At 62.6% G+C, this 92,820-nt stretch carries 91 protein-coding genes and 3 pseudogenes; 48 read left to right on the top strand and 46 right to left on the bottom strand.

Annotated elements, in window-relative coordinates; genetic code table 11:
* From NKI41_RS20030 to NKI41_RS19985, 10 genes are all read left to right on the top strand, one after another.
* Positions 1-389 (top strand): beta/alpha barrel domain-containing protein (locus tag NKI41_RS20030; RefSeq protein ID WP_502901222.1); only part of this gene is annotated, 389 nt, incomplete at its 5' end.
* Positions 386-991 carry a thiamine phosphate synthase gene (locus tag NKI41_RS20025; protein WP_352470532.1) on the top strand — a complete coding sequence of 202 codons (606 nt, stop codon included), beginning with the start codon at positions 386-388 and terminating at the stop codon, positions 989-991. The genes NKI41_RS20030 and NKI41_RS20025, both read left to right, overlap by 4 nt.
* A complete protein-coding gene (locus NKI41_RS20020; RefSeq protein WP_352684707.1) occupies positions 982-1,755 on the top strand; it encodes a hydroxymethylpyrimidine/phosphomethylpyrimidine kinase in 774 nt (257 codons plus the stop codon). Before NKI41_RS20025 ends, NKI41_RS20020 begins: the two co-directional genes overlap by 10 nt.
* A gap of 412 nt (positions 1,756-2,167) precedes the next feature.
* Positions 2,168-2,893, top strand: coding sequence for a GntR family transcriptional regulator (locus NKI41_RS20015; RefSeq protein WP_023679209.1), 726 nt, complete (start codon positions 2,168-2,170; stop codon positions 2,891-2,893).
* A gap of 27 nt (positions 2,894-2,920) precedes the next feature.
* Complete coding sequence (locus tag NKI41_RS20010) at positions 2,921-3,955, top strand: ADP-ribosylglycohydrolase family protein (RefSeq protein ID WP_352684695.1); 1,035 nt, start codon at positions 2,921-2,923, stop codon at positions 3,953-3,955.
* On the top strand, positions 3,952-4,938 hold the full coding sequence (locus NKI41_RS20005; RefSeq protein WP_352502586.1) for a PfkB family carbohydrate kinase: 987 nt from the start codon (positions 3,952-3,954) through the stop codon (positions 4,936-4,938). Before NKI41_RS20010 ends, NKI41_RS20005 begins: the two co-directional genes overlap by 4 nt.
* A gap of 39 nt (positions 4,939-4,977) precedes the next feature.
* A complete protein-coding gene (locus NKI41_RS20000; protein WP_352470536.1) occupies positions 4,978-6,039 on the top strand; it encodes an ABC transporter substrate-binding protein in 1,062 nt (353 codons plus the stop codon).
* A 68-nt stretch (positions 6,040-6,107) separates the two neighbouring features.
* Entirely contained in the window at positions 6,108-6,977 is an 870-nt protein-coding gene (locus NKI41_RS19995) for an ABC transporter permease (protein ID WP_352470537.1), read from the top strand.
* Positions 6,977-7,765, top strand: coding sequence for an ABC transporter permease (locus tag NKI41_RS19990; protein WP_352470538.1), 789 nt, complete (start codon positions 6,977-6,979; stop codon positions 7,763-7,765). The genes NKI41_RS19995 and NKI41_RS19990 overlap by 1 nt, the downstream gene beginning before the upstream one ends.
* On the top strand, positions 7,765-8,832 hold the full coding sequence (locus tag NKI41_RS19985; protein ID WP_352502585.1) for an ABC transporter ATP-binding protein: 1,068 nt from the start codon (positions 7,765-7,767) through the stop codon (positions 8,830-8,832). Before NKI41_RS19990 ends, NKI41_RS19985 begins: the two co-directional genes overlap by 1 nt.
* 547 nt (positions 8,833-9,379) lie before the next feature.
* On the opposite strand, the gene NKI41_RS19980 is transcribed toward NKI41_RS19985, so the two are convergent.
* Positions 9,380-10,651, bottom strand: a complete 1,272-nt coding sequence (locus tag NKI41_RS19980) for a tyrosine-type recombinase/integrase (RefSeq protein ID WP_352684692.1) — start codon at positions 10,649-10,651, stop codon at positions 9,380-9,382.
* 957 nt (positions 10,652-11,608) lie between these two features.
* Here NKI41_RS19980 and NKI41_RS19975 point away from each other — a divergent pair.
* The 4 genes from NKI41_RS19975 (at position 11,609) to NKI41_RS19960 (ending at position 15,392) form a co-directional block, all read left to right on the top strand.
* Positions 11,609-11,920, top strand: coding sequence for a hypothetical protein (locus NKI41_RS19975; protein ID WP_352502583.1), 312 nt, complete (start codon positions 11,609-11,611; stop codon positions 11,918-11,920).
* Positions 11,920-12,966, top strand: coding sequence for a DUF7146 domain-containing protein (locus tag NKI41_RS19970; protein ID WP_352612732.1), 1,047 nt, complete (start codon positions 11,920-11,922; stop codon positions 12,964-12,966). Before NKI41_RS19975 ends, NKI41_RS19970 begins: the two co-directional genes overlap by 1 nt.
* A 313-nt stretch (positions 12,967-13,279) precedes the next feature.
* Positions 13,280-14,215 (top strand): SLOG family protein, encoded by a 936-nt coding sequence (locus NKI41_RS19965; RefSeq protein WP_352470543.1) that lies wholly within the window; start codon positions 13,280-13,282, stop codon positions 14,213-14,215.
* 847 nt (positions 14,216-15,062) lie between these two features.
* The gene (locus NKI41_RS19960) at positions 15,063-15,392 is read left to right on the top strand and encodes a DUF736 domain-containing protein (protein WP_352470544.1); all 330 of its coding nucleotides are present in this window, start codon (positions 15,063-15,065) and stop codon (positions 15,390-15,392) included.
* A 193-nt stretch (positions 15,393-15,585) separates the two neighbouring features.
* Here NKI41_RS19960 and NKI41_RS19955 read toward each other — a convergent pair whose 3' ends face one another.
* Positions 15,586-15,801, bottom strand: a complete 216-nt coding sequence (locus NKI41_RS19955; RefSeq protein ID WP_023674290.1) for a helix-turn-helix domain-containing protein — start codon at positions 15,799-15,801, stop codon at positions 15,586-15,588.
* Between the two features lie 126 nt (positions 15,802-15,927).
* Here NKI41_RS19955 and NKI41_RS19950 point away from each other — a divergent pair, with 126 nt between their 5' ends.
* The 12 genes and pseudogenes from NKI41_RS19950 to NKI41_RS19895 all read left to right on the top strand — a co-directional run bounded on the left by NKI41_RS19950 (position 15,928) and on the right by NKI41_RS19895 (position 22,980).
* Positions 15,928-16,206: a DNA -binding domain-containing protein gene (locus NKI41_RS19950; protein ID WP_352470545.1), complete on the top strand. Its 279-nt coding sequence runs from the start codon at positions 15,928-15,930 to the stop codon at positions 16,204-16,206.
* A 168-nt stretch (positions 16,207-16,374) separates the two neighbouring features.
* Complete coding sequence (locus NKI41_RS19945) at positions 16,375-16,560, top strand: transcriptional regulator domain-containing protein (RefSeq protein ID WP_352452199.1); 186 nt, start codon at positions 16,375-16,377, stop codon at positions 16,558-16,560.
* 46 nt (positions 16,561-16,606) lie between these two features.
* Positions 16,607-17,131 carry a DUF2285 domain-containing protein gene (locus NKI41_RS19940; RefSeq protein WP_352684705.1) on the top strand — a complete coding sequence of 175 codons (525 nt, stop codon included), beginning with the start codon at positions 16,607-16,609 and terminating at the stop codon, positions 17,129-17,131.
* Between the two features lie 125 nt (positions 17,132-17,256).
* A complete protein-coding gene (locus tag NKI41_RS19935) occupies positions 17,257-17,547 on the top strand; it encodes a helix-turn-helix transcriptional regulator (RefSeq protein ID WP_352502580.1) in 291 nt (96 codons plus the stop codon).
* A 17-nt stretch (positions 17,548-17,564) separates the two neighbouring features.
* Positions 17,565-17,996 carry a replication initiator protein A gene (locus NKI41_RS19930; protein WP_352470547.1) on the top strand — a complete coding sequence of 144 codons (432 nt, stop codon included), beginning with the start codon at positions 17,565-17,567 and terminating at the stop codon, positions 17,994-17,996.
* A complete protein-coding gene (locus NKI41_RS19925; protein ID WP_352470548.1) occupies positions 17,993-18,553 on the top strand; it encodes a S26 family signal peptidase in 561 nt (186 codons plus the stop codon). The genes NKI41_RS19930 and NKI41_RS19925 overlap by 4 nt, the downstream gene beginning before the upstream one ends.
* A 44-nt stretch (positions 18,554-18,597) precedes the next feature.
* A complete protein-coding gene (locus NKI41_RS19920; protein ID WP_352470549.1) occupies positions 18,598-18,924 on the top strand; it encodes a DUF736 domain-containing protein in 327 nt (108 codons plus the stop codon).
* Positions 18,925-19,186: 262 nt separating this feature from the next.
* Positions 19,187-19,975, top strand: a complete 789-nt coding sequence (locus tag NKI41_RS19915) for a lytic transglycosylase domain-containing protein (protein ID WP_352684688.1) — start codon at positions 19,187-19,189, stop codon at positions 19,973-19,975.
* On the top strand, positions 19,972-20,223 hold the full coding sequence (locus NKI41_RS19910; RefSeq protein WP_352470551.1) for a hypothetical protein: 252 nt from the start codon (positions 19,972-19,974) through the stop codon (positions 20,221-20,223). The genes NKI41_RS19915 and NKI41_RS19910 overlap by 4 nt, the downstream gene beginning before the upstream one ends.
* A complete protein-coding gene (locus NKI41_RS19905; RefSeq protein ID WP_352684686.1) occupies positions 20,220-21,962 on the top strand; it encodes a relaxase/mobilization nuclease domain-containing protein in 1,743 nt (580 codons plus the stop codon). Before NKI41_RS19910 ends, NKI41_RS19905 begins: the two co-directional genes overlap by 4 nt.
* A 453-nt stretch (positions 21,963-22,415) precedes the next feature.
* Positions 22,416-22,677: pseudogene (locus tag NKI41_RS19900) on the top strand (CopG family ribbon-helix-helix protein).
* Positions 22,674-22,980, top strand: a pseudogene (locus tag NKI41_RS19895) (type II toxin-antitoxin system RelE/ParE family toxin). The pseudogenes NKI41_RS19900 and NKI41_RS19895 overlap by 4 nt, the downstream one beginning before the upstream one ends.
* A gap of 189 nt (positions 22,981-23,169) precedes the next feature.
* Here the strand turns inward: NKI41_RS19895 and NKI41_RS19890 are convergent.
* The 10 genes from NKI41_RS19890 to NKI41_RS19845 form a co-directional block, all read right to left on the bottom strand.
* Entirely contained in the window at positions 23,170-24,219 is a 1,050-nt protein-coding gene (locus NKI41_RS19890) for an L-idonate 5-dehydrogenase (protein WP_352470554.1), read from the bottom strand.
* Positions 24,216-25,622, bottom strand: coding sequence for a TRAP transporter large permease (locus NKI41_RS19885; RefSeq protein ID WP_352455844.1), 1,407 nt, complete (start codon positions 25,620-25,622; stop codon positions 24,216-24,218). Before NKI41_RS19885 ends, NKI41_RS19890 begins: the two co-directional genes overlap by 4 nt.
* A 3-nt stretch (positions 25,623-25,625) precedes the next feature.
* Positions 25,626-26,198 (bottom strand): TRAP transporter small permease, encoded by a 573-nt coding sequence (locus NKI41_RS19880; RefSeq protein WP_352470555.1) that lies wholly within the window; start codon positions 26,196-26,198, stop codon positions 25,626-25,628.
* A gap of 144 nt (positions 26,199-26,342) precedes the next feature.
* Entirely contained in the window at positions 26,343-27,317 is a 975-nt protein-coding gene (locus NKI41_RS19875; RefSeq protein WP_023717039.1) for a sialic acid TRAP transporter substrate-binding protein SiaP, read from the bottom strand.
* Positions 27,318-27,368: 51 nt separating this feature from the next.
* On the bottom strand, positions 27,369-28,088 hold the full coding sequence (locus tag NKI41_RS19870) for a FadR/GntR family transcriptional regulator (RefSeq protein WP_352470556.1): 720 nt from the start codon (positions 28,086-28,088) through the stop codon (positions 27,369-27,371).
* 147 nt (positions 28,089-28,235) lie between these two features.
* Positions 28,236-29,147, bottom strand: a complete 912-nt coding sequence (locus NKI41_RS19865; RefSeq protein ID WP_352502598.1) for a DMT family transporter — start codon at positions 29,145-29,147, stop codon at positions 28,236-28,238.
* 82 nt (positions 29,148-29,229) lie between these two features.
* Positions 29,230-31,830, bottom strand: coding sequence for a TRAP transporter permease (locus NKI41_RS19860; protein WP_352540080.1), 2,601 nt, complete (start codon positions 31,828-31,830; stop codon positions 29,230-29,232).
* Between the two features lie 55 nt (positions 31,831-31,885).
* Positions 31,886-32,839 (bottom strand): TAXI family TRAP transporter solute-binding subunit, encoded by a 954-nt coding sequence (locus tag NKI41_RS19855; protein ID WP_352684703.1) that lies wholly within the window; start codon positions 32,837-32,839, stop codon positions 31,886-31,888.
* 94 nt (positions 32,840-32,933) lie between these two features.
* A complete protein-coding gene (locus NKI41_RS19850) occupies positions 32,934-34,265 on the bottom strand; it encodes an aspartate aminotransferase family protein (RefSeq protein ID WP_352684678.1) in 1,332 nt (443 codons plus the stop codon).
* Positions 34,262-35,167: a MurR/RpiR family transcriptional regulator gene (locus NKI41_RS19845; protein ID WP_352684675.1), complete on the bottom strand. Its 906-nt coding sequence runs from the start codon at positions 35,165-35,167 to the stop codon at positions 34,262-34,264. The genes NKI41_RS19850 and NKI41_RS19845 overlap by 4 nt, the downstream gene beginning before the upstream one ends.
* Before the next feature lie 96 nt (positions 35,168-35,263).
* Here NKI41_RS19845 and NKI41_RS19840 point away from each other — a divergent pair, with 96 nt between their 5' ends.
* A complete protein-coding gene (locus tag NKI41_RS19840; protein ID WP_352684673.1) occupies positions 35,264-36,112 on the top strand; it encodes a beta-keto acid cleavage family enzyme in 849 nt (282 codons plus the stop codon).
* Positions 36,113-36,279: 167 nt separating this feature from the next.
* The gene (locus tag NKI41_RS19835) at positions 36,280-36,672 is read left to right on the top strand and encodes a GFA family protein (RefSeq protein WP_352684671.1); all 393 of its coding nucleotides are present in this window, start codon (positions 36,280-36,282) and stop codon (positions 36,670-36,672) included.
* 379 nt (positions 36,673-37,051) lie between these two features.
* On the opposite strand, the gene NKI41_RS19830 is transcribed toward NKI41_RS19835, so the two are convergent.
* A complete protein-coding gene (locus NKI41_RS19830) occupies positions 37,052-37,417 on the bottom strand; it encodes a DoxX family protein (RefSeq protein WP_352470562.1) in 366 nt (121 codons plus the stop codon).
* A complete protein-coding gene (locus tag NKI41_RS19825; RefSeq protein ID WP_352470699.1) occupies positions 37,414-37,779 on the bottom strand; it encodes a VOC family protein in 366 nt (121 codons plus the stop codon). The genes NKI41_RS19830 and NKI41_RS19825 overlap by 4 nt, the downstream gene beginning before the upstream one ends.
* Positions 37,780-38,159: 380 nt before the next feature.
* Here NKI41_RS19825 and NKI41_RS19820 point away from each other — a divergent pair, with 380 nt between their 5' ends.
* Both NKI41_RS19820 and NKI41_RS19815 read left to right on the top strand, forming a co-directional pair.
* Positions 38,160-38,831: a helix-turn-helix domain-containing protein gene (locus tag NKI41_RS19820; RefSeq protein WP_352470563.1), complete on the top strand. Its 672-nt coding sequence runs from the start codon at positions 38,160-38,162 to the stop codon at positions 38,829-38,831.
* Positions 38,832-38,923: 92 nt separating this feature from the next.
* Entirely contained in the window at positions 38,924-39,355 is a 432-nt protein-coding gene (locus tag NKI41_RS19815; RefSeq protein ID WP_352470564.1) for a VOC family protein, read from the top strand.
* A gap of 145 nt (positions 39,356-39,500) precedes the next feature.
* Here the strand turns inward: NKI41_RS19815 and NKI41_RS19810 are convergent, their stop codons facing one another.
* Genes NKI41_RS19810 through ehuB form a run of 5 tightly spaced genes read right to left on the bottom strand, consistent with a single transcriptional unit; the run spans position 39,501 to position 43,313 of the window.
* Positions 39,501-40,232 carry a GntR family transcriptional regulator gene (locus NKI41_RS19810; protein ID WP_352470565.1) on the bottom strand — a complete coding sequence of 244 codons (732 nt, stop codon included), beginning with the start codon at positions 40,230-40,232 and terminating at the stop codon, positions 39,501-39,503.
* Positions 40,229-41,008: an ectoine/hydroxyectoine ABC transporter ATP-binding protein EhuA gene (ehuA, locus tag NKI41_RS19805; protein ID WP_023717024.1), complete on the bottom strand. Its 780-nt coding sequence runs from the start codon at positions 41,006-41,008 to the stop codon at positions 40,229-40,231. The genes NKI41_RS19810 and ehuA overlap by 4 nt, the downstream gene beginning before the upstream one ends.
* Positions 41,005-41,664: an ectoine/hydroxyectoine ABC transporter permease subunit EhuD gene (gene ehuD, locus NKI41_RS19800; protein WP_352684668.1), complete on the bottom strand. Its 660-nt coding sequence runs from the start codon at positions 41,662-41,664 to the stop codon at positions 41,005-41,007. Before ehuD ends, ehuA begins: the two co-directional genes overlap by 4 nt.
* Positions 41,661-42,389, bottom strand: a complete 729-nt coding sequence (ehuC, locus tag NKI41_RS19795) for an ectoine/hydroxyectoine ABC transporter permease subunit EhuC (protein WP_352470566.1) — start codon at positions 42,387-42,389, stop codon at positions 41,661-41,663. The genes ehuD and ehuC overlap by 4 nt, the downstream gene beginning before the upstream one ends.
* Positions 42,390-42,443: 54 nt before the next feature.
* Entirely contained in the window at positions 42,444-43,313 is an 870-nt protein-coding gene (gene ehuB, locus NKI41_RS19790) for an ectoine/hydroxyectoine ABC transporter substrate-binding protein EhuB (RefSeq protein ID WP_352470567.1), read from the bottom strand.
* Between the two features lie 242 nt (positions 43,314-43,555).
* Here ehuB and NKI41_RS19785 point away from each other — a divergent pair, with 242 nt between their 5' ends.
* The 6 genes from NKI41_RS19785 (at position 43,556) to NKI41_RS19760 (ending at position 50,978) form a co-directional block, all read left to right on the top strand.
* Positions 43,556-44,746, top strand: a complete 1,191-nt coding sequence (locus tag NKI41_RS19785) for a M24 family metallopeptidase (protein WP_352470568.1) — start codon at positions 43,556-43,558, stop codon at positions 44,744-44,746.
* A gap of 74 nt (positions 44,747-44,820) precedes the next feature.
* On the top strand, positions 44,821-45,969 hold the full coding sequence (locus NKI41_RS19780) for a M24 family metallopeptidase (RefSeq protein ID WP_352470569.1): 1,149 nt from the start codon (positions 44,821-44,823) through the stop codon (positions 45,967-45,969).
* A 10-nt stretch (positions 45,970-45,979) separates the two neighbouring features.
* Positions 45,980-47,236, top strand: a complete 1,257-nt coding sequence (locus NKI41_RS19775; protein WP_352470570.1) for a sarcosine oxidase subunit beta family protein — start codon at positions 45,980-45,982, stop codon at positions 47,234-47,236.
* Between the two features lie 13 nt (positions 47,237-47,249).
* Positions 47,250-47,531: a sarcosine oxidase subunit delta gene (locus NKI41_RS19770; RefSeq protein WP_352470571.1), complete on the top strand. Its 282-nt coding sequence runs from the start codon at positions 47,250-47,252 to the stop codon at positions 47,529-47,531.
* Entirely contained in the window at positions 47,528-50,482 is a 2,955-nt protein-coding gene (locus tag NKI41_RS19765; protein ID WP_352540081.1) for a sarcosine oxidase subunit alpha family protein, read from the top strand. The genes NKI41_RS19770 and NKI41_RS19765 overlap by 4 nt, the downstream gene beginning before the upstream one ends.
* A complete protein-coding gene (locus NKI41_RS19760) occupies positions 50,475-50,978 on the top strand; it encodes a sarcosine oxidase subunit gamma (protein WP_352470573.1) in 504 nt (167 codons plus the stop codon). The genes NKI41_RS19765 and NKI41_RS19760 overlap by 8 nt, the downstream gene beginning before the upstream one ends.
* A gap of 65 nt (positions 50,979-51,043) precedes the next feature.
* Here NKI41_RS19760 and NKI41_RS19755 read toward each other — a convergent pair whose 3' ends face one another.
* The 21 genes from NKI41_RS19755 to NKI41_RS19655 form a co-directional block, all read right to left on the bottom strand.
* Positions 51,044-51,508: a cupin domain-containing protein gene (locus NKI41_RS19755; RefSeq protein WP_352470574.1), complete on the bottom strand. Its 465-nt coding sequence runs from the start codon at positions 51,506-51,508 to the stop codon at positions 51,044-51,046.
* Between the two features lie 203 nt (positions 51,509-51,711).
* Complete coding sequence (locus NKI41_RS19750) at positions 51,712-52,587, bottom strand: aldose 1-epimerase (protein ID WP_352684662.1); 876 nt, start codon at positions 52,585-52,587, stop codon at positions 51,712-51,714.
* A gap of 5 nt (positions 52,588-52,592) precedes the next feature.
* Positions 52,593-53,393: a FadR/GntR family transcriptional regulator gene (locus NKI41_RS19745; RefSeq protein WP_352684659.1), complete on the bottom strand. Its 801-nt coding sequence runs from the start codon at positions 53,391-53,393 to the stop codon at positions 52,593-52,595.
* A 2-nt stretch (positions 53,394-53,395) separates the two neighbouring features.
* Complete coding sequence (locus NKI41_RS19740) at positions 53,396-54,340, bottom strand: ABC transporter permease (RefSeq protein ID WP_352502561.1); 945 nt, start codon at positions 54,338-54,340, stop codon at positions 53,396-53,398.
* A 53-nt stretch (positions 54,341-54,393) separates the two neighbouring features.
* On the bottom strand, positions 54,394-55,917 hold the full coding sequence (locus tag NKI41_RS19735; RefSeq protein WP_352470578.1) for a sugar ABC transporter ATP-binding protein: 1,524 nt from the start codon (positions 55,915-55,917) through the stop codon (positions 54,394-54,396).
* 94 nt (positions 55,918-56,011) lie between these two features.
* A complete protein-coding gene (locus NKI41_RS19730; protein ID WP_352470579.1) occupies positions 56,012-56,995 on the bottom strand; it encodes a substrate-binding domain-containing protein in 984 nt (327 codons plus the stop codon).
* A 30-nt stretch (positions 56,996-57,025) separates the two neighbouring features.
* Positions 57,026-57,802, bottom strand: coding sequence for an SDR family oxidoreductase (locus NKI41_RS19725; RefSeq protein WP_352470580.1), 777 nt, complete (start codon positions 57,800-57,802; stop codon positions 57,026-57,028).
* Between the two features lie 5 nt (positions 57,803-57,807).
* Entirely contained in the window at positions 57,808-58,980 is a 1,173-nt protein-coding gene (gene dgoD, locus NKI41_RS19720; protein ID WP_352470581.1) for a galactonate dehydratase, read from the bottom strand.
* 207 nt (positions 58,981-59,187) lie between these two features.
* A complete protein-coding gene (locus tag NKI41_RS19715) occupies positions 59,188-60,693 on the bottom strand; it encodes an aldehyde dehydrogenase family protein (protein ID WP_352470582.1) in 1,506 nt (501 codons plus the stop codon).
* Complete coding sequence (locus tag NKI41_RS19710) at positions 60,690-61,178, bottom strand: (2Fe-2S)-binding protein (protein ID WP_352470583.1); 489 nt, start codon at positions 61,176-61,178, stop codon at positions 60,690-60,692. The genes NKI41_RS19715 and NKI41_RS19710 overlap by 4 nt, the downstream gene beginning before the upstream one ends.
* Complete coding sequence (locus NKI41_RS19705; protein ID WP_352684654.1) at positions 61,175-64,321, bottom strand: molybdopterin cofactor-binding domain-containing protein; 3,147 nt, start codon at positions 64,319-64,321, stop codon at positions 61,175-61,177. The genes NKI41_RS19710 and NKI41_RS19705 overlap by 4 nt, the downstream gene beginning before the upstream one ends.
* Positions 64,318-65,184 carry an aromatic ring-hydroxylating dioxygenase subunit alpha gene (locus NKI41_RS19700; RefSeq protein WP_352470585.1) on the bottom strand — a complete coding sequence of 289 codons (867 nt, stop codon included), beginning with the start codon at positions 65,182-65,184 and terminating at the stop codon, positions 64,318-64,320. The genes NKI41_RS19705 and NKI41_RS19700 overlap by 4 nt, the downstream gene beginning before the upstream one ends.
* Before the next feature lie 14 nt (positions 65,185-65,198).
* Positions 65,199-66,572 carry an amidohydrolase family protein gene (locus NKI41_RS19695; protein WP_352540083.1) on the bottom strand — a complete coding sequence of 458 codons (1,374 nt, stop codon included), beginning with the start codon at positions 66,570-66,572 and terminating at the stop codon, positions 65,199-65,201.
* Positions 66,573-66,611: 39 nt separating this feature from the next.
* Positions 66,612-68,180 (bottom strand): GMC family oxidoreductase, encoded by a 1,569-nt coding sequence (locus NKI41_RS19690; RefSeq protein WP_352470587.1) that lies wholly within the window; start codon positions 68,178-68,180, stop codon positions 66,612-66,614.
* Between the two features lie 7 nt (positions 68,181-68,187).
* The gene (locus NKI41_RS19685) at positions 68,188-68,796 is read right to left on the bottom strand and encodes a thiamine pyrophosphate-dependent enzyme (RefSeq protein WP_352470588.1); all 609 of its coding nucleotides are present in this window, start codon (positions 68,794-68,796) and stop codon (positions 68,188-68,190) included.
* Positions 68,793-69,293, bottom strand: a complete 501-nt coding sequence (locus tag NKI41_RS19680; RefSeq protein ID WP_352470589.1) for a thiamine pyrophosphate-binding protein — start codon at positions 69,291-69,293, stop codon at positions 68,793-68,795. Before NKI41_RS19680 ends, NKI41_RS19685 begins: the two co-directional genes overlap by 4 nt.
* A gap of 90 nt (positions 69,294-69,383) precedes the next feature.
* A complete protein-coding gene (locus tag NKI41_RS19675) occupies positions 69,384-70,304 on the bottom strand; it encodes a LysR family transcriptional regulator (protein WP_352470590.1) in 921 nt (306 codons plus the stop codon).
* A complete protein-coding gene (locus NKI41_RS19670) occupies positions 70,305-72,107 on the bottom strand; it encodes an adenine deaminase (protein WP_352470591.1) in 1,803 nt (600 codons plus the stop codon).
* Between the two features lie 36 nt (positions 72,108-72,143).
* On the bottom strand, positions 72,144-72,779 hold the full coding sequence (locus tag NKI41_RS19665) for a glutathione S-transferase family protein (RefSeq protein ID WP_352470592.1): 636 nt from the start codon (positions 72,777-72,779) through the stop codon (positions 72,144-72,146).
* Positions 72,776-73,498, bottom strand: a complete 723-nt coding sequence (locus NKI41_RS19660) for a Rieske 2Fe-2S domain-containing protein (RefSeq protein WP_352470593.1) — start codon at positions 73,496-73,498, stop codon at positions 72,776-72,778. Before NKI41_RS19660 ends, NKI41_RS19665 begins: the two co-directional genes overlap by 4 nt.
* Positions 73,495-73,821 carry a hypothetical protein gene (locus tag NKI41_RS19655; protein ID WP_352684650.1) on the bottom strand — a complete coding sequence of 109 codons (327 nt, stop codon included), beginning with the start codon at positions 73,819-73,821 and terminating at the stop codon, positions 73,495-73,497. Before NKI41_RS19655 ends, NKI41_RS19660 begins: the two co-directional genes overlap by 4 nt.
* A gap of 200 nt (positions 73,822-74,021) precedes the next feature.
* Between NKI41_RS19655 and add the strand changes: the two genes are divergently transcribed.
* The 8 genes from add to guaD all read left to right on the top strand — a co-directional run bounded on the left by add (position 74,022) and on the right by guaD (position 83,695).
* On the top strand, positions 74,022-75,062 hold the full coding sequence (gene add, locus NKI41_RS19650) for an adenosine deaminase (RefSeq protein WP_352684648.1): 1,041 nt from the start codon (positions 74,022-74,024) through the stop codon (positions 75,060-75,062).
* A 27-nt stretch (positions 75,063-75,089) separates the two neighbouring features.
* Positions 75,090-76,211 carry a BMP family ABC transporter substrate-binding protein gene (locus tag NKI41_RS19645; protein ID WP_352684646.1) on the top strand — a complete coding sequence of 374 codons (1,122 nt, stop codon included), beginning with the start codon at positions 75,090-75,092 and terminating at the stop codon, positions 76,209-76,211.
* Positions 76,212-76,326: 115 nt separating this feature from the next.
* Complete coding sequence (locus tag NKI41_RS19640) at positions 76,327-77,931, top strand: ABC transporter ATP-binding protein (protein WP_352684701.1); 1,605 nt, start codon at positions 76,327-76,329, stop codon at positions 77,929-77,931.
* A 2-nt stretch (positions 77,932-77,933) separates the two neighbouring features.
* Complete coding sequence (locus NKI41_RS19635; protein ID WP_502896425.1) at positions 77,934-78,986, top strand: ABC transporter permease; 1,053 nt, start codon at positions 77,934-77,936, stop codon at positions 78,984-78,986.
* A 10-nt stretch (positions 78,987-78,996) separates the two neighbouring features.
* A complete protein-coding gene (locus NKI41_RS19630) occupies positions 78,997-79,932 on the top strand; it encodes an ABC transporter permease (protein WP_023674225.1) in 936 nt (311 codons plus the stop codon).
* Between the two features lie 7 nt (positions 79,933-79,939).
* Positions 79,940-81,340: an 8-oxoguanine deaminase gene (locus tag NKI41_RS19625; RefSeq protein ID WP_352684644.1), complete on the top strand. Its 1,401-nt coding sequence runs from the start codon at positions 79,940-79,942 to the stop codon at positions 81,338-81,340.
* A gap of 23 nt (positions 81,341-81,363) precedes the next feature.
* Positions 81,364-82,227, top strand: coding sequence for an aromatic ring-hydroxylating dioxygenase subunit alpha (locus NKI41_RS19620; protein ID WP_352684642.1), 864 nt, complete (start codon positions 81,364-81,366; stop codon positions 82,225-82,227).
* A 100-nt stretch (positions 82,228-82,327) separates the two neighbouring features.
* A complete protein-coding gene (gene guaD / locus NKI41_RS19615; RefSeq protein ID WP_352684640.1) occupies positions 82,328-83,695 on the top strand; it encodes a guanine deaminase in 1,368 nt (455 codons plus the stop codon).
* 77 nt (positions 83,696-83,772) lie between these two features.
* Here guaD and NKI41_RS19610 read toward each other — a convergent pair whose 3' ends face one another.
* Positions 83,773-84,828, bottom strand: a complete 1,056-nt coding sequence (locus NKI41_RS19610) for an alpha/beta fold hydrolase (protein ID WP_352684638.1) — start codon at positions 84,826-84,828, stop codon at positions 83,773-83,775.
* A gap of 346 nt (positions 84,829-85,174) precedes the next feature.
* Positions 85,175-85,759 (bottom strand): glutathione binding-like protein, encoded by a 585-nt coding sequence (locus tag NKI41_RS19605; RefSeq protein WP_352502539.1) that lies wholly within the window; start codon positions 85,757-85,759, stop codon positions 85,175-85,177.
* A gap of 360 nt (positions 85,760-86,119) precedes the next feature.
* Between NKI41_RS19605 and petA the strand changes: the two genes are divergently transcribed.
* The 4 genes and pseudogenes from petA (at position 86,120) to NKI41_RS19585 (ending at position 90,493) form a co-directional block, all read left to right on the top strand.
* Positions 86,120-86,701: a ubiquinol-cytochrome c reductase iron-sulfur subunit gene (petA, locus tag NKI41_RS19600; RefSeq protein ID WP_502901223.1), complete on the top strand. Its 582-nt coding sequence runs from the start codon at positions 86,120-86,122 to the stop codon at positions 86,699-86,701.
* A gap of 16 nt (positions 86,702-86,717) precedes the next feature.
* Entirely contained in the window at positions 86,718-88,040 is a 1,323-nt protein-coding gene (locus tag NKI41_RS19595) for a cytochrome b (RefSeq protein WP_352684636.1), read from the top strand.
* Positions 88,037-89,554 carry a mechanosensitive ion channel family protein gene (locus NKI41_RS19590; RefSeq protein WP_352684634.1) on the top strand — a complete coding sequence of 506 codons (1,518 nt, stop codon included), beginning with the start codon at positions 88,037-88,039 and terminating at the stop codon, positions 89,552-89,554. The genes NKI41_RS19595 and NKI41_RS19590 overlap by 4 nt, the downstream gene beginning before the upstream one ends.
* A 26-nt stretch (positions 89,555-89,580) precedes the next feature.
* A pseudogene (locus tag NKI41_RS19585) lies at positions 89,581-90,493 on the top strand (pirin family protein).
* Between the two features lie 67 nt (positions 90,494-90,560).
* On the opposite strand, the gene NKI41_RS19580 reads toward NKI41_RS19585, so the two are convergent.
* From NKI41_RS19580 to NKI41_RS19565, 4 genes are all read right to left on the bottom strand, one after another.
* A complete protein-coding gene (locus NKI41_RS19580; RefSeq protein WP_352502535.1) occupies positions 90,561-90,992 on the bottom strand; it encodes a DUF1810 domain-containing protein in 432 nt (143 codons plus the stop codon).
* A 42-nt stretch (positions 90,993-91,034) separates the two neighbouring features.
* A complete protein-coding gene (locus NKI41_RS19575) occupies positions 91,035-91,316 on the bottom strand; it encodes a GNAT family N-acetyltransferase (RefSeq protein ID WP_352684632.1) in 282 nt (93 codons plus the stop codon).
* A gap of 52 nt (positions 91,317-91,368) precedes the next feature.
* Positions 91,369-92,103, bottom strand: coding sequence for a sensor histidine kinase (locus NKI41_RS19570; RefSeq protein ID WP_352684629.1), 735 nt, complete (start codon positions 92,101-92,103; stop codon positions 91,369-91,371).
* 127 nt (positions 92,104-92,230) lie between these two features.
* A complete protein-coding gene (locus tag NKI41_RS19565; protein WP_352455793.1) occupies positions 92,231-92,668 on the bottom strand; it encodes a CBS domain-containing protein in 438 nt (145 codons plus the stop codon).
* Positions 92,669-92,820: the final 152 nt, after the last annotated feature.

The following is a 92,820-nucleotide window of genomic DNA, read 5'->3' as shown; positions in this document are numbered from 1 at the left end:
CGTATACTACCGACGACCTTGTCGTCGCCGAGCGGCTGCTTGCGGCGGGCTGCAAGGTCTTGATGCCCTGGTGCGCACCGATCGGTTCCGCCCTCGGGCCGGTCAACATCACGGCGCTGCGCTCGATGCGCGGACATTTCCCTGATGTCCCGCTGATCGTGGATGCTGGTCTCGGACGGCCATCGCACGCGGCAACAGTCATGGAGTTCGGCTTTGATGCCGTGCTCCTGAACACAGCGGTCGCCAAGGCGGCCGATCCGGTCGGCATGGCGCGTGCGTTCGGCAAGGCGGTCGACGCCGGTCGAGAAGCTTTCAGCTCGGGGATGCTCGAACCCCGCGACGTCGCGGTGCCATCGACACCAACATTCGGCAGGGCGGTTTTCTCATGAAGCTCGATCCCTTCTACCTGATCGTCGACAGCGCCGCCTGGATCGAACGGCTGGTGCCACTTGGCGTCAAGCTGGTTCAGTTGCGCATCAAGGATAGGGACGAGGCCACGCTGCGGACGGAAATCCGCCGCGCGAACGGCGTCTGCGCGGTCCATGGTTGCCAACTGATCGTCAACGACTATTGGCGGCTCGCCATTGAGGAAGGCTGCGACTTCGTCCATCTCGGCCAAGAGGATTTGGCTGCGGCTGACCTGCTGGCGATTAAGTACGCCGGATTGAAGCTCGGGCTCAGCACGCACGATCATCTCGAACTGGAAACGGCCATCGCTGCCGAGCCCGACTATATCGCGCTCGGCCCCATCTATCCCACCATCCTGAAGCAGATGAAATGGGCGCCGCAAGGGCTCGAGCGGATCAGCGAGTGGAAGCATCGGGTGGCGCCGATCCCATTGGTCTCCATCGGCGGCCTCAACCCCGACCGGCTCGACGGTGTCTTCGAGGCTGGTGCGGACAGCGCGGCGGTGGTCACCGACATCACGTTGAATGCCGATCCCGAAGCGCGCACGCGAGAATGGATCGAAAAGACAAAGCCATGGCGCTGAGGCGAGAACCGCGTGTGCTCGTGGTTGGCGGATCAGACTCCAGCGGTGGGGCTGGAATTGCACGTGATATCGAGACGATCTCTTCCATTGGTATGCGCACCTGCCTGGCTGTCACAGCGCTGACGGTGCAGACGCACGAAGCCGTAATGGAAATCCATCCTTCGAAGCCCGATCTTGTGGCCGATCAGATGTGCGCCGCGCTGCAGGCCAACAAGGTGGCGGCAATTAAGATCGGCATGCTCGCAACGGCCGAGATCGTCGTTGCCATTGCCGGCGTGCTGCGCGAAAATCCGCAGGTGCCGGCAGTGCTCGATCCGGTGCTGGCCTCGAGCTCCGGCCGGGGGCTTCTGGAAGCAGGTGCCATCGCTGCCATGAGGCGCGACCTGATGCCGCTTTGCTGCCTTGTGACCCCCAATCTCCTCGAGCTGGCGCTCCTTGTTGGTGCGGAACCGCCAGCCGACGAGAGCGACGCGGTGAGACTGGGACGGAAATTGCTGGCAGCCGGCGTGCCGGGCCTGCTGATCAAAGGGGGCCACGCATCAGGACCTCGATCAACCGATATTCTGTTGCGTTCCGATCAAGAACCAATTCGCTTCGACGCACCTCGTCTTGTCGCATCAATGCGCGGGACGGGTTGCATGCTGGCTAGCGCGATTGCGGCGCATCTGGCGAAGGCGAAGCCGCTCGAAGACAGTGTGCGCGAAGGCAAGCGGCTTGTCTTGGCCATGTTTAAGAAGAATGCAGCAGACCGACGAAACTTGTAAAATTTTCCAACTCTCGAAAGACACGCCTGCCTCTCGCGGGTCCGGGCTGGTAATTTCGCCTCGTAATTCACCTCACTCGAGAGGAGTAGTTTGACGGCCTCGCCAGGCGGCGACCGCGAGATCAACGATGGCGAGGCGGCCGTCGTGCGCCGTATCTAGTGCGTTGTGTGGCATCCTTTCCCCCCATCCGACTGCGATCCTGGAATTCACCTTGGTCGCGAGCTCCTGCTAAACGATGCCCCTCGACGGGAGCGGTCGATCCCGCGTCTCGGCTGCGGCGGCGCTAGGCTGACGCTCCTTATGCCGTCCTGTTGAACCGGACTCGGGATCACGAACTGCTCCATGCGGCACTCGTTGACAAGCCTGCCGTGATATGAACAGGATTATACAGGATCACTGAACAGGTACCCATATGAAGCGGCGCTCGGTTCAACTGTCTCCCGGCACGGGCAAGCCCGAACAGATCGCCACCGTTCTCGAACATGAAATCCGCTCCGGTGTTCTCGGCTTCGGCGACCGGCTGCAAAGCGAGAACAAGCTCGTCCAGCGTTTCTCCGTCAGCCGCAACACCGTCCGCAAAGGCCTCGAGGAACTGTCCAACCGCGGGCTGATCACGACCAAAGTCGGCATCGGCTCTTTCGTCACCTTCGATGGCAAGCCCGTTGATGACTCCATCGGTTGGTCGCGGGCGCTCGCCAACGCCGGCGCCAACGCCGAGACGCGGACGCTGCGGCTCGAGGTGATCGAGGACCCCGGTCTTGCCGCACTGCTTGGTATAGAAAACCCGTTTTTCATCGCTGTCGACCGGGTGCGCACCAATGCCAGCGACGGGCACGCCATCTCCATCGAGCGCAGCCGCCTGCCATTGTCGCCGGAACTGGAGGACGTGCCGTTGCGCGGCCTGCGCGAAGGCTCGCTGCACCAGACGCTGCGCGGCGCGGGCCTCATTCCCGACCATGGCGAGGAATGGGTCGGCATCGAAATGCTCAACGCCGAGGACTCTGCAATCCTCGGTTGCCCGCAAGGCACGCCGTTTCTTCGCGGTCGCCGGTTGACCCGCGCCGCCGATGACCGGCCGATCGAATATGTGACCAGCCTGCTCAACCCGGCGCATTTTGCGCTGCATATGAGGTTCTGAGTGATGCCGGACGACAACACCGGGAATATGACTGATCGGGCCATGGGGGCGCTTGTCGGCGGGGCACTGGGGGATGCGCTGGGCATGCCGACGCAGCTTTTGTCGCCGGCCCGGATTGCCGAACTCTACGCCCATGTAGAGGGCTTCATTGCTCCTTTCGCCGACCATCCGGTGTCGAAGGGGCTTCCCGCTGGAACGATCACCGACGACACCGAACAGGCGCTTCTGCTTGGCCGTATCCTGGTCGAATCCGGTAACCGCTTCGATCATGCGCGGTGGGTCAACGCGCTGCTCGACTGGGAGCGCGACGTCAAAGCGCGCGGCAGCTACGATCTGCTGGGACCATCGACCAAACGCGCCATCGACGCCATCAACAATGGCGTGCCGGCCGAGGAAGCGGGGCGCAGCGGCGACACAAATGGTGCGGCCATGCGCATTGCGCCGGTCGGCATCATGATGCCGCCAGAGCCGCTGGACGCGCTGGTCGCCAAAGTTGCCGAGACCTGCCGGGCCACGCACAACACCTCGGTTGCCATTGCGGCCGCAGCCGCCGTTGCGGCGGCCGTCAGCCGCGGCGTCGCAGGCGGCGACTGGCGCGCCGCTTCCGACAGCGCCATCGCCGCGGCGAGGTGCGGAGCATCGCTCGGCCATTGGGTGACCGGCGGTGACATTGCTGCGCGCATTGGGTGGGCGCAGGAGCTTGTGCGCGGCAAGGCGACGAAGGACGCGATCCGGCTGATCACCGATCTGGTCGGCACCGGCGTCGCCAGTCAGGAGTCCGTTCCGGCTGCATTCGCCGTGCTGGAAGTCGCCGGCGGTGATCCCTGGCAAGCGGCGGTCATCAGCGCCAATCTCGGTGGCGACACCGATACGATCGGCGCCATCGCGACCGGCATGGCCGGCGCCTGCACCGGCTTTTCCCGACTGCCTCAGAACCGCATTGCAGACCTCAAGGGCATCGACATTGCGGCGGTTGGCGCGCTCACCGCCGACCTTGTTGCGGCCCGTATATCCAAGCGCCGTGCCGACAGGACGGGTCCCGGCAAGGATGCGGCGGCATGAGTGGGCGTCTCGTCCATGTCGGCAGCGCGGTGGTCGACTATGTCTACCGCATCGACGCCTTGCCGGCGCCGGGTACGGAGAAGACGGCGTCGAGCTACACGCAAGTCGCCGGCGGCGGCTTCAACATGATGGTCGCGGCCAGCCGCACCGGCATGAAGGTGGTGTTCGGCGGCCAGCTCGGCAGCGGACCCAATGGCGACTTCCTGCGCACGGCCTTAGCCAATGAGGGGATCGAGACGCTGACGACGCCATCGCCCGTCATGGACAGCGGCAATTGCGTCGCCATGATCAGCAGCGATGCCGAGCGCACCTTCGTCTCGTGGCCTGGTGCGGAGAGCTTGCTCAGCCTTGACATGATGGCGCCCGTCTCGGTCGCCCCGGGGGATTGGGTGTTCACCTCCGGCTATACGCTTAGCTATCCGGGAAGCCGAGACGCGCTTGTCGACTGGATCGAGGCACTTCCGGCCGACACACCGCTTGTCCTCGACCCGACACCTGTCGTCGTCGACATTCCCCGCCCTATCCTGCCTCGGATACTCGCCCGCACCACCTGGTTGAGCTGCAACAGGATGGAAGCGGCCGCGATTGCCGGTCCGGGCGACGTCGAGGCACTCGCGTCACGGCTTCTTAGCGACCACTCCCCGAAGGCCGTCGGCGTCGTTATTCGCGCCGGAGCGAAAGGCTGCCACATACGGCTGGCCGATGGCTCGGCGCAAACGAGTGCCGGCTTCGAGGTCGACGCCATCGACACCAATGGCGCCGGCGACACCCATATCGGCGCTTTCGTCAGTGCGCTGGCGCGCGGCGCGCCGCCTTTTGAAGCAGCGCGCTACGCCAATGCGGCGGCGGCCATTTCCGTCACCCGCCACGGTGGTTCATCAGCGCCGACCGACCACGAAATCCAGACATTCCTAAGCCATGCCGGCGGTCCGCCGATCGGCCTCCATGGCCGGAAGCAAGAGGCCAAACGCCCGACAGCCTGACAAAGCCCGGGAAGCGGGCAAACACAGAGAGGAACGAACATGCGCATGCCCGACTTGACTGCCCTGCTGACGGCGACCGCCGTCTTCACCTCCGCACTCGCATTTGCCGCCAAGGCCGACGAGGTGCACGTACTCAACTGGAAGGGCTACGGCGCCGACGAGCCGTGGGCCATCGAAGCCTTCGAGAAGGCGACCGGCCACAAGGTCGTCAACGATTTTTTCAATTCCGAACAGGAGATGCTGACCAAGCTCAGGACCAATCCCGGCCTTTACGATGTGGTCATGATCAACGCCGCTTTCAACGACCAGGCGATGGCGGAAAAGCTGATCCAGCCGATCGACACGTCCAAGCTGCCGAACTTTCCCGACATCAGCAAGGACAAGGCCGGATCGCCGATGCTCGTCCATGACGGCAAGGTCTATGGCGTGCCGTGGGTCTGGGGGCTGACGGCGCTCGCCATCAATGAAAAATCCTTCGATAAGCCGCCGACGAGCATCGCCGAAATGTGGGATCCCGCTCACAAGGGCCGCGTCACCATCCGTGATGATGCCGTCGAGGCGGTTCAGTTCGGCGCCATTGCCACCGGCCAGAACATCAACGACATCAAGGATATCGAGGCGGTCAAGGCGAAGCTCACCTCGCTGATGCCGCAGATCAAGACGTTCTGGAGCTCGGAGAACGACTGGAACCAGATGGCTGCCTCTAACCAGATCGACATCGGCACCTATTGGAGCGGCTCGGCCGATCGCGCCAAGACCCATTTCAAGCTGCCGGTCTCGCTCGTGATCCCGCAGGAGGGCGCTGTCGCCTGGCTCGACGCCTTCTCAATTCCGGTCGGTTCCAAGAATGTCGCCGGCGCCGAGGCCTTCATCAACTACATGATCGACCCGAAGTTCTATGTCGAATGGGTCACCAAGGTCGGAGCCCCGGTATCCGCCAACACCAAGGCTGTAGAAGCACTTCCCGGGGATGCGTTCAACCGCAAGGTGATGGGTGACCCGGCAGTCGCCAAGCGCATTCAGTTCCAGGCGCCGATCACAGACGCCCAGCGCGAAACCTATCTGTCGCTCTGGCAGCAGCTCAAGGTCGACGTGAAGTAACAGCAGAAGCCGGGATCAGCCGACCATCCATGTCGGCTGATGCTTCCCCATCCTGGGAGGTGGATGTCATGGCAGCACAGGTTGCGGCCGCGTCGCGCAGCGGATTGAGATCGGCCTTGCCACTGCTGGCGCCTGCCTATCTCTGGCTGACGGTTGCGATCTTCCTGCCGCTCTCAGCCATGGTCTTCTTCTCCTTCATGACCGACCTGCCGCTGTCGGGAAAGCCGTGGGCGTTCACGCTCGAAAACTATGCCGCCTTCTTTTCACAAAGCCTTTATCTGACATTGCTTTTGGCCTCGCTGCGCCTCGGCCTCGAGGTGACGCTGTGGTGCATCGTCATCGGTTATCCCGCCGCTTATGTGCTGGCCAAGGTGCTGAAAGGCCGCACCCGAGAGGCGATTTTCCTGCTCGTCATCCTGCCGTTCTGGTCGAACGGGCTGGTGCGTATCTTCTCCTGGGCGATGGTGTTGCGTGAAGGCGGCATTCTCGACACTGCGCTCAACGCCGTCCTGCCGTTCAAGATCAACATCGACCTAATGTATTCCTATCCGGCCGTAATCATCGGGCTGGTGCACTCCTACGTGCCTTACATGGTGCTGACCTGCTATCTGACCCTGCAGGCCATCGATGACTCGCTAATCGAAGCCGGGCGCTCGCTCGGCGCCTCGCGGCTGCAGGTGCTGAATCGAGTCATCATTCCGCTGTCGATGCCGGGGCTGGTGGCGGGCGCAGCGCTCGTCTTCGTCCCGGTTGTTGGTTCGTTCATGGAACCGCGCATCCTCGGCGGCCGTACCGGCACCTTTTACGGCACTGTCATCGAGGACCAGTTCGTCGCCGTGTTCAACTGGCCGCTGGGTGCTGCGCTCTCCTTTATCCTGTTGGCCGTCGTGCTGGTCATCCTGGCGGTTGCCTCGCCGGTGCTGCGGAGGGCTACGTGATGGCGACGACACGTGTTCTCGAATGGCTCGGCCGCCTTTACATCTGGCTATTGCTCGCCTTCCTCTATGTGCCAATCATCATCATGGCGCTAATGTCTTTCAACGTTTCGCCCTTCTACCAGCTGCCGTTCGAATGGACGGCGGAATGGTATGTCTCGCTGTGGCAGAACGACCAGCTTATCTCAGCCACCTGGAACAGTGTCGAAATCGCAGTCATCACTACCATCATCTGCGTCGTGCTTGGCTCGGCGGCGTCACTTGCGCTCTACCGCTATGAGTTTCGCGGCAAGAAATTCCTCCAGGCGCTGCTGTTTCCGCCAATCGCCATTCCGTGGCTGATAACCGGCACAGCGATGTTGATCTTCTTCTTCGGCGTGGGCATTGGGCGCGGCCTGTTCGCCATCCTGCTTGGCCATGTCGCGCTTGCGCTTCCCTACGTCATTGTCGTCGTGTCGGCCCGACTGCAGACCTTCGCGCACGAGCTGGAAGAGGCGGCGCGCTCGCTCGGCGCCAATCAATGGCAGTTGACGAACCGCGTCACGCTGCCCTGGATCATGCCGGGCGTCATTGCCGGGGGGCTGTTCGCCTTCGCCGTGTCCTTCGACCAGTTCGTCGTATCCTACTTCTTGTCGACGCCGGGCCAGACGACGCTGCCGGTCGAAATCTACGCCGCGATCCGCAAGGGTTTCACGCCCGAGATCAATGCGGTCTCGACGATCATCATTGTCGTGTCGATGGCGCTGATGCTGCTGACAGCGCGCTTCTTCAAATTCGGCGGAGAGAAATAATGGCTGGCGTCCAAGTAGCGAACGTGTCGCGCGCTTTCGGTGCCCACAAGGCGCTGGACGATGTGTCTATCGATTTCGCCGACGGCGGCTTCTACGCCCTGCTCGGTCCCTCCGGCAGCGGCAAGACCACGCTGCTGCGCCAGATCGCCGGCTTCGACTTTCCCGACTCTGGCCGCATCTCCATAGGCGGCGAAAGTGTCGAGCGGGTGCCGGTGGAGAAGCGGCGCATCGGCATGGTGTTCCAGAACTACGCCCTGTTTCCCAATATGAGCGTTGCTGGCAATGTCGCCTTTGGCCTGTCGGTGCGCGGCGAGCCCAAGGCGGTGATTGCCAGCGAGGTACAGCGCGCACTCGACCTTGTGCAACTCGGCAGGCTCGGCGGCCGCCGGCCGCATCAGCTGTCCGGCGGCCAGCGCCAACGGGTTGCGCTCGCTCGCGCGATCGTCATCCGGCCGCGCGTGTTGTTGCTCGACGAGCCGCTCGGAGCGTTGGACAAGGCGCTGCGGGTCGACATGCAGATCGAGCTCAAGCGCATCCAGCGCGAGATCGGCATCACCACCATCTTCGTCACCCACGACCAGGAAGAAGCGCTGACGATGAGCGACCGCATCGGCATTCTGCGCGATGGCAAGCTGGTGCAGGAAGGCTCGCCCGAGGAGATCTACGATCGGCCGAAGAGCGAGTTTGCCGCCACTTTCCTGGGCGACGCCAACATCCTTCGCGGCGACAGCACGGGCAACGGCATCCGACTGCCGGACGGCACAGCGATTGCCGCCGGCGCGGGTGCCAAGCTTGCCGCTGGGGCCAAGGCAAGCTGCGCCGTGCGGCCCGAACGCATCCGCATCTTCACCGATGCCGAGGCTCCGGATGCGGCCAACGCGAATCTGCTGCGAGGCCAGGTATCGAAGCGCATCTTCGCCGGAAATAGCAGCACCTACTTTGTCGAGCGTGCTGGCCAGACGCTCAAGGTGATTGTGCAGAACACCGGCGCTGGCAGGCTGGCGGAAGGTCAGGATGTCGTGCTGCATTGGTCGCCGGAAAGCACAGTCTTGATCGTCGCGGGGTAGCAGGCCAGAGATAGACCACTGACCGACTCAGATGGGGCTTTTGTGATGGTAAAAGATTGCGACCTCCTGGTTGAGGTCCGCGCCAGAAACGCCGATACGTCCCGCCTACGAGACCATGCCATTTTTTGGTGGTCTTGCGGCCCGGAGCAACCGATCCCGGCAATGATGATGGACAACGACATGGTTGGCATCGCCAAGGTCTTGCCGATTGACAGTTTCACTCAGAAGCGGTGCGCCGGGCTTGCGGCTAGTGCGCCGTTTGCTGCTGTTTTGAGATTTGGCCAGGCGCGTATTCATTGGCCTCGAAGACAAGCCTCCGTCAAGCCAGGCATCACGATCTTTGCCTCTAATCCTCCCAGATTCAATGTCGCTTTCGGGACCCGGCAAACCGATCCAAGGCACGGCTGCGAGCACGCGCCCTGGGGAGCCGGAGTAGACCTTTGAGCGGGGTGCGGATGGCAGTTTTGAACGTGCGATCCCATCGTCCCGAACGATGTGGATTTACCAGCAAGTCGTTATTGTTCCTGGGCTCCTTCGCCACGTTCGCTCACGACTGGTCGCGTTTCCTTTCGCCGTTTCTGTGGGAAACCTGTGGGATGAGCACACCGCGTTCGTGTCTTGTGATTTGAGTTATACTCGGAACGGTTTGCGGCGACTTGGAGAAAACCGGCTTCTTCGTGATCTTCTCGGCGGCGTCTGCCAAGAAATTAGGATGATGATGGCCGTAAGTTTCGATCAGGACATCCACTGTAATGCCAAGAAAGCCCGCAGCCTGCCACAGATCGGTGCCGGCCTGCATCATCCAAGTCGCCGCGGTGTGGCGGAACACATGCGGAGTAACGTCGGGCCCTAGGCCGGCGATTTCGCGCGCCGTCTTGAAGCTCTTGTCTATCGACTGCACCGGCTTTCCATTCCATTCCACGACAAAATCCTGCGATATCTTGCGACCGATGTTCGCACTTTTGCCGCGCGATTTGGTCTCGAGGTGAAGATCAGTGCGCGCCCAGCGCCGGAGGTGCGCCAGCAGCCGCTCGGGCAACGGTACAGGGGGTTGGCGCTTCTTGGTCTTCCTTGCGCCGGTGGCACCGCGATAGAAGATACCGCGGTCTAGGTCCACATGACCGCGCCCTTTCGTTGGGCGTATGGCGGCACCGCAGATTGCGGCCGAGCGCGTTCCTGTATAAAGTGCGACGAGGATGAAGCGCGCGAGATGTCGCCCAGTGCGCCGGCCACTCTCTTGGCCCTTCCATGTCTGCTTCATTCGCCAAGCTGCCCAGATCAGTGCGGCCGCCTCACTGCGGGTCAACCAGCGTTCGCGGGCGGCGGCCCTGTCTGGCAGGGTGATGACCGGTGCGGCGGTTGTATAACCCTCCTTGCGGTAGTAGTTGATGGCGGCACGAAGATCCTCGAGTTGGCGGCGCGCCGCGGCTTCGGTGGGGCGCGACGCAACGTACTCGCGGCAGAGTTTGCCATTGATGGCGGCGAGAGTTTTTTCCCCGAAGTAATCAAGGACCTTATCCAGCCGAGCCGCCGTCTCTTCTGGTGTCGCGTGCTTCGGTGCAACCTCTTTAAGGTAGAGGTTGACCACATCGGCAATTAAGACGTCCTCGGCTCCCCGCGCTCGGTGGTATTTGCTTCCAATGTAGGCGGCGAGCGCCTTTTCAGCTTCAGTTCCTGGACGGCCTTTTTCGCCGCCGCCAGCGCTGATGAAGCTGGTTCCATCGCGGATAAACCATCCAGCTTTGTTTCGGCGCGTTCCATCTTTTTTCCAGCTTTCGTCACGCCATACCAGGCGTGGCCCTTTCGAAGTCCGCGGCATAGTTCCCTCATCCTCGCGATTGCCATCAAGCTGACGTATTCCTTTCCGGCGATTAGCTCCGTTTCAAGTCGACCGGCGTCACGTTCCTTGCGTAGGCCTGCTGCGCTCATCGAGCCGTCGGGAAAGGCAACTCGCGCAGCGATTTCGACGCGCAGTGGTGTGGTCTCGTCGAATTGGTCGGGGATTTTCATAAGAAGTCCTCAGCAGTTCTTAGGTCTGAGCTGTTCGCCGACCTCGTTGAGCACTCCGTCCTGTCTCGCCGTTCTGGACACGGTCCTGCCGGAGAACTCTTCTTCAAAAAACCGGCTGCGAAAACCGCCCGCCGGAGGTGCTGCGGCGAAGAGGCGCCTTCGACCTGTCAATCGGAGTGGTTGCGCAACAAGTCTATGGCTGGCCTCTGCTTCCAGTCCGGCCAGACACACTCCTAAAGGGATCCGACCATCGTTTCAGTATCGATACGGCCGGCAGGGCCTATTGCGTCGCAACGCCCGCGCGCGCCGCGCCGCGTTCAGGCGAGCAGGGCAGCGGAGTACCTCCTTCGCTTCTTGGCTGGCAGCGTCATTGCTGGCGACGATTAGCGGCAAGCCGCCCGTGATGACCAACCACGTCCAAATCGATTTCCCGTCGCAAAAAGCGCTCTGTTCGCTCTCGAACTCAGCCGCATGCCCTCGGTGTCGCACGCCACAGCGCCGAAGGCGTGATGAAGAACGCAGATACTTCCAATGGGGCGACCGGCCCGCTCGTCGTTCATCGCCGCGCTGTGGTCCTTAATCGCTACTGCTGCACGTTTGTATGTTGCAGCCGCGTTTGTAAACAGGAACGCCGTCACTGAGTTGCTACCCCTCAACAACCTCGGTTGGCTGCCAAGCACAAGAGGACGAGGAGTGCCGGGATCTCCATGACGAGTTTGAAGGTCGAGAGAGAGGCTCTCGACTGCCCGTCTCGGAGTACATCCCGATGGCGACTACCCCTCAGAAAATTACCCTTCTGTCCTCGCGAGACATTGCCTTCAAGAACGTGGAGTTCTCCATGTCCCAGGTCCGCGTCAAGGCTGACATCTGGATCGAGGACCTACCTGACCTCGTAGCCGAAGTGACGACCCACTCGCACCTCCTCGTGCGCAAGACGACCAGTGGTTGCATCGAGCGCCTTGCCGTCGAGATTCGCGCAGGGTCGGCCAGTCCCACTGAGCCACAGGCGCCCGAACCCGCAATTCTGGGCAAGGTGCTGGAGCGCTATCAGCGCATCGACTCGCGGGAGGATGCATGATGCCCCGACGCGACGCGTCCGAACTGGCCCACCGCCTGGGCCGACAGGCCGAAGCGGTTTGTCGCCACTATCTTTCGAACGGACATCGCGAGGGACGCTACTGGCTTGTTGGCGATGTCCGAAACACGCCGGGTCGCTCTATGTTCGTGCGGCTCGTCGGCTCGCAGAGCGGAAAGGGCGCAGCCGGCAAATGGACTGACGCGGCGACCGGGGAGCATGGCGATCTTCTCGATATCATCCGCGAAAGCCGCGGTTTGAGCGACTTCAGGGACGTTGCCCATGAGGCAATAACGTTTCTCGGCCTACCGCATCCCGGACCGGAGCAGACATCAATGCGGTCGAAGTTGCTGGCCGCGCCGTCGGAAATGTCGGAGAAAGCGCGTCGGCTGTTTGCGATGTCGCAGCCGATTGCGGGTACGGTCGTAGAGGCGTATCTGCACAACCGCAGTATTGCCGCTTTGCACGGGACCGGAAGCCTGCGTTTTCACCCGCGCTGCTACTACCGGCCCGACGAACAAGCGCCGACTGAGACCTGGCCGGCGATGATCGCTTCCGTTACCGATCTCGACGGCCATTTGACTGGCGTACATCGCACATGGCTTGATCCTTCCGGCAGGGGCAAGGCACCGGTCAGTACGCCGAGGCGCGCGATGGGCGATCTTCTCGGTCACGCGGTTCGCTTTGGCCTACCGGGCGACGTCATGGCGGGCGGCGAAGGCATCGAGACCGTCTTGTCGCTTCGGTGCATCCTGCCCGATATGGCCATGGCAGCGGCACTCTCGGCCGCCCATCTTGCTGCCATGCTGTTCCCCCTCACACTGAGACGGCTCTACATCGTGCGCGACGCCGATCCAGCCGGTAACGGCGCGCGTGACACCTTGATCGAAAGAGCGAATGCTGCCGGGATCGAGCCGGTCGTGCTCTCGCCGGCACTTGGGGACCTCAACGAAGATCTCTGTACGCTAGGCTTGGATGCCGTTCGAGCAGCAGTCCGTGTTCAGCTCGCCCCGCAGGACATCGCCCGTTTCATGGCAGTGGCGGGATAACTCGGAACGAACAGCCTGTCCGCTGTCGCTATCATCACTTGGATGCTCCTGAAGTCGGAGAGAACCGCGCCTGCGGGCCTTCGAGAGGGCGATCGGCCAGCAAACGACTCGGCCCCGCAATGTCTCCGGCCGACTATTTTCCGGCGCGCTCCCCAAGGGAGCGCTTTCCATCGCGAAGCAAAATAGCCGGCCTCCACCCTCCTCCGCTGACACTCCGGCCCTTCGCTTCGCTGCGGGTGCAGGTCCGTCCCGTCCGCCGGCTTCCGTCGCCATGAAGGCCGCGAGGGTCGCGGTCCAACCGGCGGAGCATCCAATGAGCGAGCATGACGACTACGAACCACAGCACTCGTCTTCACCCATCGACCACGTCCTCACCGAACTCCAGCTCTATGGCTACCGTCCCTTCGTGGATGAGCCTGATCCTCGACCGCTTCCAGAGGGCCACTGCGTCGCCGGCGCGATCGCCGACATCTTCGACGCCCTCATCGTGGCACTGCAAGACACTCGCCTCGAGCCCGATCTCGACGATCTTCTGTGGTCGACCGTCAACATCTTTCACCGCGCCGCAGATCGGATCGAGCGCGAACTCGATCACAACGAGCAGGCGCAGCGCCGCAGCCAGCGTGAGCAGGACGGCAGCGAAGTGAAATCCGTCGAGCTGGAACGCCTGACGGCCGAAGGGCAGACGCTGATCGAACGCCAAAGCGCCTTCGAACTGATGCGTGATCAGGCCGCGGAGCACTACGAGCGCCACACCGGATCGAGTTGGCGACCGCGCAGCGGATCGATAGTCAACCATCGCAACATGACCTCTGCGCTGATCGACAGCCGCGATTTTCTCAGCGCCAAGAAACGCGCCTCGCAGGAAGTCCTTCTGCCACCTGGCCCGAAAATCGCCTTCACCGCTGGGCTCGACTTCAATGACCACCAGCTGATCTGGGCCAAGCTCGACCAGGTCCACGCCAGGCATCCCGACATGGTATTGATGCACGGGAAATCGCCGAAGGGTGGCGAAAAGATCGCCTCCTGTTGGGCAGACCATCGCAAGGTACCCCAAATCGGCTTTGCCCCTGAATGGACAAAGCATGCCAAAGCCGCCCCGTTCAAGCGCAATGATGCAATGCTGGAGGCGCTGCCGATAGGCGTCATCGTCTTTCCCGGGACCGGAATTCAGGACAATCTTGCAGACAAGGCAAAGAAGCTCGGTATCCCAGTCCTCGACTTCCGCCCCAAGGGAGGCGGCACGTAAGCGCTGCCCGCCCCTACCCTTTTTTCGATTGTGCGATACGGCCGCGATCGGGCAGCGGGTACTGTATTTGCAGCTCGCTGGAGTGCTTGGCCCGGGATGCCCGATCTCCGGCTTCCTGCGCCGCCCGTCTTTTTGCGTACTCAAGTCCGCGCCCTAGCAAAGGCGCGCGACGCCGTCACGCTTGCCGTCAACGTTCAGCTGCGTCGCAGCTGGCATCACAGCTGCGAATAACGACGCCCGTTCAACCGAACAGGGCCTGGATCTAGGCGAACTCACCGAACAACCGGCGTGGGCAGGATGCTTTTTTCGGCCATCGCATTGTTAGGATCGTCGCTGACACGGCATCGCGCGACGCACAGTTCGAATCCACAACGGCGTGCCGTCTCGCTCCAAAGATAGCGCATATCCGGTGGTGCACGTCAGCCGTGACTTGAACCGTCACGTGCGTGTCTTATGCGCGTTTCCGACAACAGCTTGCGACTTCGCGATGCCTGTACAGAGGAGCATCGACGCCGGTGATCGTCGTAGCCGGGATTTCGCCAGCGACGGTATCGCCAGGTTCTCCGTTGATGTCTCTATCTGGTGGGCCGCTCCAAACGGCCTCTTTAATGGGCTGATCTGGCCGAAGGTCGGCTGCGCCTCGATCGCCTAAGCCGCAATGGCGCCGATCGACTTTCTTCCCCTGCCGGCTGCGCCGTCATTCCTCGCGAAACAACAAAGTCACTTGGCTGCCATCCTCCGCTGGCGCTGCGGTCGCAAGCGATGCGGCGTCGATCGCCTCCGGCCCGCCGATCGCTATCGAGGCCGCAATGGTGCGGGCTCGAAACAGAGTTCAAGGAGAAAACTCATGGCGATAATCGGAAGCTTCAAGAGGACCGGCAACAACGAGTTCACCGGCGAAATCGTCACCCTCTCGCTCCAGGCCAAGAACGTCCGCATCGTCCCCGAGGCCAACCGCTCTGGCGACAACGCCCCCAGTCACCGTGTCTTCGTCGGGCGGGTCGAGATCGGCGCCGCCTGGTCCAAGCGCTCCAATGAGGGCCGCGACTTTCTCGGCCTGAAGCTGGACGATCCGAGCTTCACCGCTCCGATCTACGCCAACCTCTTCAACGATGAGCAAGGCGAAGACTACAGCCTCATCTGGTCCCGCCCCAACGGCCGCCGCAACGCGGAGTAAAGCCCCGACCAAGGCTCCGCCCGGACGAACAGGGCGGGGCCGTCCTCCTTTTCACGACAAGATGAGCGCAGTCGCTGCGCAACGAGCTCCGTCGGACTTCGGGGCGACTACCTGTCGTGTTCGCGACTGGAGACTTCATTCCTGCATGTCGCCTCGCCGATCATCGAAAATTCGAGGTGTTTCCCGCGTCAACTCACGGTGCCGATTTTCTGATCAACTCGCATGGGTCCACATTCAGCGCAGTTGCGATCCTCCCAAGAACACTGATGCTGGCCGAGACCCGAGCGCGCTCGATCGATCCGACGTAACGCATGCTCAGTCCAGAGCGGGCGGCCAGTTCCTCCTGCGTCACGTTCTGGTCATGGCGCAGACGACGCATGTTGGCCGCCATGATCTCCTTGAGATTCATGGCGGATTAGGGACCAGAAAGGGAACTATCGTTCTAGGAATGATCGTTCCTATTCGCTATGATTGGTGCTCGATCTAAAGGACGGCTCCTTCGAGATCGCGATCGAAATATGAACGGTCAAATACCATGCTTAAACCGCTGCTCGATCCTGATGTCGCCGACATTGCGCCGGATGCCTCGGTCCTGACCGGCTATGACGAGGAGCGTCTGCTCACCTACATTCGCCTGCTTGACGCGGCGGCGGAAGATGCCGATTGGCGAGAGGTGGCCAGGATCGTCTTGCATATAGACCCGGAGCAGGAGCCGGAACGAGCGTTCCGGTCCTGGGAAACCCATCTTGCCCGCGCGCGATGGATAACGACCAGCGGCTACCGATATCTTCTCGCTGGCGGCGCTCCGCACTGACGCGGCCGGCGCTCCACTTTGCTGAGTCGGCATAATGGTTTGTCGACTCTCCAACTATTCAACTTCCTTATCCGCCGGGAATGTTGACGCCGACGCCTCACATCCGGGTACGCGGAGAGGACAGGAACAGTGCAAGGCGATTGGACCGATCCGGCGGCGTATGCACACATGTGCAGCTACCAGGCTACGGAATTCGCTGCCGAGTATCTGATCCGGAATGACGAATTCGTGGCAGAGTGCAGCCAGCTTGCATCGCAACTCGCTGGTTCTGGAGAACCTGCCGGTCAGCCCGATCTCGCCGCCCGTTGGGGCGCGCGATTTCAAAACTGCCGGTGCCGGACTTCCGAAAGCTGACAATATCATCTGGACGGAACAGGCCTCGCCGCGCGTGCTCCGGGTCATGCGGGTATCTACATCCCATCAAACAGTTCGACCTTCCAGCCTTGCCGGAGCCAGCGTTTGGCCGCAGGACGAAGGCCTTCACATTACTTGGTCTACCTTAATTGGGAAAAGTCATCTCGTCGCTGATGACCGCGCCGGTGAATTCAACGCTACCCTTCTGCCGCTCGACGCTGCATTCGAGACGCGGCTCGATGCAGCGCGCCGGTTCTGGCGCGCACTGAACGGCCGGGCAGGAAGTTCATCTTACGGCGCGCTGCCGCAACAGACCAAGACCAGGCATATCCTCAATTTGCGCGCACATGATGGTCACCGCATGGGTGCAACCTATCGTCAGCTCGCGGAGGTGCTGTTTTCGCAAGAGCCGATTGTGCCGCGAGATTGGCGTGATCATCATCTCCGCCACAAGGTCCGAGCTATCTTACGCCGTGCAGCTTTTTTAGTCGCCGGCGGCTATCGCGATCTTCTCTTCTATCCCCACAACCGCAGCGAAAAGTCCGGCCGCCGAAGTCCTTCTTCGGGATAGCAAAGGGGTAGCAAAAACGCGCCCCCCAATCTTTGCCCTCCCTCGCCTTTCCTCATTTCGATCATGGTCCACTTCGCGCGTCCCGGCAGGCCAGGACGACAGCAGAACCGAATGGAGATCGAGCGATGTCGAAGGGTCCCGCGGACGCGCCCCAAAAGTATTTGCGCACGAAGGAGGCAGCACCCATCGTCGGGCTCTGCGTCCGCACACTCGAAAAGCACCGGACCTACGGCACCGGCCCAAAATACCGGAAGGTCGGCGGGCGCGTTCTCTACGACATCAACGACCTGCACGCCTGGATAGAGCTGGGCGCACGCACCTCCACCAGCGATGCCAACGCGACCTATGTTCCGCCGGCAAAACCCCATGCAGCCCGCGCGCCCGCCTATGTCGGCCGGCGCGACCGCAGCTCCTGATCTGTGGCGCACCGAAAATGCAGTATCGCGAGACCGTTCAGCAGCAATTTGCGCTGTCTTATGTCCCCTCAACCGGCTTCCCTCCACGCGGCACGCGGGACGTCGTGGCGCGGCAGCTCGTCTTATTGGTGAAATCCCGCCGCCTGACACCGATCCACCCTCATGCGGGCGAAGAATCGACCTGCGTTGAGGCGGCAAGTGTGCACGGCATGGGAACGATTTGGAACGCTGCCATCCTGGTCTGGGCTGCGTCGCAAACCATCCACGCGCAAGCCAGGAGATTGCAACCGCGCCGCTTGGTAGCGGCGAAACAGCAGCAAATCCTGACCTTCATGTCGCCGCGTCAACGGCGGCACGTCCACAGCCGGATAGCCGCACGCGAGCAGCCGAGTCCATACACCGGCAAGCGTCGTAAAGCTTTCCTGCTGCGCCCCGGGATCGAGTCATGAGCAAACGCACAAAGATCATCGCCACCATGGTTGGCGGCGCAGTGCTCGCCGCGGCGCCGGCATGGATTAGCCATCCGCCGCTGTCCATCTGGAACGCATCGGCGAGCATCCCCGTCGGGCTCTATCGCGTCCAGCCGGCCGACAAAATCGGTATTGCCAATATCGCCGTCATCATGCCGCCCGAGCCATTGGCGGCCTTCATGGCAAGACGCGGCTATCTGCCGAAAAATGTGCCGCTCCTCAAGCATGTTTTGGCACTCGGGGGCGCAACCGTCTGTCGCCAAGGCACAATGATCATCGTCAACGGCAAGACGTATGGACATGCGCGCGAGCGTGACAGTCGTGGTCGATCCCTGCCCATCTGGCAGGGCTGCCGCGACGTTGCCGAGGCCGACGTCTTCCTTATGAACCCGGGTGCAGCCGACAGTTTTGACAGCCGCTATTTCGGCCCGCTCCCGCTCTCATCGATAGTTGGCCGCGCGGTTCCAGTCTGGACCACGGAGCGCACCACTCCGGTACTGGATATCACCAACGATCCCCTCGCTAGCGAGCCGTGAGGGCTCGGCTCGACGCGCACTAACACTCAGAAAGGAGCACTGCAATGACCCAGATCGGAACCTTCACGCGCAATGATGACGGCTTCTTCGGCAATCTCTCCACGCTAACAATCGAGGCGAAGATTGCCATCCTGCCTGCCGAGAAATCCAAAACCGAAAACGCGCCCGACCATCTGATCTATTGCGAAGGGATGGCGATCGGTGCGGCTTGGGACCGCGCCGGAGACAAGGCTGGGGATTACCTCTCCGTCTCAATTGACGACCCGTCCTTTACGCAGCCGATCCGCGCCAAGCTGTTTCGGTCCGATGCAGAGAACAGCGTCTGGAGCCTGCACTGGAACCGATCATCGAAGCGCGACGGGCGAGGCTGAACAGATGCTTCTGGAGCCCTTCGACGAATCTTTCTCGCCAACCCTTTTGATCCATTGCGCGCCGGTCAAACCCTTCGACCCGACCGCCCGCGAGGCAGCCCAGAGGGGGCCGGACACTTGCTTGTGGCTGCGGACGCCGATTTCATCACAATTTTGGCAAAGCCGGTTCGATTGGCGAGCCCCTGCCCTTAACGGAAGCGAACACCGTCGCAGGCTGGCGGCGCATCGGTTCTGCGGTCTGCGGGACGCAGCCCACAGAGGCATGACGACGTTTGCCGCATGTGTGATGCTCGGCTTCGTGGCGCCCGAAACTGGTGCAGCGGCTTCCTCTGCTGGTGAACGGCCGGCGCACTCCGAGTCGACGATCTTGTCGGCTGGCCCGTGGTCGCGGCATATCCGGGAAGCGTCAAAACGCTTCGCCATTCCAGAGCAGTTGCTGCGCGGCGTCATGCATGTTGAGAGCGTCGGCGATGTTCGTGCGCTTTCAAGCAAGGGCGCAATGGGCTTGATGCAGATCATGCCGGCGACGTGGCAAGAACTGCGCATCAAATACCGTCTCGGTGACGATCCGTATCAACCGCGTGACAACATTCTTGCAGGTGCAGCATATCTTCGCGAAATGCTCGACAGCTTCGGGCGCAGCGGCTTTCTTGCCGCTTACAATGCCGGTCCTGGTCGGTACACGGAACATCTCTTAACCGGCCGTCCGCTGCCACGCGAGACGGTCGACTACGTCAGGAAACTTGCGCCGCTGCTCGATGGTGCAGTTCTCACTCCGCGGCGCGCGCGGCACGGAAGGGGCAGAGCCAGCTCACTCCGTGCAACGATCTTTCCGCATCCCCATGACATTCGGAACGCCGCTGCATCGGATGGCAATGGTTATGCCGAGACGATCTTTGCGGCGATTCATTCGTCTGCAATGCGGTCGCCAATGGGCAATCCTGCTGCGGACCTGACCGCGATCGAGCCACAGCCGGGTGAAACCGATTTCCAATCGAACCACGCCGGTTCCGGCCTATTCGCTCAGCCCTCTTTAGCCATATCGCAATGATCGCCACGTTCCTCCTCAATTGCATTCCGGCCTGTTCCGTCGCGGAAATTCCGGCGGAAGGGTTGGCTGTGGATGAGAACAGAGAGATTGGCAGGATAAAGGGCCGCGAGGTGCGGCTCGGTTCGGCCGATTGTTTTCCTTACAATTTTCGTCTCATTTCGCAATGTGCTGGCACAATCAGCGATGTGCGCTATTCCCAATTTTTCAGTGTTTCAATGGAAACCGCACCTCGTGGCCGTCTAGCATGAAGCGTGACGATAGCTTTCGCGTCCGCCCTGGTCGCATCCGCTCCCGCGCCGGCCAGCGCGCACGACCCTTCATCTTCCAGGCTCTTGCGGCCACACAGCGCGCCGGCGGTCACCTTACACGCGAGGGTCGGATCACCTCCCCGCGAGCTTCAACGTTTGGCCGCGGCAGGTCAGCGAGCATCCGCGCCAGTCGCCTCATCTCTGACCGGTCACGCGGCGCCGTCGTCAAGACCCGTGTGGTACGGCAGTTCAGAGGGTCTGGGCCACTCGCCACCCATCTCAAATATCTTCGCCGCGAAGGTGTTACACGTGATGGTGAGAAGGCGAGGATGTTCGGTCCCGACACCAAAGATGCAGATCATGACGCCTTCTGCGACCGCTGCAAGGATGATCGGCATCACTTCCGTTTCATCGTTTCGCCAGACGATGCAATGGAGCTCGGCGACCTCAAGAACTTCGCTTGTGACCTGATGGCCGACATGGCGCGCGACCTCGGCACGAGGCTCGACTGGATAGCCGTCGATCACTGGAACACCGAACATCCGCACGTTCACATCCTCGTTCGCGGCGTTGCCGACGATGGCGAGAGCCTTGTCATCTCGCGGGACTACATCCGCCAGGGCATGCGCGATCGGGCGAGCGACATTCTCACCCAGACGCTTGGGCTCCGCATGGACCTCGACATCCGCCGGGCCATCGAGCGCCAGGTCGACACTGAGCGCTGGACGCAGCTCGATCGCCAGCTTGTTCGTGACGCCGACCGTCATGGTATCATTGATCTCGCGCCACATCCTGATCGCCGGCCCGACGAGTTCCTGGGGCTCAAAGTCGGCCGGCTGCGGCAACTGGAAAGCCTGGGCCTCGCGAACGAGATCCGTCCCGGCCAGTGGATAGTGGTCGAACAGGCCGAGCCCACTTTGCGCGCCCTCGGTGAACGCGGCGACATCATCAAGCGCATGCACCGCAGCCTCACTGTGCATGGGCTAGAAAAAGGGACGGCCGACTATGTGCTAGCCGCCGAAAGGATTGATGCGCCCGTGATCGGCCGACTGCTCGAACGCGGCCTTTATGACGAACGGCGCGGCGCGGCCTATGCCATCGTCGATGGCATTGATGGACGCACGCACCACATTCGCTTCCATGACCCTGATGCGGCCGGAGACTCCGACCCGGGCTCGGTCGTGGAGTTGTGCCGCGATGCGAGTGCAAATGGCGGTGGCCGGGTCACGCTCGCGGTCCGCTCCGACCTGTCAATCGAACAGCAGGTCCATGCTTCCGGCGCGACTTGGCTCGATCGCCAACTCGTTGCACGCGAGCCTGCCGAATTCGGTGACGGCGGCTTTGGTAGGGACGTAAGACAGGCACTGCAAGATCGGGTCGACCACCTTGTCAGCCGCGATCTGGCCAGGCGCGAGGGACAGCGCGTCATTCTTGTGCGCAATCTGATCGATACTTTACACGATCATGAGGTGGAATCGCTCGGTGCCCGCCTCGCCGCCCAGACGGGCCTCTCGTTCACGAAGGCTGCCAACGGCGATCATGTGGCTGGGATTTACCGGCGGCGTTTCTCGCTGGCTTCAGGCCGGCTCGCGATGATCGACAATGGACTCGAATTCAAGCTCGTGCCCTGGTCGCCGTCGCTCGAAAAGCGATTGGGTAATCAAGTCATCGGGGTCGTGTGCTCGGATATGGGGGGCGTGGATTGGAACCTGGGAAAGAAGCGCGGCATCGGGCTATGAAGGTTCCAGGCGTATGCTCTATCCTGATGCTGGGAAGCCAGCACGGTCGCACATTCTATTTGTACCTGCACAGTGAAGCGCCGATTGCCTCGCAAAAAACAGGGACTTTGCGCATCCTCGATTCAGTCTGGCGCCGGCAATCGCAGCACTGGCGCTGTTTGCCTTCGTCTATCACTGGAATAGCTATCTCTGGCCGCTGACCGTTCTACAGGGCAATGCACACGAATATCCGATCGTCATCAGCCTTAGTCGCCTGCTCAGCTACAATCGAGGCGCTCTCAACACGGGACTGGTGATGGCTGGCGCGACGCTTGCCGTGCTCCCGCCACTGGTGCTCTTCGTCTTGCTGCAGCGCTTCTTTGTGGATTCGATCGTCGGCTCGGCGGTCAGGGGATAATGAACCAGCGCGGCGCTCTGTGCTAAGGTGTACACAGATCAACACAGGACACCGCTATGGCCGCTAGCACCACTATGACAATTCGCGTCAGTCCCGATGTAAAGGAAAAGCTCGACCGGATCGCAACCGACACCCGGCGTAGCAAGTCGTTCCTCGCAGGTGAAGCCGTCGCAGCGTATGTCGATCGCGAGCTTGAAAATCATTGAAGGTATCAAGCGCGGCCTTGCTGATGTCGAAGCTGGGCGCATCGTGTCTCATGATAAGGCTATAGCAGAAATTTATGCCGCGATTGATGCCGGCACGGGCCGCAAGGTGTGACGCGAGCCGTTCAGTGGTCTCGCGGTGAGCTGGACGACATCAAGGAACAGATCGGCTATATCGCAGGATAATCCGCGCGCTGCGCGCCTGGTAGCAGACCGGATTCTGGACGCAGGGGCCGCGCTTGGGGAAATGGCAACCGGGCGACCCGGCCGTGTATCCGGCACCTATGAAAAACCTGTGAGTCGCCTGCCCTACATCATCGCTTATGCCGTGACCGCCAAGGGCGCCCGAGAAAGCATTTCAATTTTGCGGGTGATCCACGCAGCGCGCGATTGGGAGGACGAGGAATGGCCGAACTGAACGAAATCTCGCGACGAAGGGGCTTTAATCGCGAGCGGATTTGCTGCCAACAATTTTGACAGCAAGCTGCCGGGTATTGCTCCCGAGTTTAACCGGAGACCTGGGTGGGAGCATATACGTCGAGCACGTTCTGAGTTTCGTCCGTTCGCAATGAGTTATGGCTGCTAACGATCTGGCAAGAACCACGATTCAGTCCGCGGTCAGCACGACCTTGACACTCTGTGAACGGTCGGCGGCAAGTCGGAAGGCATCGGTGGCGCAAGAAAGCGTGCGCTCCGCTGTCATCAGCTTCAGGACGTCCACCTCCCCCGACACGATGAGATCGACCGCCCGGCCGAACTCCGTGCCGAAGCGGAATGTGCCTTTGAGGTCGATCTCCTTGGCCATTACTGCATTGGCAGGCAGCGGGATGTGGCCACCGGGAAGATTGCCGACCTGGACCACCGTGCCGCCGCGCCGGACACTGGCGATCGCCGCGGCAAGGCCGGCGGCAGTGCCTGAAATCTCGAACGCGACATCAAGCGAATCCCCGGCAGCAAGCGCCTGGAGTTCGGCGTCGCCGCCGGAAAGGTCGATCGTCCTGTCGGCGCCAAGCCGGCGGGCGAAGGCGAGCGGCGCGGCGGCGATATCGACGACGGTCAGTTCAGCGCAGCCGGCAAGCCTGGCCGCGAGCATGGTCAAGAGACCGATGGGGCCGGCACCGAACAGGACGACGTTGCGGCCCCTGACGTCGCCCACCCGCGCGACGGCGTGCAGACTGACCGCCAACGGCTCGGCAAGTGCGGCCGCCTGGTAGGCCACGTCAGATGGAACCTTGAAACATTGCGCGGGCGTGGCGTCGAACAGACTGGCGAATCCGCCCTGCATATGCGGCGTCTTCGATGCCGAGCCCATGAAATAGATGTTCTCGCAGAGATTGGCGCGGCCTTCCAGGCATCGCGCGCAACGCCCGCACCAGCGCGACGGATTGACCGCGACATGGTCGCCGATGCCGAGGCCGGGCGCGGCGCCGTTGATCTCGACGATTTCGCCTGAGATTTCGTGGCCGAGGACAAGCGGCGAAGTGACGACGAAGTCGCCGGTACGGGCATGGCGGAAATAATGCAGGTCGGAGCCGCAGATGCCCCCTGCCCCAAAGCGCACCCGCACCATACCTGGTGCCAGCGGTTCAAGCGGACGCTCCACGACGCGCAGGTCCTGCGGGCCGAACAGCGTCGCGGCAATCGCCTGGCCACTCACCGGATCAAGCCCATCTCGGTCGGCAGCCAAAGCGTGATGGCGGGTATGAAGGTGATCAGAAGCAGCGCCACGATAAGCGGCACCAGCCACGGCAGGATCGCCATGGTGGTGCGCTCAACCGAGAGCTTGGCAACGCGCGACAACACAAAGAGCACCATGCCGAGCGGCGGGTGCAAAAGCCCGATCATCAGGTTGAGCGTCATGATCAGCCCGAAATGCACAGGGTTGATGCCGTAGACGGCGGCGACCGGCAGCAGGATCGGCACCAGAATCGTGATCGCGGCGATCGTATCGAGGAAGCAGCCGACCACCAGCATCAGGATGTTGACCAGGATCAGGAAGACCCACTTGTTTTCGGTGAGCGCGAAAATGAAGTTCGAGAACAGCTGTGCTGCCTGGCTGACGGTGAGCAGCCAGGCGAAGATCGATGCGGCGGTGACGATGAAAAGCACCGAGGCGGTCGTCTCGATCGTGTCAAAGCTGGCCTTGGCAAGCAAACGCAGCGTCATCGTGCGGTAGCGCACCAGCCCGAGGAAAAGCGACCAGATCACAGCCGCCATCGCCGCCTCGGTCGGCGTGAACCAGCCCATCGTCATGCCGCCGATCAGGATAACCGGCGTCATCAGCGCCATGACCGCGGAGAAATCGAAATACCAGTCCGCCACGATCAGCACCAGCAGCGCTATGCCGACCGCGATATTGATCGACAGGCCAAGCTGCACCAGCACATAGCAGCCAATCGGAAAGGCAGCCACCACCAGCACCTCGCCCGCAGCTTCGGCCAGCCGCCGAAGCTCGAAGGATGTGTCGGAGCCCCAGCCGCGCCTGTAGGCGAAGATGGCGACCGTGATCATCATCAGCACGGTCATGACCACGCCGGGCAGGATGCCGGCCATGAACAGCGCGCCAATCGAGACATTGGCCATCATGCCGTAGATGACGAAGGGCAGCGAGGGCGGAAAGATCGGCCCGAGCGTGGCGGAAGCGGCGGTAACCCCGACCGCGGCGTCGATAGGATAGCCGTGGTCCTTCATCGCCTTGATCTCGATGGTGCCGATGCCGGCGGCGTCGGCGAGAGCGGTGCCCGACATGCCGGAAAAGATCACCGATCCGATGATGTTGACCTGCGCCAGGCCGCCTTTCATCCAGCCGACCAGGGCAAGGGCGAAGGAATAGATGCGCCCGGTCACGCCGGCGATGTTCATGAGGTTGCCGGCCAGGATGAAGAACGGAACGGCGAGCAGCGGAAAGCTCTCCACCCCGGCGATCATGCGCTGGGCCGCGATGATATCGGGCGCGACGCCGTAGATGACGAGGTAAAGGATCGACGCGGCCGCCATCGAAACGGCGACCGGCACGCCGATGAGCATCAGGACAAGAAAGCCCCCGACCAGAAGCAGCATCGCTCAGACCCCCGCCGTCTCGAACGCGCCAGGACGCTCGAGCACCGAATAGCCGCGCCTGTAATTGCCGATGAAGACCTGGATCGAGCGCAGTAGCATCAGCACGAACCCGGCCAGTACGGCGTAGAAAAACCAGCGCCGCGGCAGGTTGACGGTGACCATGCGCTCATGCGCCACGATCGTGACGTAGCGCCACATCAGCCAGGACCCGTAGCCGAAGAATGCAATGCGGATAACATCGACGGCGAGCGCCAGCCAGCGGCCGACGCGCTCCGGCAGATAGTGGTAAAGCACGTCGACATGGATATGGCGCGAAAGGCGCACGCACATGGCGGCGCCCAGAAAAACGACGACGACGAGCGCGTTGATGGCGATCTCCTCGGTCCACGCAAGGCTGTTGTTCAGCGCATAGCGGGTGAAAAACTGCAGGAAGACACACACGACCATGCCCCAGAATACGGCAAGCGTGATCCAGTCCTCGATGCCGTGGTCCGACAGGTCGACGTGTACCGGCACCTCCTCGAAGGCGTGCGCGATCTCTCCGACGGTGATCTCGATGTGGTGTTCCTCGGCCATCGGCGCGGGCTCCCGAAGCTGGTGGGTCGTCAAGGATTGAAAAGGCCGTCCGGCGCAATTTGGAGCCGGACCGAAGAGCAGGTTAAAGCAGCAAATCCGATTGCCGCTCTATCCTCTTGATTAAGCATTCGATTTGCCGATGGCCTACTTGATGGCGCGGATCGCTTCCCAATCGGCCTTGTTGTAGCCGAACTCCTCGAAGGTGACCTTCTCCAGCACATTCTTCTCGAAGTCGGCACGGTCGACATCGGTTACGCTGATGCCGCGGTCCTTGAATACCTGCACCAGTTCCTTTTCGCGGGCGACGATCTTTGCCGTGGCGCGGGCGGCAGCCTCCTGCATCACCTCGGTGAAGATCTTCTTGTCTTCGTCGGAAAGCGAGGCCCAGCGCGACGCCGATATGATGGTGTTGAGATGATCGACGATATGGCCAGTGAGCACGATGTTCTTCTGCACCTCGTAGAATTTCTTCGCCTCGATGGTGGTCAGCGGATTCTCCTGGGCCTCGACCGTGCCGTTCTGCAGGGCCAGATACACCTCGGCGAAGGCAATCGGCGCGGTGTTGGCGCCGCAGGCACGCGGCATGGCCAGATAGGCCGGCACGTCGGGAACCCGCATCTTCAGGCCCTGCATGTCGGAGCACTTGGCGATCGGACGGTTCGAGGTGGTCTGCCGCGTCCCGTAATAGGTGGTGGCGGCGATGTGATTGCCGGTCTTGTCCTCATAGCCCTTGGTCAGGGCCTTGTAGACGTCGCTCTTGGTGTATTTCAGCAAATGGTCGGCATCGCGGAAAGTGTATGGGAAATAGGTGACGCCGATCGGTGGATATTCGCGCGCCGCGAAGCTCGATCCGGAAATGATGATATCGACGGTACCGAGCATCAGGCCCTGGTTGATGTCTGCTTCCTTGCCAAGCTGCGAGGCCGGATAGACGTCGATGGCGTAGCGGCCCTGGGTGCGCTTCTTGATTTCGTCGGCCGCCCACACGGATTCGGTGTGGAAGGGCTCCGTCGTCTCGTAGACATGCGCCCATTTCAGGACCGTTTCCGCCGAGGCCGACGCCATGGGTATGGCAATTGCGGCGATCGCACCGAGCAGAACTGCGTATTTTCTCAGCATCTAATTCCTCCCTGGTTGAACTTGACGGCCGGATCTCCCCCCGGCCAACTGCTATTCCGCAACCTCCTTGGCCGCGGCTCTCTCATCGAAATTGCGTGAGAATCTGATTTGCGACTGGCGCAGATGCTGTTGCATGGCGGCCTTGGCCCGCTCGGGGTCGCGCGCGGCAATTGCATCGCGCACAGCACGATGTTCCTTTGCCGCGACCTGCCAGGAATCGCTGGTCTCGAAATGGATCGACAGGCGTTCGAAGTACGGGTTCATGCGCTGGTCGAAAAGCTCGCCGATGAAGCGCACCAGCACCGCGTTCTCGAGAATGCCGGCGACAGCGGTGTGAAATTCCCGGTCGAGCGCAATGGTCATCTTGTTGGGGTGACGCATGGCCTCCATCCGTCGCAGCACGTCGTCGAGCCGTTCGATATCTGCAGGCCGGACATGGAGGGCCGCTTCGGCGGCGATCGCGCCTTCGACAAATTCGCGCGCGCGCAACAGCTCGAACGGGCCTTCCTCGACTTCGGGTTCGGAGGCGGCGGCGCTCGGCGGATCGGTGACGTAGATACCCGAGCCGACGCGGATGCGTATGCGGCCTTCGACCTCCAGCGCTATCAGCGCTTCACGGACTGTCGGGCGGGAAATTCCGAGCTGGTCGGCCAGATCCCGCTCGGTCGGCAGGCGGTCGCCGACGGAAAACTCGCCGGCATCGATCAGCTGCCTGAGCTGATCGGCGACCTGTCGGTAAAGCCGGCGTGGTTCAACGGCCTGGATCGGCATGTGCGTTTAGTTCCCTCCCGGGCCAACCCTGGTACATTGGTCTGACCCATTGACCGCAGCTTAGACAGAGGACGCGGAGAGTCAAGCTCGATGGAACCGCGGCCCGCACAACCGGAACGCGGCGGCATTGCGCAAGCATTCCATGCGTCAGCGCCGTCCCCCGCGAATGACCAGGACGTTCCCGGCGGCGACGAGGGCGAGCCCGGCAACCGCGTAAGCGGTCCAGGCATAGCCTTCCAGCGCCGTGGAGATCAAAAGCGCAAAGACGGGAAATATGACGGTCGCATAGCCGGCGCGGGCGCCGCCAATGCGTCCGAGCAGCGTCAGGTAGGCGGCGAAAGCGACGACGGTCGATATGACGGCGAGGAAGACCAGCGAGCCAATATAAGAGGCGGTCGTCGCGAACACGAACGGCTCACCAAGCAGGAAGGCCAGGAACGTCGACCACAGAGTGCCATAAAGCATGCCCCAGGCGCTCGTTGAAACGAGCGGCAGGCCGCGGCGCTGGTTTGCGACGGAGACGAGATTGCCGGCGCAGAAGCTCAGCGTGCCACAGAGGCACAGAAGAAGGCCCACCAACGTGCCGCCGGAAAGCCCGTTGGCGGCGATTTCGGGAAAGAACATCAGCGCTATGCCGGCGAAGCCGATGAGGCCGCCGGCGAGAATGCGCGGCGCCGGGCGCTCGCCGACGACCAAGGCAGCGAGCAGCATGTTGATGACCGAGGCGAGCGAGAAGACGACCGAGAGCAAGCCGCTGACGAGATAGCCGGCGCCGTAATAGAAAAACAGGAAGTTCGACGAGAAGATGAGGATGCCGAGCACAGCAAAGCGCAAATGATCGGTGATCGGAAAGCGGAGCCGCCGACCGGAAAAGCCCGCCCAGGCAAACATCAGCAGCGTGGCGATGGCGAAGCGCCAGACCAGATTGACCTCGTTCGACACGCCGCTGCCGACCTGAAGTTCGATCGCGAACCACGATGCGCTCCAGGCAATGACCGTCAGCGCGTAAAGCCCGTAGTCGACCGGTTCGAAGGGGCGGTCGTGCGTCGTCAAGCGCATTTCCACGCTAGCCGGTTCCGCGGCGCCGTTTGGTTCTCTTGTTACTGACATGCTGGCCAAGACTCTTCCGCTCACAAGACGCTTACGGAGCGATTGTCCTCCTTCGCCGCTTCTGAACCCAGAAGACGAGACCGACCAACAACAGGGCCGGGATGGTAAACCAATAGCGCGATGGCCGTTCCGCAGGGACTAGCACCTGGTTGATCTCGTCGCCGGGCTGCAGGCCGAATTTGGCCGCCTGACTGCCCAGTCGCACCACGCCGACCGTCACGCTATCGCCAAGCGCACTGACGTCCAGGCCCGCAGCCTTCAGGCGTTCGGCCGATGAATTTGCAGGCCCGAGCTGCAGCCGAACCAGCTTCGATATCTCATCGCCGTTGAGGTTCAGTGTCGTCAGGCGCAAGCGAACCGCGCCTCCCTCGGCCGTCTCGTCGACGATACGGCTGAGTTCGGTGGCGGGTACTGCCCGATACGGTTCACTCATCTGATCGAGCAACAATCCCGGCCTGAACAAGATGAAACAGGCCACAAGCAACGCAATCGTCTCGTACCAGCGGTTGCGCACGAGCATCCAATTCTGCGTCGCTGCTACAAACGAGACCATGGCCAGCGTCGATGTCACCACCATCGCGACGAAATCGAACGGACCTTCGAGATCGATCATCAGCAGTCCGGTGTTGAAGATGAAGATGAACGGCAGCAGGCCGGTACGGATCTCGTACTTGAAGCCCTGAATGCCGGTCTTCACCGGATCGGCGCCGGAAATTGCCGCAGCTGCATAAGCCGCCAGGCCCACTGGCGGCGTCACGTCCGCCATCAGCCCGAAATAGAAAACGAACATGTGGACGGCGACCAGCGGCACGGCAAGATCGTTCTGCGCCGCCAAATCGACGATGACCGGCGCCATCAAGGTGGCGACGACGACATAGCTTGCAGTGGTCGGCATGCCCATGCCGAGAATGATGCAGATCACCGCGGTGAACAAAAGCATGACGATGAAGCTGCCGCCCGAGATGAATTCGACCAGCTCGGTCATTACCAGCCCGATGCCCGTGAGCAGAACCGTGCCGACGATGATGCCGGCCGTCGCAGTGGCAATGCCGACCGTCGTCATGTTGCGTGCGGCGGCGGACAGACCACCGACCAGATCGTCGAAACCGTGAAGCCAATGCTGCGCCAGCGCGCGGTCCTTGCGGAAAAAGGCGGTGAGCGGCCGCTGCGTGACGATCAGCGCCATAAGGGCGACAGCGCCCCAGAATGCCGACAGGCCGGGCGACAACTCCTCCACCATCAGGCACCAGATCAGCAGGATCACAGGCAGCAGAAAATGCAGGCCGGTGCGTGCCGTCTCGCCGAAGTGGGGAATCCTGACGATCTCGCCCTCCAGATCCTCCAGCGGCAGGTCGGGATAACGCGCCCGGTAGGCGACAAGGCCGATGTAAACGGCGATCAGCGCGGCAGTGATCATCCAGGTCGCGGCCGTGCCGAAAACGATCTTCGTCCAGCCAATGCCGTAATAGACAAGCCCTGCGAGGATGATGAAACCGCATACGCCCATCAGCCCGCGCAGCGCGCCCTGAAATGCGGAGTGCGTGCTGCGTGACGGCAGGCCCTTCATCCCGGTCTTCATCGCTTCGATATCGACGATGTAGAACAACGAGCCGTAGGTCAGCAGCGCCGGATAGAAGGCGTGCTTGACCACCTCGGCATAGGAAATGCCGACATATTCCGCGATCAAGAACGCGGCGGCGCCCATCACCGGAGGCATCAGCTGACCATTGACGCCGGCCGCGCATTCGATGGCGCCCGCCTTCACCGCAGAATATCCGACCCGGCGCATCAGCGGGATGGTGAAGGTTCCGGTGGTCACGACATTAGCGATCGACGACCCGGAAATCATGCCGGTCAGGCCGGAAGCCACGACACCGGCCTTGGCCGGACCGCCGCGGTATCTGCCGAGCAGCGAGAAGGCAAGCTGGATGAAAAAGCCGCCGGCGCCGGCGCGCTCCAGCAATGTTCCGAACAGAACGAACATGAAGACGACGTTGGTGGACACACCGAGGGCAACACCGAAGACCCCCTCCGACGTCAGCCACATCTGCGAGGCTGCGCGCGATAACGTCGCGCCCTTATGGCCGAGCAGGCCAGGTAGGTGAGGCCCGGCAAAGATATAGATCAGCATGCTCGCCGCGATGACGGTGATGGCAGGCCCGACGGCGCGACGGGCGGCCTCGAGCAGGATGAGGACGCCGGCGATCGAGACGACCAGGTCAGCCGTAGTAGGAAGACCCGGCCGATGGGCGATATCGCTGTAAAAGACCAACAGATAGAGGGCGGACGCCGCCCCGGCGATGCCTAGCACCCAGTCGGACAGCGGCACCCGGCTGCGCGACGAGGTCTTGAAGGCCGGAAACGTCAGCATCGCCAGAAACAGGGCGAAGGCCAGATGGATGGAGCGGGCGATGCCGTCGCTGACGACACCAAAATTGAGCATGAACGGAAGGGGCGAGGCATACCAGAGCTGGAACAGCGACCATGCCAGCGATACGCCGAGGATCAGCTTCGCGGTGCGGCCGGTCGGCTTGCGCCCACCGGTGTCGGCCTCGGCGACGATCTCGCTAAGCTTGTCAATGTCGATAACGGGTTGGTCAGGCCCTGCCGCCCGCTGGCTTTGATCTGTCATCGTTCCCCACAATTATTTGCAATGCGAGGCGCCTGTGGCGCCTCGCATTGAAGGCCTAGAGCCACCCCTTCTCCTTGTAATAGCGCTCCGCGCCCGGATGCATTGGCGCCGACAGACCGGTCTTGATCATCTCCTTGGGATCGAGATTGGCGAAAGCCGGATGCAGTTTCTTGAAGTCGTCGAAATTTTCGAAGACCGACTTCACCAGTTCGTAGACCACCTCATCGGGCGTGCTGGCATTCGTCACCACGGTCGCGCGGACGCCGAATGTCGTCACGTCGTCCGGATTGTTGGCGTACATGCCGCCCTTGATGGTGGCGACTGAATAGTACGGATGAGCTGCCAGCAGCGCGTCCACTGCCGGACCGGTCAGCGCGATGAGTTTGGCACCACAGGCCGTGGTCGGATCCTGGATCGCCGCGGAAGGATGACCAACGCCATAGAAGAAACCGTCGATCTTGTTGTCGCACAGCGCGCTGCCCTGCTCGTCCGCCTTCAGCTCCGCGGCAAGCGAGAAATCGCCGAGCGTCCAGCCCATCTGCTTGAGCAACTCCTCCATGGACGAGCGGGTGCCTGACCCGGGATTGCCGACGTTGAAGCGTTTGCCTTTGAAGTCCTCGAATTTGGTGACGCCGGCGTCTGGCCGCGCCAGCACGGTAAACGGCTCGGGATGGACAGAGAACACGGCCCGCAGATCCTTGAACGGCTTGCCGTCGAAATTTCCGGTCCCCTCATAGGCCTGGTACTGAACGTCCGATTGGGTCAAGCCGAAATCGAGGTCGCCCGTCTGGATGGAGTTGACGTTGAAGACCGAACCGCCGGTCGACTCCGTCGAGCATCGGATGCCGGTTTTCTGCCGGTCCTTGTTCATCAGTCGGCAAATGGCGCCGCCGACGGCATAGTAGACGCCGGTGACCCCGCCGGTGCCGACCGTGACGAAGCGCTGCTCGGCAGCGACGGATGGCAGCGCCAGCAGCATGCAGGCCGCCGCGCCGATCAGGGTTTTCATTGAACTGTACATGGTTGCTACCTCTCTGGTGGGTGTCCCGGCCCGTCGCCGATGACGCGTTGGAACTGGTTTGAGGCGGTCCGCGTCGTGCGGGTCAGGCCGCTGAAGCAATCGCAGCGTCGATTGCCTCACCGAGCCGTTCGACGATCCGATCGATATCCTGTTTGGAAATGATGAAAGGCGGCGCCACAAGCACATGAACGCCCCGCACACCGTCAATCGTCCCGGCCATCGGATAAATCATCAGGCCGCGGGCCATTGCTTCGCGCTTGATGCGGGCGTTGAGTTCAAGCCTCTGATCGAACGGCTCCTTGCTGGCGCGATCAACCACCAGCTCGATTCCCCTGAACAGACCCCGCCCGCGAATGTCGCCGACGTGATGGTGGTTATCGAAGCGTTGGTGCAGGCGTTCGTCCAGCTGCGCGCCCATTGCGCCGACATTGTCGAGCAGACGGTCGCGCCGGATGACCTCCTGCACGGCAAGGCCTGCCGCCGCTGCCGTTGGATGGCCCATATAGGTATGCCCATGCTGGAAGAAGCCCGAGCCTTGGGCAAAGGCGTCGAAGATATGCCGGCCGAGCAGCACCGCGCCAATCGGCTGGTAGCCACCGCCGAGTCCCTTGGCGATGGTCAGCAGGTCGGGAGCGATGCCGTCCTGTTCGCACGCATGCAGCGTGCCGGTACGGCCCATGCCGCACATCACCTCGTCGAGAATGAGCAGCACGCCGTAGCGGTCGCAAATCGCGCGAATGTGCTTGAAGTAGTCCGCGACCGGCGGCACCGCGCCGAGCGTGGCACCCACCACCGGCTCGGCGACAAAGGCGATGACCTCGTCCGGGCCGAGTTCGAGGATCTTGTCTTCGAGCTGCTGGGCGGCGCGCGCCGCATAGGCTTCGTCGCTTTCGCCATGCTTTTGATAGCGATAGGCGTAACAGGGGTCGATATGATGGGTCTCGATCAGCAACGGCCTGAACTGGGCGCGCCGCCATTCGTTGCCGCCGGTGGCGAGAGCGCCGAGCGTATTGCCGTGATAGCTCTGCCGGCGTGCGATGAGATGGCGCCGTTGCGGCTCGCCTTTCTCGACAAAATATTGCCTGGCCATCTTGAGCGCGGCCTCGACCGCCTCCGAGCCGCCGCTGACCAGATAGACGTGGTCCAAGCCTTTCGGCGCGTCCTCGACCAGCCGATCCGCCAAGCGCTCCGCCACCTCGGTGGTGAAGAAGCTGGTGTGGGCGTAGGCGATGCGGTCAAGCTGGGCGTGCAGCGCGGCAATCACGTCGGGATGGCCGTGGCCGAGACAGGACACGGCCGCGCCGCCTGATGCGTCGATGTAGGACTTGCCCTTGGCATCGAACAGTTCGATGCCTTGGCCGCGAACGGCGACCGGCAGCGTCGAGTGGATGGTTCGATGAAGAATGTGTGTCATCGACGGTCCCTCAGGGGCATTTTCTTCGGCGCACGCTGGTTCAGGTGGGTCTTGAGGGCGGCGCCCTGCTCATCGAAGCGTCGCAGCGATTCAACGGCGCCCTCGCCTGCCTGCCCTGCGACAAGAGCACCGAGGATCTCAGCAACGATGAAAGCTGGCGTCATGGTGTGGAAAAAGGACGGGCTGCCGGTCGGCACGACGACCAGGTGATCGGCAAGCAGCGCCAAGGGCGCTACCCCGCTGTCGGTGATCGCAATGACCGGTACGCCGCGGCCGGCAGCATACTCGACAAGCTCGATGGTGAAGCGCGTGTAGGGCAGGACGCTGGCGGCGATCAGCACGTCGTCCTTGGTCGCATGGGCCAGAGCGTCGCCGTCGGTTCCGCCGATGCCGTGCAGCAGCACCGACTTCTCGCCGATCAGCGACAGGATGTAATGCAGATGCCAGGCCACCGCATGGCTCGAGCGCAGGCCGAGGCAATAGACGCGCCTTGCCGCACTCAGCGCCCTGGCCGTCTCGACCAGACGGTCGATCGACCTGCCTTCGGCGAGATGGGAAAGCTGGCTGGAAATCGACTCCAGAATATCGGCCGCCAGCGCGTGGTCGCCCTTGAGCTTTTGGCTGGCCACCTGAAGGCCCGCCTTGCCGGCGAAACCGATTTCGCCGTCCCGGATCGCGGCGGCGTAGATATCGCGTACCGCCTCGTAGCCATCAAGGCCGAGATGCTGGGCCAGCCGCGTCATCGTCGCCGGCTGCACTCCTGCGTGCCGGGCCTGCTCGCGCATGGACAACAGCGCGACATCATACGGCTTGTCAAGGACATAGCGCGCAGCGGACCGAAGCTGCGCCGACATGCCGTCGAAGGCAGTGACGATCTGTCCAGCAAGCTCTCCCTGGTCCATGGATATTGCTAGCTCGCCAGCCCAGCGATTGCAACGTCTGTTTCAGTGTGATCAAAGATTGATTCATATGAATCTTGTCGCTCACAGAACGTCCCCATGAAGCCGGCCCATGGTCTCGACCGCATCGCCATAGCCGTCGCCCCGAATGGGGGACGTCGCAGCAAGGCCGACCATCCGGCGATTCCGCTGACACCAGCCGAACTTGCGAGGACGGCCGCGGAATGCGCCGATGCCGGTGCGGCTATGATCCACGTCCATGTTCGCGACAGAAGCGGCAATCATCTGCTCGACGCCGACGCCTACCGCCAGACGATCGCCGCCATCCGCGGTGCTGCCGGCGACCGCTTGATAATTCAGATCACCTCCGAAGCGCTCGGTATCTATTCGCCGGCCCAACAGATGGCCGTCGTACAAGATGTGAAGCCGCAAGCTGTCTCGCTGGCGCTTCGCGAGATCGTTCCTGATGCCGGATCGGAACTCGCCTGTGTGCGCTTCATGGCCTGGCTGCACACCGAGGGGGTTGCGCCGCAGATCATCCTCTATTCGCCCGAGGAGGCTGTCAGGCTTTCGGATATGCAGCAGCGCGGACTGATCCCCTGGGCAAGCATACCGGTTCTCTACGTGCTGGGCCGCTACACGCCGGGACAGGCGTCCGTTCCTGCCGATCTCCTGCCATTCCTCGCGGCGAACATGCCGCGCTTCGACCATTGGAGCGTCTGCGCCTTCGGCCGCAACGAAGCGGCGTGCGTGACCGCCGCCGCGTTGCTTGGCGGCCATGTCCGGGTCGGCTTCGAAAACAATCTTTTCCTTCCGGACGGCAGCATAGCCTCGTCCAACGCCGAACTGGTAGCGACCGTCGCACGCATACTCGCCGACTGCGGCGTCAAGATCGCCTCGGCCGCCGAGTTGGCGGCTCAATGGAACGCGCCGTTTCGTTCCGTATGACAAACCAAAGCCTATTTTCGGCGGCAAGCTCGCGCAAGGCATAGAGAGGCGGCTGCAATGTCATCGCCACGGAAGAACGACGCGTCCCCGCCCGCGGCGCGGCGATTGCAACAACAGTGCCGGTCGTTGTAACCATTCCGGCCGCTTGATATTGGAGGAGACGCAGCATGGACCGATTCACCGGCGGTTGCCTGTGCGGCAACGTCCGAATTATCGCGTCGGGGCGCCCATACCGGGTCGGCCTTTGTCACTGTCTTGACTGCCGCAAGCATCATGGCGCCCTTTTTCACGCTTCCGCGATTTTTCCTGAGGATGCGGTGACGATCGACGGCGAAACGCGCGACTACGCCGGGCGGTTTTTCTGTCCCCGCTGCGGCTCCTCCGTTTTCGGACGCACCGCAGACGAAATCGAAGTAAACCTGGGGTCCCTGGATGCGCCTGACCAGCTGATGCCAACCTACGAAAGCTGGATCATCCGACGCGAGTCCTGGTTGCCGCCGTTTCCGCTCACCAGACGGTACGAGCGCGATCGTGACGCCACGGGTCGCTTTGAGGAATAGGTCGCAGGAACGGTGCCGAGGAGGCAACGACATCAGAACATGGATTTTCACAGGCCGCCTGCTCACGCCGCTAAAATGTGAACTTGCATGCTTACAAGGTGCGCTGCCTTCATCCACATTGCCCCATGGGCATTCGTGAGCGCCTAAGGCGACCCGTGACAGCCAAGGCGCCGGACCTTAGAGGAGGATCGCAGGGGATGGGATTCATCGTCGCGATCCTGACGCAGGCTTTGTACAGAGCGCCGCGTTCAAAGCTGGCCGTTTAGGAGGTCACGCCGGAAGATCGGCCTTGCGGAAGCCATCAACGAAATGCCCAAGCAGCGCAGCGTCGTGGAATGGCTCTGTCGTGGTCCAGTGGCCCGCCGCCTCGAAACGATGATCACAGGCTAGTGGTCGCGGCGACAATCAACCCGCCCAAGACGGCGACATTGATGGTGAAGCCGGTACGAAGCGCTTCGCGTTCATCGCCGCTGTAGCGCCAGAAGTTGAGCGCCATGAACGACGCCGCAATGGTGAATACGGCCAAGGTCGCGGCGGGAAAGGGTCCACCAAGGCCCGCTGCTAGGCAAAAGCCGCCTGCGATCTCCAGCACCGATCCGGCCGCGAGAAGAGGCCTGGGAGCAGGAAAGCCCCGCTCGGCCAGGGACGCTGTAACTGCCCGGAACCTGAGGAAATGCTCGGCGCCCGCCCAGATAAAGACGCCGCCGAGCAAAACCAATCCAAGGTGGTGGAGGAACGCGATCATTCCTTGCTGCCGTCCTCGGTGTAAACCGCTAGCTCGTAACCATCCGGATCCGCGAAATGAAAGCGCCGGCCGCCGGGGAACCCATAAATCGGCCTGACGATCGTGCCTCCCGCTTCCTCGACCCGCTTGACCGTTGCCGGCAAATCATCGGCATAGAGAATGACGAGCGGGCCTCCTCCGGACCTCGCTGGGCCAGCGGCGAAGCCACCTGACAAGCGCCCGTCGTTGAACTCGCAATATTGCGTGCCGTAGTCAGTGAAGGTCCAGCCGAAGGCCTTTCCGTAGAAGTCGCGTGACCGCTGAATGTCTTTCACGTTGAATTCGACGTAGTCGATCCGTTGATCGTTGTTGTTGCTCATGATGCATACCTCTCGTGTGGTGTACGACGGCGAAAGATAAGCACGCATCTCGCCTGCCGGATTGAACAAAACGGCCATCGACGTATGGCTTCACACGGCGCCGCCGAGGCGATGCATCTGACATGATTATTCACCTACCCTCTTCCTTCCGGCCGGAAGAAACAACCGATTCTTGCAACCGTTTTCGATTGGCAGACGTTGTCGGTCGTGCAGATTGTTGTCTCGAGCGACGGCGGGCGCAGCCACTGCGTCGGTTCACCGCCGGTAATCCGAAGAGGAGCGAGATGAGCGATCCCGTCCCAGCGCAGGCAACGGGTTCATTTCAGCAACGTCCAGCGTCGGCGCGGCTTCACGGGAGCTTTGCTTCGGTGTGGGCGCATCGAATGGACCCGGCGGGCGCACCGCCAATCGTCGTCATGCCCGATGCAACGATCGACCTGCAATGGATCGGAGGCAGCTTCCGAATTGCCGGCCCCGACAAGGAGCCGCAGACCGAGGTCCTGGCGGCAGGCGAGATCGTGATCGGCTTGCGCTTTCATCCTGCCACGGCGGCGGCATGGCTCGGCGTGCCACAAATCGAGCTTGTCGGCCAGAGGCTGTTGCTCGACGATTTATGGGGCGCGCGAGCCCGGCGCCTCGCCAGCCGCGTGCGCGCAGGCGACAATCTCGAGGATCTGGCCTGTTCGCTCGAACAGGTCGTCGCCGAGGAGGCGGCCTCCCGCGCGCCAGACGTTCCCATGCAGGCGGCATATCGCCTGATCGAGCGCGGGCCGCCACCCGACGCGCCGCTCGTCCCTTGGTTGATGCGCGCACTCGAGATGAGCGAAAGGACGTTGCGCCGGCGCTTCGACGAGAGCTTCGGCTATGGCCCCAAGACGCTTGACCGTATCCTCCGCTACCAGCGCTTTCTGCGGCTTTCGAGCCAATCAAACAGCGCCACGGCCATCCTGGCAGCCGAGGCGGGCTATTCCGATCAGGCGCATCTTGTCCGCGAGAGCCGACGCCTGACGGGAAGCACCCCGCGACAGATTCATCACCTGCTGCAGAACGGGTGAAACCACGTCGCGCTCTTCATTGGCCGTTTTGTTCAATTCGTCACTGTCGCCCGACTTTATCCTGGTGTCTCCGACAACCAGAGGAGATCGCCATGAAACCGCGCATTTCGGTTTTGACTATCGCTGTCGCCAACCTCGAGAGTTCTCTGGCGTTCTACCGCGACGGTCTCGGCTTGCCGACGGAAGGGATCATCGGCCGCGAGTTCGAGCATGGCGCCGTCGCGTTCTTCACGCTGTCCGGCGGGTTGAAGCTCGCGATCTGGGCGCAGGACGACCTCGCCTACGACACTGGCCTGCCCAAGGCGCCGATCAGCTCGACCTCGTTCACAGTCGGACACAACGTTGTGCGCCGCGAAGAAGTCGATCAAGTGATGGATGAGGCCGCTCGCGCCGGAGCCGAGATCATCAAGCCTGCCCGGGACACGTTCTTTGGCGGATATGCCGGATACTTCCGCGATCCGAACGGACACCTGTGGGAGGTCGTCTGGAACCCCGCCAACATACCGAATGAGGACGCTCTCTGAGGGCAGGTATGGCCCTGTAGGATCGGGCCGTTCCGGTCATTCCCGGTGCTGGCAAATTCTATCGGCATCGGGGCGGGCGGCCTGCTTTCCCTGGCAAACGAAGCCAGTTCGACGGCAGTCCACCAGCATAATCTTACGGGGCTGATTATGTAGCTCTATCCAGATTCGCCTCGCCTGCATGGCGCATCATGCGGCGGAAGCTCATTGAGATATGCGCCCGCCTTATGTGCCCGATGGACTCCCAGTCGCCGATTTCGGCCGCGGCAAGGACCTCTTCCATTTCGCGGCGGAATGCGGTGAATTCCTCGACGAGGCCCAATTGCGGCATCAGCTTCAGGACGACGCGCGCGACCTGAAAATACAGGCGCTCGCTGATCTCGCGCAGTGGCTGGTTGCCGGTCATCGCCGTGAGCTCGTAGAAAAAATCCATGTTGAGGCGCAGGAAAGCGCGCTGGTCGGGATTGAGTATATCGGCATCGCAGCGCGCGATGAGCGCCCGTATCCGGTCAAGATCGTCCGCCGTGCGCGGAATCGGCGAAAGCTTGCCGACGAGGAGCGCCAGCTCCAGGCGCAAATGATAGACCTGCTGCAATTCCTCGATGTCGACGTCGGTGACGATCGTGCCGACGCCGTGGACGGATTGAACCAGACCCTCGGATTCAAGGCGCGCCAGCACGCGCCGGACCGGCGTGCGGCTGATCTGGAATTCCTGGGCAAGTTCTTCCTCGGACAGGTGGCTTCCCGGCGCATAATCGAGCAGGCAGATGCGGTCGCGCAATATCCGGTAGATGCGCTCGAACCGCTCCCGCGCGGAGAGCGGGCGCGGCGGCGCGGCGGTCACCGTCGTGGGCGGCTTGGCCTCTGTCTCGATCGTCACCCAGCCTCCAGGACAGCATGCAGGAATTGCCGTGTCCGCTCGTTCTTGGGAGCACCAAACAGTTCGCTTGGCGGCCCCTGCTCGCAGATCTTGCCTTGATAGAAGAAACAAACGCGGTCGGAAAACTCCTTGGCGAAGCCCATCTGATGGGTGACCATCAGCATGGTGAGATCATGCTCGCGCCCGATTTGCCTTATCACCTGCAGCACTTCGCCGACAAGCTCCGGGTCGAGCGCCGACGTCACCTCGTCGAACAGCATGATCTTGGGCCGCATTGCCAGCGCCCTGGCGATGGCGACGCGCTGCTGCTGGCCGCCAGAAAGCTGTGACGGATAGTGGTCCTTCTTCTGGGCCAGACCGACCAGCTCCAGCAGTTCGGCCGCTCTTGCCTCGGCGTCCGCCCGCTTCATTCCGAGCACCGTTATCGGCGCCTCGATGCAGTTCTGCATCGCTGTCATATGCGGAAACAGGTTGAACGACTGGAACACCATGCCGATTTTGGCGCGGATCTTGCGGATGTGGGCGAGATCGGCGGGAACAAGCTTGCCGTTCCTCTCCATATGGGTCAGCGGCTCGCCTTCGACCCAGATGACGCCGTCATTGATCGTCTCCAGCGTCATCAGCATGCGCAGCACCGTCGTCTTGCCCGAACCCGACGGACCGATGACGGAGACTTTTTCGCCGCGCGCTATTTCGAGATTGAGCCCGTCGAGAACGGTTAACGTGCCGTAGCGTTTCGATACATTGTCGAAGCGGACCATCGGTTGTTCAGTCATCGGGTGGTCCTCCGGTTGAGCAGCCCTTCGAGGGAGCGGATGAGCGCCGCCGAAACCAGGCTCATGGCAAGGAAAAACAGGCCGACCAGCGTGATCGGCTCGGTGTAGCGGAACGTTTCGGAGCCGATGATCTTGGCGGTCTGCATCAGTTCCATCACGGCGATTGCGGAAAGCAACGGCGTTTCCTTGAACAAGGCCACCAGATAATTGCCGAGCGCCGGAACGATCGGCGGGATCGCCTGCGGAATGATGATGTCGCGGAACGTCGTCCAGGACGAGAGATTGAGCGCGATCGAAGCTTCCCACTGGCCGCGATGGATGTTGTCGAAACCGGCGCGATAGACCTCGGAGCAATAGGCGGCGTAGTGGATGCTGATGGCCAGCACCCCGGCGGTGAAAGCGTCGAGCACGACACCGAATTTCGGAAAGACGAAATAGAGAAAGAATATCTGGATGAGCAGCGGGGTCGAGCGGATCAGCTCGACCAGCACCGAAATCGTCCAGCTGGTCCATGGCACGGCGATGCGGACAACGGCCAGCACCAGGCCGAGCGAGGCGGCAAGCGCAAAGCCGATCAGCGTCGCTTCGATGGAAATGACGGCGGCGCGGGCAAGCACCGGCAGGATTTCCAGGGCAAATCCCCAATCCCAGATCATGCCGCCTTCCCCCGCGCCAGTCCGAGCGACGCTCGCCTTTCAAGAAGCCGCATGCCGATGGTCACAACCAGCGACATTGCCAGGTACATCAAAAGAACGAGGGTGAAGATCGGAATGGTCTTGAACGTGTTCTGGTTCATTTGCTGCGCCTTGAAGGCGAGATCCGAAAGCGTGATCAGCGAGACCAGCGCCGTCGATTTCAGAAGCTCGATGAACAGATTGCCCCAGGGCGGGATCATCGCGACAAAGGCCTGCGGCAGGATGATCCGGCGCAGCATCTGCGGGCGGCTCATGTTCAATGCAGTACACGCTTCCCACTGGCCGCGGGCGACGGACTGGATCGCGCCGCGCACGCACTCCGATCCGTAAGCGCCGACATTGAGGCCGAGCGCCAGCACCGCCACAACGAATGCGTTGATCGTGACGCCGAATTGCGGGAGCACGAAAAACAGCCAGAACAATTGCACCAGTGCCGACGTTCCGCGGAAGATCTCGACGTAAACCGTGGCCAGCCATCTGAGCGGCGTCGGGCCATACATCCTTGCAAGTGCCGCAAGCACGCCCATGATAATTGCCAGCAGGCTGCCGAGGACGGCGATCTCGACCGTCAGGACCGCGCCTTGCAGCAGCCCCGGCATGAACACTCTATAGCTTTCCTGTGTTGCCAACGCGCCGATCACGACTAGCGCGATGACCAGCATGGCAATGAGCGTACGGATTCCCATGCGATTCCCCCGGGAAAAAAGGGCGGCGCTTTCGCGCCGCCAGCAGTTGGGAACCTATTTGCCAGCGCAGAGCTCTGCGGTGGTCTTGTTGGGCAGATAATCCTTGCCGAAGCCGAGTGGCTCGACCAGCGCGATATGCTCCGGCGAACCGATGAACTTCTTCAGCTCGGCGTTGAAAGCCTGCTGCAGGTCGGTGTCTTCCTTGCGGAAGCCGAAGCCGCCATGGCCTTTCACCGACTTGCCGGCGACCTCGCCGAAGGGCTTGGTCGATTCGACACCGTCGGCCTTCTTGGCCATGTCGGCGATCGAAAGGGCGGTAAGCGCGGCAGCATCGGCGCGGCCCGACTGGACGGCGGCGACCAGGCTGGACTGGTCGGGCAAGGAGACGATCTGCCCATCGGCAACGCCCGCTTCCTTGGCGAAGCCGCCTTCGACGGCGCCGGCCATCACGGCAAGCTTGAGATCCGGATTGTCCTTGATGCTGGAAAAATCCTTGATGCCTTTCGGATTGCCTTTTGCCACCAGCATAGCCTCGCCGATGCCGTAGGACGGCTCGGAGTAGTTGATCTCGGCGCAGCGCTTCGGGGTGATGAACATGCCGGCGGCGATGATATCGAAGCGGCCGGCCTTGAGACCTGGAATGAGCGAGCCGAATTCGGTCAAAACACCGTCGACCTGCGGTATGCCCATCTTGGCGAGCACCGCCTTGGCGACTTCCGGCGCCTCGCCGGTCAGCTTGCCGTCTGGCGTGGCGTAACCGAACGGCGCCTCGTTGGCGAAACCGACGCGGATGTAGCCGTCCTTCTTGGCCCGTTCGAGGGTGGTTTCCGCGTGAGCGGACAGCGAGGTCAATGACGTCGCGGCGAGCGCGATGCAGGCAGCCGCTTTCACGACCATGCGGCGCGATATCGATGAATTGAACATGCTTTTCTCCCATTGGACAACTGTGGATGGTTCCCAGGGCGCGGCCTTCTTCGAGGTCGGCGCCTGCTTGATCAGACGTATACAACTGCCCTAGACATTTCGCAAGCAGAGATATAGAAACCATGGAAATTCGGCGATAATTCGTAGTTAGCCAACAAATTGACGTCGAGTTGTGCACAATTTGGGCCTGCTTGCCCATATTTTATCAAAGGGCAAGCGGCGTACTGGAAGGCAGGATTTCGGTGGCGACCGCGAAGGGCTTCGGGACATTCACGCAAGCGGAGTATGGGCAGCGCCTCGCCGGCGTGAAGACACGCATGCAACAAGCCGGCTTCGATCTCATCGTCTGTCAGGATCCAGCCAACATGTGCTGGCTGACCGGCTATGACGGATGGTCGTTCTACGTTCCGCAGTGCGTGCTCGTCCATCTGGAGGAGGACCGGCCGATCTGGTTCGGCAGGGCGCAGGATGCCAAGAGCGCACGCCTGACCACCGGCCTGCCCGAGACAAACATCGTGCCGTTCTCGGAACGGCTGGTGCAGCAGCCCGTCGAACACCCTTATGACGAACTCGCCCAACTGATCCGGTCGCGCGGCTGGGGAAAGGCCCGTATCGGCGTCGAGATGGACGCGCATTATTACACTGCGCGCTGCCACGCCCACCTTGTCGAGGGGCTGCCCGACGCGCATTTCGCCAACAACCACGATCTCGTTAACTGGGCGCGGCTGGTCAAATCCGAAGCCGAGCTGGTGCTGATCCGCGAGGCGGGTGCGATCTGCACGCATGCCATGAACCGCGCCATCGGGAAAATGCGGCCCGGTGTGCCTCAGAACCATGTCATTGCGGAAATCTATCACGCGCAGATCATGGGGGTGCCCGGAGCGGGCGGCGACTATGCCGCGATCTGTCCGCTGATGCCCGTCGGCGAGGGCACCAGCACGCCGCATCTGACGTGGTCCGACGCGCCGCTGCCGGACAGCGGCCCCGCCATTCTGGAGATTGCCGGCGTGAGGCGCCGCTATCACGCGGCGCTGACGCGGACCATACATTTCGGCAAGCCGCCGCTAGCCATCCTCGACATGGCCAAGGCAATCGTCGAGGGTGTCGACGCCGGCCTCGAGAAGGCGCGCCCCGGCTACACCGCCGAACAGGTGGAAGCCGCCTGGCAGGCAGTCCTGCGACGGAACGGGCTGAAGAAGGAAAGCCGGGTCGGCTATCCGGTCGGGCTCGCATACCCGCCCGATTGGGGTGAACGCACCGCAAGCCTTCGTCCCGGCGATACTACCGAGATGCAGTCCGGGATGTGCTTCCATTTCATGGCCGGCGTCTGGCTCGACGATTTCGGCATCGCCATCTCGGAGTCGTTCGTCGTCACGGAACGCGGCGGCGAACGCCTCTGCGACGTGGCGCGCGACCTCATCGTCATCGACTGACATGGCGGCCGGGAAACCGGCTGCCGAAAAGACCATGCCCGCCAGCAAGCCGGCAACAAGCACGAGGACGCCCGATGGACCGCAATCCGTTTTCCGAAGCCGAAATCGCCGGCCGCCTGGCAAAGGTCCGTACTGCACTGATCGAGCGGGAGCTCGACGCGGCGGTGTTTGCCTCGCCGGAGAACGTCTTCTATCTCACCGGGCTTGATCACTGGGGGTATTTTGCCCCTCACCTGCTGATCGTTCCACTCCAGGGAAACCCCGTCCTGGTCACCCGCTCGATGGAGAAGGTGACGATCGAGAAGCAGGTGAAGGCAGCGGAATTCCGCGGCCACTCCGACAGCGAAACGGCGGCCGACCTTGCCGCGCGGGTGCTTGCGGAGCTCGGCCTGTCGGGCAAGCGGATCGGCCTCGAATACTGGACGGCCGGCCTTAGCCATGGACTTGCCGTGGCGCTCCAGACGCAAGCCGATGCAACGTGGAGCGATGTCTCCGGTCTGATCGACGAGATGCGGCGGGTGAAGAGCGCCGAAGAACAGGCGCTGATGCGGCGTGCCGCAAAGGTGACGGACGCCGCCGCCGGTGCCGCGATCGCCGCGATCTCCGATGGCGCTTCCGAACAGGAGGTCGCCGCCCAATGTGTTTCGGCAATGATCCGCGCCGGCGGTCATGCGCCGGGCTTCGGACCGTTCATCCGCCCGGCCGCGCGCCTGGGTGAAGAGCACACGACCTGGGGCGACGGAATCTACCGCAAGGGCGAGCCGGTCTTTGTCGAACTGTCCGGGTGCATCTCGCGCTACCATGCCCCGCTCGGCCGGCTCGTTCGCATCGGCCACATCAGCGATGAAGACGCCGCAATGGCGGAGGTGACCGCCAAGGCCTTCAACGCGGTCGTCGAGGCGCTGCGCCCGGGCGCCAAGGCGCGTGATGTTTACGCCGCCTGGCAGGCCGTCGCCGACGAGGCCGGCCTTTCCCACTATCGCCGCCATCACTGCGGCTACCTTGTCGGCGCCGGCCAGCCGCCGTCATGGACCGGCGGCAATTCGGTGACCGGCTTGCGACACGATTCCGACCTCGAGATCGAAACGGGGATGAGCTTCCACATCCTGTCATGGCTGATGGGAACGGGTCACGGCAATGACTTCGTCTCCAACACGGTGCTTTTGACCGACGCGGGCGCCGAAGTGCTCACCCGCACGCCGGCCGGCCCGATCGTTCGATAGGCCCGCACGCATGGCGCGCTACTCGGCACTCTCGATTTTCCGCAACGCGCTCGCCGGCCAGAAGAATTGGCAGCGCGCCTGGCGTGCGGCGGAGCCAAAACCGTCCTATGATGTGATCGTCATCGGCGGCGGCGGACACGGCCTCGCCACCGCCTTTTACCTCGCCGAGAACCACGGCATCCGTAACGTCGCCGTACTCGAAAAGGGCTATGTCGGCGGCGGCAATGTCGGCCGCAACACCACCGTCATCCGCTCCAACTACCTGCTCGACGGCAACACCCAGTTCTACGAATTCTCGATGAAGCTCTGGGAGGGCATGTCGCGCGCGCTGAACTTCAACGTCATGTTCTCGCAGCGCGGCCAGCTCGTCACGGCGCATTCGGCCGATCAGCTCGACGGCTTCAGCCACCGCGCCAATGTCATGCGGCTGAATGGCATTGATGCCGATATCCTCGACCGCGACGAGGTGCGCCGTCTCGTGCCCTATCTCGATTTTTCCGACACCGCCCGCTTTCCGATCCATGGTGCCATCTTCCAGGGCCGGGCGGGCACGGCGCGCCACGACGCCGTCGCCTGGGGCTATGCGCGCGCCGCCGACAGCCATGGCGTCGACATAATCCAGAACTGCGAAGTGACAGGCTTCCTCCGCGACCGCGACAGTATCGTCGGCGTCGAAACGACGAAAGGCCGGATCGGCGCCGGCAAGGTCGGCCTCGCTGTTGCCGGTCATACATCCGTGCTCGGTGCCAAGGCCGGCCTTGACCTGCCGATCGAAAGCCACGTCCTGCAAGCCTTTGTCACCGAGCCGCTGAAGCCGCTGGTAGATCACGTCGTCGCTTACGGCGCCGACCATTTCTACGTCAGCCAGTCCGACAAGGGCGGACTGGTCTTCGGCGGCAATCTCGACGGCTACAATTCATACGCCCAGCGCGGCAATCTCGGCGTCGTGCGCGAGGTGGCGGAGGCGGCGATTGCTTTGATGCCGTGCATTTCGCGCGTCCGTCTGCTGCGCCACTGGGGCGGCGTCATGGACATGACTCCCGATGCCAGCCCGATCATCTGCCCGACGCCGATCGACGGCCTCTATCTCAATGGCGGCTGGTGCTATGGCGGCTTCAAGGCGACGCCGGCTTCCGGCTGGTGCTTCGCCCACACGATCGCCACCGGCAAGCCGCATCCCCTGATCGCGGCCTACGGACTCGATCGTTTCCGCACCGGCCACACGCTCGATGAGGCCGGTGTCGGCCCTTCCGCCTGGCTGCAATAGGAGGCGGGACAAAATGCTGCGCATCGAATGCCCCTGCTGCGGCCCGCGCGACCATGACGAGTTCCGCTATGGCGGCGATGCCTCGGTCACGCGTCCAACCCATGACGATGCCGATCCGGAGGCCTGGTACCGCTACGTCTATATCAGGACAAACCCGGCCGGCCCGCACCGTGAATTCTGGCAGCACGTGACCGGCTGCCGGCAATGGCTGGTGGTCGAACGCGACACCCGCAACCACGCGATCGCATCCGTCGACTTCGCCAGGAAATCGACTGTCAGGAAACAACCGGCATGAGTTCGAACCGCAAACGCCTGCCAGCGGGTGGCCGCATCAGTCGCGAGGTGCCGGTAGATTTCACCTTCGATGGCCGCAAGCTGATTGGGTATCGCGGCGACACGCTCGCCTCCGCGCTGCTCGCCAATGGCGTCACCCTGGTCGGTCGCAGCTTCAAATATCATCGCCCGCGCGGCATTTTTTCCGCCGGGCCCGAAGAGCCGAATGCGCTGGTTACGCTCGGGAGCGCCGGCAGGCGCGAGCCGAACCTGCCGGCTGCGACGCTGGAACTCGCCGACGGCATGGTCGTGGAGAGCCAGAACCGCTGGCCGTCGCTTGCCTTCGACGTGCAAAGCGTCAACGGCCTTTTCGCGCCGTTTCTGTCCGCCGGCTTCTACTACAAGACCTTCATGGGCCCGACGCGCCGCGCCTGGATGTTTTACGAACATTTCATCCGCAAGGCGGCCGGCCTGGGCAGAGCCGCCACCGGCCCCGATCCCGACCGCTACGAGGTTCATCATGCCTTCGCCGATGTCGCTATCGTCGGCGGCGGCCCGGCGGGATTGTCGGCGGCGCGGGCGGCCGCCGCGGCCGGCGCGCGGGTCGCGCTGATCGAGCAGGATTTCCTGCTTGGCGGCCAGCTTCTGGCGGAACCGTCCGACAGCGCAGCGGCCGCATGGCTGAGGCAGGCCGCGGCCGAGTTGGAGGGCTTCGAAACCATCACGCTGATGAAGCGGACGACGGCTTTCGGCAGCTATGACGGCAATGTCCTTGGACTGGTCGAACAGCGCGATCCGACCGATCCGAAGCCGGCCGGCGAGGCCCGGCAAACGGTCACTATGCTGCGCGCCCGCTCGATTGTTTTTGCCACCGGCGCCATCGAGCGGCCGATCGTGTTCTCGAACAATGACCGGCCCGGCGTGATGCTTGCCTCGGCCGCCCGGACCTATCTCAACCGTTTCGCCGTCCTGCCGGGCAGGAAAATCGTCGTCGCCACTAGCAATGACGGTGCCTGGCGCACCGCCTTCGACTATGCCGCAGCCGGCGCGGAGGTGACGGTTGCTGATCTGCGCGCCGTCCCGCCCGCAGCACTTGCCGCGGAAGCCGCACGGCTCGGCGTGGTGGTGCGGGCCGCAACGCGCATCGTCGACCTGCACGGCCGCCATACCGTCAGGCGCGTAACGCTCAATGGACCGGAGGGACAATCCTCGGCCGCCTGCGACCTGGTCTGCATCTCCGGCGGCTGGTCGCCAACCGTGCATCTCACCTCCCACCTCGGTGTCAAACCTGTCTATCGCGACGACATTGACGGCTTCGTGCCGGGCGTCTTTTCAGCCAGCCAGTTCGGCGCCGGCGCAATGATAGGAGCTTATGCGACCGCCGCTGCCGTCGAGCACGGCCATCGGGCCGGCATCGAAGCGGCAGCCTCCTGCGGCAAGTCGGCGCCGGTGCCCGCTCCATCGAAACTCGATCTCGATGAGACCGCCTCGACCGTGCTTCGCGAAGCCCTGCCCGCTGGACGCGGAAAGGCCTTCGTCGATTTCCAGATGGACGTGACGACCGGGGATATCGAGCTCGCCCATCGTGAGGGCTATGAATCGGTCGAGCATCTGAAGCGCTACACCACGCTCGGCATGGGCACCGATCAGGGCAAGACCAGCAATTTTCCCGCACTTGCCGCCATGGCAGCGCTGCGCGGCGCAACGATTCCCGAGACCGGCACCACGACCTTCCGCCCGCCCTATACGCCGGTGGCGATCGGCGCGCTTGCCGGACGCGCCGTCGGCCATCATTTCAAGCCGATCCGCCGCACGCCGATGCACGACTGGCACATGGCGAATGGCGCCGAGATGCTCGAGGTCGGGCTCTGGATGCGGCCCTATTTCTACCGGCAGTCGGGCCGCGACGTGAACGAGGCCTATGTTGCCGAAATGCGTACCGTGCGTCAGGCCGCGGGGCTGATGGACATCTCCACGCTCGGCAAGATCGATGTCCAGGGCCCGGATGCGGCAATCTTCCTCGACCGCGTCTATGCCAACGGCTTTGCCAAACTGGCGATAGGCCGCGCCCGCTACGGCGTCATGCTGCGCGACGACGGCATCGTCTTCGACGACGGCACCACGACGCGGCTAGCGGAAAACCGGTTCTTCATGACCACGTCGACCGCCAAGGCCGCCGATGTGCTGTCGCGTCTCGAATTCCTGCTCGACACGGCCTGGCCGGATTTGCGCGTGGCCGTTACCTCGGTCAGCGATGAATGGGCGGCGATGTCGGTTGCCGGGCCCAACAGCCGCGCAATCCTCGGTGTTGCTTTTCCTGGTCTCGACGTTTCCGACGCGGCGCTTCCGCATATGGGGCTACTCGAAAGCGAGTGGCAGGTCCGTGGGCTCCGCATCCTGCGCCTCAGTTATTCCGGCGAGCGCGCTTACGAAGTCTATGTCGGCGCCACTGCCGGTGAACAGCTCTGGAGCCGCTTGCTCGAAGCCGGCAGACCCTTCGACCTGAAGCCTTACGGTGTCGAGGCGCTCGGCGCGCTGCGGGTCGAAAAGGGCCATGTCGCCGGACCGGAGATCGATGGGCGCACGACGCTCGACGATCTCGGCCTCGGCCGCATGGCCGGCAAGCGCAGCGGCTTCGTCGGCGATGTACTGCGCCGCCGCCAGGCCTATCAGGCGCCTGAGCGCCAGCGGCTGGTCGGACTGGAATGCGCCGAAGACGGCAAGCGCCTCCGCGGCGGGGCGATCCTGTTCCTGCCCGACGACAAGATCGAGGGCCATGGCCGCGGCCGGGTGACCTCGATCACCTTTAGCCCAGAACTCGACCGCTATGTCGGATTGGCCCTGCTTGCCGGTGATGTCGCGGCAGAAGGAAGCGAGGTCGTGGCGGTCTATCCGATGAAGGCCGAAACGGTTCGCGCCCGCGTTGTCTCGCCGGTATTCATCGATCCGCAGGGAGAACGGCTGCATGGCTAGCTTGACCTCTTCTCGGGATTTCAGTCTGTCCGTGGCGGATTGTCCGCTTATCCAGATCGAGGGCTGGGACGCGACACTGAGACAATTCGAAAAGAGCGTCTCGGCGTCGCTCAACACGAAACTTCCCGCTTCGGTGGGAGAGACGGTTCGCCACAAGGGCCTTTTGACCATCCGCGTTGCACCTCGCCGCCTTTGGCTGGCTCTCGACGAAGGCACAGAAGCGCCAGCCCTTGTCGTCGACCCCGATCTCGGCTGTTCCGTGCCCCTTGGGGAAGGTCGTGTTCGTTTGAAAATGGCCGGCCCTGGTATCGCAAGGCTTCTGTCCGGCTGCATTGCCGTCAACTGGCACGCGCCGACCGCCGCTCCGGGCCGCGCCGTGCAAACATCCTTCCATCACGTGCCCGTGCTCTTCCTGCGCACCGGCGAGACCGCGTGCGAACTCATCGTGCCGCGAAGTTTTTCGCGAAGCCTCTCGGATTGGATTGCCGACGGCTAGCCAATACCGGTTCTTCGGGCAAGGGCCGGCTTTAGCGGCGATCCAAGCCGCCATCACGAAGCCATCTACTCTCTTGCCGGCCAGTCCTGCAGGAGCGTAATCCCAAACTTCGGCGCGGCTACTTTGAGCCGCTCGATATCGGCAGGCGTCGGCGGCCCGACCACCTCTCCCTTGCTGCGTTCATGGCCACCTTCGGCAAGAAACTGCTCGAACACACTTGGCGTGTCTATCAGGATATAGCGAACGAGCTGGTTGCCGGGATTCATAAGCTGGTGCGGGATGCCCCGCTTCAAAAACATGCTCTCGCCGGGCGAGAGCGTTCGGACCACACCGTCCACAATTGCGGTCAAGTGCCCTTCGATGACGTAGACCGTCTCGTCGTCATTCGCATGAACATGGATTGGCGTTTTGGTGTGCCCGTCGCTTCTGTTTTCGAACAGACTCAACAAGCCTCCCGTCTGTTCGCCGGAGACCAGTCGCTTCATGACGATGCCCGCGAGCACGAATTCTTTTGGTTCAACATCCGTCATTGATCCAATCCTGCCAGGCACATTTGGTGGGCCGTCAAGCAGACGAGCTGCGCAGCGACATCCGGCAAACGTCGAACTGGCTCGCGGGTTCCCGGTCGCCGGAGTTCCCTCTTCCCAAGCTCCGTTTGGACGAAAAGACGGCTTCGTTGTCACCGGACATGCAGGCCGACATCCGCCAATTCGAGGGCGCCGCAGAGGTCCGCCTAACTGACGGCAAAGCTGCAACGTGCTGCCAGGCTCTCGCCGGGCCCAAGCACCGACAGTCCATTCCATTTGTCGATCGAACCCCGATTATGAGCATCGACAACATGACTGACCGGTTCAAAACAGAAGAAGTCGCTCTCGTCCGATGGCGAATAGACCAGGTACAAATTCAAGGGCGATGAAGCTTCAATCCGCAGGCTGCAACTGTGCTCTGGCCAAGATATGGAGGCGACACCATCCCAGCCAGCGAACACATTGTTTATCCATCCGCTCGGCAAGGCGGCCGGGGCGCCGAAATCCCAGTCGGGACGGGTTTTGACATCCACAAATCGTTCAGGGAGATGGTTGGGCCGTTCGAGGCAAACCTGTGATGCCGCGGCGTGAAGCGTGGTCAACGCTGTTCTCGGGAACCATGGATGGATGCCAAGCCCGAACGGCAATCTGATCGAGGCCCGATTGACGATGCGAAGTTTCAGCTCGAGCCCGTGTCCGGCCAGCGCGTAGCTCACCTCGGCGCGATATCGGTATGGGCCGGGCCCGTTGCTGATGAGCGACAGCTTTGCGTTGTCCTGCGTTACGCTGTCGACGTCCCACTCGCTCGAAAATCCATTGCCGTGAATGGGAAAGGGCTCGCCTGCAACATTGGCAGGCAGTTCGTGGAATTTGCAGTCGAATGTGAACCCGCCGCCCGAGATGCGATTTGACCATGGCAAAAGCAGGTTGCAGGCAAGGTCGAACGGGTTGCTGCTCCCGCCGTTCGGCCAAGGCCTGAAGAGCGGCACGCGTCCATGGTCCAGTCTCGCAAGACCTGCCCCAAGCGATGGGACGATTTCAGCAGACAGGTCTCCGCTTCTGATCTTGATCGTCCCGACCATCCGCTTCAGACGGTACTGGCCTTGGCAGCGGCGATCGGCTGTTGATGGCGGCCTTTGCGAGCCACTGCAAGAAGGTCGTTCGACGCGATCCCGATGAGCGCCTTCATCTGATCGTGTGCATCGTCGGCCCTCCGCATCCTGATTGCCTCCAGCACGTCGCCATGCGCGCTCAGCGTCTGCTGGTAATTAGCGGTGGCCGATGTGGTCAAGCGGAAGGAGAAGCTGAGGGCGGCCGCAAGCATATTGCCGAGATTGGCGAACACCGGGTTGCGGCTGGCACGCAGGATGGCCGTATGAAACCTGACGTCGGCATCGAGACACGCAGCGAGATCGTCCTGCGGAGCAATGCGCATGGCTTCATAGGCCGCTTCGATGACCGCGAGATCGCCTGACGTCGCCATCTTGGCCGCAAGTTGGGCGGCAGCGGGTTCAATGACCAGCCGCGCCTCGATCAATCCTCGGACGAAATCGAGATCGGGCTCGATATCGCGCATCCATTCCAGAACCTGTGCATCCAGCCTGTTCCATTCGCTCGACACGCGCACACGCGTCCCGGCCCGCTTGCGCGCCTCGATCAATCCTTTCGCCGAAAGCGTCAGAAGAGCATCGCGAAGCGCGGTGCGGCTCGCCCCGTAGATAACGCAAAGCTCGGCTTCCGTCGGCAGGACGGAGTGCTGGGCGTAGGAGCCGGCGAGGATGCGCTGTCCGAGATCGCGTGCGATGCGATCCTTGAGCGATGACGTGGTGCCATCTGCGGCAGGAATGTCCTGCTTGCCTTGGCCAGTCGAAGCGATCGCCGCGTCCATCGTCATGTCCTGTTCAAGTGGTACTCGGCAATTACCACAGCAAGTATCAGCAGCGAGCCCTTGGCAAGCAACTGATAGAAGGTTGGCACGGACGTCAGTATCATTCCGTTGTTGAGGACGCCAATGATGGCGACGCCCAGCAGTGCGCCGACGATCGTGCCCTTGCCGCCCTGCAAGGCGCAGCCACCAAGAACGGCCGCTGTGATGGCCTCGAGTTCCAGGCCTTGGGATCCGGATACGGGCTGCCCGGAGCCGGTACGGGCAGCCAACAGAATCCCGGCCAATCCGGCCGCCACTCCACTCATGATGTAGATGCCGACGCGGTAGCGGTTGATGTCGATGCCGGAGAAGCGTGCGACAACGGGATTGCCGCCCAGGGCATAGATGTTGCGGCCAACGATCGAGCGGGCAAGGAAGAGATGGAACACGATCGCGGTCAGCAAGAGAATCCAGATCAGCAGAGGCAGGCCGAGGATTCGTCCGATCCCGATGAAGCGGAAAGTGTCGCTGAAAATCGCGATCGATTGCCCGTCGGACATGATGAACGCGATGCCGCGGAAGATCGCCATCGTACCGAGAGTCGCGATGACAGCGTTGACCCGCCCATAGGTGATGATGATGCCGTTCACGAGGCCGGCAAGACCGCCCAGGACCAGGCCGGCAAGAATGCCCGCGGCGGGTGATCCGGTGGCCTGGATGGCCATTGCCGTCGATACTGTGGTCAGACCGACAATTGCGCCGACGGCAATATCGAGCCCTCCGGCGACAATAACCACGGTCTGGCTCATCGCCAGAACGCCCAGGATGGTAATGCCTAGACCGATGTTCAGCAGGTTTCGGCTGGAGAAGAACACGTCGCCTCTCAGGGTGCCGAAAATGAGCACGAGAATGGCGAGAGCAACAAGAAGGCTTATGTTGTGAATGCCGATGCGCTCTGCGATGCGCAAGGAAGCGCGCCTTTTGCCGGTTTGCGTTGTTGCTGTCCTGAGCTCAAGGCTGTTCACTGAATTTGTCCTCCAAGCGATGCTGCAGATTGAGGCATGGCATGTCTCAGGATCGTGGCCTCGTCGATGTCAGGGCGGGAAAGTTCGGCCGTGATCCGGCCTCCAGCCATAACAAGCACCCTGTCGGCCAGCCCGATCAGTTCCGGCATTTCCGAGGAAATCAGGATTATGCCGATGCCGCTGGCGGCGAGTTCGTCGATCAGGCGATAGATTTCCGCCTTGGCGCCGATGTCGATGCCGCGGGTCGGCTCGTCGAGGATGAGAAGCATCGGCTGCCGCGCAAGCCAGCGCGCGAGAACGACCTTCTGTTGGTTGCCACCCGATAATTTCGAAACCTGTTCGTCGAGGTTAGGCGCCTTGATCGACATCTTTGCTGCAAGCGGTGAGACGATCTCCAGTGCCTTGCGCCGGTTGAAGAAGCCGAAGGTCGACGTTCTGTCGGGCACGCAAAGCGAGGCGTTATCAAGAATGCTTCGGAACAACAGCAGCGCCTCGTGCTTGCGGTCTTCTGGGGCAAAGCCGATGCCCGCCACGATCGCTGCATGCGGACTGTTGGGGCCAACGGGCACACCATTCATCGTTATGGTTCCGTCGAGGCGCCTATCATAGCCGACAATCGCCTTTGCCAGTTCGGATCGACCCGCACCCATAAGGCCGGCAATGCCGAGCACCTCGCCACGGCGGACCTTGAGGCTCACATCGGTGACGTGATCGGTGGTCAGGCCCGCCACCTCCAGCAACGGTTGCCCCGATTGCCACGTCTCGCGCGTAAACAGATCGGCTATGTCGCGGCCCACCATGAGCTTGGCTATGGTCTGCTCGCTGGCACCGGCAGCGGGGGAATCATCGACCAGCCGGCCGTCCCGCAACACGACAATGCGATCCGCAAGGTCGATGACCTCGTTCAGCCTGTGAGAGATGTAGACGATCGAAGTGCCCTCGCCGCGCAGCCGGCGAATTACTGAAAACAGACGGCGCGCTTCGTCGTCGGTCAGTGACGAGCTCGGCTCATCGAATGCGATCAGCCGGCCGCCGGCACGTATGGCGCGCATGATTTCGATCATCTGGCGCTGTGCCGGACCGAGTGTGCTGCAGAGTTGACGCGGCAGCATATCCTGCTGCATGCCGAAGGTCGCAAGCACCTTATCGGTCTGGTCCTCGAGCCTGTGCCAGTCGAGCAGGACGCCTGCCAGCCGCGGCAGTTCGCCGACGAAAATGTTCTCGGCCACGGTCAGGTTCGGAACGATCTCCGGCTCCTGATGGATGACGCGTATTCCGGCTCTGTGGCTGTCGCGCGGTTCGCTGAAAACGATCGGCGTGGAGCCATGCAGCACGGTGCCGGTGTCCGGTGCGAACACGCCCTCGAGAATTCGCATCATTGTCGACTTGCCGGCGCCATTCTCGCCAACCAGGGCAAGCACCTCTCCTGGCCGAAAGGCAATCGAGACATTGTCGAGCGCCTGCACGACGCCGAAGCGCTTCGATATCCTGTCGAGCGAGAAGAAATCCGATTGCGTCAAAAGCTCACTCCCGAGGATCGATCCCGTGTGCCCGTCGACGAACTGCCGGCCCAAAGAGCGTCATGCGCACTGCGGCGCATGACGCATATCTGGTTCAGTGGCAGAGCTTGGCTTTGTAGTCCGACGCAAAATTGTCGGCGGTGATGTATTCCGGGTCAGTGAAGGATTGAACGGGAAGCTTGGTTCCGTCCTTGATGGAGGCCAAGAGAATCTTCACCGCCAGCGCGCCATGATTTTCCGAATTGAGCCACATCGTACCACGGAACGCCGAGGGCTTTCCGGATCCGAAGGCATCGCAGGCGCGGCTCCCGTCGATGCCGATCCCCATGCCCTGGTCTGCGGAATAGCCAGCATTCTCCAGTGCTCGCGCACCACCCAGCACGCCGTCATCGTTGCATGAATAGAATATCCAGTTCGTGACGCTGGGATTGGCCGTCAGTGTGGTGGTCATCACGTCGATGGCGTTGACCATCGTGTTGTCGTAGGGGACGCGAACGATGTTGCCCGGCTTGAAATCGGGCACCGCCTTCAGGAACGCTTCTTCCGCGCCCTTGTTGCGCTGCATGCAGGTATCGGCCTTGCGGTCCTCGATCGAGGCGATGCGCACCTCTTTGCCCGCCCAGCCTTCAGCCTTGTAGAGCTTGGCAAGCTCTTCGCCCACCCGCGCACCGATATTGTAAGCATTCATGCCGACATAGGGGACCTGGGTGCCATCCTGGTAGTAGATATCGTCGTCCACCGCCACCAAGGGAATTTTTGCGGCCTTTGCTTTCTCCGCGATGACCGGTCCCAGTGCCTTGTCGGGGACAACGATGGCGATGCCTTTCACGCCATCGCCGACCATCGTATCGAAGGTCGTGATCGTCAAATTGGCGTCGAACTGAACGTCCTGCGACACGAACGCGGCCCCTGCCGCCTCAGCCGCTTTCTTGGCGCCGCCGACTTCGGCGACGAACCATGGGTGGTCTCCCATCTTGTTGATGTAGCCGATCTTGATGTCGTCTGCGCTTGCTGCGCCACTCATCAGTCCGGCAGCCAGTACCGCAAATGTCGCCAAAGCCTTTGTTGTGGTTTTCATGAAGATCCTCCCTGAGCTCAATGGTGGTTGCTAGTCGTGGTAGAGAACCGAGCGCCCACCATCGATGGTGATCGTCTCGGCATTTATGAACGGCGCTTCGTCCGAAGCGAGGAAAACCGCCGTCATTGCAACCTCGTCCGGCCGGCCAATTCGCTTGGGCGGATGGAGGTCGTAGGCTCGCCGCTTCTCCTCGGCGGGGTTCGGGAATGTGTTCCAGTAGGCTTCCGCGATCGGCGTCTCGATATAGCCGGGTGCTATCGCGTTCACCCGGATACCGCGTGCGGCATATTCGATGGCCAGCGAACGGGTCAGGCCCAAAAGTGCATGCTTGGCGACCGGATACGGGAACGTATGGGGAATGATCTGGAAGGCGTGGCAACTCGCTATGTTGACGATGGACCCCGAGCCCTTCGCCAGCATCGTCGGCAAAACCGCCTTGGCGCAGAACCACGCGGCCTGGAGGTCGAGCTTGAGGCAGCGCTCCCATTCCTCATCCGGCATCAGCAATGGTTCGTAGAACACGTTGGCACCGGCATTGTTGACCAGAATGTCGACGCCGCCATAGGCCGTAATCGTGCCGGCGACCATGTCCGCGACCGCGGATGTGTCCGTGACATCCGTCTCGACGAACAATACGTCGGCGCCTCCGGCACGCAATTCGTCGGCGACCGCTTTGCCGCTTGCCGCATTCAGTTCGGCAATGACGGTCTTTGCCCTATGTGTTGCAAAAGCCCGGGCGGTGGCGGCACCTATGCCTTGGCCGGCGCCCGTGATGATTGCGATCTTTCCTTGCAGCCGGCCTGCCATTGCATTCACCAGTCGACCACGGTGCCGTCCGGCATGACGGCATTGCGGGCATGCAGCACTTCCTGCTTGAAGGGGTGACGCGCGATGACGTCCTCATTGACGGTGACGCCAAGGCCCGGCAGATCGGGCAGGTCCCAGCGGCCTGGTTTACGCCGAATTGGCCAGGTAACGACGTCGTCGTACCAGGCGACGGCACCGGACATCTCCTCCTGAATGACGACGTTTGGCGTCGATATGCCGAAGTGAAGAGCAGCGACGCCAGCGATCGGACCGAGCGGGTTGTGCGGCGCAAGGCCGATGCCTGCCGTTTCCGCCATGGCCGCGATCTTCTTTGTCTCCAGCAGACCGCCAGTGTGGCAAATATCAGGCTGGGCAATGTTGAAGGCACGGGCTGCGATCGAGTGCGTGAATTCGCGACGCCCGATCAGCCGCTCGCCGGAAGCGATCGGCACGGCCGATCGCGCCGTGATATGCGCCAGTCCGGCAACATCTTCGGGCGGCACGGGTTCTTCCGCGAACATGATGCGGGCCGGCTCGATTGCTCTGAGGTAGTCCATCGCAGCGTTAACGGATGCAGGGCGTCCATGGAAATCGACCATGATGTCGATGTCCGGACCTATGGCCTCGCGAAGTGAGCCAACCATGTTGGCGACAGAATCAACGGCTTTCGCAGGCGATGCGTAGTGGGTGTAGGGAATGCAGACGACCTTGACCGCATCGTAGCCTGCCTGCGTCACGATGCGTCCGCGTTCCACGATCGCGTCCGCGGATCCGGTCTCATAGACCGCCTTCATGTCTCCGAGGCCGAGATGCGTATAGGTGCGCAGATAGTCGCGAACCTGTCCGCCCAGAAGGCGCCAGACGGGGACGCCCAATGACTTGCCCAGGATGTCCCAGAGCGCGATCTCGATGCCGCTGACGGCAGACATTCCCTCGACGCCAAGACGCCAAAATCCGTGGCGCGTAAGTATCTGGTAGCACTGCTCCACGTTGCGCGGATCCTGCCCGATGAGCAGGGCCTCAAGGTCCTGAAGCGCCCCAACGACGGCTCGGGTCTTCCATTCCAGCGTTGCCTCACCCCAGCCAAACAGCCCGGGCTCGTCGGTTTCGACCCGGACGAAGACCCAGTTGCGCATTTCCGCATTGCAGACGCGCGCCTTGATGGCCGTGATTTTCATCGGTCCTCCCAGACCTGCCGCCTTTTTTCGATGGCAATATGTATGATTTATTACGGATAATATGGACGAGTCAAGCGCAACGTCGATGTGGACCAGCGCCGCCAAGGGACTGGTCCTCAGGAGGATCCGAGCAATTTTCGATCAATCCTTGTCCGCCGATGGAGGGCTGTCAGCCTCCGATCCGCGAACATCGCGGAAAAGGCGCGGCTAAATCACCGCGCAGACCGTTTTCGTTTCGAGATAGTTCTCCAGGCCCGGTGCGCCGTTCTCATAGCCCCAACCGGATTGCTTGTGGCCGCCCTTCGGCAGTTCCGGCGAGAAGTAGGAATGGCAATTGATCCAGACGGTGCCCGACCGGATACTTGCGGCAAGGCGATGCGCAGTGGATAGGTCGCGGGTCCAGACGCTTGCGGCGAGGCCGTAGGGCGAGTCGTTCGCAAGGCTTATCGCCTCCGCGACATCGTCGAACGGTGTCACGGCAACGACTGGGCCGAAGATTTCCTCGCGCATCATGCGCATGTCCGGGCGCACGCCGGTAACCACGGTCGGCTCGAAGAAGTTGTCGAAGCGCCGGCCGCCGGCGATGATCTCGGCGCCGCTGGAAGCACCATCGCCGACGTAGAAGGCGACGCGCGCAGCCTGGGTCCCGTTGACCAGCGGACCAAGGTCGGTATCCGGGTCAAGCCCGTGTCCGAGACGCAGCTTTCGCGCTTCTTCCGCCAGCCCCTCCGCCAGACGGTCGTAGATCGAGCGATGCGCATAGACACGCGAGCCGGCGACGCAGACCTGGCCGGCATTGGCGAAGATCCCCCGAGCCACTCCGGGGATTGCGAGCCCCATGTCCGCATCGGGCATGATGATGGCCGGCGACTTGCCGCCCAGCTCGAGCGTCAGCTTCTTCAGATTGCCGCGCGCTGCGGAGACGATCATCTTTCCGACTTCCGTCGAGCCGGTGAAGGCGACCTTATCGACATCGGGATGTGCAGCCAATGCTGCGCCCACGGTTTCACCGAGACCGGTCACGATATTGACGACGCCGTCCGGCAAGCCGGCTTCGATCATCAGTTCGCCCAGCCTGAGGGCGGTGAGCGACGTTTCCTCAGCTGGCTTGAGCACGATCGTACAGCCGGCGGCAAGCGCCGGGGCGAGCTTCATCGAGGCCATAAGCAGCGGCGAATTCCAGGGCGTTATGGCAGCCACGACACCGATCGGCTCTCGCACCGTGTAGGCGAAAATCTTGCTGCCCACCGGTTGGTAGCTGATGGAGGTGGGGATGGTCGTGCCGAGGATTTTCGTGGCAAAACCGGCAAAATAGCGGAACTGCTCGGCCGAGGCGGGAATCTCGGCGAAGCGCGAGGTCTTCAGCGACTTTCCTTGGTCAAGCGTCTCGAGTTCTGCAAGCTCATCGGCATGGCGTTCAATCAGGTCGGCGATGCGCCATAGCAGCTTGCCGCGTGCCGACGGTGTCATGTCGCGCCAGCTCTCGCCTTCGAAAGCAGCACGCGCCGCAGCAACGGCGCGCCCGGCGTCATCGGCTGTGCCTTGCGCCAGCAGCGCGAGCGTGTCGCCATTCGCAGGATCGGTCGCGGGCAAGGTTGCGCCATCGCTGGCGTCGCACCAGCCGCCGCCGATCAGGTGCCGCATTCTGGGTTTGGCCAGGAACGCCTCGACGCCTGCGTGCCTGGCTGCACCGTTTCGAATGATGACCGTCATGTCCGTGCTCCGCAAGCGAACGCCTCGACCGCCGCGAGGGCACCGCGGATGATGGAATGATAGCCGGTACAGCGGCAGATATTGCCTTCGAGCGCAGTGCGGATCTGAGACTCGTCTGGAGCCGGATTCTCCAGCAGCAGGGCGGTCAGCGCAACAGTAATGCCGGGTGCGCAGTAGCCGCACTGGAAGGCGTTTTCGGCCGCCAGAGCCTGGCGCAGGACAATGGCTTCGGGAAGGTCGTCGAAACCCTCCGGCGTGATGATGGTGGCCCCGTCGAGTTGCCACGACATGAGCAGACAGCCATTGACCGCGCGATCGTCCATCAGCACGGAACAAGCGCCGCAGCGGCCGATGCCGCAAGCCATCTTGGCGGCAGTCATGCCGAAATGATCGCGCAGCAGGTCGATCAGGCGCAACTCGGCGGGCACGGCCAGCGCCTGGCGGCAGCCGTTGAGGTTAAAGGTAATCGCGATCTCGCCACTCACGCTGCACTCCTCTGCAGGGCGTCGAGTACCCATTCAGGATCGACCGGGAGGCGCTCGGGCCAAGCCCCTGTGGCGTCCGCAATCGCGTTGACGACGGCTGGCGACACGGCACCAATGCCAAGCTCACCAACTCCGCGCGGGCCGAACGGGTCGTCCTCGTCCAGATCCTCCAATGCGAAGGTCGCGAAGCTTTCCGGCGTGTCGGCAATGCCTGGCAGCATGTAGAAGTCGAGGTTGCCGGCAAGATACCGGCCATCCCGCATCGCCGCGTCCTCAGTGAGGGTGAAGCCCAGCCCCTGGACGCCGCCGCCTTCGATCTGGCCAAGATAGGCGGCGGGATCGAGCATCGGTCCGGCCGCGGTGTGCTGATGGAGGTCGAGCACACGTACCTGTCCGGTGATGCGGCTCACGGCAACGCGCGCCAGTGTCGCGCCGAAGGCGAAGATCAGGCGTGCATTGCCTTCCAGATAGTCCGATTTCGGAAACTCGAAGCTGACGGCAGCAGCTGGCAGCCGGTCGGGAGGCAACGCCTCGGCAAGCTCGGCGAAACTCATGAGCAGTGAGCCGCTGTTGGAATGTCGCTCGACGATACCGCCGGTTGCCAGCGCCAGCGTCCCGGCTTCGCGGCAAAGCAGCTGGCCCGCTGCTGCCAGCAGGTCGCGCGTAAAAGGTGGTGCGGCGACTGCTGCTACCCGCCAAACCACGTGAGTGCCGCGCGAGGCGGTGGAGGAGCCGGATTCGGGCGTCGCCGCCGTATCACCGGTGACCGGCCGGACATCGTCGCGGCCGCAGCCGAGCGCTCCGGCGACCGCGGCCTTCACCGAGGTGAGCAGGCCTTGTCCCATCTCGTCCAGGCCATAGAGCGCTTCGATCATGCCATCCGGAGCCAAGCGCAACGCGCCTCCGGCCGGGTCCGGCGGCAGCGTGCCTAGTCCATTGCCTTGATAGTTCATCGCCATCCCGACGCCGATCGTCTCAGAGCCGTCGAACGACGGACCACGCGGCTTGGCCCAGATCGGGTCAGCAGCGGCGGCTTGCAGCATCTCGGCCAGACGTTCGGACGGCGCGACCTGCTGGCCGAGATGGCCTCGCGTGCCAGGCTCGCGCAAATTGCGGCGCCGTATCTCGATAATGTCGATGCCGGCGGCTTCGGCCAGCCGGTCCAGCTGGCACTCTACCGCGAAGGCCATCTGGTTGGCACCGAAGCCACGAAACGCGCCGCAGACGCCGTTATTGGTATAGGCGAGCCTGCCCGAGCTGAGGACGTTGGGAACGACATATGGCCCGCAGGCGTGTTCGAGCGCCGTCTCAAGCACGCCCGGACCGAGCGACGCGTAGGCGCCGGCATCCGCGATCACATCCACCTGTTGGGCGAGCAGACGACCCTCGGCGTCGCAGGCGGTGCGCATATGGATGTGCATGGCATTGCGCTTGGTACCCGCGATGACGGATTCCGCCCGGTCGAGATGCAGCCGCACGGCGCGTCCGGTCTTCAGCGCCAGCAGGGCCAGGGCCGGCTGCACGGTCAGCTCGTCCTTGCCGCCGAAAGCGCCGCCAGTCGGGCTGGTGACCACCCGTATCCGCTCTTGCGGCATACCGAGGATGCGCGAGAGCTGCATGCGGTCGCGGCGGCCATGCTGCCCACCGGCAAAGACGTTCAGGGTACCATCCGTGCCGACGAAAGCGTAGCCGCCCTCCGTCTCCATAAAGCCGTGCATCTGGCTCGGCGTTTCGTAGACAGCCTCGACGATATGAGCTGCCTTGGCAAAAGCCGCGGCGGCATCGCCACGCGTGAACTCGAAGCTGCACTGCAGATTGCCTGAGGCGTGGACCGGCTCGGCCCCAGCGGCGAGTGCCTGTTGGGGATCGCTCACAATTGGCAGCGGCTCGTATTCGACGCTGACGAGAGCAAGCGCGCGTTCGGCCGTCTTCGTGTCAACAGCGGCAACGGCAGCAACAGCGTCGCCGAAATAGCGGACCTTGTCGAAGCACAGTGCCGGCTGATCCTGCACGACAATGCCGAAGGCATTGCTGCCGGCAATGTCGCGGTGCGTTACAACCGCCGCGACTCCTGGCAGCGCCTCGGCCGCGCTCGTATCGATGGAAACGATCCTTGCATGGGGAATGCCGGCACGCCGAATGCGCCCGACCAGCATGGCGGGCTCGCGACGGTCGGTCAGGTATTCGAGCCTGCCTGCGATTTTCGGCGCAACGTCCGGCCGCTGGTGCCAGCGTGCGCCGATCTCCGATCGCGACACGAGAATTTCGGCAGGTGGATTTCCGGACGGCACGGTCCGCCGGCGCGGCGAATGTGCTCCTTGGGACAACTTTCCGCCGAGCCCGAAGACCAGCGCATTCGCCACGACACTGCGCCGATAGCGGTCGGACCGCCAAGCATCATCGATCGCCGGCGCCTCTTCGAGAATTGCGGCGTGCAGCTCGGCCCAATCGATCTCTTGGAGGCGCCGGCCGATGAGCAGCGCTTCGGCGTGACCGAGACGGGCTGCTTCCCCGCCGCCGCTGGCCGCGAGCCGCGCGATCGTGACACGATCGTCCGCCGTTTCGATCAACCCGGCGACACCGGCCACGCTTGGGGTGAAGGCGGCGCGCAGGCCGACTTTGCGATGGGTCCAGCGAGCGGCAGGCTGCGGTGGAACGATGACCGTCTCAATGAGGCCCGCTGACGGTGCGTCGGCCAACCATTGCGCGAGCGGCACGACGGCGCGCCCAGCCGGTGAGACGATCTCCAGCTTCGCATCGATCGCGAGCAGGGCCGGCAGAAGGCAACCCGTGCCCCCCGCGACGTTGCCGCCCAGCGTTGCGAGATTGCGGACGGCGGGTCCCGCCGTGGCGCGGACTGCGGCTGCGAGCAGAGGCAAAGTCTCGCCTATCGCCCGGTCACGCTCCAAGGCACCCAGGGTCGTCAGTGCGCCGATCCGAAACCCGTCGCCGGCCAGTTGGATGCCCTTCAGGCAGGCGATACGGCCGATGTCGATGAGGCGCCGCGGCTTTGGCAGGCCCTTCGCCCAGCCGAGCTGCAGCGCCGTGCCCCCGGCGACCAGTTGCGACGCGCCCTCGCCTGCCAATGACAGCGCCTCGGCAACGGAGGTCGGGCGAAGCACCTGGAGACCCGATTCGGTCATGTGGCTCTCGCGGTCGTGCCGAAACGGATGCCTTTTTCCTTCAGCCAGCGGCGGTAGGCGATGGAGGACCCGTCGGCGCGGGTCGGGATTTCCATCCGCGGCTCGAGTGGAAGGCGCAGCGGCCGCTGGTTCTCCACGATGATCCGGTCTTGCAGGAAGATGACCTGTTCGAAGTTGAGCAACGCCGTCTGCGTCGAAGCCGAGTCGACGAGATACATGACCGGCTGGGCGCGGCAGCGGTCTTCCTCGATGGGCTGGATGAACAGCGCGATTGCGTCGAGCCGGTCCGGCGCCACGGGGCACACGCGATAGAGCATCACCACGAATGGGCTCGGCACGCGATAGGTCAGATGCACGAACGCGCCGGAGCTTTCCGTGGCGGCAATGCGCGGCTGGAAAAACGTGCAGTTGGTCGCCCAGACCTCGTCTACTTCGCGACGTATCTCGCTCAGATAGGCCGGTACTTCCGTGTGCGGCTCCGAGCCGAGAATGTCGGTATGCACGAAGGGGAAATGCGCCATGTCGAGGAAGTTCTCTACGACACGCAAACCCGACGCCCGCATCGTCACCCAGCCGCAGGGCACGTAGCGGCGGTCGGGTTCCGATGCCTCGGCGATCTCGAAGATTTCCTTCCCGGGCAGGCCCAGCGTCGTCCAGACGCAGCCGTAGCGCTGCCGGACGGGCAGCGCGGGGCCGCGGTTGCCGTCGTCCAGGACCTCCCGAACCGTGATTTCGCCCGTGATGTCACGGACCAGTTCGATGTCCTGGCCGAGCAGCCGCGTATGGCTCGGCGCGCCATCCAGGTCGGCGACCGTCTCCACCGCGTACCAATCGTCCAGTGCCGCCCTGTCCGTCGTCTTCATGACCGGGGCTCGCCTTATTGAGTCCATTGCAGGCTGCCGCCGGAATTCTGGGCAAGGAAAGCGGCGCGCCGGGCGAACAGGCCAGGCGCGACGCGATGGATTTCGGCGATGATCTCGCGCAGGTCGCCGGTGCGCAGCGCGCCGTCCTCGGCCAGGATCTCGCCATCGACCATCGTCAAAGACACGTCGCTGCCGCGCACGGCGTGGACAAGATTGTGATGGAAGTTGAAATAAGGTCCGTCGCGGAAGACCGGCGTCATGCGCGGCGTATCGGTGCGGACCGCGATGATGTCGGCGCGCTTGCCGACTTCAATCGAGCCGATCTCGTGGTCGAGACCGATCGCCCTGGCGCCGAGAATGGTGGCCATGCGCAGCACCTGCCAGCTATCCATGGCGGCGGCGTCGAAGTCCTTCAGCTTGCCCAGCAGCGAAGTCACCTTCATCTCTTCGAACATATCGAAATTGTTGTTCTCCTTCTCGCCGTCGGTGCCGATCCCGACAGGCACGCCGGCCTTCAGCATCTCGGCCACCAACGCGATGCCGCTTGCCAGCTTCATGTTGGAAACAGGATTGTGGGCCACCGAAACGCGGCGCTTGGAAATAAGCTCGATCTCTTCCCGATCGAGCCAGACGGCGTGGGCGATCATGGCGCGCGGCGTTTCGAAGAAGCCAAGGTCGTCCAGCGCGAACATCGGGCGTTTGCCGTAGCGCCGCTTAAATTCCGCGATCTCGATCTCGGCCTCGCTGCAATGCGTGTGGAAGCCGGTGTCGTGTTTCCTTGCGAGTTCGATCGCCCGGCGTTGGCCGGTTTCGTCGGCATAAAACAGATGCTCCAGCCCGACCCACACATTGATACGGCCGCCCGCCTTGCGATGCCAGCCCTCGATCATCGCCTCGTTCATGTCGAGCGTGTCGAAGTAGTTGTAGTCGGGATGCTCGCCGACGTAAGGCACGGCGACCAGGCGGTTGCCGATCGCCTCGGCCGCCCTGGCGCTGCCTTCCATGAACCGCCACATGTCGACGACGGTGGTCGTGCCGCCGAGCACGGATTCCGCGTAGCAGAGCCACGATGCCGCCTCGGCCTCGTGCGGCTGCAGCACGCGATGCATCGGATTGATATGGAGCGTCAGCCAGTCCCAAACCGGCAGGTGCTCCGCCGTGCCGCGCAAAAAACCGGAATGCGCATGCGCATTGACCAGCCCAGGCAAAAGCACCGCATTGTCGAGTTTCTTCACGGCCACGGCCGGATACGCAGCGCGCAATGCTGCAAGTGCGCTGACCGCGGCGATACGACCATCCTCGACCAGCACGGCGCCATCAGGCAACGCGTGGTTATCTTCATCCATGGTGAGCAGCGTGTCGGCAGCAAGGATGAGGCTTTGGGTCATCGCGGGTACTCCGTGTGCGGTCCGTCGGTCATGACATCCTCAAGCTGCCGCCGCGAGCAGGAAATCGGCGGCGCGCTCGCCGATCATCGTGGCGGGCGCGTGGGTATTGCAGGTCGGGATCGTTGGGATCACCGAGGCATCGGCAACGTGCAGACCGTCCAGCCCGTGCACGGCGAGACGGCTGTCGACGACGGCCATCGCGTCCTCGCCCATCTTGGCTGTTCCGCAGGTGTGGAAGAACGTCGTGCACGCCTCGCGGATGAAGGCGATTGTCTCGGTGCGGGTCAGTCGGCGGTCAGGTGCGGCAAAGTTGCGGAAGACACCGGCGTTCGCCCTTGCAGCCGCCATCTCCATCACCATCTCGATCGCAGTGACCATGGCGTCGAGGTCTTCCGGTTCCGCCAGAAAGTTCGGTTGGATTTCGAGCGGCCCGCCGGGCTTGCCGTCGAGCAACTTCAAGTGCCCGACGCTCTTCGAGCGCATCAGGCCCGCACCGAAGGAAAAGACATCGCCGGATAGATCGTAGCGCGCGCGGATCGCCGGTTCGGCGCTGTTGCCCTGGACGGGGAAGGCATGCAGGTCGGGCTGCGGCAGGTCCGGCCGCGACTTCCAGTTGACCATCGAGCCACCGCCATTGCCCACTATCGGTCCGATCGGTCGTTTCGCGCGGAAGACGCAGGCCTGCGCCAGCGGATGGTCCTGAAGATTCCTGCCGACACCCGGCAGGGCGCGAACGAGCGCAATGCCAAGGCGCTGCAGTTCGATCGGATCGCCGATGCCCGACAGCATCAGCAGGCGTGGCGTGTCGATGGCCCCGGCCGCGAGCACGATGCTCTCTTGCGCGCGCGTTTCGCAGATTTCGCCGCCGACGAGGTGCTTGACCGCGACGCATCGGCTGCCTTCGACCGTCAGGCCGATGGCCGCGGATCCGGTCAGCACCGTCAGCATCGGGTGATCCAGGATCGGCACGAGATAGCCCGTCGCCGAACTCCAGCGCTTGCCGTCGCAGATGTTGAAATTCGCGGCCGCCGCCCCCTCGTTGCTGGGGCCGTTCGGATCGTCGATTACGGGGATGCCGATCTCGGCCGCGCCATCGATCAGCGCATGCGCGACCGGGTGCAGTGCCGCCGGCCGCTCGATGTGGAGCGGACCGCCCGCCCCGCGAAACTCGCTTGCACCGTCGCGCCAGTCCTCGCAGCGCCGGAAATAGGGCAGCACGTCGGCGAAGCTCCAGCCCTTGGCGCCGCCAGCCTCCCAGGCATCGTAATCTTGCGGATGGCCGCGATACCACATCATCGCGTTGATGGCGCTTGAGCCGCCAAGCAGGCGCCCGCGCGGGATGCCGATGGTACGCCCATTCACCCTCAGTGTCGGAGCATAATCATAGCCCCAGTCATAGGTGCTGCGGCCAAGCGGCACCCACTTGCCGGGGTCCTCGATCTCTTCGAACCCAAGACCCGTCGGGCCGGCCTCGATCAGGAGGACGTCGGCGCCGGCATCGACCAGTCGCCGCGTCACCGCACAGCCACCGGAACCCGAGCCGACCACCACGTAATCGTAGCTGCGTTTCAGTGCGCGTCGGGGGACGACAGGTCCGAGGGTGCCCATGATCTCGTCAGTTGTGCTCGCTCGGGCCCATGATGACGATGCCTTCGCTCGCCTCGACATGGCGGACGAAGATATACTTGTCCTCGCGGCCGTCGCTGTGTTTGCGCTTGATGTCCGGCTGGACCGTTCCCGAGACCTTGGCGACCACGATATAGGGCGCATCCACAGCGAGCCCCCTTGCACAATGTGCGTCGAACTCCTCCACCGTGCGCGCCGTATGGGCGTTCTCGAGGCCGGCGCCGCGCGCGATCGCGGCAAGGTCGACGCGGCCCAGCGCCGTATGGGTCGGCGGGCCGCCGATCGACTGGTAGCACTCATTGTCCCAGACCACGACGAAGAGGTTCTTCGGCTGCTCGTTTCCGAGCGTGGCCAGGATGCCCAGGTTGAAGAGCAGGCCGCCATCCGTATCGAGCGAAATGACGCGGCGGTGCGGCAGGCCGGCGGCGAGCCCGAAGGCCTGCGGCGTGACGCAGCCGAGTTGCTGCTGGAACAGGCTCGCCTCGCGCATATGCGGCGCGGCGTTGTACCACTCGTCGACGCTGCCGCCGAGCGAAAGGACCACCAGCTCATCCTTCAGCCGCGCGGCGAGCGCCTTCATGCAGTCGAAGCGTCTCACCGCACCACCTCGCCGCCGAGCGCCACAGCCGAATGGTAATAGGACGCATAGGACCAGGAATAGGCGTCAAGGATGGCGCGCTCGATCTTCGCCTCCTCGGTGACGATCCGGTACGGCACGCGCAGCGCGTTCAGCACCGGCTCCATGGTGATGCCATGCGGGACTGCCCACCAGTTGTTCTCGCCGAGCTCGCCGCGATAGCTCATCAGCATCATGACCGGGATGCCGGCTCCAAGGCCCATGCGGGCCAGCGGCTCGACCGAGGCGCGCAAGCCGGAATTTTCCATGACCAGCGCCGCGCGCTTGCCCGACAGGAAGACCCCGCCACATATCGCCGCGCCCTCACCCTCGTTGGTGACGCGGATCGTGCGGATATCCGGATCGGCATCAAGGGCCGGGTAGAGCTCCTTGAACAACGAATCGGGCAGATAGCAGACGATGCTCACTCCCGCCCGCTTAAGCCCCCGAATGACCGCGTCGACCGCACTCTGCTTCATGACATCCCCTTCGGCCGGGAAGTCTCGCAAAGCTCAGTTGTTCGAGATAGGGACAAATTACTCTCTTTATCGATGCGCAAAATGCAACAACTAATCATGCAACGCCTCGACCATGCGGGCCAGCAGCGCCGCGAATGCGGAGGCCGCATCCGACATTTCGCGTTCAAGCCGGGCGAGCAGCATCAGCCGGTGCGGGTTCATGCGAGAATCGCGCAACGGCACGAAAACGAGCGATCCGTCAGCCACTTCCGGCTCGATGCCGAGCTTGGTGCGAAGCACCACGCCGAGGTTGAGGCGCACCATCTCGGTCATCAGTCCGATCGAGTTGGTCCGTGACCGTCGCGTGATGTCGATCATGGAGCGCCCGATCGCATCGTCGATCGAAATGCCCAAAGCAAGGCTGTTGTCCGAGACGATGACCTGTTCGCCGGCAAGATCGAACAGCTTCACTTCCTTGCGGCCGGCAAGGCGGCTGCCCGGATGAGCGACGACGCCCAGCGGCAGAGGCGTGCTCGCGATCTTGCGCACGTTGCGCGGCACGCGCACGTCGAAAGCAAGCGCCAGATCGCATTCGCCGTCGGCAACCGCATCGCAGGCGCGCTGCGACCCGGCGACATGCACGTCGACCGATATCTGCGGGTGGCGCTTCCAGAATTCCTTCAGCGCGTTCGGCACGAGCCCGCGCGCCGCGCTCTCCACGATCGCCACGGACAACGAGCCGCGGTTGAGGCCACTGAGATCATTGATCTCGGACGAGGCGCGCGCCAACTCGGTGATGCTCTGACGCGCGTGGTAGAGCAGAAGCTCGCCTGCGCTGGTCAGTTTCAGTCGCTGGCGCACACGCTCGAAGAGCGGCGTGCCCAGTTCGTCCTCCAGGCCCTTGATGACGCGGCTGATGGAGGATGGCGCCACGTTGAGCGCCTGCGCGGTCTGGCGAACCGAGCCCAGCCGCGCGACCATTTGGAAATAATGGATGCGCGGTGAGACCAGCCCAAGTCGGAAGGGATCCACTCAGGCGGCCTCAAAGGCGGGGACGATCTCCATTTCCGGCACCAGCACGAGACCTTTGTCGGTGATACGGATTTCGGGGATGACCGAGAGCGGGATGAGGTTGAAGCCCATATAGGGAATGCAGCAGCCGGCCGCCTCCCATTCCCGTTTGAGGATCTTCACCTCCTCCGCGACCTCAGTGACGCGCTTGTCGGACAAAAGGCCGGCGATCGGCAGTTCAACCATGGCAGTCACTTTGCCGTCGACGACGACACAGACGCCGCCTTGCGTTTCCTCGATCGCCCGCAGCGCCACCTGCATGTCGGCCTCGTTGAGGCCGGCGATGATGATGTTGTGGCTGTCGTGACCGACAGACGATGCGACGGCGCCGCGTCGCAGCGTGAAATTGCTGAGCAGCCCGTAGGCGACGTTGCCGTCCGACTTGCCATGGCGCTCGACCACAGTGACGAAGCACAGGCCGTGGCGGTCGAAATGGTTCTGCCAATCGTTGGACGGATCGAGCGTGATCTTCTGGTGGCCGAGCGTGATCCCCGGCAGTTCGGTGCGGATGGTATGCGCCACCACCTTGCCGGTTGGCAGCTCCGGCGTCAGCTTGATCTGCTTCGGCAGCTTCACTGTGTGGTAGGCCGTGTCCGGATAGCGGTAGCGGGTCGAGAGGGCCTGGTCGAGCAGCGGCATGATCTTGCCGTCATCGACGACGAGTTCGCCGCCATACCACGTGCTAACGGGATCGAAGCCGTCGTCGAGCAGCACCAGGTCGGCACGGCGGCCACCACCGAGGCCTCCGATTTCGCCTTCCATTGCAAAGCGCGTCGCGCCATGCAGCGAGCCCATCGACCAGGCCTGCTCCGGCGTCATGCCGGCCTTCATCGCCTCGCGCGTCACCCAGTCCAGGCCGAAGAGCATCAGGTCGTCAGCATCGCGGTCGTCGGTGCAGACCGCGATGCGCTTATGCGAGGCTCCGAGTTCCGTAATCGTCTTGATCGCTGCGGGCAGGCTGTGCCACGGTGTCGTCGGCGGGCCGCCACGCAGGAACAGCCAGATGCCGGCCTCGAGCATGTCGTCGGCGATCTCGCGGTCGATCGCCTCATGGGTATCGGTGACGCCGGAGGCCGCATAGGCCGACACGAATTCGCGTCCATAGACGTGTCCCGACACCGGGCGGCCGCGTCTCAGCGCCGCAGCGAGGATGGCATGGCTGCGTTCATCGCCCATAGCCACTGGCACGAAATCCATCTTCTCGCCTAGCGCCACGGCTTCCGGCCATTTGTCGAACAATGCGCCGATCTTCTCGGCTGTCAGGTCGCCACCGGCCGTTTCCAGCAACGGCGAAGTTGCCGGGACGGTGCTCGGAACCGTCAGGAAAATGGACAACGGCGCCAGGCGCGCGTCCTCCAGCATCGCCTCGATGCCAGCAACGTCCATGACGTTGCCGATCTCGTGGCTGTCGCAGAAGAGGGTCGTGGTGCCGTTGAGCAGCGCCGCCTCGGCATAGGCGCAGGCCGTCACCATCGAGGATTCGATGTGGATGTGCGGATCGACCAGGCCGGGGGCGACGATGCCGCCCCTGGCGTCATATATCCTGGCGCTGCCACCCTTATAAGTGCCGGCCGGCTTCACAGCGGCGATCCGCCCTCCCGACAACCAGATCTCGCGGCCTGGAAGCACGCGCTCCGAATAGGTCGACAACACGCGTGCGCCGGCAATGACCAGATCGGGATCGGCTCGCCCGGAAGCGACGCCGGCCAGCCGCCGGGTCATGGACGAGAGCGGCTGGACGGAAAAGCGCGTGAGAGAGGTCATTCTGTTGCTTGCCTCGTTCTCGTCGAATGTTGGGCGTCAATGGTAATCGGGGATGCCCGGCATGGTCGTGAAGCCCGGAAGCGCGCGGAAGCGACGCACCCAGCGGCGCAGCGCCGGATACTCGTCATGGTCGACGCCGAAATCGCGGCTCAGCGCAAACGCCGGAAAAAGCGCGATGTCGGCGATGGTCGGGCGGTCCGCAGCGAACCATTCTTTCTTCTCGAAACCCCGCGCGGTCATATGGTCGTCCATGGCGCGGAGTGCGTGCGCGGCACCGGCCCGCAGCGCAGCCTCGTCGCCGCCGGCGCCGAACATGGCATGGCGGCGCGCGGCGCTGGCAACGCCGAGATCGCCGGCCGCGAAGAAAAGCCACTGCATCACCTTGGCGAAATCCGAACCATCCGCCGGCAGCCATGCACCCGTTGAATCGTGGCTGCGCGCCAGATGGACGATGATGGACTCGGCGCCGAACATCGTCACCTCGTCGTCGCGGAGAATGGGCAGGCTGCCCGCCGGGTTCATGGCCAGGAATGGCGGCGTCTTCTGCTCCGCCCCCGGAAATGCATCGACTGCAACGGTCTGCCATTCCAGGCCGAGCATGGAAAGCGCCAGCCGCACCTTGTAGCAGTTTTCGTCCAGCTCGTAGTTGTAGAGCGTGATCCTCGCCATCATGCAGCCCGCGTCGTCGAGGTCGCGCCGGTACGCCCGGTCTCGAGATGATGACGCAGCTCGCTCGTCCAAGCGAAGAAATGCTTCTGCCCCTTGCCGGCATACTTGGCTGCCGGTCCGTCAATCACGATGTGTAGGGCCGATCGTTTGTCGGTCAGTTCCTGCAGGCCAAGAAGCAGCGTGTCTTCGCCGACCGTCAGGCTGAACAGCATCCCGCTCAGCGCCTTCAGCTCAGCGAGCCCGGATCCGCGGGAGAAGGGCCTGGGCGGCATGGCCCTCACGACATCGATCACCATTGCGGCGGGACTGTCGAGATGCAGGCTGCGGACCGGCACCACCTCCTCTGCCAAGGCAGGCAATTCGGGCAATGCTGCTGCCGGATCCAGTGCCGTCCAGACTATCCCAGCCGCCTCGGCCGATCTGTGGGCAGACACGGTAATGGACGCCGGCACCCTGAGATCGGGGTGGGCCGGAATGTATCGGCACTGGCCGGCCGCATCGTACTGCCAGCCGTGATAAAGACAGGCAATATGATCGCCGCGGACAAAACCGAAGCTCAGCTTCATACCGCGATGCGGGCAGCGATCCTCCCACACATGCGCTGCGCCACTGTTGTCGCGCCAGACCACCAGCTCGTTTCCGCCAAGGCGGATTCCGGCCGAACTGCCCGGCTCGATCGATCCCGACAGCGCCACTGGGTGCCATCCAGCCTGTATCGTCATTCTGCGTCTTTCCCTCTGGAATATTCCCAAATTTCGGCCCGTTCGCAGTCCATCACCAGACAGTCGATTGGCCCCAAGCTACATGCCATCTCGAAGGCATCGATGAGATCGGGCTGGCCCGAAACCTGGACGACAAAAAAATCGTCCGCGGCTTCGTGCACCAGCAGATCGAGATTGAGCCGAGCGGCACGCCTGTCGGCGAACTCGCCAAAGCTCGACGACACCAGTCGGCCGATGAAGCGCAGGCGCGTTGTTTGAGGCGGAGGCGCAGGGTTCTGCGCTTCCCGTAGGTGCTTCATGCCTATATTTCTCCCGGCCTGCACATTTTTTAAGCAATTTTAGAATGTGTCTAGTTAGGCATCATTTTCTGGCTTGTGCAAGCCCCGTTTCCCTGACATCTGTTGCGTATCAGGTGATCGGACAGTTGGAAAAAGCCGCGATTATCGAACAACTCGGCAGCCGTCCGTCGCCCAAGAAAACCAGGTACGGCTTTGGGGTTGCCGATCCGGGCGAGTGAGCGTCGATGTCGTTGTCAAGTTTCATTCAGCTCATGCCGAAGGTCGAGTTGCACTTGCACCTCGAGGGCGCCGTATCCGCGGAGACATTCGCCGAGCTGGCGGCGCTGAACGCGGTGCCGCTGCCGGACGGCAGACTGACATCGGAGCTCTACAGCTACGGCAACCTGCTGGATTTCCTGAAGATTTACGATCTGGTTTGCGCCTCGATCAGGACTGCGGACGATTTCTCTCGCATCACCTTCGAGGCACTGGAGCGCTGCGCTAAAGCCGGTGCGCGCTACGTCGAACTGTTCTTCAGCCCGCATGCGCATCTGGCTCATGGCGTGGCCTATTCGACTATGCTCGAAGGCATCCTCGACGGCTTTCACCGCGCAAAGGAGCGCTATGGGCTTATGGCAAAGCTGATACCGGCGCATGCGAAGCCGCTCGGCGCGGCAGGTGGCGAGCGCTTCCTGGACATGGTTCTGGCCGAGCGCCCGGCTGAGGTGATCGGCATCGGCTTCGATTACGACGAACGCCCGAACCCGCCGCCGATGTTTGCGCGCATCGTCGAGCGAGCGCGGGCTGCCGGGCTCAATGTCACCAACCATGCGGGCGAGGATGGCCCGGCGGACTATGTCCGCGATACCGTCGACGTCCTCGGCCTGAGACGGGTCGACCACGGCTACCATGTCGTCGACGATCCGGCGCTGATGGAGCAGTGCAAGGAGATGGGCATCGTCTTCACCTGCTGTCCGAGCACGACGCTGGCCACCACCGTCTGGCGTGACCTCGCCGCGCCCGACCACGCGATCCGCCGCATGATCGAGGCCGGGCTTACCGTGACGATCCACTCCGACGATCCGCCCATGTTCGCCACGACGCTCGACCGCGAATACGCGCTGATCGCCGAAAATTTTGCGCTCGGGCCGTCGGCACTGAAGCGGATCGCGCTGGCTGGCCTGTCCGCAGCATGGCTCGATGACGACATCAAGCAGGCATGGTCGGCCGACTGGTCGGCAGAAATCGACCGCCTCATGGAAACCGAACTGTCTCTCCCGAACTGAACACGACACGGAACAAAGGACCGAAGCATGATCGACCTGCGCAATCTCTCCCGCCGAGGCTTCCTCAACATGGGCGCCGCGGCCGGCGCCTCGCTGCTCCTGCCGAAATCCGGCCTTATCACGCCCGCCAATGCACAGACGCCGCTCGCCGCCGTCGCCGAGGAAAACGCGGTCATCGCCTTCGGCCACACCGGTCCGGTGACCGATGAAGGCTGGACCTGGAGCCACGACCAGGGCATGAAGGCCGTGCAGGAAGCGTTCCCGAAGCTGAAGACGCTGTTCGTCGAAAGCATCCCCTATTCGGCCGACGCGACCCGCACCTTCCGCCAGTTCGTCTCGGAAGGTGCCAACATGGTGTTTGCCACCTCCAACTATGGCGACTTCCTCTACGACGTGGCCAAGCGTTCGCCGGACGTCGCCTTCTATGAATGCGATGGCCGCAACCCGCTCGAAAATCTCTCGACCTACTATCTCGCCCACTGGTACCCGACCTACGTCACCGGTGTCGCCGCGGGCCTGATGAGCAAGAGCGGCAAGCTCGGCTACGTCGCCTCCTTCCCTGTTCCGTCGGTCTTTTCCGGCACCAATGCCTTCCTGATGGGCGCCCGTTCGGTCAATCCCAACGCCACGATGCAGACCATCGTCATCAACTCGTGGTTCGATCCGCAGGCTGCCACCCAGGCCGGCACCGCGCTCATCGACAACGGCGCCGACCTTCTGTTCGGCATCATGGACGAAGCAGGCTATCTGCAGGTGGCCGAGCAGCGCGGCGCGAAGGCCGTGATGTGGAATACCGACATCCGCCGCTACGGGCCGAAGGCCTACGTCTCCTCGATCGCCATCGACTTCAAGAAATTCTATGTCGACCAGGTGCGCCTGCGCCTCGAAGGTAAGTGGACGCCATCGCAGACCATCCTGCCGATGGGCGGCGGTATCGACCGCGATGCCTGGGGCGAGACGGTGCCCACCGAGGTCGCAAGGCAGGCCGATGCCGTGCGCGACAAGATTCTCGGCGGCTGGAGCCCGTTCGAGGGCGAGATCAAGGACACCAAGGGCAACGTCAAGGTGGCTGCCGGCCATCGCATGACCGAAGAGGAACTCTACAACTGGGATTGGTCGATCGAAGGCGTCAGCGGCCTCCAAGCGTAATCCTGAAAGATTGCAGAGTTTTCGGATAGACTATGCGGCAGAAGCTAAAGAGCTAAGCGGGATGAATGATTTTGTTCCAGTTCATCATGCTTCGAGCGAGCACCGCTACGGCGGCATGGAGGTGCCGTCCACCTCCCCGGGACGTTACGAGCCTGGCTCCGGCGCGCCGCCGCTCGTGCTGCTCAAGGGCATCAGCAAATATTTCCCCGGCGTCGTTGCCAACCAGGACGTCGACCTGGACGTGATGCCGGGGGAGATCCACGCCTTGCTCGGCGAGAATGGCGCCGGCAAATCGACCTTGATGAACATCCTCACCGGCATCTATCAGCCGGATGCCGGTGAGATCGTCGTCGACGGCTATGCCAAGCGTTTCGCATCTCCCGTCGATGCAATCTCCGCCGGTATTGGCATGGTCCACCAGCATTTCAAGCTGGTGACCGCCTTCACGGTCGCCGAGAATATTCATCTCGGCTGGTCCGAAACGCCCAAGCGTATTGGCTCGTCGGTGCTCGAGGCGCGGACTGCCGCACTGGCCGAGAAGCTGAACCTCGCGGTACGGCCATCCGCGCGCGTCGCCGATCTTTCGACCGGCGAGCAGCAGCGCGTGGAAATCCTACGCGTGCTCGCGCGCAATGCCCGTGTTCTGATCCTCGACGAGCCGACTGCAGTGCTTACTCCGGCGGAAGCGCGCGAGCTCTTCAAGGCGCTCAAGCAGTTCGTGTCCCGGGGCAATGCGGTGATCTTCATCAGCCACAAGCTCGACGAGGTCCTGGAAATATCAGACCGCATCACCGTGCTGCGCGGCGGCCGCAAGGTGGCCACCGAAAATACCGCGGACTGCGGCGAGAAGATGCTGGCGCGCCTGATGGTTGGCCGTGAGATCGTGCTCAGCAATCTGCGTGCCAGGCAGCCAGGCGCGGCCGGCATCTCCGCCGAGCCGGTGCTCAGCCTCAAATCCGTCGTCGCGCGTGACGACGTGGGCGGCATCCTTCTCGACGAGGTTTCGCTCGACATCCATGCCGGCGAGATTCTCGGCATCGCCGGTGTGGCCGGCAACGGCCAGAAGGAGCTGACCCAGGTCGTCACCGGCTTGCGGCCGATCCACTCGGGCCAGATACTGCTCGGCGGAAAGGGCGTCACGACCGCCGGCGCGGTCGATTACGCGAAGTTCGGCGTCGGCCACATTCCCGAAGACCGGCTGCACAGTGGCCTGGCGCCGGCGCTTTCAATCACCGACAACGCCATAATCCGCGAATATGCGTCGGCGCCTGTTTCAAAGGGCTTCGCGTTCCGACCGCGCCTAGCGGCTGCTCTTGCGCGCACGATCGCCGAAGCGGCATCCGTTGCGGTGCCCAATTTCGGCATGCCCATGCGCAACCTTTCCGGCGGTAATCAGCAGCGCCTCGTCGCACGCCGCGAGATGCGCATCGCAAGCAAGGTTCTGATCGCCGCCTATCCGAGCCGTGGCCTCGATGTCGGCGCGATCAACACGATGATGCACTATCTCGTCGAATTGCGCGATGCCGGCGTCGGTGTGCTCTTCATTTCCGAGGAGCTGGAAGAGCTGTTCAACCTGTCGGATCGCATCGCCGTAATGTTCCATGGCAGGATCATGGGCGCGGTGGAGACTGCCTCCACCGACATCGAGGAAATCGGCCTGATGATGGGCGGGCAGATGCGGTCCAGTGCTGGCGCCCAGGCCGCTGCCGGGAAGCACTGACCTTGGCGATCAAGCTCCAGCGCGTTCCATCCGCGCAGCCCTCCGTTGCCTTTGCGGCACGTGCCCTGGCGATCGTGCTGGCGCTGGGGGTCGCCGGCCTGGTTCTGGCCGCTCGCGGCAATGCTCCCGTCGAACTCGCCTGGGAGGTGCTCAGCTCGACTTTTGGCTCGAGCTTCGGGCTGGAGGACGTCGGACTTCTGGTCACTCCCCTGATCCTGACCGGCCTGTCGGTCTGGGTAGCGCTGAGAATCGGCGCCTGGAACATCGGCGCGGAGGGCCAATTCTATGCCGGCGCCTTCAGCGCCACGGCGGTCGCGCTGTTCATTCCCGGCCCGACCTGGCTGATCCTGCCTGTTATGTTCACCGCTGGCGCGCTCGGCGGGCTGCTCTGGATACTGGTGCCGACGCTGGCGCGCGCCTACGCCGATGTCAGCGAACTCATCACCACCCTGCTTCTGAATTTCGTGGCGACGCTGATGGTTTATTACGTCGCCACCGGCCCATGGCTCGACCCGAGCGGCCATGCGCTCGCGACCACCGCACGTCTGCCGCATGATGTGCCTGAATTCTGGGGTATCGTACACTACGGTTTCCCGCTGGCGATCCTGCTCACCTTTGTCATCGCAGGACTGCTCAACTACACGCGCTGGGGCTACGAGGTAAGGATCGCTGGGTCGAATCCAAGCGCGGCGCTTTATGCGGGCATGCCGTTCCGCCGCCGCCTGATCGTCGTCCTGCTGATGTCGGGAGCGATCGCCGGCATCGCCGGTATGCTGGAAGTAGCTGGCACGGTGCATCGCCTGCAGGGCGGCATCTCCAACAATTTCGGCTATCTCGGCATCATGGTCGCGGTGCTGGCGCGCGGTTCCTCACTTGGCGTGCTCGCAGGCGCGGCTTTGATGGGCGTCATCCTGAATTCGGGCATCATCCTGCAAACGCAAGGCATCACCGTATCGGCCGTGCTCGCCATCACCGGACTGATCCTGTTCTTCACGGCGATCGGCAACGAACTCGCTCACTACCGCATCACGCGGACCGAACCGGTCGCGAGCTGAGGAAACACCCATGGACATGATCGCTGGACTGATACAGACCTCCATTCTCGCCGGCGGCGTGCTGGCGCTGGCGGCGCTGGGCGAGACGCTCTCCGAGCGCGCCGGCGTCGTCAATCTCGGGGTCGAAGGGCTTATGGCGCTCGGTGCAATCACTGGCATCGCGGTCGTCGTCGCCACGCCGCACCCTATGCTCGGCTTCGTCCTTGCGCTTGCCGTCGGTTTCCTCGTTGGCTGCGTCTTCGCTCTTGGCACCGTCGTCGTTAAAGCGAACCAGGTGTTGTGCGGCCTGGCGCTGACGCTGATGGGCACCGGCATGGCCGCAACGATCGGTCGCGCCTATTCCGGCATGCCGGCGCCGGCGACCTTCGCGCCGATCGCTATTCCCTATCTTAGCGACATCCCGCTGCTCGGTCGCGCGATCTTCACGCAGAACATCCTTGTCTACCTGATCTACATCGTCCTGCCGGTTGTGCTGCACTACATCATGTTCCGCACGCGCCACGGGCTGAACATGCGCGCGGTGGGCGAAAACCCCGCGGCAGCCGACGCCGCCGGTATTTCGGTGCAAAGCATCCGCTTCTGGTATGTCGCCGCGGGCTCGGCGCTGGCGGCCGGCGCCGGCGCTTACCTCACGCTTGCCTTCGTTCCCTCCTGGTCGGAAGGCGTCGTGGCCGGCCGCGGCTGGATTGCCGTCTCTCTCGTCATCTTCGCAGGCTACCGGCCCCTCAACGCCGTGCTGGCCGCTCTGCTGTTCGGTCTCATCACCTCGCTCGGCTTCGTCGGCCAAGCACGCAACTGGCCGATCGCGGCGCCGATCCTGTCGATGCTGCCCTATCTCGGCACGATCGCCCTGATCATCGTGCCGGTGCTTGCCTGGCAGCGCATGCGCCGGGTAATGGCCGCGCCGGCTGCTCTCGGCGAACCCTATTTCCGCGACATGCGTTGAGACCGTCATGCCCCGCCTGCTTGTCAAGAACATCGATCTGCTCGCCACCTTCGATGGTACGCGCCGCGAGATTTCCGACGGCGCCTTGTTGATCGACGACAACGTCATCGAAGCGGTCGGCACCACCGCGGAACTCAGTGCCTCCAGTGCCGACGAGGTGCTCGACCTATCGGGCCATGTCGTCATGCCGGGCATGGTGAACACGCATCATCATATGTACCAGAACCTCACCCGCGTGATGGCTCAGAACGACGAGCTGCTTGTCTGGCTGAAGACGCTCTATCCGATCTGGGCCGAGCTCGACGACGATGCGATAGGTGTCTCGGCGCGCGTAGCGATGGCCGAGCTTATCCATTCGGGCTGCACGACCAGCTCCGATCACCTCTACATCTTGCCCAACAACTGCACGCTCGACGCGACGATCGGTGCGGCCCGCGATATCGGTCTGCGTTTCCACGCTGCGCGTGGAGCCATGTCGCGCGGCGAAAGCCAGGGCGGCTTGCCGCCGGATCGCTGCGTCGAAAAGGAAGAGGATATCCTGAAGGATGCCGAACGGCTGATCGGCGGCTATCACGACGCGTCGCGGCATTCAATGAGCCGAATCATCCTGGCTCCTTGCTCGCCGTTCTCGCTGACTCCGGAGTTGATGCGCGATGCGGCATCACTGGCGCGCAGCCACAAGGGCGTGAACCTGCATTCGCACCTTGCCGAAGAGCTTTTCGAGGAGAAGTACTGCCTCGAAATCTATGGCAAACGGCCGGTCGAGTTCGCCGAATCCGTCGGCTGGCTCGGTGACGACGTCTGGTTCGCCCACTCGATTTTCATGACCAGCGACGAGATCGACCGCTTCGCCGAAACCGGCACCGGGGTCGCCCATTGCCCGTCGGCTAACATGCGCTGCGGCCAGGGCATCGCGAAGATCCGCGAGATGCTCGACAAGGGCGTGAAGGTCGGCCTTGGCGTCGACGGCTCGGCCTCGAACGACACGTCGAACCTGTTCATGGAAGCGCGGCTGGCGCTGATGCTTCAGCGTGTCGCGCCGCACCACTACCTCTCCGAAAAGCCCGGCGGCCGCGGCGGTTTCGGCGGCACGCCGACGGCGCTGTCCGCGCGCGAGGCCCTCGAAATGGCGACGCGCGGTGGCGCTGCCCTGCTCGGCCGCAATGACATCGGCCATCTCGCGCCCGGCATGTGCGCCGACTTCATCGCGGTCAAACGCAGCCAACTCGGCCTTTCCGGCACCGAGCGCGACCCGCTCGCCGCGCTGGTGCTTTGCGGACCCTTCAAGGTCGACTATTCCTACATCAACGGCCGGCAGATTATCGCGAGAGGCGACTTCGCCTCTTTCGATGTCGAGGCGGCGATGGCCGACCACCGGGCCGTGATGGACCGCATCTATCGGCAGTGAGATAGCACAGGAAGGACGCAACAATGACCATTAAGCGAGCTGCGGAGCAGGCGGCCCTCGACCAATGGTATTGCATTGACGCGCTGAACGAGATTCCGGTCGGCACGATGCCGAACCGGCTTCTGGGCATCGATCTGTTGGTAGCCCGCGATACGGCAGGCGCGGTCAATGTGTCGCGTGCCGGCGACGGCAGCCAAGTCCCGGCCAGGGAACGCTACGGCTATCTATGGATCACGCTCGGCATGCCGGCCGGCGATGTGCTGTCGATCCCGGAGGCCTATGAGGACGACCGCCGGCCTGTCGTTTGCGGAGCGATCGCGGTAAAGGCGTCCGGCCTGCGCATCGTCGAGAATTTCCTCGACATGGCGCATTTCCCCTTCGTCCATACCGACATATTGGGCGCCGAGCCGCACACGGAAGTGCGGCATTACACAACCGAAATCCGCCGCGACGTGGATGAGGTGTGGGCGACCAACTGCGAATTCTTCCAGCCGCAGGCAGCACTCTCGGCGACCGGCGGCATCATGACCCAATACATGTACCGGGTCGCCAATCCTTTCGCGGTGATGCTCTACAAGACCTGCCCCAACTCGGCTACCCGGTGGGACGTGATCTGTCTGTTCGTGCAGCCCCTCGATCCGGACCGCTGCCGCGCGCACCCCGTCATGTTCCTGATCGACGACGTATCGACCACGACCGAACTTGTGCAGTTCCAGCAGCTCATCTTCCTGCAGGACCGCATCATCCTGGAGAACCAACGGCCACTTCTTTTGCCGCTCGAGCCGCGCGCGGAAATCCCGACGCGGGCCGACGGCTCGTCGATCGCCTATCGCCGCTGGCTGAAGGAGAAGGGCATCACCTACGGCACGACGGCGCAAGCCGCATGAGCGGCAGCCCTTCCGATATTGTCATCGGCATCGACGGACGGGCAATCACGCTCTGGCGCTTCGCGACGGCAGTGCGTAGCTGTTCTTCGGCGGAGGACAGGTGAGCGACCTGAGCGGCAAGACGCTTCTGGCCAGCGGCTTTCACGCGCCGGAGCGCGGGCTCGTGGAAGAGTTGCTCCATGCCCTGATCGCAATCGATCAATCAGGCATCATCGCCTCGGTGCTGCATCCGCATGATGCCGGCTATGACGAGGCGCTGGAGGCCGCGCGCCGGACCGGTTCGCTGGCGACCTTGCCGGCGCAGAGTTATCTGCTGCCCGGCTTCCTCGATCTTCACGTGCACGCGCCGCAATATCCGCAGCTCGGCCGGGCGCTGGACGTGCCGCTCGAGGCCTGGCTCCACAAACACACCTTTCCCCTGGAGGCGCGCTACGCCGATCTCGCCTTCGCGCGGCGCAGCTACGGCCTGCTGGTCGACGACCTGATCGCTAACGGCACGACCACAGCGCTCTACTTCGCAACCATCCACCAGGACGCGACAAGGCTGCTCGTCGACATTTGCCTCGAACGTGGGCAACGTGCGCTGGTCGGCAAAGTGGCGATGGACAATCCCGACGAGTGCCCGGCCTATTATCGCGATAGCTCGGCGGACGCGGCCATTGATGGCACGCGCGCTCTGATCGACTACGTGCATCGGCATCCAGACAATGCTACGGGACGGGTAAAGCCGGTCATTACGCCGCGCTTCATCCCCTCCTGTACCGACGCCGCCCTCGAAGGGCTCGGCACGCTTGCGCAGGAATGCGGCTGCCATGTGCAGACGCATTGCTCGGAGAGCGACTGGGCGCATGGCTACGTGCTGCAGCGCCACGGGATCAGCGACACGTCTAGCCTTGATCGCTTTGGCCTGCTGCGCGCCGGCAGCGTGCTCGCGCACGCCAATTTCATCACGCTTGCCGACATGGAGACGATCCGCGTGCGCAAGGCGGCCGTGGCGCACTGCGCCGTTTCCAACGCCTACTTCGCAGGCGCCGTGTTCCCGTTGAGGGCGGCCCTCGAGAAGGGTGTCAAGGTCGGGCTCGGCACCGATATTTCCGGGGGACCGAGCGCCTCGATGTTCGATGCGATGCGCGCGACGGTCATGTCGTCGCGCATGCTGGAAACCGGCACCGACCCGGCGCTAGCGGCCGAGACGCGCGGCACGGCCGGAACAACACGCGTCGACTTTCGCGAGGCCTTCCACCTGGCGACGGCAGGCGGCGGCGCGGCACTCGGCCTGCCTGTGGGACGATTCTCGCCTGGCTACCACTTCGATGCGATCCTGGTCGACACCGCCGCGCCCAGAGGCACAATTCACCTGTGGGACGAACTCGACGACGGCGACGGCATCCTTCAGAAGATCGTCTACTCCGCTTCCAGGGCCAACATCGCGTCGGTCTGGGTCGGCGGGAGAGCTGTTCTCGCCTAAGCGGACGGGAGGCTGTGCCGAGAACCAGGACTCTTCCCGTGTTATTCCTTACGGTCGGGCCACGTCATGGATTTTGATCAGTATTCGCCGACGTCGATGACAGCCTGGGCAAAGTCTTGCGGGGCTTCTTGAGGCAAGTTGTGGCCGATACCGCCGGTGATGATCCGGTGCGTGTATCTGCCCGAGAATTTCTTGGCGTAGGAACTGCTGTCGGGATGGGGTGCGCCATTGGCATCACCCTCAAGGGTAATGGTCGGCACTGTGATCACGGGAGCTTCGGCCAGCCGGTTTTCCAGAACGTCATATTCCGGCTCGCCCTGTGCCAGGCCGAGTCTCCAGCGGTAATTGTGAATGACGATGCTGACGTGATCCGGGTTGTCCAGTGCTGCGGCGCTGCGCTGGAAGATGTCATCGTCGAAATTCCACTGCGGCGAAGCGAGTTGCCAGATGAGTTTGGCGAAATCGCGCGTGTATTTCTCGTAGCCGGCGCGGCCGCGATCGGTGGCGAAGTAATACTGATACCACCATTGAAGCTCCGCCTCCGGTGCCAGCGGCACCATGCCGACCTGCTGATTTCCGATGAGATAGCCGCTCACCGAGACGATCGCCTTGCAACGCTCAGGCCAGAGCGCGGCAACGACATTGGCCGTTCGAGCGCCCCAGTCGCAGCCGGCGATCGTGGCCTTTTCGATCCCCAGCGCATCCATCAGGGCCATCGTATCCGCGGCGAGCGCCGACTGCTGGCCGTTGCGCATCGTCTCGTCCGACAGGAAGCGCGTAGTGCCGTAGCCGCGCAGGTAGGGCACAATCACGCGGTACCCTTTTGCGGCAAGCAGGGGAGCGACATCGGCGTAGGTGTGAATGTCATAAGGCCAGCCATGAAGCAGGATCACTGGGGCACCTTCGGCGGGCCCCAGCTCCGCATATCCGACGCTCAGTTTTCCGGCATTGACCTGCCCGAGCGAGCCGAATGATTCCGGCCTGGCTTGCGTCGCGGACGCCCTCGCCTCGACCGTCCAAGTGGCCGCCGGCTCGCTCAAGCCGAGTTCGGTGGCGGCGAACGTCATTGCTGCAGCACCAACAATGCGCCGGCGGCGATGATCGACCGTGTCGGGAGCTTTACTCGCATTCATGATGAAGCCTCTGTAATGACCAACAAGCAGGAACGACCGGACCCGCCCGCCTCATCGGCCGACAGGAAATGTTGCCTATTTCGATGGTGACTGCGGGCGGCGGACCAACCACTGTAACACTCGGCCAGGAGGCAGTGCGGCGAACTCTGATTGAATGCCGGTCAGGTCAAGCGTTTCCTCGATTTCCCTCCTCAGAAATTCGAGACTTAGGCCGTCCCCGCGCTTGGAAGCGGCTGGATGTAGATGTAGCATCCGCAGGAACGGCAGCATGAGAATGACTCCTGATCTTCTGTTTGGGCGAGAGGACATGTTGCATCTGGTCTTATGCTCGAAGTCGCCCTCGGCTTCAGACGAGGCCCTCACGATCCATTGCGATGCGCACGGCCGGTCGGGCAGCCATTCGGACGCGAAGGGCTTGCAAAGGCGCGGGAACAGGGACGTGGAAGCGGGCCGCCCAAAGCAGCATCACGAAAAGATAAAAATCCGCGACGCTGGGTTTGTCGCCGAACAGATAGTCGGTCTCGAGCCCGTCAGCGAAGAACTCGAGTTGGCTCGTAATCGTCGCGCTCGCCCTGGCCTTTTCGGCATCGCTGCTTTGGTGCCACATCGGCTTGAAGCTTCGGTGTATTTCAGTTGAGACGTAGGTCAGCGCTTCGAGAAGGCGGGTACGGCCCAACGGCCCCGCCACTGCCAGTGGCGGGTATTGCGACGCAATCCAGTCGAGGACGGCGATATTTTCCGTCAGCGTTTCGCCGCTATCCAGCACGAGGGCTGGAACATAGCCCTTGCGCGTGACGGTAGTGAAATCATCCCCGGAGCCTGTCCGTTTGGTCTTGAGGTTCACACTTTCGCGCTCGAAGGAAACACCGGCCTCTTCCAGAGCGATGTGGTCCGCCAGGCTGCAGGCGAGAGGGCTGTAGTAGAGTTTCACCGCTTTTCCCTTTTCTGAACCCGATTGAATCCCGCAATTGGTCGTCGCCGAGCGGAAAACCTGCCCCGCGCCACGCGAGACAACCGCTCCAGAAACTCGCACTTGGCGGAGACGACGACTACGACACCGACAGCTAGACGTGCCTATGCCGAGGTATGGTCGGACTGAAGTTCGGGATCGCCGTGCGCAATGCCGGGACGTATGCCAGCTCAGCGGCCAACGGTTATCTGGAGGAATCCAGAACCTTCCATGATGGCATCATCGCCAGCCCGGCCAGTCCTTCGCTCAGGAAATCCTAAACGAAAGTATTGGACGCACGTGCCGTTGGCACGATGGCTCACACCCGGCCACGGCCGGCATATTCCGCGCGGCACGAGCAGACTGGAAACGCGAAAGCCGTGGTCTGACTTTTGCTCGATTGCCACCAACGCGATGACGCAGCTTCCGACAATAGGAGTCGCCATCATGGCCGACCTTTCCGAAACCTCCACAGCCGAGCACACATTGCGCGTCGAGGCGCCCGCCGCGATCGAGGTCGACGTCTCCTCGCTGACGCCGGGAACGTCGGTGATCGTCGACTGGCACGGCAAGCCGGTTGTCGTGCGCAACCGCACCGAAAAAGAGAGGAAGGACGGCCAGGCAGTCAGTCTCGCCGAACTCAAAGATCCAATTGCCCGCAACGCCAACCTGCCGGCCGATGCGCCGGCAACCGACGCCAATCGAACTATGCCGGGCAAGGAAGCCTGGGTGGTGATGATCCAGGTCTGCACCCATCTCGGCTGCATCCCGCATGGCCAGGAAGGCGATTTCGACGGCTGGTTCTGCCCCTGCCATGGTTCGCAATACGACACCGCCGGCCGCGTCCGGAAGGGGCCGGCACCCGAGAACATGGCGGTGCCGGTGTTCCAATTCGTTTCCGACACCAAGATCCGTATCGGCTGAGGCAGGGGGCATTTCGATGAGCGGCGGCAAACACTCGACCTATACGCCCAAAACCAGAATCGAACGTTGGTTCGACGCCCGCCTGCCGCTGCCGCGGCTGGTCTATGACAGCTTCATCGTCTATCCCGTCCCGCGCAACCTGAACTATGCCTATACGTTCGGCGGCATTCTCACGATCATGCTGGTTTCACAGATCCTGACCGGCATCGTGCTGGCGATGCATTACGCCCCTGATACGGGGCTGGCCTTCAACTCGGTCGAGCAGATTATGCGCGACGTGAATTCGGGCTGGCTGCTGCGCTATCTCCATTCCAACGGCGCGTCGTTCTTCTTCATTGCCGTCTACCTCCACATCTGCCGCGGGCTCTACTATGGTTCGTACAAGGCGCCGCGTGAGCTGCTGTGGGTGCTCGGTTGCACCAACCTCCTGCTGATGATGGCGACGGCCTTCATGGGCTACGTGCTGCCCTGGGGCCAGATGAGCTTCTGGGGCGCTACTGTCATCACCGGCTTCTTCACCGCCATCCCGTTGGTCGGCGACTGGATCCAGCAGCTTTTGCTCGGCGGCTTCGCGGTCGACAATCCGACGCTGAACCGCTTCTTTGCGCTGCATTACCTGCTGCCATTTGTGCTTGTGGGCGTGGTGACCTTGCATATCTGGGCGCTTCACGTCGTCGGCCAGAACAATCCGACCGGCATCGAGGTCAAATCGAAAACCGATGTCGTGGACTTCACGCCCTATGCCACCGTCAAAGATGCCTTCGGCATCCTCGTGTTCCTGTTCTTCTTCGCCTATTTCGTCTTCTACCTGCCGAACTACCTCGGCCATCCCGACAACAACAGCATCGCCAATCCGCTGAAGACGCCGGCCCACATCGTGCCGGAATGGTACTTCCTGCCGTTTTACGCGATCCTGCGGGCCATCACCTTCAATATCGGGCCTATCGATTCCAAGCTCGGCGGCGTGCTCGCGATGTTCGGCTCGATCGCCGTGCTGTTCCTGGTGCCGTGGCTCGACACCTCGAAGGTGCGCTCGGCGGTCTATCGGCCCTGGTACAGGGTGCTCTTCTGGCTGTTCGTTGCCAATGCCCTCTTTCTCGGCTGGCTCGGCTCCCGGCCGGCGGAAGGCGCATACGTCGTCATGTCCCAACTGGCGACGCTTTACTATTTTGCGTTCTTCATCATCGCCATGCCGGTGCTCGGGCTGATCGAAAAGCCGCGACGGCTGCCGAATTCGATCACCGAAGCAGTTCTCGAAAAAGACAAGGCCAGCGCCAGAGGCCCGATCGCCGGGCCGGAGACCAAACGTTGGACCGGGCATCGCGGTGATCGTTCATGAACTGGTGGAACTCTCCTCTGGTCTACATCGTATTGCTCGGCCTCGCCGGGATCGTCGTTTGGTCTCTCATCCCCAGACGCTTCGCCAATGCGAAGCTGGTCGTCCAACTCGCCTTTTTCGTCGTGATGTCGGCCATGGTTCTCCACCTGCGCGTCGTGCCGTACGAAGCCGCACGGGACAACGAGACAACCGGAGGAGCGATCCTCATCGGCTCGGTCAAGCTGCTCTGGTGGGTTCACCTTGCCTGGGCGCTGATCGGATTTGTCCGTATCTATCTCGTCTTCGAGCGACAGCCGCGCGAGGCACGTCTCCTGCAGGACGTCGTGGTCGGTGTCGTCTACGCTGGAATGTGCCTGTCGATCCTGGCGTTTGTCTTTGCAGTGCCGGTCGGAACGCTCATTGCCACGTCGGGCGTGTTTGCCGTCATCCTGGGACTGGCGCTCCAGAATACGCTTGGTGACGTATTTTCGGCGATCGCGCTTAACCTCGGCCGCCCTTACGCGCTTGGAGACTGGATCATTCTGGGCGACGGAACCGAAGGCCGCGTTGTCGAGACCAATTGGCGGTCGACCCAACTTCTGACCCCGACACACAATGTCGTGGCGCTGCCAAACAGCCTTCTCGCCAAGATCGGGGTAACAAATCTAAGCGGTCCGGACGAGAGCCATGGACTTGCCGTAACCGTCAAGGTGGCGCCAACGAAGACGCCGGCGATCATCGTAGACCTCATGCGCACTGTCTTGCTGAGCTGCAATTCGATCCTCCAGGACCCTTCGCCTTCGGTCACCATCAGAAGCCTGGATGCCGCAGCTATCGAGATCGAGTTGTTTTTTCGCGTCGCAAGTATCGACCAGCGAAGTGCCGCTCGGAACGAAATCTTCGATCTCATTTATCGCCATTCAAAGTCGACCGGCATGCTGCTGGCGGAGCCATTTTCGGGCTCGATTGCCATGACCAACCGGCCGGGCCACGAGACGGCGGCCTCCCAAGGCTTCACCCCGATCGAACTCATCAATTCCATACCGGTATTCTCGGCGCTAACGGATACCGAGCAGGGTTCGCTCGCCAAAGCGGCCTCGGTTCGCACCTACCATAAGGGCGAAATCATCGCACGACAGGGAGAGATGCTGCCGTCGCTCATGATCGTTCGGACGGGCGTCATCGTCCGGCAAATTGGCGAGGACGATGATCAACTGCAGGAGATCTCCCGGCTTGCACCTGGCGATTTCTTCGGCGAGACCGGCTTGCTCGCCGGTATTGGCGAGATGTCGAGTTTGCGGGCAATGACCCCTGTCACGGTTTACGACATAGACCAGGAAAGCTTTGCGCCTCTGCTGCACGACAGGCCCGAAATGGCCGAAGATCTTGCCGCGATCCTGTCGATGAGGGTGTCGGCTTTTAATGAAAGCGGCATCGCCGGACAGCACCACGCGAGCTCCAAATTCGCGCTCCTCAAAGCCATTCAGACAGTCTTTCGAGCCGCTCCGTTCAAGCGCGTTCGAGCACCTGGCTGACAAGGCATGCAGAAGGACAGAGATCCATGACCGTCCGCCAAAGCGGTATCACAGGCATCGATACACTCATCCAGCCAGCTATCCGTGATTTTGCGGACGGACTGAAGATAAGGCGCGTATTGCCGGTCCTCGGATCGCCTGATGATCGGGCCCTTCATCCTGTTCGACCATTTCGGCCCCGCTATATTCGACGCAGGTCACGGTTTCGATATGGGACCGCATCCGCATATCGGCGTTGCGGCCGTGACCTACCTGATCGATGGCGAGATCGTCCATCGCGACAATTTGGGTAAAGTGCAGACCATCCGTCCTGGCGAGGTCAACTGGATGACGGCCGGGTCGGGCATCGTCCATTCCGAGCGCACGCCACCGGAAGTCCGGGCGTCGGCAAGCAATCTCTTCGGCGCTCAGGCTTGGATCGCCCTCCCCTCCCGCTATGAAGAAATTGCCGCCGACGTCGCACATTTTGGCGCTCCCGAAATACAGAGGATCTGTGCCGACGGCGTCGAGTTTGCGTTGATCGCCGGCGCGTCCGACGGGTTGGTCTCGCCGGTAAGGACGTTCTCCGACATGGTCTATGCCGAAATTGTGCTCACGAGCGGCGCGCGCTACCAGGTTAAACCCGAACACGGTGAGCGTGCGATCTACATCGTCGCCGGTGAGGTTGGAATTGTCGGCCAGCTCGGTACGTTTCATGAGGCCGAATTAGTAGCTCTGGCGCCCGGCGCTGAGATTGTGCTCCAGGCGCCTGCCTTCCATGCGGCGAGACTGATGCTGATAGGAGGTGAGCCCCTGGCCGAGCCACGTCATATCTTTTGGAACTTCGTCTCCTCTTCAGCCGAACGGATCGAGCAGGCAAAGGCGGATTGGCGCGAACGCCGCTTCCCCGGCGTGCCGGGAGAGCACGAGCTCATGCCTCTGCCAGATGGCAGCGTGTGAGGGATAAGGCAGCGGATGGTGACCTCAGCGCCGCGACAGCTTTACGCCGGGTGGCGCAGGCAGACCACTACGATATCAAGTAGAGATCGTTCATCGTTTCCTCATCGAGCAAACCGTCGAACCAGACGTCGAAGATTGTCTCGAGCAGGAACTCGTCGTTGCTTGCTTCGGAAAACAGCGTGAGGGACGCGTGCAACTTCTTCGCATCAACGTCACCGAAGACAGCGCGAGCGCTTAGGCCGGAGAGCCGTTGCAGGGTGCCAACGCATTCCCGATAACGGCCTCCGAGGATCGGAAACGAGAGATAGGCGCTGGCTTCGTCGAGCGATGTGATTGCATATGGCTCAGGCGCTGTACCACTTCGCCTTGTGGCCAACCTTGGGAAGATGAACTCCATGTAGGGAGTGCACATCATCCCTCGACGTAGAATGGCCAGCGCGTCGTCGTAGACCGGATCCTGTGCGCTGACGAATCTCTGCAAATCATACTCGTCAGGCATTTGGATAGATCCTTGGGAAACCCTCAACATTCGTGCCCATGACTAGCCGCCGACGACATCTGCATAGTCCGGGTGCTTGGCGAAAAAGCGGCTCATGAAGGGACATTTCAAGATCGCTTTACGGCCGGTCTTGCGGAGCAGTTCGAAGGTTCCTTGGGCCAATTGCGACGCGATCCCTTGTCCGGAAAATTCCGACGGGACTTCGGTGTGTATCAGCGCAACCGTCCCGCCCTCGAGCCGATAATAGGCCGCCGCAAACATATCACCGGCGATCGGCAGCTCGAAACGGTGCTGTTGGACGTTTTCGACGACTTGTGCATCCATCTTTATCTCTCGATTGTATGTCACGTGTCACCGGAGGCAGATTGGCGGGCCGCTATCGCATCGCAGGCAACCGCAGAGTGACGGTCGTGCCTGCCCCAAGTGTGCTCTGAATATCGATGCTTCCGCCTGATTGCTCCGCAAAGTGCTTCACCATCGGCAAACCGACGCCGCCGAGGCCTTCGCTTTTGGTGGTGAAGAACGGATCGAAGGCGCAGACCATCGTCTCGCTGGTCATCCCGATACCGTTGTCCGCGACGCGGATGTCTACCTGACCGGCGGCAGAGTTTTCAGAGGCCAAGCCGGCATCGATCGAGATGAAACCGCCGTCAGGCATTGCATCGCGCGCGTTGAACAGAAGATTCAGAACCGCATTTTGCAATCCAAAGCGATCGCATCTCACCAAAGGCAGGTCGGACCCAACCCGAAGCTCAAGACCGAAATTGGCATCCAAGGCGCTCCGTACGAGGGTTTCGATCTCAGCCAGGCAAGCACCTACGTTTGTGTATTCGATTTCCACGTGGCTCTCTCGGGCCAGGCTGATGGTTTGCCGGACAAGGCCACCAGCCCGCTCCAAAGCCGTTTTGGCGCCGGCTATTACAGGCCCGAGCGCCGGAGCCGCTTGGATGCTCGGATCGCGGGCCAGGTGGTTCAACGCCGACGAGGCGACCTGAATGAGATTGCCCAGGTCATGGACGATGCCGGCCGTCGACATTTGCACGGACATACCACTTCCAGGGCCATCGGGCGGGCCGTCGAAGACATCTTCTTTTATGTCCGGACGAAACATTTCGTTCCCCGCTGGCTAAGTCGGCACCTATTGGCTTCAACACGCTATAATTTATGGCTTTTATTTTCCATTATATCTAAGAAGACGCCGATACATACTTCCGTATATTCAATCGCGAGACGATGCTCTATTGATAGCCGATCCCGCTGATGTAGTTGGCAAGCAGCCGTTCCTGCAGTTCCTCTTGTTTGAAGAGCGCCTTCATCGCATCACGGATATCGAGGACGCCTAGCGGTTTCGAGTCGGCCCCGAGCACCGGCACATTCTGCAGGCCTTGCGCGGCCATGGTCTGCCAGACTGAATGAAGATCATCATCGGGACCACAGGACACGATGGACCGGCTCATCAATGCCGCAATCGGCGCTTCTGTTGGCCCTGAATTCGCCAGATGGCGGACAAGGTCGGACTTGCTCAGCACGCCTGCCGCCTCCCCACTGCCGTGGCACACCACGACCAGGCCTATTGCGGGCCTGGAAAGTGAGAGTGCCGCACTGCGGAGTGGAGCGTCGACATCGACCACCATGAGACGGGCCGATATTACTGGATGCAGACTGTCAATTCGCATGACGCCCTCCTGAGAGCGCCTCGCGGCCGCGGCCGCGGGGCTGGGATCGGTTCCAGTGTTGGTCGCCGAGCTCGGCGCCGTCGTGCGGCCGGGCCGCAAGTGCCGCCCACCCCGGCCAGTCTGAACCCCGTGCCAAAAATATGGGAGAGGTG

It is taken from the genome of Mesorhizobium sp. M0601, assembly GCF_040320845.1.
Lineage (GTDB): Bacteria > Pseudomonadota > Alphaproteobacteria > Rhizobiales > Rhizobiaceae > Mesorhizobium.
This window is presented reverse-complemented; position numbering and strand designations above follow the sequence as displayed.

Excerpts from the sequence above, each read along its gene's own strand:
- NKI41_RS19665 (WP_352470592.1), bottom strand. The coding sequence starts at position 72,779 with ATGATGGCGAGGATCACGCTCTACAACTACGAGCTGGACGAAAACTGC.
- NKI41_RS19770 (WP_352470571.1), top strand. The coding sequence starts at position 47,250 with ATGCTGCGCATCGAATGCCCCTGCTGCGGCCCGCGCGACCATGACGAG.
- NKI41_RS20015 (WP_023679209.1), top strand. The coding sequence starts at position 2,168 with ATGAAGCGGCGCTCGGTTCAACTGTCTCCCGGCACGGGCAAGCCCGAA.
- NKI41_RS19840 (WP_352684673.1), top strand. The coding sequence starts at position 35,264 with ATGAAGCCGGCCCATGGTCTCGACCGCATCGCCATAGCCGTCGCCCCG.
- NKI41_RS19580 (WP_352502535.1), bottom strand. The coding sequence starts at position 90,992 with ATGCCTGACGAGTATGATTTGCAGAGATTCGTCAGCGCACAGGATCCG.
- NKI41_RS19750 (WP_352684662.1), bottom strand. The coding sequence starts at position 52,587 with ATGGTCGGGACGATCAAGATCAGAAGCGGAGACCTGTCTGCTGAAATC.
- NKI41_RS20010 (WP_352684695.1), top strand. The coding sequence starts at position 2,921 with ATGACTGATCGGGCCATGGGGGCGCTTGTCGGCGGGGCACTGGGGGAT.
- NKI41_RS19985 (WP_352502585.1), top strand. The coding sequence starts at position 7,765 with ATGGCTGGCGTCCAAGTAGCGAACGTGTCGCGCGCTTTCGGTGCCCAC.
- NKI41_RS19940 (WP_352684705.1), top strand. The coding sequence starts at position 16,607 with ATGCGGGTATCTACATCCCATCAAACAGTTCGACCTTCCAGCCTTGCC.
- NKI41_RS19620 (WP_352684642.1), top strand. The coding sequence starts at position 81,364 with ATGACCATTAAGCGAGCTGCGGAGCAGGCGGCCCTCGACCAATGGTAT.
- NKI41_RS19690 (WP_352470587.1), bottom strand. The coding sequence starts at position 68,180 with ATGGGCACCCTCGGACCTGTCGTCCCCCGACGCGCACTGAAACGCAGC.
- NKI41_RS19705 (WP_352684654.1), bottom strand. The coding sequence starts at position 64,321 with ATGACCGAATCGGGTCTCCAGGTGCTTCGCCCGACCTCCGTTGCCGAG.
- NKI41_RS19610 (WP_352684638.1), bottom strand. The coding sequence starts at position 84,828 with ATGAATGCGAGTAAAGCTCCCGACACGGTCGATCATCGCCGCCGGCGC.
- NKI41_RS19725 (WP_352470580.1), bottom strand. The coding sequence starts at position 57,802 with ATGGCAGGCCGGCTGCAAGGAAAGATCGCAATCATCACGGGCGCCGGC.
- NKI41_RS19755 (WP_352470574.1), bottom strand. The coding sequence starts at position 51,508 with ATGACGGATGTTGAACCAAAAGAATTCGTGCTCGCGGGCATCGTCATG.
- NKI41_RS19910 (WP_352470551.1), top strand. The coding sequence starts at position 19,972 with ATGATCGCCACGTTCCTCCTCAATTGCATTCCGGCCTGTTCCGTCGCG.
- NKI41_RS19820 (WP_352470563.1), top strand. The coding sequence starts at position 38,160 with ATGGACCCGGCGGGCGCACCGCCAATCGTCGTCATGCCCGATGCAACG.
- NKI41_RS20005 (WP_352502586.1), top strand. The coding sequence starts at position 3,952 with ATGAGTGGGCGTCTCGTCCATGTCGGCAGCGCGGTGGTCGACTATGTC.
- ehuA (WP_023717024.1), bottom strand. The coding sequence starts at position 41,008 with ATGACTGAACAACCGATGGTCCGCTTCGACAATGTATCGAAACGCTAC.
- NKI41_RS19980 (WP_352684692.1), bottom strand. The coding sequence starts at position 10,651 with ATGCCGCGGACTTCGAAAGGGCCACGCCTGGTATGGCGTGACGAAAGC.
- NKI41_RS19565 (WP_352455793.1), bottom strand. The coding sequence starts at position 92,668 with ATGCGAATTGACAGTCTGCATCCAGTAATATCGGCCCGTCTCATGGTG.
- NKI41_RS19830 (WP_352470562.1), bottom strand. The coding sequence starts at position 37,417 with ATGATCGCGTTCCTCCACCACCTTGGATTGGTTTTGCTCGGCGGCGTC.
- NKI41_RS19715 (WP_352470582.1), bottom strand. The coding sequence starts at position 60,693 with ATGACGGTCATCATTCGAAACGGTGCAGCCAGGCACGCAGGCGTCGAG.
- NKI41_RS19930 (WP_352470547.1), top strand. The coding sequence starts at position 17,565 with ATGCAGTATCGCGAGACCGTTCAGCAGCAATTTGCGCTGTCTTATGTC.
- NKI41_RS19920 (WP_352470549.1), top strand. The coding sequence starts at position 18,598 with ATGACCCAGATCGGAACCTTCACGCGCAATGATGACGGCTTCTTCGGC.
- NKI41_RS19885 (WP_352455844.1), bottom strand. The coding sequence starts at position 25,622 with ATGCTGCTTCTGGTCGGGGGCTTTCTTGTCCTGATGCTCATCGGCGTG.
- NKI41_RS19960 (WP_352470544.1), top strand. The coding sequence starts at position 15,063 with ATGGCGATAATCGGAAGCTTCAAGAGGACCGGCAACAACGAGTTCACC.
- NKI41_RS20020 (WP_352684707.1), top strand. The coding sequence starts at position 982 with ATGGCGCTGAGGCGAGAACCGCGTGTGCTCGTGGTTGGCGGATCAGAC.
- NKI41_RS19695 (WP_352540083.1), bottom strand. The coding sequence starts at position 66,572 with ATGACCCAAAGCCTCATCCTTGCTGCCGACACGCTGCTCACCATGGAT.
- NKI41_RS19645 (WP_352684646.1), top strand. The coding sequence starts at position 75,090 with ATGATCGACCTGCGCAATCTCTCCCGCCGAGGCTTCCTCAACATGGGC.
- NKI41_RS19680 (WP_352470589.1), bottom strand. The coding sequence starts at position 69,293 with ATGAAGCAGAGTGCGGTCGACGCGGTCATTCGGGGGCTTAAGCGGGCG.
- NKI41_RS19865 (WP_352502598.1), bottom strand. The coding sequence starts at position 29,147 with ATGCGCTTGACGACGCACGACCGCCCCTTCGAACCGGTCGACTACGGG.
- NKI41_RS19970 (WP_352612732.1), top strand. The coding sequence starts at position 11,920 with ATGCCCCGACGCGACGCGTCCGAACTGGCCCACCGCCTGGGCCGACAG.
- NKI41_RS19915 (WP_352684688.1), top strand. The coding sequence starts at position 19,187 with ATGACGACGTTTGCCGCATGTGTGATGCTCGGCTTCGTGGCGCCCGAA.
- NKI41_RS19905 (WP_352684686.1), top strand. The coding sequence starts at position 20,220 with ATGAAGCGTGACGATAGCTTTCGCGTCCGCCCTGGTCGCATCCGCTCC.
- NKI41_RS19630 (WP_023674225.1), top strand. The coding sequence starts at position 78,997 with ATGGACATGATCGCTGGACTGATACAGACCTCCATTCTCGCCGGCGGC.
- NKI41_RS19590 (WP_352684634.1), top strand. The coding sequence starts at position 88,037 with ATGAACTGGTGGAACTCTCCTCTGGTCTACATCGTATTGCTCGGCCTC.
- NKI41_RS19780 (WP_352470569.1), top strand. The coding sequence starts at position 44,821 with ATGGACCGCAATCCGTTTTCCGAAGCCGAAATCGCCGGCCGCCTGGCA.
- NKI41_RS19835 (WP_352684671.1), top strand. The coding sequence starts at position 36,280 with ATGGACCGATTCACCGGCGGTTGCCTGTGCGGCAACGTCCGAATTATC.
- NKI41_RS19625 (WP_352684644.1), top strand. The coding sequence starts at position 79,940 with ATGCCCCGCCTGCTTGTCAAGAACATCGATCTGCTCGCCACCTTCGAT.
- NKI41_RS19975 (WP_352502583.1), top strand. The coding sequence starts at position 11,609 with ATGGCGACTACCCCTCAGAAAATTACCCTTCTGTCCTCGCGAGACATT.
- NKI41_RS19990 (WP_352470538.1), top strand. The coding sequence starts at position 6,977 with ATGGCGACGACACGTGTTCTCGAATGGCTCGGCCGCCTTTACATCTGG.
- NKI41_RS19875 (WP_023717039.1), bottom strand. The coding sequence starts at position 27,317 with ATGCTGAGAAAATACGCAGTTCTGCTCGGTGCGATCGCCGCAATTGCC.
- NKI41_RS19870 (WP_352470556.1), bottom strand. The coding sequence starts at position 28,088 with ATGCCGATCCAGGCCGTTGAACCACGCCGGCTTTACCGACAGGTCGCC.
- NKI41_RS19745 (WP_352684659.1), bottom strand. The coding sequence starts at position 53,393 with ATGGACGCGGCGATCGCTTCGACTGGCCAAGGCAAGCAGGACATTCCT.
- ehuD (WP_352684668.1), bottom strand. The coding sequence starts at position 41,664 with ATGATCTGGGATTGGGGATTTGCCCTGGAAATCCTGCCGGTGCTTGCC.
- NKI41_RS19670 (WP_352470591.1), bottom strand. The coding sequence starts at position 72,107 with ATGACCTCTCTCACGCGCTTTTCCGTCCAGCCGCTCTCGTCCATGACC.
- NKI41_RS19760 (WP_352470573.1), top strand. The coding sequence starts at position 50,475 with ATGGCTAGCTTGACCTCTTCTCGGGATTTCAGTCTGTCCGTGGCGGAT.
- NKI41_RS19945 (WP_352452199.1), top strand. The coding sequence starts at position 16,375 with ATGTGCAGCTACCAGGCTACGGAATTCGCTGCCGAGTATCTGATCCGG.
- NKI41_RS19845 (WP_352684675.1), bottom strand. The coding sequence starts at position 35,167 with ATGGACCAGGGAGAGCTTGCTGGACAGATCGTCACTGCCTTCGACGGC.
- NKI41_RS19955 (WP_023674290.1), bottom strand. The coding sequence starts at position 15,801 with ATGAATCTCAAGGAGATCATGGCGGCCAACATGCGTCGTCTGCGCCAT.
- NKI41_RS19640 (WP_352684701.1), top strand. The coding sequence starts at position 76,327 with ATGGAGGTGCCGTCCACCTCCCCGGGACGTTACGAGCCTGGCTCCGGC.
- NKI41_RS19815 (WP_352470564.1), top strand. The coding sequence starts at position 38,924 with ATGAAACCGCGCATTTCGGTTTTGACTATCGCTGTCGCCAACCTCGAG.
- NKI41_RS19860 (WP_352540080.1), bottom strand. The coding sequence starts at position 31,830 with ATGACAGATCAAAGCCAGCGGGCGGCAGGGCCTGACCAACCCGTTATC.
- NKI41_RS19575 (WP_352684632.1), bottom strand. The coding sequence starts at position 91,316 with ATGGATGCACAAGTCGTCGAAAACGTCCAACAGCACCGTTTCGAGCTG.
- NKI41_RS19570 (WP_352684629.1), bottom strand. The coding sequence starts at position 92,103 with ATGTTTCGTCCGGACATAAAAGAAGATGTCTTCGACGGCCCGCCCGAT.
- dgoD (WP_352470581.1), bottom strand. The coding sequence starts at position 58,980 with ATGAAAATCACGGCCATCAAGGCGCGCGTCTGCAATGCGGAAATGCGC.
- NKI41_RS19925 (WP_352470548.1), top strand. The coding sequence starts at position 17,993 with ATGAGCAAACGCACAAAGATCATCGCCACCATGGTTGGCGGCGCAGTG.
- NKI41_RS19855 (WP_352684703.1), bottom strand. The coding sequence starts at position 32,839 with ATGAAAACCCTGATCGGCGCGGCGGCCTGCATGCTGCTGGCGCTGCCA.
- NKI41_RS19775 (WP_352470570.1), top strand. The coding sequence starts at position 45,980 with ATGGCGCGCTACTCGGCACTCTCGATTTTCCGCAACGCGCTCGCCGGC.
- NKI41_RS19935 (WP_352502580.1), top strand. The coding sequence starts at position 17,257 with ATGTCGAAGGGTCCCGCGGACGCGCCCCAAAAGTATTTGCGCACGAAG.
- NKI41_RS19595 (WP_352684636.1), top strand. The coding sequence starts at position 86,718 with ATGAGCGGCGGCAAACACTCGACCTATACGCCCAAAACCAGAATCGAA.
- add (WP_352684648.1), top strand. The coding sequence starts at position 74,022 with ATGTCGTTGTCAAGTTTCATTCAGCTCATGCCGAAGGTCGAGTTGCAC.
- NKI41_RS19660 (WP_352470593.1), bottom strand. The coding sequence starts at position 73,498 with ATGACGATACAGGCTGGATGGCACCCAGTGGCGCTGTCGGGATCGATC.
- NKI41_RS19765 (WP_352540081.1), top strand. The coding sequence starts at position 47,528 with ATGAGTTCGAACCGCAAACGCCTGCCAGCGGGTGGCCGCATCAGTCGC.
- NKI41_RS20025 (WP_352470532.1), top strand. The coding sequence starts at position 386 with ATGAAGCTCGATCCCTTCTACCTGATCGTCGACAGCGCCGCCTGGATC.
- NKI41_RS19950 (WP_352470545.1), top strand. The coding sequence starts at position 15,928 with ATGCTTAAACCGCTGCTCGATCCTGATGTCGCCGACATTGCGCCGGAT.
- NKI41_RS19995 (WP_352470537.1), top strand. The coding sequence starts at position 6,108 with ATGGCAGCACAGGTTGCGGCCGCGTCGCGCAGCGGATTGAGATCGGCC.
- ehuB (WP_352470567.1), bottom strand. The coding sequence starts at position 43,313 with ATGTTCAATTCATCGATATCGCGCCGCATGGTCGTGAAAGCGGCTGCC.
- NKI41_RS19700 (WP_352470585.1), bottom strand. The coding sequence starts at position 65,184 with ATGAAGACGACGGACAGGGCGGCACTGGACGATTGGTACGCGGTGGAG.
- NKI41_RS19965 (WP_352470543.1), top strand. The coding sequence starts at position 13,280 with ATGAGCGAGCATGACGACTACGAACCACAGCACTCGTCTTCACCCATC.
- NKI41_RS19730 (WP_352470579.1), bottom strand. The coding sequence starts at position 56,995 with ATGAAAACCACAACAAAGGCTTTGGCGACATTTGCGGTACTGGCTGCC.
- NKI41_RS20000 (WP_352470536.1), top strand. The coding sequence starts at position 4,978 with ATGCGCATGCCCGACTTGACTGCCCTGCTGACGGCGACCGCCGTCTTC.
- NKI41_RS19880 (WP_352470555.1), bottom strand. The coding sequence starts at position 26,198 with ATGGCCGAGGAACACCACATCGAGATCACCGTCGGAGAGATCGCGCAC.
- NKI41_RS19850 (WP_352684678.1), bottom strand. The coding sequence starts at position 34,265 with ATGACACACATTCTTCATCGAACCATCCACTCGACGCTGCCGGTCGCC.
- ehuC (WP_352470566.1), bottom strand. The coding sequence starts at position 42,389 with ATGGGAATCCGTACGCTCATTGCCATGCTGGTCATCGCGCTAGTCGTG.